At 61.2% G+C, this 81,963-nt stretch carries 65 protein-coding genes and 1 pseudogene; 28 read left to right on the forward strand and 38 right to left on the reverse strand.

What is annotated here, in order from left to right; translation table 11 throughout:
• The first annotated feature begins 272 nt into the window (after nt 1–272).
• The 5 genes from NKJ13_RS24805 (at nt 273) to NKJ13_RS24825 (ending at nt 6,032) form a co-directional block, all read left to right on the forward strand.
• Complete coding sequence (locus tag NKJ13_RS24805; protein WP_352737302.1) at nt 273–1,379, forward strand: ATP phosphoribosyltransferase regulatory subunit; 1,107 nt, start codon at nt 273–275, stop codon at nt 1,377–1,379.
• Nucleotides 1,376–2,077: an ATP phosphoribosyltransferase gene (gene hisG, locus NKJ13_RS24810; RefSeq protein WP_352778712.1), complete on the forward strand. Its 702-nt coding sequence runs from the start codon at nt 1,376–1,378 to the stop codon at nt 2,075–2,077. Before NKJ13_RS24805 ends, hisG begins: the two co-directional genes overlap by 4 nt.
• 398 nt (nt 2,078–2,475) lie before the next feature.
• The gene (locus tag NKJ13_RS24815; RefSeq protein ID WP_352737300.1) at nt 2,476–4,242 is read left to right on the forward strand and encodes an AMP-binding protein; all 1,767 of its coding nucleotides are present in this window, start codon (nt 2,476–2,478) and stop codon (nt 4,240–4,242) included.
• A 61-nt stretch (nt 4,243–4,303) separates the two neighbouring features.
• A complete protein-coding gene (locus NKJ13_RS24820) occupies nt 4,304–4,525 on the forward strand; it encodes a cysteine rich repeat-containing protein (RefSeq protein ID WP_352737299.1) in 222 nt (73 codons plus the stop codon).
• A 403-nt stretch (nt 4,526–4,928) separates the two neighbouring features.
• The gene (locus tag NKJ13_RS24825; protein WP_352737298.1) at nt 4,929–6,032 is read left to right on the forward strand and encodes a calcium:cation antiporter; all 1,104 of its coding nucleotides are present in this window, start codon (nt 4,929–4,931) and stop codon (nt 6,030–6,032) included.
• Between the two features lie 822 nt (nt 6,033–6,854).
• Here the strand turns inward: NKJ13_RS24825 and NKJ13_RS24835 are convergent.
• Nucleotides 6,855–8,102: a coiled-coil domain-containing protein gene (locus NKJ13_RS24835; protein ID WP_352737296.1), complete on the reverse strand. Its 1,248-nt coding sequence runs from the start codon at nt 8,100–8,102 to the stop codon at nt 6,855–6,857.
• A gap of 505 nt (nt 8,103–8,607) precedes the next feature.
• On the opposite strand from NKJ13_RS24835, the gene NKJ13_RS24840 reads away from it, so the two are divergent.
• Nucleotides 8,608–9,210 (forward strand): cupin domain-containing protein, encoded by a 603-nt coding sequence (locus tag NKJ13_RS24840; RefSeq protein ID WP_352688499.1) that lies wholly within the window; start codon nt 8,608–8,610, stop codon nt 9,208–9,210.
• A 66-nt stretch (nt 9,211–9,276) separates the two neighbouring features.
• Here the strand turns inward: NKJ13_RS24840 and NKJ13_RS24845 are convergent, their stop codons facing one another.
• The gene (locus NKJ13_RS24845) at nt 9,277–10,185 is read right to left on the reverse strand and encodes a hydrogen peroxide-inducible genes activator (RefSeq protein ID WP_352737295.1); all 909 of its coding nucleotides are present in this window, start codon (nt 10,183–10,185) and stop codon (nt 9,277–9,279) included.
• A 148-nt stretch (nt 10,186–10,333) separates the two neighbouring features.
• Here NKJ13_RS24845 and katG point away from each other — a divergent pair, with 148 nt between their 5' ends.
• On the forward strand, nt 10,334–12,532 hold the full coding sequence (gene katG / locus NKJ13_RS24850) for a catalase/peroxidase HPI (protein WP_352702036.1): 2,199 nt from the start codon (nt 10,334–10,336) through the stop codon (nt 12,530–12,532).
• 80 nt (nt 12,533–12,612) lie between these two features.
• Here the strand turns inward: katG and NKJ13_RS24855 are convergent, their stop codons facing one another.
• On the reverse strand, nt 12,613–13,290 hold the full coding sequence (locus NKJ13_RS24855) for an MIP/aquaporin family protein (protein ID WP_254819333.1): 678 nt from the start codon (nt 13,288–13,290) through the stop codon (nt 12,613–12,615).
• Nucleotides 13,291–13,634: 344 nt separating this feature from the next.
• On the opposite strand from NKJ13_RS24855, the gene NKJ13_RS24860 reads away from it, so the two are divergent.
• From NKJ13_RS24860 to NKJ13_RS24885, 6 genes are all read left to right on the forward strand, one after another.
• Complete coding sequence (locus NKJ13_RS24860; protein WP_352737294.1) at nt 13,635–14,924, forward strand: RsmB/NOP family class I SAM-dependent RNA methyltransferase; 1,290 nt, start codon at nt 13,635–13,637, stop codon at nt 14,922–14,924.
• A gap of 126 nt (nt 14,925–15,050) precedes the next feature.
• Nucleotides 15,051–15,509, forward strand: coding sequence for a PaaI family thioesterase (locus tag NKJ13_RS24865; protein WP_023677140.1), 459 nt, complete (start codon nt 15,051–15,053; stop codon nt 15,507–15,509).
• Nucleotides 15,510–15,536: 27 nt separating this feature from the next.
• Nucleotides 15,537–16,217 (forward strand): 5'-methylthioadenosine/S-adenosylhomocysteine nucleosidase, encoded by a 681-nt coding sequence (locus NKJ13_RS24870; protein ID WP_352737293.1) that lies wholly within the window; start codon nt 15,537–15,539, stop codon nt 16,215–16,217.
• A 55-nt stretch (nt 16,218–16,272) separates the two neighbouring features.
• Nucleotides 16,273–17,835 carry a glutamine-hydrolyzing GMP synthase gene (gene guaA, locus NKJ13_RS24875; protein WP_352737292.1) on the forward strand — a complete coding sequence of 521 codons (1,563 nt, stop codon included), beginning with the start codon at nt 16,273–16,275 and terminating at the stop codon, nt 17,833–17,835.
• A 333-nt stretch (nt 17,836–18,168) separates the two neighbouring features.
• Nucleotides 18,169–19,101 (forward strand): alpha/beta hydrolase, encoded by a 933-nt coding sequence (locus NKJ13_RS24880; RefSeq protein ID WP_352737291.1) that lies wholly within the window; start codon nt 18,169–18,171, stop codon nt 19,099–19,101.
• A gap of 19 nt (nt 19,102–19,120) precedes the next feature.
• Nucleotides 19,121–19,984, forward strand: coding sequence for a sigma-70 family RNA polymerase sigma factor (locus NKJ13_RS24885; protein WP_352737290.1), 864 nt, complete (start codon nt 19,121–19,123; stop codon nt 19,982–19,984).
• 220 nt (nt 19,985–20,204) lie between these two features.
• On the opposite strand, the pseudogene NKJ13_RS24890 reads toward NKJ13_RS24885, so the two are convergent.
• The 3 genes and pseudogenes from NKJ13_RS24890 to NKJ13_RS24900 all read right to left on the reverse strand — a co-directional run.
• Nucleotides 20,205–20,428: pseudogene (locus NKJ13_RS24890) on the reverse strand (hypothetical protein); the annotation flags it as partial.
• The gene (locus NKJ13_RS24895) at nt 20,427–21,074 is read right to left on the reverse strand and encodes a TetR/AcrR family transcriptional regulator (RefSeq protein ID WP_352737289.1); all 648 of its coding nucleotides are present in this window, start codon (nt 21,072–21,074) and stop codon (nt 20,427–20,429) included. The pseudogene NKJ13_RS24890 and the gene NKJ13_RS24895, both read right to left, overlap by 2 nt.
• 101 nt (nt 21,075–21,175) lie before the next feature.
• Nucleotides 21,176–21,364: a hypothetical protein gene (locus tag NKJ13_RS24900; protein ID WP_352688513.1), complete on the reverse strand. Its 189-nt coding sequence runs from the start codon at nt 21,362–21,364 to the stop codon at nt 21,176–21,178.
• Here NKJ13_RS24900 and NKJ13_RS24905 point away from each other — a divergent pair.
• Entirely contained in the window at nt 21,363–22,256 is an 894-nt protein-coding gene (locus NKJ13_RS24905; protein WP_352737288.1) for an NAD(P)/FAD-dependent oxidoreductase, read from the forward strand. The genes NKJ13_RS24900 and NKJ13_RS24905 overlap by 2 nt on opposite strands.
• 640 nt (nt 22,257–22,896) lie before the next feature.
• Here the strand turns inward: NKJ13_RS24905 and NKJ13_RS24910 are convergent.
• Complete coding sequence (locus tag NKJ13_RS24910; protein ID WP_352506870.1) at nt 22,897–23,868, reverse strand: LysR family transcriptional regulator; 972 nt, start codon at nt 23,866–23,868, stop codon at nt 22,897–22,899.
• A gap of 82 nt (nt 23,869–23,950) precedes the next feature.
• Here NKJ13_RS24910 and NKJ13_RS24915 point away from each other — a divergent pair, with 82 nt between their 5' ends.
• Both NKJ13_RS24915 and NKJ13_RS24920 read left to right on the forward strand, forming a co-directional pair.
• Nucleotides 23,951–24,331, forward strand: coding sequence for a hypothetical protein (locus tag NKJ13_RS24915; protein WP_352702016.1), 381 nt, complete (start codon nt 23,951–23,953; stop codon nt 24,329–24,331).
• Nucleotides 24,332–24,676: 345 nt separating this feature from the next.
• Nucleotides 24,677–25,273, forward strand: coding sequence for a DUF8737 domain-containing protein (locus NKJ13_RS24920; RefSeq protein ID WP_352506868.1), 597 nt, complete (start codon nt 24,677–24,679; stop codon nt 25,271–25,273).
• A gap of 437 nt (nt 25,274–25,710) precedes the next feature.
• Here the strand turns inward: NKJ13_RS24920 and NKJ13_RS24925 are convergent, their stop codons facing one another.
• Both NKJ13_RS24925 and NKJ13_RS24930 read right to left on the reverse strand, forming a co-directional pair.
• Complete coding sequence (locus tag NKJ13_RS24925; protein WP_352737287.1) at nt 25,711–26,190, reverse strand: SRPBCC domain-containing protein; 480 nt, start codon at nt 26,188–26,190, stop codon at nt 25,711–25,713.
• A gap of 16 nt (nt 26,191–26,206) precedes the next feature.
• Nucleotides 26,207–26,566 carry an ArsR/SmtB family transcription factor gene (locus NKJ13_RS24930; protein WP_352506866.1) on the reverse strand — a complete coding sequence of 120 codons (360 nt, stop codon included), beginning with the start codon at nt 26,564–26,566 and terminating at the stop codon, nt 26,207–26,209.
• 571 nt (nt 26,567–27,137) lie between these two features.
• Between NKJ13_RS24930 and NKJ13_RS24935 the strand changes: the two genes are divergently transcribed.
• A complete protein-coding gene (locus tag NKJ13_RS24935; RefSeq protein WP_352737286.1) occupies nt 27,138–28,349 on the forward strand; it encodes a carboxymuconolactone decarboxylase family protein in 1,212 nt (403 codons plus the stop codon).
• 196 nt (nt 28,350–28,545) lie between these two features.
• On the opposite strand, the gene NKJ13_RS24940 is transcribed toward NKJ13_RS24935, so the two are convergent.
• Nucleotides 28,546–29,142, reverse strand: coding sequence for an NADPH-dependent F420 reductase (locus NKJ13_RS24940; RefSeq protein ID WP_352645096.1), 597 nt, complete (start codon nt 29,140–29,142; stop codon nt 28,546–28,548).
• Nucleotides 29,143–29,203: 61 nt separating this feature from the next.
• Nucleotides 29,204–29,938, reverse strand: coding sequence for an SDR family NAD(P)-dependent oxidoreductase (locus tag NKJ13_RS24945; RefSeq protein WP_352473458.1), 735 nt, complete (start codon nt 29,936–29,938; stop codon nt 29,204–29,206).
• Between the two features lie 270 nt (nt 29,939–30,208).
• Here NKJ13_RS24945 and NKJ13_RS24950 point away from each other — a divergent pair, with 270 nt between their 5' ends.
• Nucleotides 30,209–31,105 (forward strand): LysR family transcriptional regulator, encoded by an 897-nt coding sequence (locus tag NKJ13_RS24950; protein WP_352737285.1) that lies wholly within the window; start codon nt 30,209–30,211, stop codon nt 31,103–31,105.
• A gap of 202 nt (nt 31,106–31,307) precedes the next feature.
• Here the strand turns inward: NKJ13_RS24950 and NKJ13_RS24955 are convergent, their stop codons facing one another.
• The 6 genes from NKJ13_RS24955 to NKJ13_RS24980 all read right to left on the reverse strand — a co-directional run bounded on the left by NKJ13_RS24955 (nt 31,308) and on the right by NKJ13_RS24980 (nt 39,111).
• Nucleotides 31,308–33,608 (reverse strand): mechanosensitive ion channel family protein, encoded by a 2,301-nt coding sequence (locus NKJ13_RS24955; RefSeq protein WP_352737284.1) that lies wholly within the window; start codon nt 33,606–33,608, stop codon nt 31,308–31,310.
• Nucleotides 33,609–33,970: 362 nt separating this feature from the next.
• A complete protein-coding gene (locus NKJ13_RS24960) occupies nt 33,971–35,041 on the reverse strand; it encodes an adenylate/guanylate cyclase domain-containing protein (RefSeq protein WP_352737283.1) in 1,071 nt (356 codons plus the stop codon).
• A gap of 3 nt (nt 35,042–35,044) precedes the next feature.
• Entirely contained in the window at nt 35,045–35,536 is a 492-nt protein-coding gene (locus NKJ13_RS24965; RefSeq protein WP_352737282.1) for a Rab family GTPase, read from the reverse strand.
• 15 nt (nt 35,537–35,551) lie between these two features.
• Nucleotides 35,552–38,122, reverse strand: coding sequence for an OmpA family protein (locus NKJ13_RS24970; RefSeq protein ID WP_352506857.1), 2,571 nt, complete (start codon nt 38,120–38,122; stop codon nt 35,552–35,554).
• Nucleotides 38,123–38,216: 94 nt separating this feature from the next.
• On the reverse strand, nt 38,217–38,882 hold the full coding sequence (locus tag NKJ13_RS24975; protein WP_352506856.1) for a DUF3450 domain-containing protein: 666 nt from the start codon (nt 38,880–38,882) through the stop codon (nt 38,217–38,219).
• 37 nt (nt 38,883–38,919) lie between these two features.
• Entirely contained in the window at nt 38,920–39,111 is a 192-nt protein-coding gene (locus tag NKJ13_RS24980) for a hypothetical protein (protein WP_352702003.1), read from the reverse strand.
• 334 nt (nt 39,112–39,445) lie between these two features.
• Here NKJ13_RS24980 and NKJ13_RS24985 point away from each other — a divergent pair, with 334 nt between their 5' ends.
• A complete protein-coding gene (locus NKJ13_RS24985) occupies nt 39,446–42,274 on the forward strand; it encodes a trifunctional glycosyltransferase/class I SAM-dependent methyltransferase/polysaccharide deacetylase (RefSeq protein WP_352778720.1) in 2,829 nt (942 codons plus the stop codon).
• A gap of 86 nt (nt 42,275–42,360) precedes the next feature.
• On the opposite strand, the gene NKJ13_RS24990 is transcribed toward NKJ13_RS24985, so the two are convergent.
• The 5 genes from NKJ13_RS24990 to NKJ13_RS25010 all read right to left on the reverse strand — a co-directional run bounded on the left by NKJ13_RS24990 (nt 42,361) and on the right by NKJ13_RS25010 (nt 49,502).
• Nucleotides 42,361–43,041 carry a redoxin domain-containing protein gene (locus tag NKJ13_RS24990; protein ID WP_254818884.1) on the reverse strand — a complete coding sequence of 227 codons (681 nt, stop codon included), beginning with the start codon at nt 43,039–43,041 and terminating at the stop codon, nt 42,361–42,363.
• A 19-nt stretch (nt 43,042–43,060) separates the two neighbouring features.
• Nucleotides 43,061–46,360, reverse strand: a complete 3,300-nt coding sequence (locus NKJ13_RS24995) for an ATP-binding protein (protein WP_352506853.1) — start codon at nt 46,358–46,360, stop codon at nt 43,061–43,063.
• A gap of 210 nt (nt 46,361–46,570) precedes the next feature.
• Nucleotides 46,571–47,956: a hypothetical protein gene (locus NKJ13_RS25000; protein ID WP_352506852.1), complete on the reverse strand. Its 1,386-nt coding sequence runs from the start codon at nt 47,954–47,956 to the stop codon at nt 46,571–46,573.
• Nucleotides 47,957–48,079: 123 nt separating this feature from the next.
• Nucleotides 48,080–48,604 (reverse strand): GNAT family N-acetyltransferase, encoded by a 525-nt coding sequence (locus NKJ13_RS25005; RefSeq protein WP_302895874.1) that lies wholly within the window; start codon nt 48,602–48,604, stop codon nt 48,080–48,082.
• A 73-nt stretch (nt 48,605–48,677) separates the two neighbouring features.
• Nucleotides 48,678–49,502, reverse strand: a complete 825-nt coding sequence (locus tag NKJ13_RS25010) for a hypothetical protein (protein ID WP_352506851.1) — start codon at nt 49,500–49,502, stop codon at nt 48,678–48,680.
• Nucleotides 49,503–49,700: 198 nt separating this feature from the next.
• Here NKJ13_RS25010 and NKJ13_RS25015 point away from each other — a divergent pair, with 198 nt between their 5' ends.
• Nucleotides 49,701–51,116, forward strand: a complete 1,416-nt coding sequence (locus NKJ13_RS25015; protein ID WP_352737279.1) for an adenylate/guanylate cyclase domain-containing protein — start codon at nt 49,701–49,703, stop codon at nt 51,114–51,116.
• 36 nt (nt 51,117–51,152) lie between these two features.
• Here NKJ13_RS25015 and NKJ13_RS25020 read toward each other — a convergent pair whose 3' ends face one another.
• From NKJ13_RS25020 to NKJ13_RS25055, 8 genes are all read right to left on the reverse strand, one after another.
• Nucleotides 51,153–51,632 (reverse strand): class I SAM-dependent methyltransferase, encoded by a 480-nt coding sequence (locus tag NKJ13_RS25020; RefSeq protein ID WP_352506849.1) that lies wholly within the window; start codon nt 51,630–51,632, stop codon nt 51,153–51,155.
• A gap of 208 nt (nt 51,633–51,840) precedes the next feature.
• A complete protein-coding gene (locus NKJ13_RS25025; RefSeq protein WP_254818876.1) occupies nt 51,841–53,022 on the reverse strand; it encodes an ABC transporter permease in 1,182 nt (393 codons plus the stop codon).
• Nucleotides 53,019–54,017 (reverse strand): ABC transporter permease, encoded by a 999-nt coding sequence (locus NKJ13_RS25030; protein ID WP_254818875.1) that lies wholly within the window; start codon nt 54,015–54,017, stop codon nt 53,019–53,021. The genes NKJ13_RS25025 and NKJ13_RS25030 overlap by 4 nt, the downstream gene beginning before the upstream one ends.
• A 2-nt stretch (nt 54,018–54,019) precedes the next feature.
• Nucleotides 54,020–55,918 carry an ABC transporter substrate-binding protein gene (locus NKJ13_RS25035; RefSeq protein WP_352506848.1) on the reverse strand — a complete coding sequence of 633 codons (1,899 nt, stop codon included), beginning with the start codon at nt 55,916–55,918 and terminating at the stop codon, nt 54,020–54,022.
• Nucleotides 55,915–57,810, reverse strand: coding sequence for an ABC transporter ATP-binding protein (locus NKJ13_RS25040; RefSeq protein ID WP_352475783.1), 1,896 nt, complete (start codon nt 57,808–57,810; stop codon nt 55,915–55,917). Before NKJ13_RS25040 ends, NKJ13_RS25035 begins: the two co-directional genes overlap by 4 nt.
• A gap of 150 nt (nt 57,811–57,960) precedes the next feature.
• Nucleotides 57,961–59,301 carry an adenylate/guanylate cyclase domain-containing protein gene (locus tag NKJ13_RS25045; RefSeq protein ID WP_352737278.1) on the reverse strand — a complete coding sequence of 447 codons (1,341 nt, stop codon included), beginning with the start codon at nt 59,299–59,301 and terminating at the stop codon, nt 57,961–57,963.
• Between the two features lie 51 nt (nt 59,302–59,352).
• Nucleotides 59,353–60,738 (reverse strand): nucleotide sugar dehydrogenase, encoded by a 1,386-nt coding sequence (locus NKJ13_RS25050; RefSeq protein WP_352778714.1) that lies wholly within the window; start codon nt 60,736–60,738, stop codon nt 59,353–59,355.
• A gap of 63 nt (nt 60,739–60,801) precedes the next feature.
• Nucleotides 60,802–61,980 carry a DUF3095 domain-containing protein gene (locus tag NKJ13_RS25055; protein WP_352778716.1) on the reverse strand — a complete coding sequence of 393 codons (1,179 nt, stop codon included), beginning with the start codon at nt 61,978–61,980 and terminating at the stop codon, nt 60,802–60,804.
• A 74-nt stretch (nt 61,981–62,054) separates the two neighbouring features.
• Between NKJ13_RS25055 and NKJ13_RS25060 the strand changes: the two genes are divergently transcribed.
• Together NKJ13_RS25060 and NKJ13_RS25065 are read left to right on the forward strand one after the other, a co-directional pair.
• A complete protein-coding gene (locus NKJ13_RS25060) occupies nt 62,055–63,143 on the forward strand; it encodes a glycosyltransferase family 4 protein (RefSeq protein ID WP_352506844.1) in 1,089 nt (362 codons plus the stop codon).
• Nucleotides 63,140–63,916 carry a polysaccharide deacetylase family protein gene (locus tag NKJ13_RS25065; protein ID WP_352688526.1) on the forward strand — a complete coding sequence of 259 codons (777 nt, stop codon included), beginning with the start codon at nt 63,140–63,142 and terminating at the stop codon, nt 63,914–63,916. Before NKJ13_RS25060 ends, NKJ13_RS25065 begins: the two co-directional genes overlap by 4 nt.
• 51 nt (nt 63,917–63,967) lie before the next feature.
• Here NKJ13_RS25065 and NKJ13_RS25070 read toward each other — a convergent pair whose 3' ends face one another.
• From NKJ13_RS25070 to NKJ13_RS25085, 4 genes are all read right to left on the reverse strand, one after another.
• The gene (locus NKJ13_RS25070) at nt 63,968–64,822 is read right to left on the reverse strand and encodes an MBL fold metallo-hydrolase (protein WP_352506842.1); all 855 of its coding nucleotides are present in this window, start codon (nt 64,820–64,822) and stop codon (nt 63,968–63,970) included.
• Between the two features lie 122 nt (nt 64,823–64,944).
• Nucleotides 64,945–65,394, reverse strand: coding sequence for a cyclic nucleotide-binding domain-containing protein (locus tag NKJ13_RS25075; RefSeq protein ID WP_023675957.1), 450 nt, complete (start codon nt 65,392–65,394; stop codon nt 64,945–64,947).
• A gap of 156 nt (nt 65,395–65,550) precedes the next feature.
• Nucleotides 65,551–68,265, reverse strand: a complete 2,715-nt coding sequence (locus NKJ13_RS25080) for an ABC transporter transmembrane domain-containing protein (RefSeq protein WP_352506841.1) — start codon at nt 68,263–68,265, stop codon at nt 65,551–65,553.
• A gap of 17 nt (nt 68,266–68,282) precedes the next feature.
• On the reverse strand, nt 68,283–68,648 hold the full coding sequence (locus NKJ13_RS25085) for a hypothetical protein (RefSeq protein ID WP_352778717.1): 366 nt from the start codon (nt 68,646–68,648) through the stop codon (nt 68,283–68,285).
• An 85-nt stretch (nt 68,649–68,733) separates the two neighbouring features.
• Here NKJ13_RS25085 and NKJ13_RS25090 point away from each other — a divergent pair, with 85 nt between their 5' ends.
• Nucleotides 68,734–69,402, forward strand: a complete 669-nt coding sequence (locus NKJ13_RS25090; protein WP_352506912.1) for a class I SAM-dependent methyltransferase — start codon at nt 68,734–68,736, stop codon at nt 69,400–69,402.
• A gap of 98 nt (nt 69,403–69,500) precedes the next feature.
• On the opposite strand, the gene NKJ13_RS25095 is transcribed toward NKJ13_RS25090, so the two are convergent.
• From NKJ13_RS25095 to NKJ13_RS25110, 4 genes are all read right to left on the reverse strand, one after another.
• On the reverse strand, nt 69,501–70,697 hold the full coding sequence (locus NKJ13_RS25095) for a glycosyltransferase family protein (protein ID WP_352506839.1): 1,197 nt from the start codon (nt 70,695–70,697) through the stop codon (nt 69,501–69,503).
• Entirely contained in the window at nt 70,694–71,938 is a 1,245-nt protein-coding gene (locus NKJ13_RS25100) for a glycosyltransferase (RefSeq protein ID WP_352506838.1), read from the reverse strand. The genes NKJ13_RS25095 and NKJ13_RS25100 overlap by 4 nt, the downstream gene beginning before the upstream one ends.
• A gap of 1 nt (nt 71,939) precedes the next feature.
• Nucleotides 71,940–73,154: a glycosyltransferase family protein gene (locus tag NKJ13_RS25105; protein ID WP_352475773.1), complete on the reverse strand. Its 1,215-nt coding sequence runs from the start codon at nt 73,152–73,154 to the stop codon at nt 71,940–71,942.
• A 1,137-nt stretch (nt 73,155–74,291) separates the two neighbouring features.
• On the reverse strand, nt 74,292–76,352 hold the full coding sequence (locus NKJ13_RS25110) for a N,N-dimethylformamidase beta subunit family domain-containing protein (RefSeq protein WP_352506837.1): 2,061 nt from the start codon (nt 76,350–76,352) through the stop codon (nt 74,292–74,294).
• Between the two features lie 198 nt (nt 76,353–76,550).
• On the opposite strand from NKJ13_RS25110, the gene NKJ13_RS25115 reads away from it, so the two are divergent.
• From NKJ13_RS25115 to NKJ13_RS25135, 5 genes are all read left to right on the forward strand, one after another.
• Nucleotides 76,551–77,324, forward strand: a complete 774-nt coding sequence (locus tag NKJ13_RS25115) for an SDR family NAD(P)-dependent oxidoreductase (protein ID WP_352737277.1) — start codon at nt 76,551–76,553, stop codon at nt 77,322–77,324.
• Between the two features lie 79 nt (nt 77,325–77,403).
• Nucleotides 77,404–78,726 carry a histidinol dehydrogenase gene (gene hisD, locus NKJ13_RS25120; RefSeq protein WP_352737276.1) on the forward strand — a complete coding sequence of 441 codons (1,323 nt, stop codon included), beginning with the start codon at nt 77,404–77,406 and terminating at the stop codon, nt 78,724–78,726.
• 15 nt (nt 78,727–78,741) lie between these two features.
• Nucleotides 78,742–79,764, forward strand: coding sequence for a zinc-dependent alcohol dehydrogenase (locus NKJ13_RS25125; protein WP_352737309.1), 1,023 nt, complete (start codon nt 78,742–78,744; stop codon nt 79,762–79,764).
• A gap of 30 nt (nt 79,765–79,794) precedes the next feature.
• Nucleotides 79,795–80,526, forward strand: a complete 732-nt coding sequence (hutC, locus tag NKJ13_RS25130) for a histidine utilization transcriptional repressor HutC (RefSeq protein ID WP_352737275.1) — start codon at nt 79,795–79,797, stop codon at nt 80,524–80,526.
• Between the two features lie 224 nt (nt 80,527–80,750).
• Nucleotides 80,751–81,752, forward strand: coding sequence for an ABC transporter substrate-binding protein (locus NKJ13_RS25135; protein WP_502899799.1), 1,002 nt, complete (start codon nt 80,751–80,753; stop codon nt 81,750–81,752).
• The last annotated feature ends 211 nt before the right edge of the window (nt 81,753–81,963 follow it).

An 81,963-nucleotide genomic window follows, 5' to 3' on the forward strand; every position in this document is an offset into this window, starting at 1 on the left:
CCGCACAAACTCCAGCTTCTGTTTCATCGCGCTCGTGTCCTCGAATGGCATCCCGAACCCCCCAGCGCAAAGCGCGCCAAACTGTTCGCGATGTCCTCGCACACCTGTTCGCGATGTCCCCGGTCCAAACAGGGGGGAGATTGGATGTCGCGCCTGCTTTCGCCAATCTCCGGCGTTGGAGAAAAGGTGCCGGGGCCCAAGCTGCCGATCTCCCCCCTTGCGGGGGAGATGTCCGGCAGGACAGAGGGGGGTGCCTCGCGCCCAACCGATCAATGACCTCCCGCCCCGCCATCGCGGCGCTCTTCGCCGCGCGCAACACCCATGCGGTCGAAGTCGCCGTGCTGCAGCCGGCCGACCCGTTCCTCGACATGGCCGGCGAGGATTTGCGCCGCCGCATCTTTCTCACCGAAAGCGAGACCGGGCAGACGCTTTGTCTGCGGCCGGAATTCACGATTCCGGTCTGCCTCGACCACATTGCCAGCCAAGCCGGCACGCCGCGCCGCTATTCCTATCTCGGCGAGGTGTTTCGCCAGCGCCGCGAGGGCGGCAACGAATTCTTCCAGGCCGGTATCGAGGACCTCGGCGACCGCGACACGGCCGCCGCCGACGCCCGCTCGCTGGCCGATGCGCATGCGCTGCTCTCGTTGGTGCTGCCCGGCCGCGAGCTGGTGGTCACGCTCGGCGACCAGACCATTTTCGAGGCGGTGCTGGCAGCACTCGGCCTGCCGCGCGGCTGGCGCATGCGGCTGGCGCGCGCCTTCGGCTCGGCGGCGATGCTGGAGGCAGCCCTTGCCGACCTCGCCAATCCGCCGCGCAACAGCCAGCTCGCCGGCGCGGTCGCCGCCCTTGTCCTTGATGGCGATCTGGACGCTCTTTCGGCGCATATCGCCGGCGGCATGGAAGAGGCCGGCCTGTCGGCAACGGCCGGGCGTTCGCCCTCCGAAATCGCGCGGCGCCTGGTCGAGAAGGCCGAATTGCGCAGCGTGCGGCTGTCGAACGAGGCATTTGCGGCGCTGAAGGGGTTTCTGGCGATCGACGTGCCGCTCGACAGCGCCGCCGGGGCGCTCGAAAGCTTTGCCGCCGATGCCGGCCTTTCGCTGGGCGCCGCGCTGGACAATTTTGCCGCCCGCGCGGCGGCCATCGAAAGCCTCGGCCTGCCGATGTCTGAAATCCGCTACGACGCTGCCTTCGGCCGCCCGCTCGATTACTACACCGGCCTGGTCTTCGAGATCGCGGCGCAGGATGGCGACCGGCCGCTCGCCGGCGGTGGCCGCTACGACCGGCTGCTGACGCTGCTCGGCGCAAAAACGCCGATCCCCGGCGTCGGTTTTTCCGTCTGGCTCGACCGCATCGAGGCGCTGCGGGAGAAGGCGCCATGATCACGCTGGCGCTGCCGTCGAAGGGCCGGCTCAAGGAGCAGGCGCTGGAGGTGCTGGCCAAGGCCGGGCTTGCCGTCAGCCTGCCCGGCGACGAGCGCAAATACCGCGCCCGTATCGATGGCATGGACGGCGTCGAAATAGCGTTCCTGTCCGCCTCAGAGATATCAAGCGAAATCGGCCAGGGCTCGGTCGATCTCGGCATCACCGGCGAGGATCTGCTGCGCGAAAACCTTGCCGATTGCGAGGCGCGCGCCGAAATCATCGCCCGCCTCGGTTTCGGCAATGCCGATGTCGTCGTCGCCGTGCCCGACATCTGGCTCGATGTCGACACGATGGCCGATCTCGACGACGTCGCCGCCGACTTCCGCCAGCGCCATGGCCGGCGGCTCAGGATCGCCACCAAATACTGGCGCCTGACCCAGCAGTTCTTTTCGCAAAAGCACGGCATCCAGGTCTATCGCATCGTCGAAAGCCTGGGCGCCACCGAAGGCGCGCCGGCGGCCGGATTGGCCGATATCGTCGTCGACATCACCACGTCAGGCTCGACACTGCGCGCCAACCATCTCAAAGTGCTGGCCGATGGCGTGATCCTGCGCTCGCAGGCCTGTCTCGTGGCGTCGAGGAAGATGCGCGCCGCGGCCGACGAGGCAACTTTGCGGGATATTGCAGCCAGGATGGCGTCGGTGGACGCAGGCTGACGCCGCCGATCTCCCCCCTTGAGGGGGAGATGTCGCCGAAGGCGACAGAGGGGGTCGGTACGTCTTGACGCGACTCTCCTGACCGACAGAACAGGCTGGAGCTCCACGCGTGGCGACCCCCTCTCGCCTGCCGGCCATTTCCCCCTCGAGGGGGGAGATAAGCAGCTACGCCGACCCGAAGCAATTTCCTGACATACAGCAATTTTGTTCTTGCTTTGTGCCGGCAGCTATGCTATTAATCTCGCTATGGTGCCAATTGGCCCAGAAGACCCGCCCGCCGAGGCGGGTTTTTTGTTTTTGGCCCTGACAGGCGAGTTCCAGCGCAAGCCCCACCATCGACGGGATTTCCACCATCCCGCCGGGCTGATAGGCTCGGTTGGTCTGCGGAGGACACGGCGATGCCGATCAATCTCGACGAGTTGAAGAATGCCACCAGCCTGCGCGGCAAGCGCGATGGCGGCTCGTTCATTGCGCCGGTCGACGGCACGGCGCATGTCTCGGGCGAGCGCAGCGTGCCGCTGCTCAACCTGACGATCCCGGCGCTGTTTGCCGATACGGTCAGCAAATACGGCACGCTCGATGCCGCCGTCTTCGTCGAGCAGGACAAGCGCTTTACCTGGGAGGAACTCTCGGAGACCGTCGATGCGCTGGCCGCCGGCTTCCTGGCGCTCGGCCTCGAGAAAGGCGATCGCGTCGGCATCTGGTCGCCGAACCGCTGGGAATGGCTGGTGACGCAATTCGCCACCGCCCGCATCGGCCTGATCCTGGTCAACATCAACCCGGCCTACCGGCTGGTCGAACTGGAATATGCCTTGAACAAGGTCGCTTGCCGAGCGCTCGTCACCGCCGCCAAGTTCAAGAGTTCCGACTATCTCGGCATGATCGAAACGCTGGCGCCGGAGATCGCCAAGGCCATCCCCGGCAAGCTCGACGCCAGCAAGCTGCCGGCGTTGAAAATCGTCATCCGCATGGACGAGGAGAGTTCGCCGGGCATGTTCAATTTCGCCGATGTGCTGGCGATGGCCGGGCGCGACGAGCATGACCGGCTCGACCGCATTTCCGACGGGCTGAAACCGGACGACGCCATCAATATCCAGTTCACCTCAGGCACGACCGGCGCGCCGAAGGGCGCGACGCTGACCCACAACAACATCGTCAACAACGGCAATTTCGTCACCGCGGCGATCCGGCTTACCGTCGACGACCTGCTGTGCATCCCGGTGCCGCTCTACCACTGCTTCGGCATGTCGATGGGCACGATGGGCTGCGTCACCAAGGGCGCGACCATGGTTTTCCCGAGCGAGGGGTTCGATGCCGGCGCCACGCTGAAGGCGGTGGCAACGGAACGCTGCACCGCGCTTTACGGCGTGCCGACCATGTTCGTCGGCCTGCTCGACCATCCGGATTTCGCTTCCTTCGATCTCACCAGCCTGCGCACCGGCATCATGGCCGGCTCGCCATGCCCGATCGAGGTGATGAAGAAGGTGGTGTCGCTGATGCACATGGCCGAGGTGACCATTGCCTACGGCATGACCGAGACCAGCCCGGTGTCCTTTCAGAGCAGCGTCGACGACCCCCTGGAAAAGCGCGTCTCGACCGTCGGCCGCGTCCATCCGCATGTCGAGGTCAAGGCGATAGACGCCGAAGGCGCCACCGTCGCGGTCGGCGCGCCGGGCGAGCTCTGCACGCGCGGCTATTCGGTGATGAAGGGCTATTGGGACGACGAGGCAAAGACCCGCGAGGCCATCGACGCAGAGGGCTGGATGCACACCGGCGACCTCGCCACCATCGACGCAGACGGCTATTGCAACATCGTCGGCCGGGTCAAGGACATGGTCATCCGCGGCGGCGAGAACGTCTATCCGCGCGAGGTCGAGGAATTCCTCTATCGCCACCCCAAGATCAAGGAGGTGCAGGTGTTCGGCATTCCCGACCCGAAATACGGCGAGGAGCTATGCGCCTGGATCGTGCTGAAGCCCGGCCAGATCACCACGGAGCAGGACATCAAGGCGTTCTGCGCCGGCCAGATCGCCCATTTCAAGATCCCGCGCTATATCCGCTTCCGCACCGAATTGCCTATGACGGTGACCGGCAAGCCGCAGAAATTCCTGATGCGCCAGGCGATGATCGATGAACTGGGATTGGTGACGCAGAAGACGGCTTGAGAAGGCTTGCGTCTACGCGTGACGGAGGCGTTGTTTGGGCAACGTATTGAGGGGGTGTTCCATGCGGATTGGGTTAGGCGTGCTTTTCCTGGCAACGCAGCTGGCAGCGACCGCGGCGCTGGCGCAGACGGCGGCCGAGCGTGAGGCCTGCCAGGCAGATTACCAAAAGTTGTGCAAGGGCCTGCTGCCGGGCGGTGGCCGCGTCGTCAAATGCCTGGCCGGTCACATGAGCGAGCTGACGCCCGAATGCAGGAAGGTCGTCAAGGCCAACACGCCCGGCTAGCGCGCGAGCTTCCCTGCGGGTGACATGATGTTTCGGACCAGGGGACAGGCGAGGTGTGCGGGGGCACGAGGATTCTTGCGAAGAGGACCCCCACCCCTGACCCTCCCCACAAGGGGGAGGGGGACTTTCGGTGGCGCCGACCTTTGCAAATTGCCTGCGTTTCGTTGCCAAAAGGAAAGCAAGGGCGCGCGGCAGCGTTCCCTCCCCCTTGTGGGGAGGGTTAGGGTGGGGGTCCATTTTCGCAAGACTCAAATGCGATTGCCCTTCCCCTTGAAGGGGTGGGGTACGCTGCGATGGGGCTCGTCATGACCTGTCATATGCGATTCCTCTGGATGGTCGCGGTGCGCAACAGTGGTTGCAAATCGCCCTTCCACGGGATTCGCGGGAAGGCAAAACGGTGACAATGAGTGGTTTCGCAAGATCGGCGGTTTCCTACGGCATGCCGTTGGCCGCGCTGGCGATGGCTGTCGCGGTCAGGGCCAGCGGCGTGTCGGTGGACGAAGGGTCGCTGGGCACCAGGATATTTATCGGCGCGCTGTCGAGCGCGATCATGTTCATCACCATTTTCGTGGTGCTCGACCACGCCGAGGCGGTGGCCCGGCGGGTAGGCGAGCCGTACGGCACGTTGGTGCTGACCATCGCCGTGACGGCAATCGAAGTGTCGATCATCGTTTCCATCATGCTGCACGGCGCGAACAACCCGACGCTTGCACGCGAATCCGTGTTCTCGACGGTGATGATCACCTCCACCGGTGTTGTCGGCATGTGCCTGACGTTTGGCGGCTGGCGCCATCGCAAGCAGGCAATCGTGCGCCAAGGCACCAGCGCCTATCTGGCGGTTCTGGTCGCGCTGAGCGTCATGACGCTCATTCTGCCGACCTACACGCGAACCACCGATCCCGGCACGTTCTCGGCGGCTCAGCTTGGCTTCGTCAGCGTGTTGTCAGTGCTGCTGTATGCCGGTTTTCTGTTCGCGCAGACTGTCCGCCACCGCGACGATTTCATCGACGCACAAGCACACGGCGCCACAGTGCGAACCGACGCCCACGAAAGCCTCGCCGCCGGCGCTATTCTCCTGCTGATCGGGCTGATCGGCATTGTCATGCTGGCCGAGCAAGTCGCCGCAAGCGTCGAAGATGCGCTCATTGCCTATGAGGTGCCGCAGGCCGACGCCATTGTCGGCGCGATGATCGCCGGGCTGGTGTTGATGCCGGAGGCGATTTCGGCGGTCCGTGCCGCACTCAACAACGAGCTGCAGCGCGGCCTGAACGTCGCCATGGGTTCGGCCTGCGCGACGATCGGCCTGACAATACCGGGCATAGCCGCCGCCAGCCTGCTCACCGGAAGAGGGCTGACCCTGGGTCTGCCACCGACCGACGTGGTGCTTTTGGTCCTGGCGCTTTTCATCTGCAATGTAAGCTTTAGCACGGAGAGAACGACGTTCCTGACCGGGTTGGTGCATCTGGTGGTGTTTTGCACGTATGTGTTTTTGATATTTGTGCCGTGAGGGGGTGGGGGGCGCAGATGGACTAGAACGCCGCCTTGTAGATGGCGAAGCGGATCGTGCCGCTGTCGGCGCTGTCAATCAAGCTTGGTGCTATATTATTGCAGTGACCCTGCCCGACGCATCGAGGCGACAACTGACTTGCGCCTGCCGGACTTCGATGCCGCCTTCTCTTGCGTAGTCTATTCGCACCTCGATCGGCGCCGTGATTGCACCCCGACGCTGACGCAAGGCGCCTGCGCTTGCCGCGTGGACACGGACGGCGCCCAGCGGCGTTGCAGCGGCCATGATCGCCGCGCGGCAGGCTCGCACGACCGCAACAGGCGTACCGGGTTTCGCTGTCAGTGGCCCCAGAGATCCAAACGGATACCCCTTGGTGAAGTCACCCTCACCGGCTTTGGAAGGCCTGAGGACGGGTGGCAGCACGATGAATTGCCTGGCGGTCTTGGCAGAGGCAGGGGCCGTCGCTGCAGTCGAACTGTCGGGTGCGGTAGCCGCCTCGTTTTCGGCGGACGGATCGTCGCCCACACTGGCACTTGTGCTTGTGTCACCAACGTTGCCGCTGGCACCAACGCCTGCGTCGACTGACCCGTCATCTGCACCGACCGAAGCTCCAACATTTGCTCCGCCTACGCCGTCGACGCTCGTGCCCGCCCCGACAGATACGCCTTGCGAACCGGCGCTCACTCCAGCACCGACTCCGACACCGCCGGCGCTACCGCCCACGCCTCCTTCAAGTGCCGAGGCAGGCCCAATTGTAGTCCCGATCACCAACGCAGCTGCGACATACTTGTTCATAGTCGTCTCCCCTGCGGCTTTCGCTCACTAGTCTTCACTCGCGCGGCTCGAGCTTTTTGATGGCCGTGTTGGAAGCAATGCTGCGGGAAGAGGTATGGTTGCCAGCAGAGCAGTTTGCGGCGACTTTTGGACCTTCACTCTCTGTTTTTCCGGCAAGCCCGGTTTACGGGCTGGTTTGGCGCCCGAACGCGATAACCTACTTGCAAGTGCACTCGCGGGGGTACGTGTTTTCGGCGCGCGCTCCACAGCCGCAGTCCGACGCTTACCCTTGACAGTATCAATTGCCTCACGCGCCGCACTGAGGCTGCGGGCTAGGCCGATAGCCCTTTCACGCTCTTGGTCGAGCGCCGCACTCAATGCTACCGAATTCTGCTTTAAAGCATCGCGTTCCTGGCGAACAATATCGAGGTCACGTACAGCTGAATCTGCTCGTTCGCGTCCCAATTCAAGCGTTTCTCGAACCTGCTTTAGAGCGGCCTCGGCCACCTGTCGGTCCCTTATGGCGTTGGCCTGCTCGACGGCTGCCAGATTTGCGCCTGTCTTCAGAGCATCGATAGTTTGGCGAGCCGTGGCAAGTTCTTGTTCCAAGAGCTCAACCTTGTGCCGCTCGTCATCAAGCGCTCGCTTCGCAGCAAGCTGGGAGGCTTCCATAGAGGGGTGCGCGCCAAGCGCGGCGGCCTGCTCGCTGTTCCAGAGACTGGCTTCAGCTCTGTAGCTTTCGATAACGCGCTGCGCCGTCTCCAGATCGAGCGCGAGCGCTTCGTCTGTTCGCTGCTGCTCTTTTAGGGCTTGTGCTTGCTGAGCCACCGTGTCTGCCAGCACGTGTGCTTGGGCGCTTAGCTCACGTATGCTGCGCTGCATGACGTCTAGCTCCGCTCGTGCTGCGGCCAATTCGCGGCGTAAAGCCACTTCATGCTCGCCCAGGCGCGTTTGCGCACCCTCCTTGAGTGCCTGTGTTTCGCTGAGCACCAGCTCTCTAGATAGACAGGATCCGAGCGCGCTCGGTTGTGGCTTGCCCGGTTCTTTGTCGACCTTGGTATGTTCGGAAACCACGACCGACGAGCTGTCGTTAGCCATGGCAACCGCTGGCGCTTCGGGCGCCAACTGACCATTTGCCGGAGATGCCAACAGCAGAACGAGGCATAGCGGAATGAGGGACGGCACGCCGTTATACCCCCTGCCGCTTATCTGGTGAGGTAAAATCAATGGCCGTCGTTTAATAAAGGTGAAGTCACAGCGGAGACATTTTGACCTGGTAGTCTGCACATGATTCATCACTGAACCTCAACGATCGCAGCCCTCACCGCTATTGTATTCTCCACTTACTGCACGCCGCGGCGCCGTGGATGCCGCACCAAAAAGATCAATGCTAGTGAAGCACCCTCGGCAACGCCAAAGCGCGGATTCGCGCAAAGGCTGTTTCGTATTTCCTTAGTTGTCATCATTCGAACAAACGGAACTTTCGGCTTTCGGGATGACCATCTTCTCTCCCCAACGGCTGTGATGCGGCGCAAAGCAGCCATTCAGGCTGCGAAGGTCGACCTCGGGTCACACCAGACTTTCCATTTTCACGGTACGGCGCATCTCCCCCTCCAATGCCGCCGCCTCCGACCGACGAATATTTGTTGCCAGTTTCACACCTCGTCGTGCTGGATCTTGTCGCGACGCCAAGCACCGTCCATGACTGCCGCACCGTTCGCAGATCTCTGCCGCCAGCGGAACCGACCGCCATCCAACCGGTTAATCGGTATGAAGCTTCCACCAACCCCAAGGGCGCACCATGAGCATTCTGCAAACCACGAAGAAAGCCGTCGAGCAGGTCACTGGTATCGCCAGACCGGACAGGCGAGAGGTTGCCGACCTCCTGAGGCCGCGCAAACCAAACGCGTTTCGGTTCAGCGATGATGGCCTGGTGCCCAACCATCCGTTCTGGCCGCTTGTCGTCTATCGCGGCGCTGTGAAGCTGCCCGAAGACTTCGATCCGGCGGCCGTCATGGAGGCGCTTTTCGAAGCAAATGGCTGGGGCGATAGCTGGCGCAACGGCATCTACGGTTACGTCCACTACCATTCGCGCATCCACGAGGTGCTGGGCGTTGCGCGCGGCACGGCCAAGGTCCGCTTTGGCGGCAGCAAGGGACGAACGCTGTCGCTGAAGGCCGGCGACGTCGCGGTGCTTCCGGCCGGCACCGGGCACCAGCGTCTTTCCGCATCCGACGATTTTCTGGTCGTCGGCGCCTATCCTCCATCCGGCACCTATGACCTGTGTACGACCGCTGCCGATCATGACAGGGCGGTCGTCACGATCCCCAGGGTCGGCCGGCCGCGCAAGGACCCTGTCTACGGAAGCAAAGGCCCGTTGCTCGCAGCCTGGGAAAAAGGTTGAAGTCGTCCCTTTCGAAGGGGGCCTGCGGGTCCGCTTCGGGGCTAACCGGACCCAACATGCGCCGCTCTACGCCGCCAGCACCGCCGCATCCAGCCCGCGGATGATCTTGGCCAGTTCGACGCATTCGTCGTGGCGCACCTTGTTGCGCCGCCAAGCGAGGCAGATCGTGCGCTGCGGCATCGGCTCCTGGAAAGGCACGATCTTCAGGTCGGGGATAGTGCTGGCCGGCCCTGCCGCCATTTCCGGGATGAGCGTGACGCCGAGCCCGTGCGCCACCATCTGCAAGAGCGTCGTCAGGCTGGTCGCGCCGTAGCTTGCCATCGCCACCGGCCGCACGCTGCCGCAGACGGCGAGCGCCTGTTCGCGCAGGCAATGGCCTTCCTCCAGCAGCATCAGCCTTTCCAGCGCGGGGCTTTCCGGCGGCACCGGCGGTGAGGCGAAGGCGGGGTCGCCGGCCGGCACGGCAAGGAAGAACCGGTCCGAGAAAAGTTCTTCGGTGACCAGGCCCGGGTAATCGAGGGGCAGTGCCGCGACGAAGGCGTCGAGCTTTCCCGAGTTGGTGTCGTCGACCAGCGACGCAGTCACCGCCTCGCGCAGTTCCAGCTGTAAGGCCGGGAAATGCCGTTTCAGCTCCGGCAGCACATGCGGCAGGAGATAGGGCGCCACCGTCGGGATGATGCCGAGCCGGAAGCGGCCTTCCAGCGCCGGGCGGCCGCGCCGGGCCGTCGCCTCGACGTCGCGGACGTCGGCAAGAATGCGCTCGATGCGCGGCAGCAAGCCCTGCGCCTCGTCGGTCATCCGCACCGCCTTGCCGCCGCGCTCGAACAGACGACAATTGAGCCGCAGCTCCATCTCGGCGATCTGCGAAGACAGCGCCGGCTGGCTGACGCCAGCGAGCTTGGCGGCGCGGCCGAAATGCAGCGTCTGCGCCAGCGCCTCGAAATAATGCATCTGCCGGACGGTCAAACCGATCATAAGAAAAACCTATCAGAATAAACAGCAAAGGCAATTTGTGTTTATCGGCCGGGCAGGCTAGTCTGGAACCATTCCAGGATGGCGCGGCTCGCTGGCCCTGCCCGGAAAATCAACAAAATCCCGGAAAATCAACAAATCGGAGGCAAAGATGGACGCGAAAACCGACGACAACAGCGCCGGCAAATGCCCGGTCCCACATGGATCGGCCAGGAGGAGCAACCGTGACTGGTGGCCAAACCAGCTCGACCTTGGCGTCCTCCACCAGCAGTCCAGCCTCTCGGATCCGATGGACGAGGACTTCGACTACGCCAAGGAATTCAAGAGCCTCGATCTCGATGCGGTGATCGGGGATCTGCACCAGGTGATGACCGATTCGCAGGATTGGTGGCCGGCCGATTTCGGCCATTACGGCCCGCTCTTCATCCGCATGGCCTGGCACAGCGCCGGCACCTATCGCATCGGCGACGGCCGTGGCGGCGCCGGCGCCGGTCAGCAGCGTTTCGCGCCGCTCAACAGCTGGCCGGACAACGCCAATCTCGACAAGGCGCGCCGGCTGCTGTGGCCGGTCAAGCAGAAATACGGCAGGAAGATCTCCTGGGCCGACCTGTTGATCCTCACCGGCAACGTCGCGCTGGAATCGATGGGCTTCAAGACCTTCGGCTTCGCCGGCGGCCGCGCCGACGTCTGGGAGCCCGAGCAGGACGTGGACTGGGGATCGGAAACCAAGTGGCTCGCCGACGAGCGCTATTCCGGCGACCGCGAACTTCACGGCCATCTCGGCGCCGTGCAGATGGGGCTGATCTACGTCAACCCGGAAGGGCCGAACGGCACGCCCGATCCATTGGCTGCGGCGCGCGACATCCGCGAAACCTTCGCTCGCATGGCCATGAACGATGAGGAAACCGTGGCGCTCATCGCCGGCGGTCACACCTTCGGCAAGACCCACGGCGCCGGTGATGCATCGCTGGTCGGCCCGGAGCCGGAAGGCGCCGGCATCGAGGCGCAGGGCCTCGGCTGGTCGAGCAAGCACGCCACCGGCATTGCCGGTGACGCCATCACCTCGGGCCTCGAGGTGACCTGGACCACGACGCCGACCAAATGGAGCAACAACTTCTTCGACAATCTGTTCAACTACGAATGGGAGCTGACCAAGAGCCCGGCCGGCGCCCATCAGTGGACGCCCAAGGGCGGCGCCGGTGCAGGCACCGTGCCGGACGCCCACGATCCGTCGAAGCGTCGCGCCCCGGCGATGCTGACCACCGACCTCGCTTTGCGCGTCGACCCGGCCTATGAGAAGATCTCGCGGCGCTTCCATCAGAATCCTGATCAGTTCGCCGATGCCTTCGCCCGTGCCTGGTTCAAGCTGACCCATCGCGACATGGGTCCGGCCGTCCGCTATCTCGGCCCGCTCGTGCCGAAGGAAGAGCTGATCTGGCAGGATCCGATACCGCCAGTCGACCACGAACTGGTCAGCGAGCAGGATATCGCCTCGCTGAAGGCGAAGATCCTGGCCTCCGGCGTGTCCGTCTCAGAACTGGTCTCGACCGCCTGGGCCTCGGCCTCGACTTTCCGCGGCTCCGACAAGCGTGGCGGCGCCAACGGCGCCCGCATCCGCTTGGCGCCGCAGAAGGATTGGGAGGTCAACCAGCCGGCGCAACTGGCCAAGGTGCTCGAAAAGCTCGAAGGCATCCAGAGCGAGTTCAACGCAGCGCAGTTCGGCGGCAAGAAGATCTCGCTTGCCGACCTTATCGTCCTCGGCGGCGTAGCGGCGATCGAGAAGGCGGCGAAAGACGGCGGCCATGACGTGGGGGTGCCGTTCACGCCAGGCCGCATGGACGCCTCGCAGGAACAGACGGATGTCCAGTCCTTCGCCGCGCTCGAGCCGAAAGTCGATGGCTTCCGCAATTATGTCAGGGGCAAGCCGCCGATGTCGGTCGAAGCGATGCTGGTCGATCGGGCGCAGCTGCTGACCTTGACGGCGCCGGAGATGACGGTGCTCGTTGGCGGGTTGCGGGTGCTCGGCGCCAACACCGGTCAGTCGAAGCACGGGGTGTTCACCGACAGGCCGGGCACGTTGACCAACGATTTCTTCGTCAACCTGCTCTCCATGAACACTGTCTGGGATCCGGCGGCCGGCTCCGATGAAGTCTATGAAGCGCGCGACCGCAAGACCGGGGCGGTCAAGTGGACCGGCACCCGCGCGGATCTGATCTTCGGCTCGCATGCGCAGCTGCGGGCGCTGGCCGAGGTCTACGGGTCGGCGGACGCCGGGCAGAAGTTCGTCAGGGATTTCGTCGCGGCGTGGACCAAGGTGATGAACGCCGACCGTTTTGACCTGGCGGCCTGATCCGGGCATACGAATTTCTCGACGCAACAAAAAAGGCGCGGGCCTCGACCCGCGCCTTTTTTCGTTGGGCTTCCGAAAAGTCAGTCCTTCTCGAAGATACCGGCCTTGGCAACCACGCCGGCAATGGCGCCGCCGATCAGCGGCGCGACGATGAACAGCCACAGCTGGCCGATCGCCGCAGTTCCCGAAAACAGCGCCGGTCCGATCGAACGGGCCGGGTTGAGCGATGTGCCGGTCACCGGGATGATGGCGAAGTGCAGGCCGGCCAGCGTCAGGCCGATTACGAGGCCGGCGAAGGCCGTGGTGTGCTTGGCGTTGGTGACGCCGAGGATCACCGTGACAAAGGTGAAGGTGCCGATCAGCTCCCACAGCAAGGCCGAGCTGACGCCCCATTTCGTCACATCCCAGCCATTGGCGCCGAAGCCGCCGGTGTGGCCGCCGACCTGTCCGGAGACGATGATCCACAGTGCCAGCGACGCGATGATGGCGCCGATGACCTGCGCGATCCAATAGGGAATGACATCCCTGGCCGGCATCCGCCCGGCGAGGAACACACCGAGCGTCACCGCCGGATTGAGGTGCGCGCCCGAAATCGGGCCGATCGCATAGGCCGCCGCGATCAGGCCGATGCCGAACGCCAGACCGATACCTTCCTGGCCAAGCGGCAGCGCGCCGCCGAAGCCGCCCGTCACCACCGAAGCCGTGCCGATGAACACCAATAGAAACGTGCCTAGAACTTCCGCCAGATAAGTCTTCATTGCCCTCTCCTCGTATCGACCCGCGGCTCCGCCTTTTCTGCGACGCGAATCACCGCGCAAAGAGTATTCGCAACCGGAAAACTTGGAAAGCAGAGCAGTTTCGCAAGCCGCTATGCTTGTGAGCGCCAGACATGCACATTAGAGACTTGTAATTTATTGATGAATTGTTTGGTTACGCATGCCGGCGCCCGCTTGGTGGCGGCGGCTCGCGATGCACCAACCCACACTCGTCACCCCTTGCATGGATTGTCTCGCCGTCGGGGAAACAGAACTGTTTCAATCAGGACACGAAAAGCTCTAAGAGCAGGGCCGGATTTTGTTTTGCTGAGTAATGGAAGACGACAATGAGACTGGGCGGGCGGCTGGCGGCAGCCATTGAAGTGCTTGACGACATTGGCCGGCGCCACCGGCCGGTGGCCGATGCGCTGAAGGACTGGGGCCTGTCGCACCGCTTCGCCGGTGGCGGCGACCGCGCCGCGATCGGCAACATCGTCTATGACGCGCTGCGCCGCAAGCGCTCGGCCGGCTGGCTGCTCGGCGAGGACACGCCGCGCGCCATCGGCTTCGGCGCGCTGCTGCTCGAATGGGGCCAGACGGCGCAGTCGCTGAACGAGGTGCTCGAGGGCGACAGGTTCGCGCCGCCGCTGCTTACCGCCGACGAACTGACAACGCTCGGCGGTCGCCGGCTCGCCGATGCGCCGCCGGCTGTCAGGGCAGACATCCCCGACTGGTGCATGCCGCTGTTCGAGCGCGCGTTCGGCATGGCCTGGGTGGAAGAGGGTGCCGCGCTGGCGACACGCCCGCCGCTCGACCTCAGGGTCAATACGCTCAAGGCCGATCGCGGCAAGGTGCTGGCCGAGTTGGCGGAGACCGGCGCCAAGCCTGCGCGGATCGCGCCGCACGGCATCCGCATCCCGCCGATCGAAGGCGACGGCAGGCATCCGAACGTGCAGGCCGAGCCGGCCTTCCAGAAAGGCTGGTTCGAGGTTCAGGACGAGGGTTCGCAGATTGCGGCCGAACTGGCCGGCGCCGAACCTGGAATGCAGGTGCTCGATTTTTGCGCCGGCGCCGGCGGCAAGACGCTGGCGCTCTCCGCGGCGATGGACAATCGCGGCCAAATCTTCGCCCACGACGCCGAGAAGGCCAGGCTGGCGCCGATCTTCGACCGCATCCGCCGCTCGGAAAACCGCAATGTGCAGATCGTCACCAGGCCGGCCGAACTCGCGCCGCTCGGCAGGCATATGGACATCGTCCTGATCGATGCGCCCTGCACCGGCAGCGGCACGTGGCGGCGCCGGCCGGATGCCAAATGGCGGCTGACACAGAGGCAGCTCGACGCGCGCAAGGGCGAGCAGGAGACGATACTCGATGCCGCCAGCGACTTCGTCAAACCCGGCGGCCTGCTGGTCTACATCACCTGTTCGGTGTTCGACGAGGAAAATGGCGACCAGGTTTCGGCGTTCCGGGACCGCCATCCCGGTTTTGTCCCTGTCGATCACCGCCAGCTTTGGGACAGCCGTTTTGCGGGCCGCGAAGCGGTCATGCGGATAGGCGCTGCGGGCGGCATTTCGCTGTCACCGTTGCTGAGCGGCACCGACGGTTTCTATTTCTGCGCGCTGCGCCGCGCCGGCTGAACCATTGCCATGGACACAGAGCCGGGGCCGAATGCTGCAGTGCAGCATTTGCGATTGCCTGTCGCCCACCCCTCTGCGATAAATGACTTTGCAATAAGATTTGCCGAGAAACGAAGGGCGACGGCCATGGCAGCAAAGATCGTTCCTGCTCCCGATTATGAGGACCGCGTCAGGACGTCCTTTGCGCGCCAGAATGCGATGATGACGATTGGCGCCGAGCTGACGCTGGTGACGCCCGGCATCATCGAGATCGAAATGCCCTATTCTGCGGCACTGACCCAGCAGCATGGCTTTCTCCATGCCGGCGTCATTTCGACGGCTCTCGACTCGGCCTGCGGCTATGCGGCATTCTCGCTGATGCCGGAAAATTCCGGTGTGCTGACCATCGAGTTCAAGGTCAATCTGCTGGCGCCGGGCCGGGGCGAGCGTTTCCTGTTCCGCGGCTCGGTGACCAAGCCCGGCCGCACCATCATCGTCGCCGACGGCCAGGCCTATGCGTTCGCCGTCGATGGCGAGGCCAAGCTGATTGCCACAATGACCGGAACGATGATGACAGTGCTCGGCCGCGACGGTATCGAAGGCTGAGGAACGGGCAGGGGAGGATCGACGATCATGGCCGGCAAGGCACCTGGTGAGCTCACCCCGATCTCCGGCAAGTCCGTTCTCTTCGTCATGGCAGCCGAAGCCGAATACGGTCCACACCTGCAGCGGCTGTTCACGCCCCTGATGACCGGCGTCGGACCGGTCGAGGCCGGCGTCGGACTCAGCGCCGAACTGTCCCGGCTGCATGCCGGGATGGCGCTGCCCGATCTCGTCGTGTCGCTCGGGTCGGCAGGCAGCCGGACGCTGGAGCAGACGGAAATCTACCAGGCCGTTTCAGTCGCCTACCGCGACATGGACGCCTCGCCCCTGGGGTTCGAGAAGGGCGCCACGCCGTTCCTCGACCTGCCTGTCAGCGTGCCGCTGCCGTTCAGAGTTCCTGGCATCGGGCAAGCGACGCTGTCGACCGGTGCGGCAATCGTCACCGGCGCCGCCTACGACGCGATCGCGGCCGACATGGTCGATATGGAGACCTTCGCCTGCCTGCGCGCCTGCCAGCTGTTCGACGTGCCGCTTATCGGCCTGCGCGGCATTTCCGACGGGGCAGCCGATCTGAGGCATGTCGGCGACTGGACCGAATATCTGCACATCATCGACGAGAAGCTGGCCGCGGCGGTTCAGCTGCTGGAACAGGCGATCGCCTCCGGGGCGATCGAGTTTGATCTGTCGCGTGAAGATGCGGAATCGGAATGAGAGAGAGGCCTCGCAACCCATTGCGCCGACTCGTTTCTTTCTCTAAACGCTCGCCATGAAAACAGCCAATCATCCCGACACCGTCCTGATTGTCGATTTCGGCAGCCAGTTTACCCAGCTGATCGCCCGCCGCATCCGCGAGGCCGGCGTCTTTTCCGAGATCGTGCCCTTCCAGTCGGCCGAGGCGGCGTTCAAGCGCATCAATCCGAGGGCGGTGATCCTGTCCGGCGGCCCGGCCTCGACCGCCGACATCGGCAGTCCGCGCGCGCCGCAGATCGTCTTCGACGCCGGCGTGCCGGTGCTCGGCATCTGCTATGGCCAGATGGCGATGTGCGTGCAGATGGGCGGCGTCGCCGAAAGCTCCGATCATCGCGAATTCGGCCGCGCCTTCGTCGAGATCGCCAAGGACAGCCCGTTGTTCGAGGGCCTGTGGGCGCCCGGCCAGCGCCACCAGGTGTGGATGAGCCATGGCGACCGCGTCATCTCCCTGCCCAAGGGGTTCGAGGTGCTCGGAAAATCGGAGGGCTCGCCCTTCGCCATCTTCGGCAATGTCGAGCGCAAGATGTACGGCCTCATGTTCCACCCCGAAGTGGTGCATACGCCGGACGGCGCCAGACTGCTCCAAAACTTCGTCCACAACATCGCCGGTATTGAGGGCGACTGGACGATGCGCGCTTACCGCGAGCACGCGGTCGAGACGATCCGCAAGCAGGTCGGCAAGGGCAAGGTGATCTGCGCGCTTTCAGGCGGCGTCGATTCCTCTGTCGCAGCACTCCTGATCCACGAGGCCGTCGGCGACCAGCTTACCTGCATCCTCGTCGACCACGGGCTGATGCGCAAGGACGAGGCATCAGGCGTGGTGGAGATGTTTCGCCAGCATTACAATCTGCCCCTCATCCTGGTCGACGCTGCGGACCGTTTCATCGGCGCGCTCGAGGGCGAGTCGGACCCCGAGAAGAAGCGCAAGACCATCGGGCGGTTGTTCATCGAGGTGTTCGAGGAGGAGGCCGAGAAGCTCGGCGGCGCCGATTTTCTGGCGCAAGGCACCCTCTATCCCGATGTCATCGAAAGCGTCTCTTTCAGCGGCGGCCCGTCGGTGACGATCAAGTCGCACCATAATGTCGGCGGCTTGCCCGAACGCATGAACATGCAGCTGATCGAGCCGCTGCGCGAATTGTTCAAGGACGAGGTGAGGGCGCTCGGCAAGGAGCTCGGCCTGCCCGACAGCTTCATCGGCCGGCATCCGTTCCCCGGTCCCGGTCTTGCCATCCGCTGCCCGGGCGGCATCACCCGCGAAAAGCTGGAGATCCTGCGCGAGGCCGACGCCATCTATCTCGACGAGATCCGCAAGGCCGGCCTCTACGACGCCATCTGGCAGGCTTTCGCCGTGCTGCTGCCGGTGCAGACCGTCGGCGTGATGGGCGACGGCCGCACCTACGAGTTCGTCTGCGCGCTGCGCGCCGTCACCTCGGTCGACGGCATGACAGCGGATTTCTACCACTACGACATGGCCTTCCTCGGTGCCGCCGCTACGCGCATCATCAACGAAGTGCGCGGCATCAACCGCGTCGCCTACGACGTAACGAGCAAGCCCCCAGGTACAATCGAGTGGGAGTGACGAGGAGTACTGCGGAGTAGAAGAGAATCGAGCAGCATGTTTAAAGCGATGTTGGCTCGGCGATAATAGTCAATAGTCCCAGCCCCCGGCCACCCGGCGACGGCATAGACGAAGCATCTGGCCGATCGGCGAATGTCTGGAACGAACGTCCCACAGAGAAGGGTGGAGCAGCCTAGCCTTGCTGGGTTTGACACCCGGGCTCCGCGGCAACTGCCACCGGCGAGGCGTTGCATCTGGGGGCCACGTATCCTTTCGCTGGGTACATCCGTCTTAGCTGTTCATGGGCACGGTCATCCTTGACATCGCCCTCCTGGACGAATTGGAGCGTGACAAATGAACAGCAAGCAGAGCCTAGCGAACAAGATACACTACGAAACGCTCGCGGAGGCTTTCCGCAGCGGTCGAGAATCGCCACAGGAAGCATCCGAGTGGTCCGTTTTGACGGCAGAACCGGGCGGCGTCGATTACGTCGAGACGAACGTCGGCGACAAGACCGCGCTGTGGGTTCAGCCAAAAACGGCAGCCAAAGACCGGGTGATGCTTTACCTGCACGGCGGTGGCTATGTCGGCGGATCGATCTGGACCCATCGCAAGATGGTCGGACACCTTGCTAAGGCGATCGGCTGTTACGCTCTGCTCGCTACGTACGACTACGTTTTCCAGAGCAAGTTTCCGCGCCAAATCGAGCAGGCCGTGACCGCGTTCGAATGGCTCGCCGAGCAGGGTGTCGCGCCGAAGCACACCATAGCTGCAGGCGATTCCGCTGGTGCTGGCCTGATCGTTGCGGCGACGATGAAACTCCGCGATGCGGGACGGCCGCTGCCGGCCGCGATCCTCAGCATCTCTGGCTGGTATGATCTGTCGGCGAGCGGGCACTCCTACGAAAGCAACCGCGAGAAGGACGCCTTCTTCCAGAAGGCGGTCGTGGATATGCTGGTATCGCAAGTCCTTGCAGGGACCGATCCCCGGCATCCACTCGCCAGCCCGATCTTTGCCGATCTGAAGGGCCTGCCGCCGATCTATCTGCAAGTGGGCGGAGACGAAACCCTGCTCGACGACAGCCGAGCGCTCGCCGACCGCGCGAAAGCCGCCGGCGTCGAGGTGCGCTTAGACGTATTTCCGGGGATGCTGCACTCGTTCCAGATGATGGCCGGCCGCGCTCCGGAAGCCGACGACGCGATCGCGCGGTTGGCTCAATGGGTTCGCCCCAAGCTTGGTCCGGCCGCAACCGCGGCAACACGCGCTGAAGGTCAGGAGGTCGCATGACTGGCAAATTGAAACCAAGATGTGGCAGCTGAAGGACATGCCCGAGCGACCGACCGGCCTGTTCGATGCGCGATATCGCGCCTTCCTCGAGACGGTGTCAGGCGTCCGCGCCCAACTGCATCGCTACTGCGCCCGCATGACGGCCTCACGCCTGGACGGTGAGGATCTCGTGCAGGAGACGCTGTTCGAGGCCTATACGAACATTGAGACCCTCGACGATGTCCGCCGGCTGAAGCCCTGGCTGTTTCGCATCGCTCACAATCGCTGCATCGACCTTCTGAGGCGACGCGATGTGCGCGAGCGCGCGGAGCACGCCTATTCGGACGACATCGGCGTTGTCTCTGCAGAGCCGGCAGCGACCGATGCACGCCGCGCCATCGAACGGCTGGTTGGCCACTTGCCGCCCAAGGAGCGCGCCTGCATCCTCCTGAAGGACGTGTTCGACTATTCGTTGGAAGAGACCGCAGAACTCGTGGACTCGACGGTTGGGGGCGTCAAATCCGCGCTCTCCCGCGGACGGGCGAAGCTCGCCGACTTGCCCCCTGAACCTGCCGGTGAACCGAACCGTCCGCTTGATCCCGACACCGCGGGGCTCTTGCAGCGCTATGTTGATCTCTTCAACCGCCATGACTGGGATGGCGTGCGGAGCCTCACCAGCGCCGATGCTCGGTTGCGGGTCGCCGACTGCTTCGACGGCCTGCTCAGAAGTTCTCCCTATTTCGTCGAATACGAGCGAAACCCAGAGACGTGGACCATGGAGTTGGGGGCGATCGACGGAGAGCCTGTCCTGATCGTGCTCTTCCAGCGAGGCGACCGGTGGCAGGTCGCGTGGCCGGTTCGTGTCCATGTCGCCGGTCGCGTCATCGATCGCATCGAAGATTAATACGCCTGTCCATGGATGTTGGAAAACGCCGCGGAATCCGACCTGAAACTCATGACTGGGCCAGCCATTTTGGGAAGAGCATAAGGCGACGATTTCTCACTTCTGGCCTGGCGGAGTTACGATGGTGCGTCCTCAACGAAAAATCGTGGCGTGCAGCTTTGGCTGCGGTACCGATCGGTGTTCCGGACCTGATCGCATATCGTCGGATGGCACCGTCGCATCACCTATCAAATGTTATCCCGACTGCTGCCGGATCTGCGATGGAGAGAAGCGTCGACCGCATCCAGGCGGGAGCTTGGACCGCGGTAGATGCGAGCGTCTTTTATCGTTGGGAGAAAGATGAGGTGCCGCGATCTGTGCAAGCTCGGCCGCGCGCGCCGGCCCAATATTACGAAGCGCCTGGACGACGGTCCCGGCCAAGCTGCCCGGAGCAATCAAATGCTTATCCGGCCGCGTGGTCGTTGCCACCGTGCGCGGCGATGAACATGGCGACGGCCGACCGGCAATAGGATTCGATTTCGTTGTCGTCCTCTGCTCTCGCCTGATCGAAGCGTGCGATAATCAGGAGATCGGATCCCTTGAAAAGCGCGGCAAACAAGCGGGCGGACCGGAGAGGATCGGGCACGTTCAGAACCGCCTTCGCGTGCAACTGACGCAACAGGGCCTCGATTTGGGCGATGACATAGGCGGGGCCGGCTTCGTAATGGAGCCTGCTTAACGACTTTTGATTCGTCTTGTCGGCCATGATCATGGCTTCGACATTGCGGACGTCCGAGCTCAACAGCGTGCGAAGCAGGGATAATCCCACCGCCATGAGCTGATCTTCTGCCGAACCGTCGAGACCTTCAATAAGAGCCTGTGGTGCAAACTGATGACAGTGGGCCGCGATGGCCGCGCTGAACAGCGCCTCCTTGTTCTCGAAGTGCCGATAGATGCTGAGCTTGGATATTTTCGCCCGCTGGGCGACCTTGTCCAATGTCGTCGCTTGAAAACCCAATTCCACAAAGAGTTCGCACGCGGCGTCGACTATCGTTTGGCCAAGCGCCTCGTTGGCGGGCCGGCCGCGCCGACCCTGGCTGTTTTCGGTCACGACAATTCCAGTACTTGACAGTATCCTAATTCTTGCATTACGATACCATGTAGTATCTGAAATGTGCAAGCCAATGGGTAGGTTTCAACCTGTCCTCCAAATCAAGTTTCCCTGGGCCGCCCGGCGATATCGAATGCGGCATTGTCCGGCCGGTCAACACAGTGATGGGCGACTTTCTCGTCGATGCCGAAGCCCTGCTCGCTGCCCGTCTCGAGCGCGTATCGCTGGACGATATTTTGCGCCAGGCCCAGCCCAACCCCCTCCATCCACAACACGGAGTTTATCACCATGGATGACGTCATCATCATCGGCGGCAGCTTTGCCGGTCTCGCCGCTGCGCTTCAGCTCGGCCGTGCCCGCCGCAAGGTCACCGTTCTCGATACCGGCCTGCCGCGCAATCGCTTCGCCGGCCACTCGCATGGCCTGCTCGGTCACGATCACAAGCCACCGCTGGACATCCTGGCCGAGGCGCGGCAGCAGCTGGCGCGTTATCCCACGATCAGACTGGTCAGTGCCCGGGCCGACAGCGTCTCCGGCGCCATCGACGATTTCTCCGTCCTCACTGGCGATGGCGAAAGCCTTGCGGCGCGCCGCCTGATCCTGAGCTATGGCGTCGCCGACCAGATGCCTGATGTTCGGGGCTTTGCCGAAGGCTGGGGCACGTCCATCGTGCCCTGTCCCTATTGCGACGGCTTTGAAGTCGCCGGCCAGCATTGGGGCCTTGTCTGGTCCGGCCCGCAGTCGCACAATCAGGTAAGGCTGTTCCACGATTGGACCGACAGGTTGACGCTCTTCGCCGATGGTCACGACATTCCACCCGATATCCGGGCCGATCTGGCGCGCCGCAACATACCTGTCGTCTATGGCCGGATCACCGAGATCGCCCATCACGGGGGCCATATTGCCACCGTCAATCTCGATACCGGCCGCAATGTCGCAGTCGACATCCTGTTCGCCCATCCGCGCAACAAGCCGTCTGCAAGCCTGCATGAATCACTGGGCCTCGCCACGGTCGATACGCCCCTCGGCATCGCCCTCAAGGTCGACGAGCGCCGCGAAACCAGCATGCCCGGCATCTACGCCGCCGGCGACCTCGCCAACCCCCTCATGGCCTCGGTCACCACGGCATCATCGCACGGCGCGATGGCGGGTATCTTCGCCCAGCAGTCGATGCTGGTTTGAGGGCACAGATACCCTTCTCCGGTTGCCGCGGGCCATCATATTATGAAGGTTGCGGGCCGGTGCCACGGAAACGCGGGGCCCATCTCCCCTGAGGGGCGTCTTTGGCCGGTCAGCCGTCTCGAAGGGGCAGTTGAGCAAAACGATTCCCAGGCTCAGGCCGGTCCGCAAACCGTCCCAAAAGACCCACAGGTTTTCCACAGGTTATTCAACCTCCCCCGGCCCCCTCCGGGAAGAAGTTCAGCAAGCGAGGGCGCGGCATTGAACCTTGAACCGTGCTGTCGCGCCCTCGGAGCGGGTGGGTCTTGAGGTGTCCAGTTTATGCTGCCGGGAGTGTCCAGTTTGCACTGCCAGCGGTATCCAGTTCACCTACAAAACGGAGAGGGGATGGCGCCTGGATGACGCTGCCGCGGCGGGTCGCGTTGTGGCGCGCTGTGCTATGAAAGTTAGTGACGGGTACTTTCTTCGTTCGCTGTGAAACCACCTGAGTTGCCCAAAGTGGGTCCGGAAAGGCGATCGACTTCGATAGATGCCGAAACCGCACAAAAAATTTTCGTGCTATTTTTCCCTCGGAAATCAAGACTGTAACGTTTTGACGGCCCATAGGTCGGCTTCTCAATTCTATTGGTCCGCGCTTCCCACGTCAGCGCACTTTCACGTCGCCTGTTCGCTTGTTATCGATGTGAACTGGATTTTTGTTGGCAGCGTCCGATCCGCTCTTTACGTGATCGATAAAGGCTCGCAGTTTCGGCATCATTTGATGGCGGCTGGGATAATAGAGAAACACGCCCGGCGCTATCGGCGCGAACCGCTCCAGAACGCGCACGAGTTTTCCGGCTTTCACTGGCCCAGCTGAGATCGGCGCAGGCACTTGCGCGAGCCCCATGCCCTCCACTGCCGCGCCAAGTACGGTGGGAAAGTCGTGGGCGACGAGCGGTCCCGAGATGAGCGCCTCGACCGGCTTGTTGCCGTTGACAAAGGACCAAGGCGCGATCGACCCGTTCGAGCGGCGCATGCGCAGGCAGGCATGCTCACGCAGATCTTCGATACGCTCCGGCCGCCCCTGCCGGCGTAGATACTCGGGGCTGCCCACGACGACGAGCGGAAACGGCGGCGTGAGCCGCACCGCGATCATGTCCGCTGCGATAAACTGACCGAGCCGGATGCCTGCGTCAAATCCTCCGGCCGCGATATCGACCAGTTCCTCACTCGCGGCGATCTCCACCTCGACCTCGGGATTGGCTTGGCAGAAGGATGCGATCAGTGGCTCCAGCAGGATCGGCACCACCGCGCGCGGTACCGAGAGACGCAATAGTCCAGCCGGCCGCTGCCCGAGGTCACGCGCGGCCTCGCTTGCGGCGACGAGCTCCTCGAAGGCGGGCTTTGCGCGCGACAAGAAACGTTCGCCGGCCTCGGTCAGACCGACGCTGCGTGTTGTGCGGATGAAGAGTGCTGCGCCGAGGCGCGCCTCGAGCGCGCGTACCGCCTGGCTGATCGCCGATGGAGTCACCCCGAGTTCCGCGGCTGCTCTGCGAAAGCTGCGGTGCTGAGCAACGCTCAGGAATGCCTCGACGCCGTCGAGCGCGCCTTGCCTCACTGTGAAGTTCTGCTTCATGGCCCATCAATATTATCGCGGATAGTCGCTTACCGGAAGCGATCCTAGATTTGATGGGCAAATCCTGAATGGAGATTTCCCGATGGCCGAGCCGTCACCCACCCAATCCCAGACCTCCACCGCAACGACCACTGGCGTGTTTGCACTGTTGACGGCAAAGCCCGGCGTGAAGCGCGAGCAGGTTATGGCCGCTATACCCGCTGAGATACGCGCGACGGTCCAACTCTATCTTGAAGGCAAAATCCGCGAATGGCACTCGCGGGAAGACGGCAGAGGCGCCGTCTTCCTTCTGAACGTCAAAGACGTGGCTGAGGCGAGTTCGATCATGGAGGCCCTGCCGCTCGCTCAAGAGAATCTGATGGATCACGAGTACATTCCCGTCGGTCCGCTGATGCCATTGCGCCTGCTATTGGGAGCCAGTCAGCCAAGCAATAACTCGGCAGACCGTGAACCCAGCGTTTAGTGCATGAATCTCGGCGCTGGGGCGAAGTCTCATGGAAGGCCAGCTCGGCATTCTGACTCCGGTGTTCGAGGCCGCGTCAATCAACATCTGATTTGAGAAAGCATATGGAAGGACCGCTGATGCCCGTCGCCGCTGTTCCCGCTGGTATCGTGTTCCGAATGTGCTGAACAGCGCAGGCGCCGGCGCTTATCCCGATGTGCTGACCCCGGCTTCATGGTGCCATGCTCGATCCTGCTGCACACGCTGTCACTGCGCCAGTTAATCCGGCGCAGCCGGGCGGAAACGGCGCGGTATTCTGATAGCGGTGCTTGAGGCCGCATGAATCAAGTCGCGATAGGAGATTTCATGTCACCGGCAACGATCTTCGACATTCAACTTGTTCTGGGCTACGTGCCGTGGCTCATCTGCTTCGGTGTGTATTTCTGGCCCAGGCTCAAGTCGATGGACCGCGTTGAGGCGCAGCGCGCCATCGCGATCCTGCACGCTTTCCGCTTTTTTGGGCTGGTCTTTATCCTTCCGGGCGTTGTCGGCCCCGATCTGCCCGCTGGCTTTGCAGAGTTCGCCGCATATGGCGACTTCGCAACAGGACTGCTGGCCATCCTGGCGCTTCTCACGATCAGGGCGCGCTTCTTCTTCTGGCCACTCGTGCTTGCTTACAACATTGTGGGGATAGTCGATCTCTTCGTCGATTATTATCACGGCACCGTGTTCAATCTTGCGGCGCTTTCGGGACAGTTGGCCGCCACTTATGTAATCCCGATTGTCTATGTGCCCTTGCTCATGATCACACACTTCGCCGCGCTCTATCTGCTGGTGCGTCCGCAGTCCAATCCGGCTCGGGCCCACGGCAGCGATTCGGCCGTTGTTGACGGTATTCCGGCAGCTGAGCAAACGATGCTTCGCCAAGGCGCAATTCGAAATTCGATCGATCGATGCCGGTAGTCTCTGAAACCGAGCAAGTTTCGACTTGGCGAATTTTCCCTTTATATTCAAGATCGAAAATGTCTGACGAAGGGGACGAATGCATCGAATTTTTCGCCGCCTGCGCGATGCCAGCTTTGCAATCAGCATGGCGGTCAGGCTTCTGGCGCTACCACCGTTCCGACTGTGCGGCCGAACTATCCTCGACGAGGACATTTGATTGCGGCCCACCGCGCACGTCGGCCTCAGAATGCGTTTCCGAATGCGGTAGTGCTCCAGCGTAGAATGGCGCGCAAAAAGGTGGTTGAGGCGGACGCGCACGACGAGACACCTCGGTTGGTCGTATTGTCAATGAGGTTGATGATGGTCTCGTAGGTCCGCAGAGGGCGGCGACGACCTCGTCGGGGTTCTCTTCCGCGTAGTGAAGAGCCAAGCGGCCGACCGCGAGATCGACGACTTCATGACCGTCCCACGCGCGCGCCCAGGGTGATAAGAAGCTCGTCCAGTTGCTCGAACGTCTCGACCATTGCATCCGCCGCCCCGGTGCCGGCAGCGTCGAGAACTTCCTTCGAGGGATAGAGCTCGTGCAGGACCAGCAGCGTCTTGCCACCTTTTTCCTCGAAGGTCACCGTGGTCACGGGCCCACCCTCACCATCTTCCTCATTGGTCCAGACGAGGCGCGAGTGCGCTGTCACTTCGAGGTACGTGCCGAAGAACACCATAGCATCGGGTTCGAACTCGAGACGGTACTTGCCCCCGACACGAACATCCATTTCGCAGGAACGCAGGAGCATGCCCATCGACTTCGGCACCCACCACTGCTTGAACAGCTCGGGCTTGGTCCACGCCTCGAACACGATGCGCGCCGAGGCGTCAAAGGTACGCGTAACGACTAGCTCACGCTCGGACTTCCGTTCCACCGTCGTGCGGTTCTTCATGGGGGTAGGCTCACTCTCACTTCCTGCGTCCATCGACCTTCTCCTTCTGTTTCAGTTCCTCGATAACCTTATCCAGCTCGTCGAAGCGTGCGTCCCAGAGCTGGTTGTACCTCTCGATCCATGCCGCCTCTTCCTCTAGTCGGCGCAGGCCGAGCTTGCAGGTCCGCACGCGTCCGACCTTCTCCGTGGTGACGAGCCCCGCCTGCTCCAAGACGCCGACATGCTTTTTCATGCCCGTGAGGGTCATGTGGAACTTCTCGGCAAGGTCCGTGATCGAAGCGTCTGCACGTCCGAGCTGCTCCAGAACGCCGCGTCGGGTGGCGTCCGAGAGCGCGGCGAACGAGGCATCGAAGCGGGTCCGAGCATACTGAACCATGTGGTTCAGTATGTAACACATGGATTAGCGGCATTCAAGGGGAGACCGAGCGCGCGCTGCGTTGGTTCTCCATTGAGTGTAGAAAAAATTGCGCCGTTAGATCAATGCGTTGCCATATTCAAGAACAATCGAGTGGGAGTGAGGGGCGTGCTGTGGAGTAAAGTAGGATAGGATATCGCGCTGTAGGCGATACCAGCACAGCAAAAGTAGCCGATAGTTCTCAATTCGCGATGACTGGGATCAGCCGGCATTAGCGTCGGCTCCGATGATACAAACCCTCGACTGCAGAGGTCACGTTCCGAGGGTTTGTATCAAATCCGGCTGTGCCTGGTGTGGGGCGGTCGCGACCAGCATTCCTTGTCGAGCGCCTTCGACTATGGCTAGTTCCGCGATGCCTTCTTTGGTTTCGCGGCCAAGTCCGGGACGCTTCGTGAAAGAGATCGCCGATGTCGTGTCGCCCTAACGCAGCAATAACCGAGCACAACGCACCCGCCGCCGGCCAGAGTTTTTTGGAGCTGCCCTTGTCGCCGTGGGCGGGACTCTCGCCACGATCAATCAGAAGGCATATGCAATGACAACAACATCTCAAGATAGTCGTTATTCGCGCGGTCTTGAAATCTTACGGCAGATTGGCGGAGAGAATTTCGACGCGCCGATTAATAGTCTTGCCGAGACATCCGTCGACCTTTCTCGTTTCACCGTAGAATACCCATACGGAGACATTCTATCGCGGCCAGGTCTCGACCTCCCATTGCGTCAGCTGTGCACTATTTCAATGCTGCTTGCCGACGGAAGCGCCCAGCCGCAGTTGAAGTTTCATATGGCGGGCTTTCTCAACGCCGGCGGCGAGCCAAAGGCGCTCATCGAACTCATGTTTATATCTGTAGCGCTCCTCGGCTTCCCGCCAACGGTAAATGCGATCGGCCTTATTCGTGCGGTGTTCGCTGAGCGCAAGCTCGCTTTTGAACCCATCGAGCCCTCCGCAGGCGATGGATCGACACGCCGACAGGCCGGGTTGGAGGCGCTCGACCGGCTCTCTGGAGGCGATGTGCAGGCATATTTCGATGGCTTTGCTGCCGGTTCGCCTGACCTCGCGCAACTCTCCATCGAGTTCGCCTTTGGTGAAATGCTGGCGCGCGACGGCCTCGAACAAAAAGCCAAACTGTTAACAATCATCTCGATGCTTGCTGCCAGCGGCAATCGTGCGGCGACGCTCCGTCTTCATCTCGCCGGCGCGCTTGCCCATGGCGTGACGCGAGAGGAAATCATCGAGGTGCTGATCCAGCTCAGCGTCTATCGGGGTTTTCCGGCAGCGCTCAACGCGTTCGCCGTCGCCAAGGATATGTTCGCTGCCGGGTCGCCAACGATTGCGGCAAACGTCCCCCCACCCGCCGTGGTCGCGAGCCGCGCAGACCGGTTGGAACGCGGGCGTGCTACGCTTGCACAAACGTCCGGTTCATCGGGCGATGCCGTGGTCCGCAGTTTCGATGATGTCGCACCTGATCTCGGTCGAATGATCGTCGAGCATTCTTATGGTGAGGTGTTTTCGCGGAGCGGAATCGACATGAAGTCTCGGGAACTCAGCGCCTGCGCTGCTCTGGCAGCCGTTGGTTCTGCCACGACAGAGATTCCGCTTCGCGTGCACATCAACGCCGCGTTGAACGTTGGCGCGACGCGGGAAGAAATCCTGGAAACGCTCGTAAACCTCACTCCTTACAGCGGCTATCCCGCGACACAGCAGGCGGTTCGTATCGCAGCCGAGGAATTCTCTAAGCGCGGTTAGTCCCAAAAGGGCAGATCACCTCAGGGGCTTTCAAAACGGCTGACGACGGCCGATAACGGCGGGGCGGACGTAGGAGAGGCCGTCGCGAAACGGTCTCTCTCGCCCATGCGCTTTACTGCTGACGGTCTTTTATCAGGCGCTATGCCGAATGTGCGTGTGCCTGCGAAGCGGAAAATCGACCAATTGATGTCGATAGTCACTCCTTCTTGAACAAATCCTGGAAGATAAGCTGGCCCCAAGTACGGCCGCGTGCGTGCACCAGCGCGCCACCCTCGTTGAGCTTTCCCAGCTTGACGGGTGCGAACCCGAGTTGTTTGGCCAAGGCCGCCACGGGAGCGGTCGCGTCCTCGTCGTCGCTCGACAGAAAGACGACCCGGTGGCCGCCCTCGACGATCGGATCGGCAGCCAGGGTGGCCGCAATCAGGTGATTGAACCCTTTCACGAACTTGGCGCCGGTGAACGCCTTCGCGACGAAAGCGGAGGACGGGAGACCGTCCAGCTCTTCAGGGACCGGAAAGAGGTTCATCGCGTCGATGACCGTCTTGCCTTCCCAGCTCGGCAGGGCTTTCGCAACCTCGCGGTGCTCCCCGAACGGGACCGCCAGGATGATCGTGTCGGCCTCGAGTGCATCCCGCAGCGACTTGGTGACGATCGTGGGTCCAATCGCCCGAGCCTGCGGCGCCAACGCCTCGGGCGGACGGCGGCTCGCGACGGTCACGTCGATGTTTTTACGGGCAAAGGCGTGGGCGAGGGCCTGGCCTATCTTACCGAATCCTACAATTGCGTAGCTCATAATCTTCTCCGATTTGTGTTGGTATTGATTCCCCGGCCTTCAACGGCGCTGGGTTAGCGCGTCAGAGTTGCGCAAGACCGCCGTCAACGGCGACCTCGCTGGCAGTCATGAAGCTGCTGTCCGACGACGCGAGAAAGGCCGCCGCCGCCCCGATCTCCGCCGGATCGGCCATGCGCTGGAGCGGAGTCATCGAGGCGAAGACCTTCTGGCCCTCCTCGCCCAGCGCTTCCTTCGCTAGCTCGGTCGCAGTGGCCCCGGGCGACAGCACGTTTACCCGGATGCCGGTGCCCTTTAGGTCCTCCGCCCAGGTCCGCGCGAGGTTGCGCACTGCCGCCTTGCTCGCGCTGTAGGCGCTCATCCCCGGGGCGCCAGTGGTGCCAGCGCTCGATCCGGTCAGGATTATCGAACCGCCCTCGCTCATCAGCGGCAGCGCCTTCTGGATCGTGAAGATCGTACCCTTCACATTGGTGTCGAAGGTTTCGTCAATGTGCTCGGCGGTGATCTCGCCGAGCCGAAGCTGGCTTCCCGCCCCGGCATTGGCAAAGACGATGTCGAGGGTTCCACGCTCGGCCTTCACCGCAGCGTAAAGTCGGTCGAGGTCGGTCAGATCGGAGACCGAGCCCTTCACCGCGCGGGCATTGGGCCCGAGGTCGGCCACAGCGGCGTCGAGCGCTTCCTGCCGGCGGCCGAAGATGAAAACGAAGGCGCCCTCCTCGATGAAGCGCTTTGCTGCGGCGCGGCCGATGCCGGTAGCGCCGCCGGTGATGACTGCAACCTTCCCTTCAAGCTTTCCCATGACTTATCCTTCCAGGCCTTCGCCTTTGGTTGTGCCGGGACACCCCCGAGAACCTCGAAATAGGTCCGCCGGCATCAGGTGTTGAGTGCGGAAGCGCGCACATCGGTGGTGCAAAATCGATCCGGCGGGACGCCAGCCGCGACGATCGATGTCCGCCGTTCGGAATTGGGCCGCGCTCGTCGACATAAGCTATGATTGACCGCCCGTACTGCTGTTCGATGTGTTAGATACGGGCTTTGGAAGGCGCACCGTGCGGTGCCGGATTGCACCATGATCGACTGGGATGACGTTCGCTATTTTCTTGCCGTCGCGCGCGGAGGCTCGGTGCGGGCCGCCGCCGAGCGCGTCGGGGTGAATCACTCGACCGTGCTGCGGCGCATCGCCCAGCTCGAGGAACGCCTCGGGGCGCACATGTTCGAAAAGCTGCCTTCGGGCTACCGCCTGACGGCTGCGGGCGAGGAGGTCCTCGACCTCGCGAACCAGATGGAAGCGTCGTCGCACCAGCTGGAGACGCGCGTCTTCGGGCGCGACCAGAGCGTGCGCGGGCTTCTGCGGGTGACGCTGGCACCGCCCCTCGCGACACACCTGCTCATGCCGGATTTCGCCGATTTCGCGCGTCTGCATCCGGACATCGAGATGGAAATCTTGTCGTCCGGCGAGCTGGCAAATCTGACCAACCGGGAGGCCGACGTCGCGATCCGCGTCGTCTACGACCGCAAAACCCTGCCGCTCAATCTTCACGGCCTGAAGGGACCGGAGCTGTTCGGCGGCGTCTACATGTCTCGCGATCGACTAGCCGCGTGGCGTGCGGGCGCGCCTGATCCCATCCGGTGGATCGTCATAAGCATTCATGGCATCCCGGATTGGGCCAGCGAGGGTGAGGTTCGTACCACGGGGGTTCCGTTCAGGACCACGGACGGCGAGGCGCAGATCGTTGCAGTACGGCAAGGGCTCGGGATGACGACACTGCCGTGCTTCGTCGGAGATGCCGACCCCCTACTGGTGAGGGTGCCGGGCACCGACCTGCACATGTACGGAACGCTCTGGCTTCTCACACAGGGGGAGACACGCAAGACGAAGCGAGTGCGGCTCTTCACCGAGTTCGTATCCCGCACGCTCGCCGCGTACGCGCCGCTTCTCGCGGGACGGTCCTTATCGCGTGACTGACGCGCGGCAGGTAGCCGATGGCGCTGTCTCGAGCGTACCGCTGTATCAACTTACGCAGCCCGATGTAAATCTCGGGACGGACTCTGGTTGTAGACTGCCTCGTGACCGTCTTTTTCGTCTTAACGGTTGAAGATAGAAGAGTATCCCTGCCACGGGCGATGCGCGGAAAGCGACGCTGTGACCGGCAGGTGTCACAGCTTTCCTACTCCGGTGTGCTGGCTTTTTTTCTGCGCCGAATAGTGTGCGACTGCGCAACGGCCATTTTCAACTCGGGTGTGATCTCCAACGGCGCATTCTCTGCCCCATGTGGGTTCTGTAGCCCCTGGACCTGGACGGTCGGAAATGGGAGTTCGATGCCCTGCTCCTTGAAGACCTGGCGGAGGCGTACATAGAACTTGCGTTTCATACCGAACGCGCCTCCCGGTCTGGTTGTGGCCTTGACCCTCAACACGATGCCGTATTCGCCGAACTCCTGTACGCCCTGCATCTTGATCGGGTCGAGCACCCAGTGTTTGAACTCTGGATCTTCCGCCAGTTCGAGGCCGATCCGCTTGATCAGCTTGCGAGCGAAGTCGATATCGGTGTCATAACCAACGGTGATGTTGAATTTGTCGATAACCCAGTCACGGCTCTGGTTTTGGACTGCCCCGAGTTCACCGAAAGGTATCGTGAACAGCGGACCACGATGGTGACGCAGCTTCACCGAGCGCAGCGAGAAGCTTTCCACAGTACCCTTGTAATTGCCCGATGAAATGTATTCGCCAACACGAAACGCATCATCGAGCAGAAAAAACACACCTGAAATGACGTCCTTGACGATGGTTTGTGCGCCAAAGCCCACGGCGACGCCGACGACGCCGGCGCCGGCGATCAATGGGCCGATCTGGATACCCAGCGAGGCGAGCATCATAAGCACCGCCATCACGATGATCGACGCGAGCAGAATGTTCTGGAGGATCGGCAAGAGCGTGTGCAGCCGCGCCTGTTGCGGATCGAGGACCGGAACGTCCTCGTCGCTGATCACAGGGTGCGGTGTTTCGATGCCCAGCTTTCGTTCAATCAAAGCTTTGATGATCGACCAGCCGAAGTCGGCGGCGAGGGCAATCACCACGACATTGATCAAGCCGCGCAATATGAACGTCGTCGTCGTATCGCTGTCCCGCATGGATTGCATGTCCAGACCCCAGACACGTGCGAGAAGGTAAGCCGCCGCCAGGATGAAAATCATTCGGATTCCGCGATCGATGACAGCGATCGTCACCGCCGGGATCGTGGGCCGGCCGACATCTTCCGAACCTGGCCGAAGAACGAAATTAACCCCGCGCTGCGTCACCACGATTGCCAAAGGCAGGAAGAACGCGGCGAAGGTGAACCAGAAGTATGTATAAAGGCCGGCGATACGCTGCAGGAACAGGACGACGAAATAAGCAGTCAATAGCCATGTCGCTTCCGTGTGACCGATGTGGCGCGCACCGTCTCGCTGCGTTCTTGGCCGACGCCAAATGGCAAGCAGCAGGAGCAACAGCAGCACGAAATCGGCGCCCAGTGACAGGACCATCATTCCGTCCTGATCGATGCCGAGACCTGGCAAGAGGATAAACGCGGCGCCGAAGAAGGCGAAGACGCCGACGATCCGGGGTAGCCAAAAGGACCAATGGTCAGCCGCTTCGTTGGTGATCGGCAAAGCACGAACCTCGACGGCGTTCTCGACGTTCATGAAGGAAGGGACGAGCATGGCCATCACGTACATGCGCACACCCCATGTAACGACTGCCGCCATCAGAAATGTCAGTACAATCTCGCGGATAAGCATCGGCCAGTCGAACAACATGAATGCGCCGGCGCTGCCCAGTGCGAAAGAGACTATCAGCATGCTGGAATAAAGCAGGCGGCCACCAATCTTCTTGGCTCGCCCAACGGGCGTATCCTTGGGTTGCGCGATAATCCAGAGACGAAATGGGCGGGTGAGCTTGTACGTTGCCCAAGTGAGCGCCAGGCCGGCAGCGATGAACATTGCAATCAGCACAAATACGCCGGCAGGCCCCTTGCTGGACATATCCTCCATTGTCTCTGCCCGAACGCGCGCGAACTGGCTTGGCAGCAAGGGCAAAGTTCGCACGATTCGTTCGATATGATGCCTGATCCCATCGAGCGTCGAGGATGCCATCGTATTCATCGGGCCTGGTGCGGCCACGGCGCCGGACGATGCGTCGGTCGGCGAAGCCCCTGGCTCGGCAGGCGCTCCCGTTGACCCGGCGTCCTGATTTCGCTGTTCGGCCACCCAGGCCTTCACTGACGGATCGTCGAGAAGCTCGAACAGCTGTTTGACCCTTTCAGGCGGGACCGTCGCCGGCGCCTGCGCCTGTGCCTGACCAGCCAACAAAAGGGCGATCCCAAAGACGAGCGGCCTGGCAATCAAGGCAAACATCGCGGTCAGGTCTCCGAGACGCCGTGCCGGGCGCGCCAGATTCCTGGCCCCCAATCGTCGAGTGATGCGTGGCATCGTGCTGTAACCTTCCGGTCAAATCGGCAAGCAACGACATCTATGTCCGTTGTTGCCTTACCTTGAAGAAACCGATGTTGCGGTGCAAGACGTCATCGTTCCGAGCCGGACCTTGCGCCGGGTACTTGGCGGTGTTTATTTAGCCGCGGGGGCAGGGCATTCCGACCTCGGCCCAGGTCTCCGGCCGTTCTATAAACTGGGCATCGACGTTAAACCTCAGGAACTGATTTCCTGAACTGACTAGGACAGACCTTTGGCGGTCGCTCGGTGGTCAACTGCTTCGCGCACCGCTGCGGACATTGGAAACCATGATGTTGCTTGAGATGCAATGCGCTTCCGGGTCGGCGCTGCCATGCGGCAAATCAGGCCGGGAGCCGCCACATTCGCACACGACCTGTACCACGCAATTCCGTTTCCTCGAGTGGGTCGCAAGCAAAATTTGGTCCAAGCAGTTGATGAGTTGCATCCGAAATGCGGATTTCATCGGGCTCCGCGGACGTTTGGATACGTGCGGCGAGATTAACGGTGTCGCCCCATAGGTCATAGGCAAACCGCCTTTTGCCTATGACGCCCGCCACGATTGGTCCTGAGTGAATTCCAATTCTGAGTCTTATCGGTTCTCCTGCGAAGCGTTCGCGCTTGACCTCGTTGCGCAGTTCAAGTGCATAGTGCGCAAGGGCTTCCGCATGATCGGATCGCGCGGCGGGCAGGCCAGCGACCACCATTACACAATCGCCGATTGTCTTGATCTTTTCGCAGCCGTATTGCTCCGAGAGCAGATCCGCCGCCTTGAAGAAGTAATTTAAGATAGCGAGCGTCGTTACGGCTCCGACGCTCCGCGCTCTTTCCGTAAAACCGACGATGTCGGCAAAAAGCACACTCACGTCAGCATGGTTGTCTGCAATTTGTTCGTCCGCTTTTAAGCGCTCCGCGATCGACGCCGGAAGAATGTTGAGGAGTAGGGCTTCGGCGCGTTGGTATTCACGCGACAATCCCTCTTGGCTCGCCCTCAACGCCTCGTTCATCGATTGTAATTTCTCGTTGAGTTGACGCTCCCTCTCTTGCAGAAGCGTCATTTCATAAGCCTTCTGTTGAAGCCGCTGCCTATTGTCGCGTTCGGCAGCGGCGTCAAGAAAGAGCAGCCACACGCAGGCATTGTCAGCAAAAAGATGGAGGTCCGCGACACGCCCGCCGGGCAGTTCGACCATGTCCATATCAAATGGAAGCTCCGGGCAGGGCAACAAACCTTCCATGAATTCAAGCTGCTCGGCAACGAGCTTACCTATGCGAACTGACGAGAGTCCGTAATGTTTAACGTTACCGCCCTTCGCAGCTACGCAAAGCTGGGCGTCGATTTTTAGATATGCGACCGAGCGCTCGTTGTAGAAGAAATCGTAAATCCAGCTTCTAACTTCTCTTGGCAAGACATGCATGGTTTATTTGCTGACCATCGAAGCAAGTTGACGAAACGCATCATCAACATGTTCACCCGAAAGCGCACTTGTTAGATAGATTTGCCATCCAAGTTGCCTCAGTTCGTCAATTTCACGATCCGATATTGCCCACCGGTCGGCCAGATCTGATTTATTGAACAGCAATACAAACGGCATAGCGCCGAATTCAGCCTCGGCCCGTTCGCGCAATGTGAGCGCCACGGCAAGAGTAGCCGCGCGTGTTCCATCGACGACAAGCACGAGCCCACTCGCACCTCGCACATAGCTGACGCGGAATGAGCCGATATCGTCTTCGCCGGCCAAGTCCCACAAAATCAGATCCACGGTTTTGTCCGGGAATGCGACACTCTTCTTGTCGATTTTCACTCCCACCGTGGTCAAGTAGGTTTCTGAAAAGATGCTTTGCACAAACCTGCGAACCAGACTCGTCTTTCCGACAGCGAACCCGCCCAACATGCAGATCTTCTTTTGCAATATCCTGGGCTCCGCCTAGTGGAAGTTTACCGTAACCGAAACTCTGCGGTTCGCGGAGCTCCCGGTTCGGCTATTTTCAGTCTCCGCTGGCTCAAAGGTGCCCGCGCCGCGAACCAAGAGCAATTCCGGATCGACGCCGCGTTTCTTGAGAAGCGCACGAACTGTTTCCGCGCGCGCCGCGCTGATCGACAACTTGGCCGTTTCACGGCCCGTCTCGTCCGAATGGCCGGTCAACATGAATTGTGCTGTTACCCCTGCCTTGCGGGCGTCCGTGGCCAATTCCTTCAACTGACTCGCCAATTTGTCGAGAACCGGCAGTTGCTCTGGTCCCGGTACAGCCTTGCCAGAATCGAAGAAAATGCTGACCGTTTGAATAGCCTCCCTCAAATGAGTCAGTTCCGGAGGGGTCAACTCACGCAGCTCGGAGAGTTCTAGAGAGAGTCCGTCCGCGGACAGCTGTTGGGCGGCGACCCGCGCCCGATCTATCCAGGCGGCAGGAGCCTCACCCTGGGCAACGATGCGATCCTTGATGATCGAAAGCCGTACTGAATCCGGCGGAGTCAGCGACGCCATCAGCCGCTTCACCACGAACTTCGGATGAAGGCTTTGATAGAATTGCCATTGCGAATGAACGCGGGCAGGATCGACCCCTGTTCCGGACAGCAGAACCTGCGGGTCGGCGGCCTGCGGGTCTCTCAGGCCGGAAATATAGAAATGTCCGCCCCTCGCCGTTTGCTGGGCGACGATGATTCCCGCTTGGGCCTCCAGTCGTGACACATAGGCCTGCCAGTGCTCCGCCGCGCGTGCTTCGGGGCTCACATCACGAACTTTGGAGATGTCGAATTCCGGTCCGCCTGCCGAAAGCTGTCGGGCCGCTGCGCGCGCCCGATCTATCCAGGTGTCGGGAGCCTCACCCTCGGCAACGATGCGATCCTCGACGATCGAAAGCCGAACCGATTTCGGCGGGTTAAGCGACGCTGTCAGCCGCTTCAGCACGAACTCCGGCTCAAGGCTCTGATAGAATTGCCACTGCGAATGAACGCGGGCGGGATCGACCTGCGTACCGGCCAACAGCGACTGCGGGTCGGCGGCAAGAGGGTCTCTCAGGCCGGCAATATAGAATTGGCCATCGCGCACCTTTTGTTCGGCAACGATAATACCCGGCTGGGCCTCCAGTCGCGACACATAAGTCTGCCAGCGCTCCGCCGCGCGTGCTTCGGGGCTCACATCACGAACCCTGGAGATATCGAATTCCGGTCCACCTGCCGAAAGTTGCTGGGCTGCTGCGCGCGCCCGATCTATCCAGGTGTCGGGAGCCTCCCCCTCGGCAACGATGCGATCATTGACGATCGAAAGTCGTACTGAATCCGGCGGAACCAGCGACGCCGTCAGCCGCTTCAACACGAACTCCGGCTCAAGACTCTGATAGAATTGCCAGTGTGAATGAACGCGGGCGGGATCGACCTGCGTTCCGGCCAACAGCGACTGCGGGTCGGCGGCAAGAGGGTCTCTCAGGCCGGTAATATAGAATTGGCCATCGCGCACCTTTTGGTCGGCAACGATGATGCCCGGCTGGATCCCCAGTCGCGACACATACGCCTGCCAGCGCTGCCCGGATTGCCAGGAAAGAAAGAACCAACCGCCTGCGGGAATCAAAACCAGCAGGACTGCAGCCAGGACCAGCCACGGAAATCCCTGGTTTGATTCCTCCTGCTTCAGATCAACGCAGGTCTGCAACTGCGTCTCGACGCCAGCCAACTGCGAACTGTCGCCGTCAAACTGCTCCAGGGCCTGTGAGCATTCATCATGGATGCGAAGCAATACATCGCGAATTATTTCATGTAATTCCTCCGGCGGATTTCCCCGGATCACCGCAACCAAGGTCGCAAACGGCCCAACTTCCGACCAGAGACGAAGCTCCCCGAAACGGATAGTGTCCAGGCCACTCTGTTCTTTCTCGTTAAATGAGTCTTTTACAAAATCCTGAATTGCACTAAGCATCGAGGAAATCAGTTGAGGATCTTCGCTGGTTGCGTTTTCGGCAGTTACATGCTTGATCAAAAGCCCGGAATTGCGGTGAATGAGAAAGACATGTTCTACACGATAGACAAGAGAATGCCTAAGAACAACTTCTGAGAAGCTTGCCCCCGTTCTCCAAGCTTCAAATCTCCACTTGAGCCCATGCCAAGTAAATATGTGTCTTAAGGTTTCATTCAGCGACTGAAAGGTTTGGTCGATCTTTTCGCCGATCGACTTGCGAATAGCCGGCAGAAACACCGGGTATAATATATCCGTCAGCGTGCGCGGGCTTTTCTGGATGGACCGTTGCACAGCCCTCTCGACAACTGGCGCAAGGGCCTCGCCGAGTTGCGCATGAGACGCGCGTGCGGCTGCACCGGGGAGGACGCCCCCCACTGCCGCCGCAAGCTGCTCAGGTTCGTCGAGCAGGTGGGTAACTCGTGAAAGCTCCGAAATTTCGCGGCCGACCAGCAACTGGCGAAGCGTTTCCATGCGAGGATCGGCGGTTGGGATTCCGTCGAGACGCGCACGATAGTCCGGATCAACGTTCCGGGCAATTTCGATCAAAAGGCGAGCCAGAGCCTCGCGATCAATCTCTGTATCGTTCGAAGCCGCTCTTTTAGGGAGGCTGATTGGGTCGACAGTCGACGTCAAGTTCCCATCAACTCACTTTCCAGGTACGCTCCGAGTTGTTCTTGCTGCCGACGGGATCCTGATTTAGACATTTTGCAACCTCGACAAACAGGCCAGCCAAAAGATTTCGGTCAGTCTTGACATTGCCAAGATCGGAAAACATTTTCTCCATCAGCATCTGAATGCTTTCATTCTTTTGCTTGATTTCCTCACGCAGCAAATGATCGTTTCGATTTATCCGGTCCGCAACTTCCCGCTCAAGCTCGCTCAACTGATCCGACAACGCGCGCACCTGCTTTTCGAGCGCCTGATTTTGCTCGCGAAGATTCCGATCAATCTCCTTATCGGCGTCGGCTCGCGCGTCTTTTTCGTTCCGCAATTGCGCCGCAAGCGAGTCGACCTGCTTCTTTGCATTTGACTCGTACATTTCAAGATTGCGCTTGGCCTCGGATTCGACATCCTTGAAGCGCTGCAAGACCCGTTCTTCAAGCTTGGAAAAGCGGCGGTCATAGTCCTGCATCTGGTTGCCGAACAGCAGATCACGTATCTTGTCGACACCTACAGCGTCGCCGGGAGGCCCGCTCTCGCGAGCCTGGCCCGCCATGAAGTTCAGCCCGCTTCCGTCTGCATTACTTGTCAGATTTGCGTCCGCTTTATTTGCCGAAGAAGCGGTACTCGAAGATTCCTTGGCCATCCCATGCCCCTTCTTTTGACATTGCCACAGCGCTAATTTAGAAACTGATAAACATGTCAGCAAAATAGCCGACCCGCAAGCCGGAATTTTCTCGGCTCAAGTCGGTTCGTGCGTCCCCATTCGGATAGATTTCGACATGCGGCTCGATCCGGATCAGCTTGCGCTCGTGTCTTCGCCCGCGATCATCTTTTTGCAGATGAAATGCGAGAGCGGAGATGCCCTGGCGCATCGACCTCAGCTCCAAGCCGTCGGGCATGCACGCTTGCTATTCAGCCTGTCTTCAAGTCTTTTGCCTGTCTCTAATTCGCCCCGATCTTGACAGGGCAGTGCTGCCATCCGATGCCGTCATCCGGTTTTGACATTCGCCGACTCTTGCCGAAGAAAACGAAAGCTCGATGATCCAGGACAATGCTACCGCAAGGCGGTATGGTACCGATTTTCAATGCCGAGCAAACCGTCGGCGCAACGCTCGCCGGCAGGCCAAGAAAGATCAACGCATCTTGTTCTGCCTTCGGACCGGGCGCGGGTAAGACGGCGTGGCGCATGATCCCTTGGTTTCAATCGTGGTTCCTGCGCACAACGCGGAGGTAACGCTCGCGCGCGCACTCGATTGCCTTCTCGATCAGGAAATAGTGGATTGGGAGGCGATCATCGTCGACGACGCCTCCATGGACCGCACCCCCTCGATCATCGCCGGTTATGTAGAGCACGATGCCCGATTCCGGACGTTGAGGTCTTGCGCGTATAGCGCCGCCGGCGCGCGCAATAGCGGGATTTCGACAGCGCGCGGCCGCTGGCTCATGTTTCTGGATGCCGACGATTGGGTGGATGCCAGCTTCCTCGCCAAAATGCTGGCGGCACTGAAATCCGTTCCCGATGCAGTGGCCGCCTATTGCGGTTCCCGGCGCGTGATGCCCGATGGCGAACTCACCGCGTTGAGCATCGCAACGGAGGTTGCGATCCAGCCCTTCGAGACATTCGCCCGCAGGTGTGCCATCGCCATTCACGCGCTGCTGGTCGACCGCGAGACAATTGTCGAGTTGGGCGGTTTCGATGTGTCGCTGCGCACCTGCGAGGACTGGGACCTGTGGCAGCGCCTCGCACGTCTGGGCAAAAATTGGGTGATGGTCGATGAGCCGCTCGCTTTCTATCGGACCAGCCCCAACGCGCTCAGCCGCAATTCGACGCAGATGCTGGCAGATGCTGAAATCGTGATCGCCCGCGGCTTTTCCGCCGATCCCAGGGTCAAACACCCGGCGTCGGCTCACGCCAATGGAGCGATCGAGGCGAACGGCGGTACCGCCTCCGAGGCACTCGCGTGGTTCGCGTTGTGGAACGCCGCGTCGGATTGCGGCAGCGGCTCGCGCTCGATCAACCCGCGGTCCCTGCGCGCCCTCCCGCCAGGACGCAAATGGGCGCGAGAGATCGCCAAGGTGATCTTCGATGGCCTAGCGGTCGGAAGCCTGTCGGTGCCAGCGCAATTGGCTGCCAGGTGGGACAGGTTCGGCGGCTCCCTCACCGAGTTGATCATCGAACTCGGCAAGGTCTGGAACAATCCCGACGCGGCTCGCCGCGTCCAGTATCATCTTGAGCAAATGCTGCTCGACGTCGACGATCTCGCCGCGCCGCGCAGGCTGGCGCGGACACTTGGAATTCGTGTCGACGCGCGAAATCCGACCTCGATCGAAATGCCGGAAGGAATCGATCAAATCTATGCCTATCTGATGATGGATGGCCAGATCGAGGCTGTCGTGCAATTCGGCGTACTTGGGACAGTGACAAGGGATTATTGGATCGAATTGATCCTGAATGTCGTGCCCCCTGAGCGGCTTGAGGGCCGGTCCGATCCGGACAGTCACTTCGGCAAACTCGCCCAATTGGCCGAGGAAGCGCGGGAGCTGGTTCGGTCGAGCGCCGAACCTGCGGAGCCTCCCCCGGCGCTGCGCCGCGCACGGGCCAGGCACGACAAGGATCGCACGTCGTTCTGGAATGGCTATTTCGCGACCGAGGATCCCTGGAATTACGGTTCGTCCTATGAGCAGGAGAAATATGAGCGGCAGCTCGAAATTCTGCCTGCCGGTCCCATTGGACGGGCGCTTGAGCTGGCCTGTGCGGAAGGCCACTTCACGCGGCAACTGGCGCCGCGCGTGAGCCATTTGACCGCAACTGACATCTCCGCCATAGCCATCGAGCGGGCGCGCGCGCGATGCGGCGATCAGCCGAATGTTGAGTTCGGCGTACTGGATTTCATGGCCGATACGCTGCCGGGTGAGATGGATCTGATCTTCTGTTCGGAAGTGCTCTATTACCTGGATGATCTCGCCGAGTTGCAACGCTTCGCCAAGAAAGTCGTTGAGGCATTGGCGCCTGGCGGCAGCTTCATCAGCGCACACGCATTCGTGCTACGTGACAATCCTGAGAGGACGGGCTTCGACTGGAACACATTCGGTGCACAAGCGATCTCGGAGACGCTGGCAGGGACCGAAGGTCTTGTCCTCGAGCAATCGATCCAGACCGAGCTCTATCGCATAGACCGCTTCCGCCGCCTGTCACCAGGCGACGTGGCGACGGAACCAGTCATTGATCATGTGCCAATCCGCGCGCGCATCGATATGGGGGTCGCGCGAAAGATCGTCTGGGGCGGGGCGCGGGCCTTGCGCCGCGACGTCGCACGTAGCGAGCGGCGGCAGCGTATCCCTGTCCTCATGTATCACAGCGTCTCCGATGAAGGTCCGGCCGCGCTCGCCCGTTTTCGGCTCACGCCCGCCGCATTCGCCAGCCAAATGACATGGCTGCGCGCCAATGGCTTTCACGCGATTAGCTCCGAGAAGCTGGAATGGTTCATCGCCAACCGTCAGCCTTTCGTTGGCCGCCCGGTGCTCATCACCTTCGATGACGGCTTCCAGAACTTTGCCGACCATGCCTGGCCGATCCTGCGCGCGAACGACCTCACCGCGGAAGTGTTCCTGGTGACGGACTTGGTGGGTGAAAGTGCACAGTGGGACGCCTACAGCGGCCCGCCGACGCAGCTTATGGACGCCGGGACGGTGCGACGCCTCGCCGGCGAAGGCGCCTTCTTCGGAAGCCATCTGGCGACGCATCGCGCGATCGATGGTCTGTCGAGCTCTGACTTGGCCGCCGAGCTTCTGCGCTCTCGTATGTTCATCGAACGGTGGACCGGTCGGCCAACCGCGGCGTTCGCGGCACCCTTCTCAGTCACCGACCGACGGCTTGGCAGGCTGGCCAAGGAGTGCGGCTATCGAATCGGCTTCGGCGGCAGACACGGGCCGGCGGACCTCGATTGCGATCCCATCGACCTTCCGCGCATCGAGATTCGTGGGGATCGTTCGCTCGATGACTTTGTTGCGGTTGTCGAGGCCGTGCTCGCATGAACCGTGAACTTGTCAGTGTCTAGATTTGTAACAAGTTGGTTCCGCGTTTTGTTCAGCGTCCCGCTCCGCTTACCTCGTTCGCAAGTCTATTGGGCGACTTGGGACACGGCTGACATCAGCTCCTGCGGGCTTGGCGCCCCAAACATGTATCGCCCGCCCTCTGGAACCTCCGTGAAGCTCCAGCGGACGATCCCTTGCCGGTCCAGCAGGAACTGACCGATCAATTGTCCGTGTCCCGTTGCTATCATCTGCTCGTCGGCTTCGGTCAGTTCGTAATGGTCCTTCTTGTTGAGGATTTCGCTGGCCTCAAGAGGATCCATAGGACCGGGCAACTCGCCTGGTATGTCGACCCGCATATCCTTTGCCGCTGCCATCGAGACCTTGTACGGCCAGTTCGTCTCGTTTTGGGTGAATTCGAGATTGGGCAGTCCAAAAGCACGATGTGAAGCGCGTTCAGGGTCGGAGGCCGCAAGCAGATTCGGCATCGGATGGTAGCGGAAATAGAGACGCGCCCGTTCGATCGGCGTGTTGACCACCGTCAGGCTCTCCACGCCCTTTTCGCGCAGCTCCGGATCAAGCCGCGCCTGGGCGGCGATATGGCGCCGGCAAAACGCACAATGCAGACCTCGAAACAGGCCGACCAGCACCGGTTTTTGTCCGCGAAAGTCGTCAAGCGCGATCTTGCCTTCCTGGGTAATGGCGTCGAGTACCACGTTCGGCGCACGGTCGCCCGGTTGAAGCGGCACCAAGTCACTACGCGCGGACATTTCCAACCTCCAACCCCGGCTAGTCGAGAAAAGGCAGCACCACGAGCGCTTCCGGGTCGAGCCCGTGCTGGGCGCAAATACCCTGCGCCAGGGAAAAGTAGCGTTCGGCCTCGGCCAGGTTGTCGAGGTCGAGATTAAGCGTTGCAAGACCATCATAGCACGGAAACAGCAGTTGGGGTTCGCCCGTTTCGCGGGCTACGTCCAGTGCTTCGTGGAACAAACCAACGGCCAGGTCCGGACGGCCGTTGCACTGGTGGATCTGCCCAAGCACGATCAACGGCACCGGCAGGTGCTCGCGCTGGTCGAGCGCCCTGTCGATCTCGATGGCCTTCTCGGCAGCAGGTATGCCCTCCGTTGGACAGCGATCCGTGAAAGTACAACAAGCGACCGCCAGATTGGCGAGGAGGCGCGCCTGGAAACCCAAATCACCAATACGGCGCGCCACTTCAAGACCGCGCCGACAGACCTCCATCGCCTGTGCCGGATCGATGGTCGTGTATAGCACGCCGAGATTGGTGTAGCCGCGGCAGGCCGCGCCCAGCAGACCGGCGGCTTCGGCCAATTCAATGCTACGCTCAACCTGACGCACGGCCTCACGGTTTCGCCCGAGGCGAGCCAGCGCGACAGCCTTGGTATTGAGTGCCTCGGCGGTCACAAGAGTGGCATCACACCCAACCTCGGAGACATGCTCCGTTGTCAGATTGCGTACGCAATCCAGCGCCGCGTCTGCCCATTTTGCCGCGAGAGCGTGATCTCCGCTACGGAACGCCTGTCGGCCACGTTCTTGCCACAGATGCGCCTGCTCGATCGGGGCATCCGCCCCATCGAGGAGCGCTGCCGCCTCAGCATAGCAGGGTTCTGCCTTGTCCCGCTTGCCGACGTCCCAGAGCAGCCGACCGATCTTACGCAAAACTCGCGCCGAGGCGACGTGATTGGCCGCTTCGCGATATGCCTGCAACACGGTCTCGTAGTGGTGGTGCGCGATCTCGCGGCGGCCTGCCGGGCCGCTCAAATCGGCAATGCGCTCTGCAATTGCCAGTTTGAGCGGTGTTTGCCCGATCGCGTCCAATGCTGTCAGTGCTCGCTCGTAGAAACGAAGGGCGTCGTCGTTGGCGTATATCATGCGAGCGCGATCGCCTGCCGCCCGCAGGTAATGCGCGCCCTTCTCCCGCTCGGCGCTCTGTGCGAAATGATGACCGAGCACGGTCAAATCCTCGAGCCGTTCCGGCTGGTCGCCGCACAGTTGCTCCAAGGCAGCACCGACCCGCCCGTGGATGTCGGTCCGGCGTTGCAGGAGCAGATTCTGGTAGATCACGTCCTGCAGCAATGTTTGCGTAAAGCGGTAGCTTTGCGACAAGACCGAGCCTGATCCGGCAACTTCCTCGATGATTTCCGCATCGCAAAGCAGTTCGCAGCCGGCTTCAAGCCGGCCGGGGTCGGCCGTCACGGATTTCAGAAGTGTGGCATCGAAACGCGGGCCAATTACCGCGGCCTCCTGAGCCAACCGGCGCACCTCTGGGGGCAGCCGGTCGACGCGGGCAAGCAACATCGCCTGGATAGTGGCGGGGATGCCGGTTGCGACTTCGCCGGCCACAGTCCGCCATCGCTGGCCCTCTCGCATCAGTACACCGCGATCGATAAGGCCGCGAACAATCTCCTCTACAAAAAGGGGGTTGCCGCCCGCGCGCTCGAGGATCTGATCGAGAAGCCCTCCTGCGGAGTTTACCCAGCTCTCGCCGAAAAGCGCCGCGAGCAGCCTGCGTCCGTCATCACCATTGAGCGGCGGAAGCCTGAGCGCTGTGTGACTGACCCGACTTGAGTCGAGCTGGTCGTTGTCCGGCGCCGGACGATGCGTGACCAGCAACATCAACCGCGTGCGTTCTAACCTGTCCATCACGAAACGTAGTGCCTCGAGCGACACGGCGTCGGCCCAGTGCAGGTCTTCGACGACGATCAACAGCGGCGACAACGCAAGCCGCCGTTCGATGATTGTGCGGACTGCGTAGAGAATTTGCCGCCGCAACTGCTCAGGCTCGACATGCTGCAAGGTGGCATCGGGGTCGCCAAGGCCGAGCACATGATAGAGCAAAGGCATCAGCCGCTTCGCCTCCTCGCCCTGCAGGCCGAGATCGGCAAGCAAGCCTGCGAGCTTCCCCCGCATTTCGTCCCCATTGTCGTTTTGCATCATCCCGGCAGCGCTGCGCACCACGGCGCCCAAGGCGCCAAAAGATTGTTCGCCCAGCGGTGAGCACGTGGCCTGCCGCACGACGACGTTGCGAAAACGCTCCTCGTCGCCGACGCGGGCGACGAACTCCTTCACCAGCCGCGATTTCCCGATGCCGGCTTCTCCGACGAGGCGGACAAGTTGGGCCGAGCCGCCGCACGCCTGGTCAAGGCTCGCCATCATTCTATTGAGCTCCGCACCACGACCTATTAGTGGCGCACTGAGGCCGAGCGCCTCGAGCCCGCGCGCTGGGCGCGGCACCGCTAGCGGTGCGTCCAGTCGATGGACGAGCACGCTGCCAGCCTTGCCGCGAAACACGACATCACCCAGTGACTCGTAAGAGAAGGCATGCCGGGTCAGCCTGTGAGTGAGCTCGCCTACCAGCACCTCACCCGGTGCGGCCAGCGATTGCAGGCGTTGCGCCGTATTCACTGTGTCGCCGGTCACCGAATAGGATCTGGCGGTGCCGATGCCCAATCCGCCAGTAACGACCGGACCAGTGTTTATGCCGATGTGGAGTAACAGAGGCGAGCCGGAGTGGGGGGTGCTTTCGCCGAGCCGCGCCGTCCGGGCGATCATGTCGAGAGCGGCGCGAAGCGCACGTTCCGGATCGTCCTCATGCGCGACCGGCGCACCGAACAAAGCGAGCAGTGCATCGCCGATGAATTTGTCGACGAAACCACCAAAGTTTCGCACGGCCGCCGTCAATTCCTTGAACAGTTTATTCTGCAGCGCTTGCATGACCTCGGGGTCGAGCTGCTCGCTGAGTGTCGTGAAGCCGCAAAGGTCGGCGAACAGGACCGTTACCGTCCGGCGATCGGCGTCGGAGACGGGATGCAGCCCTTCTTCGCTTTCGATGTTCGGAAGCAGCGACGGAGTTCGAGAAGGCGGCACAATGGTCCGGCTTGGTGCCGGAGCAGGCCGTTCGACGGCTTTTGCGGGCGCACCGACGCTTGCCCCACATTTCGGACAGAACTCGAAATCAGGTGCGCAGGCGTAGCCGCAACTGGCGCATGGCACGGGCTGGCGCCTGCCACACCTCGGACAGAAGGCGTAACCGCCCTCAATCTCGAAACCGCAGCCCGAGCAGTCCATCGAACAAGACCTCACTAGTGGCCGTGACGGCGTGATCTCGCCCGCACTGCACGGCCAGGCTATTCACAAGGATGCACCGATAGCCGTCGACGAGCAAGCGGCAGCGCAAATGGGCATCGAGCCATCCGTGTGGGTCCGGTGGCAGAGCGCTACGCATGACCTCTTGATGCAACGGCTGGCTCGCTGTCAGCTTGCGGTTGTGACTTAGGCTCAGGTCGGCTTGATCTCTGCCTGGCCGATCTTGCGCCATCTGGCGTTTTCGCGAACCAGTTTTAGGTCGTCGGTCGTCTCGGCAAATGTCCGCAATCGGTATTGCCGGAGCAGGTCCGGGAAGAGCGCTCCTTCCGGCAGGCCGGCAAGCTGCTCGCGGACTGAGATCTTTTCATCGATGACCCGCATGCCCCAGGCATTTTCCCGAACCTGCAGCTCCGCAGCCAGATCGCGCTCTTCCGGCGCGTTTTCGTCTAGCGCGGCCAGAAGGATCGAGTGGAAAAGCGCTACATAGCCAATCTGTCTCAGGCCCCCCACGACCCGCGCGCGCGGCAATATGGCAAGGACGAGGAACGTCAGGAACAAGTTCGGCAGCAGCACGCCGTCCAGCAGCGCCTGCCTGAGATACGGCCGCTCGAACGGGATGGAAAGACCTTGCGGCCTGTCGGGCTCGATCAGGTGCCCGTTCTCGAGAACGAGTTTGCGCACGCGCTCCTCGCGAATGCCCCAGAAATAGTCCGTGGCATTGGGCAGGAATCTGCCAAATGGGCTCGATGCGGCCTCTTGCCAGGCACGTTCGAGACGCTGGCGTCTTGCGGGTTCAATGAGCAGTCTGGAAAGAAGGCCGCCGTCATATTCCAGATGCCGCGCCATGGCAGCCGCGGCGGCCCGATCATCGATGAAAACCGGCAGGGCCATGCCGGCACGATCCCAATTGGCGACCAGATCGTGGTTCAGGGCAGTCAGCGCATCGGCGGCGGTTTCAAACACCTTGTCCTGGCTGGCAAGCAGTGTGCCCAGCCAGCGGCTGGCATCCGTTTCATCGCCCACCGCTTCGAGCGCGCGCTTGTTGAGGGAGACGGGACCGGCCACGCAGGCGCTTTTGCGGCACAGTTTGTGGCGCCCCATGCCGAACAGGTTGACCTTGTCGTCGCCGACATCGAGCCATCCCGGCCCCTCCCGGCCAACTGTCTCCATGGTCATCGTCGTTCCCATGAAGCCGACGAAGGCCGACAGCCCGTTTTCGACCGCGCCGAGCCAGGCAAGCAGGAGGGCATCGAAGGTGATCCGGTCCATCAGAAGCAGGCAGTGCAGGCCGGACTGAATCACCGGTCTGTGCTCGAACTCGTCGAGGGCTTTGCCGATCTCCTCAGGCCGCATGATCCTATCGAGGCGCTGATGCAGGACTTCGCGCAGGATCGAGCGGGCAGCGATCGCCGGGCCCGATGCAGGCCTTGCCACCGGCCGCCACAGATGGCGGGCGTAATCGGAAACCGGTGCATTCCAGTTCTGCTCGATGTCGCGCACGACCTCCGGGCAGAGCAGCGACAGCACAGCCAGAATTTCCAGCGGAGGGGTAGGGGTTGGATCAAAGACGGCGGTCATTGGTCCCGTCTAGCCGCTTGCGGTGTAAACGCCAAGCGAGACCAGACTTGCTGGATGCAGCCCTGTTCGCTGACTCGGCACAAATTGTCAGATTGGCTAAACAGCCAAGGCAAACAGCGGATCTTAGAACCGCAGCCGGGCCATGCTCAGGAGGTCGTGGTACTGCCCGTCGGTAAAGCCGGCCTTCACATGCCGGCCTTCGATCTCAAAGCCGTGGCTCTTGTAGAGACGGAGGGCCGGTTCGTTGTCGGCATAGACGGTCAATTCGACTCGCTTCAGGGCGCGCCAGTTGTCGGCCACGTCAAGCAGCGCGCCAAGTATGGCAGAGCCGATACCTTTGCCAACAAAGGCATCGTCAAGGCCGATATTGATCTCGCCGATGTGCGAACGGCGCGGTGAACCCTGCACGACCAGGCTGCCATGGCCGACGACCTTGCCGTCCAGCTCGGCAACGATCCAGGTGGTTTCCGGGCCGGACTTGGCGATGCGCCGCGCCACCTGCTCCACCATCTCGAAAGGCATCCTGAGCGTGCCCTGGCGGAAGCCCGGCATGTTGAAAATAGCGCAAAGCGCCTCCGCATCGCTTGGCCGGACGGACCGGAGCAGCGGCTGGCTTTTCTCGGAGGGTGGCGACGTCGTGCTGGTCATGGCGTTCCCGGCGAAGGCAATCGGACCGGTACGATGCACCGGACGCCACCTGAAAATCCAGCCGTCTCTCAACCTATGATGCCGATTGCGAGCTGAAATACCGGGAGGCGGCGTAGAGTTTGAAGACGCCGCTGATGCCGATCCAGCCGAAAAGCGTGAGCCAGCACAATGTCCCGATCGCCGTCCAGTCGATCCGGTGCACCGCAGCGTCGGTGATGACGACGCCGAGGATGGCAAGCAGGCCAACCAGAAACTGTGCCAACCCGAGCACCAGCAGTTCCTCGCGCGGCGCGCTTCTCCAGACGAGATATATACCGCCCGCACCGGCGAGGAAGATTGCGCTGTAGACCTGAGCGTGGAAGGCATCGATCGGCCATGGCCAGATGCCACTGAATGTCAGGGGAAACAGCAACAGGCCGACGCCATAGAGCCCAAGGATCGCGGATTCCACCGGCATGTAGCCGCGCCATGCGGGATTTAAGGTCACGCCTTTCGCAGAAGGACGGGCTCTGGCCCGCCACAGGAACAGCCCGGATACCGCGACCGAAGCAAGATAGACCAAAAACCACAGCCAGGGCGCTTTGCGCTCGAAGTTGAAATAGCCGAGATTGATGAACGAAGCCACCGACACGATGAAGGTGAAGATGAAGGCCATGACGAGCACGAGCCTGCCGGGCGACCAGCGATTCCAGACCAGCAGCGCCGCCATCACGACCATTTCGGCGGTGTAGAAGCCGCCGAGAAAGCGCGCATTGAACGGCGTGACGGCCCAAGGCCAGCCCGGTTTGACCAGAACAGGCACGAAAAACAGGCCGGCGCCTACGATCAGGACGATGATGACGACCGCAGAGAAAAGGCGCAGGGTCGCGGGAAATGGCGGATTGTCGGATGTCGGCATGGGAGAAAATCCCAAAGATGAAGGCTCCATGGACCCTCATAATGCTGCTTGCGGCCGGTTAAAATCGGCCTAAGTGAACGGTCACCAGGCTTATCCATTCGAATGGCCGCACGGTTCGTTTCGAAGTAAGATGGAGCATTCGGACCAAAGACCGGTCCGGTCAAAACGCCACGGGGTGCATTTTCCGGAGCCTGCACGATGAACGAAGCTCAGGATCTGTTCTCACTTCTGCGACAATCGGCCGATGTCGATCCACAGCCGATCGACGCGATCAAGCGAACCATCGCGGAGGGCGAGGACCGCGAACTTTGCCGCATCAATGCGCCAGCCTTCGCCAGCAAGCATGGCCTCGACGAGGAGCGCGCAATAGGCGCCTTTCTCCATGCCGCGCGGGTGGGCATCTTCGACATTTCCTGGAATGTTCTGTGCCCCGGCTGTGGCGGCGTGCTCGACACCAACGCCACGCTGAAAACCCTGCAAAAGGACGAATACACCTGCGCGCTGTGCTCCGAGGGCTATTCACCGACCCTCGACGAGATGGTCGAGGTGACATTCACCGTCAGTCCCCGCGTGCGCAGGATTGCCGCCCACAATCCACACGAACTGCCGGTGGCGGAATATTTCCGCCAGATCTACTGGGCGTCCGGCGTCGATCTGCCGGAAGAGCATTTCGCGGAAAAGATGGAAGCGTTCTCGCTGGAGGATATCGAGCTTGCGCCCGGTGAAAAGGCGGTTCTGCCCATACAGCTTCCGTCCGAATTCATCATCGTCTTCGAGCCGGTCACCCACTCGGCGCAGTTCATCGACGGGAAGGGCGAACCAACAAAGGAGCGCCGAAGCCTCTCTTTGGCCTTCGACCGCGACCATGTTCAGAACCAGACGCTGGAGATGCAACCCGGCCCGTTGCGCATTTCGCTGGAAAACCGGACCGACACCCGCGTGCTGCCGACGGTCTTCATCGCCGGCCAGGCATTGCATGATTTCCTGGGAAAACGCCGGCCCTTCCTGACCGCCAAGCGCCTGCTCACCAACCAGACGTTCCGCGATCTCTATCGCACGGATACACTCGACATCAACCAGCGCCTGAAGATCACCAGCCTGACGTTCCTGTTCACCGACCTGCGCGGATCGACCGAGCTTTACGAGCGGGTGGGCGACCTTTCAGCCTTCGATCTCGTGCGCGAGCATTTCCAGGTTCTGCACGAGATCGTCACGGCGGAGGCAGGCGCGGTGGTGAAGACGATCGGTGATGCGGTGATGGCGACCTTCGCGACGCCCGATCGTGCGATTGCTGCAGCCCTCAGGATGCGCGATGCCATGCGTACGCTCAACGACAAGAGCGGGCGCGAGGATCTGCTGCTCAAGATCGGAGTCCATGCCGGCCCTTGCATCGCCGTGTCTATGAATGAGCGACAGGACTATTTCGGCCAGACGGTCAACATTGCTTCGCGGGTCCAGAACCTTGCCAACGCACAGGCGATCTTCGCCACTCGATCGGTGGTCGACGACAATCTCACCGCCGATCTCTTACACAGGAACGCGCTGACGCCCGTGCCCCACGAGGTCTCGCTGCGCGGCATTGACCGGGAGATAGCAGTATACACGATCCCCTGAAGGCTTGGCCCTGAAGATTTGGCTCGTCCCGGCCCCTCACACTCGCCTACAGATAAAATAACGATCGGCGGGAACCGAAGGTGGCGGCGGGAGGCGTTGCAACTGCGGGTGATCGAGCGGCGTGCCGCTGACCGCGATGCCGCCGACGCGAAGTAGGCGCGCGGTCAGATCGGGAAGCCAGGTAGAGATCACTGCATCGCGATCTTCATAGCCGGTGCCGATGTCGGCATGAACAAGGGCGGCGTCGATGCCAATGAACCTGCTCGCCGTCTCGCGTATTTCGCCGAGCACGAGGTTTTCAGCTTCGGGAATTGAGCTGGCGTGTGCGGCAAGTGCGCGGTCGAACGCTATGATCCGGCGTCCGGGCAGGCGCTCGCGCAGATGGTGGAACGTCCGGCCATTACCGAGGCCGAGCTCGAGCACGGGGCCCTCTATCTTCGCCACCTCGGCGCAGACATGATCGAGTATGTCGCGCTGTGCGGTCATCCTCCGGATGAAACTGTCGAGGCGACTCATGCGCGATTGTATCTCCTGAACAAGTCCACGAAATCAACTGCCCCCGACCAGAGCGTTTCGCGGCTGAAACCAGAGGCGACGTGTTAAACCCCGATCGAGTCTTGCCGCGTGTAGAGGCGAACGATGAACACTGCAACAAGCGAACAGGCTGCCGACAAGGATCATACCGGGTGGAGTCGGCGGCGCGGCGCGCGGCGGAATAGCGATGTCACTTGTAGGGGTCCGCGGCGTCCCGCAACCCGTCGCCGAGGAAGTTGAACGCCAAGATGACGAGAACGACGGGGAGCATCGGCAAAAGCAGCCATGGATAGAACGCGATCACGCTGACGCTGCGCGCCTCGGTGAGCAGGATGCCCCAGCTGGTTATCGGCGCCCTCAGGCCGAGCCCGAGGAAGCTCAGCGCCGTCTCGCCCAGGATCATGCCGGGTATGGAGATCGTTGCCGTCGCGATCAGATGCGACATAAACCCGGGAATGAGGTGTCGGCGGATAATGCGGCTGCTTCTGGCGCCCATCAATTGCGCGGCCAGAACGTAATCCTCCTCGCGCAAGGCTAGAAGCTTCGAACGCACGGCCCGCGCCAGTCCGGTCCAGTCGAGCAGCCCGAGGATGACGGTGATGCCGAAATAGATCAGGATCGGACTCCAGGTTATCGGCATGATCGCCGCCAGAGCCAGCCATAGCGGAATACTGGGGATCGATTGCAGAACTTCGATTATCCGTTGAACGATCAGATCGAAGATACCGCCGTGATAGCCGGCCAGTCCGCCGATGACAATGCCGAGCAGGAAGCTGAAACTGATGCCGACGAGGCCTATTGTCAGTGAAATGCGTGCGCCATAGATGATGCGCGAGAGCACATCGCGCCCCAGCCTGTCAGTGCCGGCCAGAAAGAGCTGGCCGTTTTCGGCGGGGCAGACAAAATGCCTGTCACCTTCGATCAGGCCCCAGAACCGGTACTTGTCGCCCTTGCAGAAGAAACGGATCCGCTGAACATCATCCTGTTGCTCGATGTAGTTTCGCTTGAGCGTGTCCATATCCAGCGTCATCTGGCGGCCATAGACGAACGGCCCGACGAACTGGCCGTTGTGGAACAGGTGCACCCGCTGCGGCGGCGAATAGATGTAGTCCATGTTGCGCGTGTGCAGATCGTAGGGCGCCAGGAACTCGCAGATCAGTATCCCGAAATAAAGCGTTGCCAGGAATATGCCGGATACAAGGGCAAGCCGGTGCCGGCGGAATTTCCACCACATCAGCCGCAGCTGCGACGCCTGAAAGACCTTCTCCTGCTCCGGCGTCATCGCCTCGACCGACTGCAGGTCAAAGGGCTCGATGGAAACGTAGTGTTGCAGTGGGGCACCCGGAGCGGGCAGCGGCGATTGCGTGTTCATTTGGTGCTGCCGCCTTGCAAACGAATTCGCGGATCAAGTAGCGCCAGCGCTAGGTCGGAAATCAGGACGCCGATGACCGTCAGGAAGGCGAGGAACATCAGGAACGACCCTGCGAGATACATGTCCTGGCTTTGCAGCGCCTTGATCAGCATCGGCCCGGTCGTTTCCAAAGACAGCACGATCGCCGTGATTTCGGCACCGGAGATGATGGCCGGCAGGATAGAGCCGATATCCGAAATGAAGAAATTGAGCGCCATGCGCAGCGGATATTTGACCAGCGCCCTGAAGGGATGAAGGCCTTTGGCGCGCGCGGTCACGACATATTGCTTATGCAATTCATCGAGCAGATTGGCGCGCAGCCGCCGGATCATGCTTGCCGTGCCCCCGGTGCCGATGATCAAGACCGGAATCCAGAGATGGGCGAGGATCGACTTCGCCTTGGCCCAGCTCATCGGCTCGCCGAGATATTGCTGGTCCATGAGATGGCCGATGGACGTGCCGAACCAGATGTTGGCGAAATACATCAGGATCAGCGCCAGCATGAAGTTCGGAATCGCAAGGCCGAGAAGGCCGAAGAAAGTCAGGCCGTAGTCGCCCCAGCTGTATTGATGCGTGGCGGAGTACATGCCGATCGGAAAGGCAATGAGCCAGGTGAAGATGATCGTGACGAAGGAAACCAGCACCGTCAGCCACATTCGGTCCCCCACGACGTCGCGAACCGGCAGCTCATATTCGAAGGAATAGCCGAAATCGCCGTGCAGCATCCCGCCGACCCAGTAGAAGTAGCGAATGACCGGTGGCTTATCGAAACCATATTCCTTGCGCATCATCTCGATGCGATCGGAATCCACCGCTTCGCCCTGAGCCCGAAGCTCGGCAACATAGCTGTCGAAATAGTCGCCTGGGGGAAGTTCGATGATCGTGAACACCAGTGCCGATATGACCAGCAGCGTTGGAACCATCACGGCGATGCGCCAGACCAAATATCGAAGCACGCTCAGGACTCTCCAAGCCAGAATGTATCCGGCATATAGACACCGAAATAGGCGGTCGGGTCGTAGCCGTAAAGCGCCTTGTCGGGCAGATTGCGCAGCCGCGAGGATGCCAGAACCGGCTGATGCGTTCCGTTCACCGTGCCGATCGAAAACACCTGATCGGTATAGATCGACAGCATTGAATTCCAGATCTCGGCGCGCTCCGTGGCTTCAGTCGATGCGTTCCAGCGCTTGAGTAAATCCATCAACTCGACCACGGGCGGAAGATCGGGCGCTTCGCCGACCTTGCCACGGGACAAGTAGTGAGCACCCCAGAGCGGCCATTGCAGCTGGTCGTCGACGGTGGGGGCCAGTTGGTAGGGGTTCATGTCGGCGGTCGGCACGCCATTGTCGATGCCCGACCACATCGACATCATGATCTGGCCACCAAGCGCGCGGCTGCGGAAGATGTCGCGCTGCGAAGTCCGGATGAACAGAGCGATGCCGATCTTGCGCCAGTGATCAGTGATGAGCTCGAGCGCGTCGGTTTCCAGCGTGCTTTCGCCGGCAGTTTCCACTACGAGCTGCGCCGGGCGTCCGTCGGGAAGTATCCGCAGGCCGTCATCGTCACGCGCCTGAAGCCCGACCTCGTCGAGCAGGGCATTAGCCTGGTCGGGATCATGGGCGACCCAGGCTTTCGCGAATTCCGGCCGGTAGAGCGGGCTCTCCGGCAGGACCGTATCGGCACTTTCCTGCGCCAATCCGTAGAACACGGCCAAATTGATCTCGCGCCTGTCCACAGCGAGCGAAAGTGCGCGGCGCACGCGCACGTCACGAAAAAGGCCGCGCCACACCTGGTCGGCACAATTCAGATTGGGCAGCAGCGCCAGCCGCGAACCTTGTGTGCGTTTCCAGAGATGCATCTTCACTGGGTAGCGCTTCTCCGCATCCTTCAGGAAGGCGTAATCGGTGAAGTCAATTCCCATGCCTTGCAGGTCGCTCTCGCCCGCACCGGTCTTGGCGGAAATGATCGCCGACGAGCTGACGTTCATGACTATCCGGTCGACATAGGGCAGTTGCCGGCCATTCTCGTCTATTCGATGAAAGAACGGGTTCCGCTCGAAGACGAACTGCTCAGCCGGCGGCTTGGTCCGGTTCTGCCAGGGATCGAGCGTCGGCAGTTCCGGGTTCTCCGGGCGATATTGCCGCGACATGCGGATATGCAAGAGCGTCCATTTCTTGGCCCGGTTCTCCTTCATTAGGCCGGCGAGCCGGAATGGATCCTGGTATTTCTTGTGGAACTGCTTGAGATAGGCGGCCGGCAGAACAAGCGATAGGGGCGAAGCAGCGGCGAGCTTGGGCAGGAAGTCGGGATTGGGCGCATCCCAACTGTAGCGGACCGTCAACGGATCGACGATCTCGAAGCGTGGCGGCTTGCCATCCGCCAGCAGGGCCGGGGCGAGCCCGCCTTGCGAAAGCTCATCGTTCAGCCAGACATCTTCCCAGCAATAGCGAAAATCCTCCGACGTCAGCAGGCTACCGTCAGACCATTTATGTCCTTCTCGTATCTTGAAAGTGAAGACACGATCATCCGCTACATCGAAACTTTCGAGAATGTCGGCTTGCAGGTTAAGCTTTTCGTCATAGCCGACCAGGCGAGCATACCCGTAGATCGTCATCATCCGGATATCTTTCTGGCTGCCGATGATCGTGCGCAGCGTGCCGCCATATTGGCCGGGCTGCCGGCCCATCGCAGCGAGATTCAACGCGCGCGGACGCTTGGGCAGGCGTTCGGCCAGGGCCGGCAGCGCCCTGGCCTTCATCTGCGGCTGAAGAAATTCCGGCTCCAGGTCGCCGGCGCGCAACGTGCCCGGCAGAAATGCCGAAGCCATGAGTCCAAGGACGGTGCGCCGGCTGATCAATGGCGTAGCTCGCTGACATCGGCCGAACGTCGCGCCAGCACGAGGTGGCCGCCGCCAAGGTCGAGCGGCGACAGCATGTCCTCGTCGCCCTCGTCACGGAATTGCGGTCCCCATGCGCTGGTGTCGGAAGCGCCGCTGAGCTTCAGAGTCTTGAAATCCATCGGCCTGTCGAGATCGGGGAAAGGGACTGCGGCGACCAGTGAGCGCGTGTAGGGGTGGACCGGTTTCCTAAGCAGAATTTCGCGCGGCGCTAGCTCGACGATACGCCCGCCGCACATCACCGCGATGCGGTCGGCCATGTAGTCCACCACCGCCAGGTTGTGGGATATGAACAGGTAGGTCAGGCCCAGTTCCTTCTGCAGGTCCTTCAGAAGATTCAGGATCTGCGCCTGGACAGAGACATCGAGTGCCGAAACTGGCTCGTCGCAGATCAGGAGTTCAGGCCCCAGTGCCAACGCGCGCGCGATGCCGATACGCTGACGCTGTCCGCCGGAGAAACTGTGCGGATAACGCTTTATGAAACGCGGGTCGAGTCCGATTGCCTGCATCAGGTTCTTGACCGTGGCGAGTCGGGACGCGGCATTGCCACGTTGATGGATTTCCAGCGGCTCGCTCAAAATGTTCTCCACCGTCATGCGAGGTGAAAGCGACGAAACCGGATCCTGGAAGACCATCTGGATTTTCGCGCGCAGCATGCGCAGAGCGTCTCCCTCGGCTTTCAAGACGTCGATCGGACCATCGCGGCCGTTGAAGATCACAGAGCCGCCGCTAGGGGTGACAGCCCGCATGAGGACCTTGCTGACGGTGGTTTTGCCGGAGCCGCTTTCGCCGACAAGACCCAGGCACTCGCCCCGCCTGATATCAAAGCTCACGCCGTCCACGGCGCGAACAGAGGTTTGATGACCTCCGCCGAACCATCCGGACTTGCGGATCGTGAAGGTCTTTGTCATATCCCTGACCGACAGCAGGAGGTCGTCCGGCCCCTTCGATGCTGGCGCCGTCTGCTTGCCGAGCAGGTTCCCGACATTCACCGGCACCTCGCGGAGCGCTTTTAGCCTTTCGCCGGGCTTCAGGTCGAAATGCGGAACGGCTGCCATCAGGCCCTTCAGGTAAGGGTGGCCCGGCCGGCGGAATATCGCCTCCACAGGTCCCGCTTCCATGATCTCGCCATGGTACATGACCACCACCTCGTCGGCGACATTGGCGACTACGCCAAGGTCGTGCGTGATCAGCAGCATCGCCATGTTCAGCTTCGTCTGAAGCTCGCGCAGCAATTGCAGGATTTGCGCCTGGATGGTGACGTCCAACGCCGTTGTCGGCTCGTCGGCGATCAACAGGGCGGGCCGGCAGATAAGCGCCATGGCGATCATGGCGCGTTGACGCAATCCTCCCGAAAGTTCAAAGGGATACATGTCATAGGCGCGCTTGGGGTTGGGAAAGCCGACAAGTCCGAGCATTTCCTCGGTCCGCGCCTTGCGCTCCACCCGAGCCGTGGGCGTATGAATCTGCAGGGATTCGCTGACCTGATTGCCGATCGTATGCAGCGGCGACAGTGATGTCATCGGCTCCTGAAATATTTTGCCGATGCGGCTGCCTCTCAACGCCCGGATTTCGGGTCCGTCACGCGGCATCTGCAGGATATCCTGCGTCGTGCCGGGCTTTTCAGGATCGGAAAACAGGATACGGCCGCGAACATGGGCTGTGTTCGGCAAAATGCCCATCACTGCCTGGCTGAGAACCGATTTTCCGGAACCGGACTCGCCCACAAGCGCGGTAACCTTGCCGGGCAAGACGCGAAGATTCGCACGCCTGACGGCATGCAACGGTCCCCCTATAATGGCAAAAGAGATGCCAACATCCTCGATCCGCAGCAGATCAACGCCCAAATTCATTCTCACACCAGCCCCCACTCTGGCCGCTCCAGAAGGCGAGACTAGCGCATTGCCAGCCTAGAGCAACTTGGATTCGAACAGTCGCAAGTTCCCTGCCGGAACCGGCGATCGGACTGCATACCAAAACGCGTTCGGATCGGATCGTGGCGGTTACTGGAGCTTCCTCGGGTCGCCCGCGGACGGCCGCGCGGCATTGCGATGAAGCAGCATGACCTGCTCGGCGTCCGATATTCGGTCGTAAATCGGCTCCAGCGCACCGTCTTCGTCGAGCGAGAGAGCACCCGACAAATCGGGTGAAAGCACCGTTAGCTTCTGCCTGATGCCCGCCAGTTCCTCCATGCCGAGCGCCAGCCAGTTGTTGGCGCCGCAATAGCTGGCGAAGTCTTTGCTGGCGAGAACGCTGTGCGGATATTTCTTGGTTAGGGTCTGGAGGCGCTGGACCTCGTTTACAGCCGAGCCGAAGACGGAGAATGTGAGCCGGTCGGTAAGCCCGACATTGCCGAACATCACATTGCCGACATGCAGGCCGATACCATAGTTTATGTCGCTCAATCCCTGCTGCTTTCTGCGCAGATTGAGATCCATCATGCGCGCGGTGGCCTTGTGCGCTGCTGCAAGAGCGGCCTGGCAGGCGATCTCGGACTGTGAACGGTGCCTTGCGCAAGGGTAAACGGCAATGAAGCCATCCCCTATGAAACTCATGATCTGCCCGCCCTTGCGATTGAAAGGCGCAGCAGCGGCGTCGAAAAACTGGTTCAGCGTATCGATATAGACTTCGCGGCCGGAGGTTTCGGCAAGTCTTGACGACCCGCGCATGTCGCCCATGACCAGTGCCGCCCGGATTGTATCACCCTCGCCGCGCTTGATCTGACCGTCGAGCACGCGCCTGCCGGCGTCGCCGCCGAGATAAGTGGTCATCATGTTGTCGGCAAGCTTGGTGAGCACGGCCATCTTGGTTGCGATAGCGAGATGGTTCTGGATGCGCAGCAGCGCCGCAATCATGCTGTCGCTGAAGCCTGCGGCACTGTCGGTGGACCAAGACCCGATCATGCCCTGACTGGTGTTGCCGCTGAAGGGATGGACGAAAGCCATGTAATCGGTGACGCCCATCAGCTTGAGGTCATCGAAAACAGGAAATTCCGACGGCACCGACGAGTCGAGCCGGCGCCGCAGATGGTCGAGCTTGTGGCTAAGCAGATGGTAGTATGGGCTGGTCAGGAATCTGTCGGAATGAACGCCGTTCTCCTTGCGGAAGCCTTCCACTTCCAGGCCCTGGCCGCGGAGCCAGGTGAAGCCGAGCGCGTCATAAAGCGGATGAAGCATCGAAAAGCTCAAATGCACCCGCTTCAGCGGCAGGCCGGCAGCAGCCAGCCGTTCACAAAAGCCCCTTACCAATGTTTCCAGATCGTCGCCCGCCAACGCCGATTGCGTCAGCCAATCGGCAACCTTATCCATGAGAATGGCAGAAATTTCTGCTTGCGCTGTGCTCATGCTATCTCGAAATCTCCTTGATCCGCCACAAATTCGCCGGCTCGGACGCCGTCAGGCCTTCACCACCGTCTCTCGGGCTAGCCCGAGGCGGCCAAAAATATTGCGTGTGTCGACGATCAGTAGAGCGTGATCCGCGATCGCCTGATAGTCGATCGCGTCGTGGTCGGTTGCAACGACGACAGCGTCGAAATCCTTCAGGGCCACCTCGGTCAATTCGACCGAGCGACGCCCCTTGATCGCCATATGCTCCCGTGTGGTCGGGATTTCGGTAACATGCGGATCGTGGAATTCCGCCTTGCCGCCCCATTCCTCGATGAGTTCAATGAGCCGCAATGAGGGGCTTTCGCGGATGTCGGGCACATTCTTCTTATAGGCGAGCCCGATGATGAGAATGCGCGAGCGGCTGAGCGCCTTGCCGCAGCGCCGGTCCAGCGCCTTCGCCAGTTCATCGACCACATGACGCGGCATGGCCGTGTTGATCTCTGCCGCCAGCTCGATGAAGCGGGTCGGCAGTTCGTATTCGCGCGCCTTCCACGTCAGGTAGAAAGGATCGATCGGAACGCAGTGCCCGCCAAGTCCAGGGCCAGGATAGAAAGGCATATAGCCGAACGGCTTGGTCTTTGCCGCCTCGATCACCTCCCAGATGTCGATTCCCATCGCACCGAGCACGACCTTCAACTCGTTGACGAGGGCTATGTTGACCGAGCGGAAGATGTTTTCCGTCAGCTTGACCGCCTCGGCGGTTGCCGTGGTGGAAACCGGAACGACGGTCTTGACCACGCCATGGTAGAAAGCCTGCACGAGCATCGCCGCTTCAGTGCCGTCACCTGCCACGACCTTGGGGATCGTCGCGACTTCAAAGCTGCGGTTGCCGGGATCCTCGCGTTCGGGCGAGAAGCCGAGGAAGAAATCTATCCTCGACCGCAAGCCGGTTTTTTCCAGGATGGGCTTGATCACGTCGTCGGTGGTGCCGGGATAGGTGGTCGATTCCAGCACGATCAGCTGGCCGAGACGCAGATGCTTCGCGATGGTGCCTGCCGTGTTCCTGACAAAGGAGAGATCCGGCTCGCGGTGTTTCGTCAGTGGTGTCGGAACGCAGATGATGATGACATCGCAGACGGCCAGTTCGGCAAAATCCGCAGTGGCGCGGAACCGTCCGCTCGCCACCTGGCCGGCAAGGGCTGGCGACGTCACCGCCTCGATGTAGGATTGGCCGTTGTTCAGGCTCTCGACCTTTTGGGGTTCGATGTCGAAGCCGGAAACCGGGAAGCCGGCGCGTGCGATCGCAACCGCCAGCGGCAGCCCCACATAGCCCAGTCCGATCACGCCGACTTGCGCGGCACGCGTCGAAATCCGGTTCAGAAGACGGTCATATGTCGATCGTGAGGCGTCCAAAAATGTGCTTCCCGTCAATTCGGACAGGCCGTCCGCTTCCATGGTGAGGCTCACCGCTCCCAAGAGCCCCGAGGCATATTGCGGAAAATCGATGTCCGCAAGCCGTCAGACCGGCACCTTCGCCTTAAGGCTTTCGGCAGCCATCGCATAGCCGCCGGCGGCGCCATCGATGAAATGAACGTGATCGCGCTGCAGCGGCGATGCGACGAGGCATGTCATCAAGGCCGATTTCTGGCGGTGCAGGCCATAGTTGCAGATGCCCGCCTCTTCCGCCTGTTTCAGCCGGTTCTCGATCCGTTGCAATACATCCGCGTCAACGTCGATGGTCATCTTCAAGCCATCGTCGAACTTCCGGAAATCCGAATTGCTGGCCACTTCGCGTTTGTAGATCTTCGGATCGAATCTGCCGATCGTCCAGCCATATCTATCCGTAACAGCCGTAAGCGTCATCAGGAACACTATCCACAGCTTCGACAGCCACCGCCGTCCTGCCGGCGCCATGGCCCGCGCCTCGATATCGAGGCCGGCGGGCAGCAAACTGTAGTCCGGCCCGTTCACTGGCACCGGGTGGCCATCGCGTTCCTGCCTGCCGGCTAGGGCGATAATGTCGGAAACCAGAAACTGAAAACCGCGCAAGTCGCGCGACGCCCCCGGTATGGCTATGATCGAGACAATTTCGCCATGCCGGGCTTCGATTGGGTTCCAGCGGCAGGAGAGGCCGGTCAGATCCGGCCGCGCGCCGGCCGGCGCAGGATCGATGCGGTAGCGCCCCGCTTTCATCTCGGCTTCCGCCCAACTGCCGCCACCTCCGGCGAACATGGCATAGAAGACTGCATCGGAGGCCTGGAACCTCGCCACGCGAACGTCGAGGCCTTGCGCTCTTATATCCTTTATCGGCACGATTGCGGCACGCAAGGTCAGATCCAGTTCGGCCGCCACCCATCTCTGGACAGCCGCCAGCGCGTTGCGGGTGATCTCCAGCGCCGAGCCGGGAAACGCCACGAGCGCGCCGTCGCCGCCGAAGACAAAGGGAAGATCTTGCCTACCCAGCGCATTGAGCAGCGCCGAAATGACGCTGGCACCGGCCATATTGACGGTTTTATAGCGCCCCGCCTCGATCGCCTTGGTAGAGCCGACGATATCTGCGGTGGCCAGCGCCCAGCCATCGGGGAGAGGCCGATAGTTATCGATATCGGCAACGCTTTCGAACCTGGCGAAGACCGGTAGGGAAGCGACAAACGGGTCGGACGCGGCAGCTGTTTCCATGAGCATCAGATAGCACATTCCAGTGCTTGAGGGTGAAGTCGATCATGCTTCGAAATTGACTTGCGCAGGCTTTCCGATGATAGGGTCCGGCGATGCGAATTGCCTTCTACGCGCCGCTGAAGTCGCCCAATCATCCCGTTGCCTCAGGCGACCGTCAGATGGCACGGATGCTGGTCAAGGCGCTGGAGCATGGAGGGCACAGCGTCGAACTGGCATCTGAATTGCGCTTCTATCTACGCGAACCGGATTCGAAAAGTTTCGATGCGCTCAAGGTCGAGGCCCGGGAGGAAGCCGCGCGGCTGGCAGGGCTTTGGGATCGTGACGGCAAGCCCGATCTGTGGTTCACCTATCATCCCTATTACAAGGCGCCCGACCTGATCGGGCCCGAACTGGCGTTGGCCTTTGGTGTTCCCTATGTGACAGCGGAAGCCTCCTATTCGAGGCGGCGCAACACCGGTTTGTGGGCCGATACGCAAGCGTTGGTGGCGCGAGCCGTCGAACAGGCGGCGCTGAACATCTGCTTCACGCAAAGGGATCTTCAGGGACTGGCAGATGCGATACCCGACGCCGCTTTCGGCATGCTTTCGCCCTTCATCGACACATCGCTATTCCGGGAAACACCGGCACGGGGTTGTCCGACGCGCCTCGTTACCGTCGCCATGATGCGCCCGGGCGACAAAGTCGAAAGCTATCGCATGCTGGCGCAGGCGCTCGGTTCGATCGGTCATCTGACCTGGACCATGTCGATCGTCGGGGACGGACCTGCCCGCGAGGAGATCAAAGCGCAATTCGCCGGCTTGCCCGCCGAGCGTATCGAATGGCTTGGCGCGCTTGAGCCAGCCGCCGTGCCGGATGTCCTCTACAGTGGGGGAATTTACGTCTGGCCGGGTTTCGGCGAGGCCTATGGCGTTGCCTATCTTGAAGCACAGGCCGCCGGCCTTCCGGTTGTGGCTCAGGATGTCGCCGGCGTGCCGGAGGTCGTGCGGGATGGCCAGGCCGGGTTTCTCACCCCGCCGGACGATGTGGCGGCGTTCGCTTCTGCCATTGAAAGGCTTCTGACCCGTAACGACGAAAGATCCATCATGGCCGCAGAAGCCAGACGTTTCATCCTCGAAGAACGTTGTCTCGGTGCTGCGGCGGCGCGTCTGGCCGAACTTCTTGCGAAGATCCCGGTCTCATGACATCCGATCAAATCTGGCAACCCTTGGTGGAGGAGCTGGCGAACTGGCAACGGGCGGACCGTAAGGCAGAGTTCTGGCTGCGCGACGATGACGGCGTTGATCCGACGCCTGCGCTTGATCGGTTGCTCGACCTCACTGGTGAATTCGCGGTTCCGGTGACTCTGGCCGTCATTCCCGCCCTGACTGACGAGAAGCTTGTCGTTCGGCTTGACGAGGCGCCGCATGCCACGGTCGCCATCCATGGCTGGGCGCACCGAAATCATGCTCCGGAGGGCCAGAAGAAGCAGGAGCTCGGCGCGCATCGGCCACGCGAGGCGGTGCTCGATGATCTGGCCCGCGGGCTGTCGCACATAACCGGCCTGCACGGCGCACGTGCCGTTCCGATGCTGGTGCCACCCTGGAACAGGATCGACGCCGGCTTGGTATCCGACCTTGGATCGATAGGATTTTCGGCATTGTCGGTCTATGGGCCGCCAAGACCGGCTTCACTTGCGGTCATCAACAGCAATGTCGACATCATGGATTGGCATGGCACGCGCGGCTGCCGCGATCATGGCCTGTTGGTTCAAGCCATCATCGCGCAGTTGCAGCATGCATTCGATGGAGGCGAACCGGCCGGCCTGCTCACCCACCATCTCGTGCATGATGAATCGGCCTGGCTCTTCCTCGAACGGCTGTTCACAGTCACCGCACAGACTGAAGCCTGCGTATGGCTTCCGATCAGGACATTGATCGGGCGCAGCGCCGGTAAAGCAATTCCAGGAAAAGTGTGAATGGTTTTCCGTCCGGAATTGCGTCAAAACAAAGAGATAGAGGAAAACAGCTCAGCGCTTTTTGCGCAATGAGACTGGAAATTTGAGCGTCTGGCCATCCCGCGCGGCAAAAGCGCCGGTAAACCTGTCTTTGGCCAGTTTCTCGATCTCGTCCAGTTCCTCGTCGGTCCGTGTCGGATCGTGGTGAAACAGGGCAAGCCTGCGCGCACCGGCCGCCTCACAGAGCTTGACACCCTCTTGCCATGTCGAGTGCCCGTAACCGCGGCGGCGTTCCATTTCCTCCTCGGTGTAGGTGCAATCGTAAATGACGAGGTCGGCATCTTCGATCAGGCCGAGCACCGCCTGATCGAGTTTGTCCGGCTCGTGCTCAGTGTCTGTGATCATCGCCACGACGCGGCCGCCCCATTCGACCCGGTAGCCTATGCAGCCGCCCGGATGGATAAGACTGCCGGTTCGGACCACCACCCCTTCGCGCGGGCGAAGCACGTCTCCGGATACGAAATCGCGATAGTCGAGGCTTGCCTTGCAGGCTTCCAGTTTCACCGGAAACCACGGCGGCTGCATGAACTCATCGACCATCTGCCGGGTCGTCATGTGTCCTGCAAGATGCCCGGACCAAAGCGTAACCTTGGCGCCCCGATCATAGATCGGCGCAAAAGACGGCAACCCGATGATGTGATCGTAATGGCAATGGGTGAAAAGCAGGTCGAAATCGGTCACGCCCAACGCCTGAAGTGCCGCGCCGGCAGGCCGTAGGCCAGAGCCTGCGTCGAACAGAAGCGTATGCTTACCGCATCGCATTTCGACGCAGATTGAGTTGCCGCCATAGCGAGAGAATTCTGGCCCTGATACCGAAATGCTGCCGCGGACACCCCAAAACCTGACCAGGAAAACGTTGTCGTCCATGCTACCCCTTCGCCCATCATATCCAAACAACCGCTGCTAGGCGAGACAGGCTTTCTCCGGGTGATCTTCTCAGCGAGAGGACAGTGCCGTCACGACGGCGAGGATCGGGCGCACGTCCTTCGTTATTTGGCGCTTCGTGCGTCGATCAGATCCGCGGTCGTATGGCTTAGGCGATCGGCAAGAACCCGCAATATCTCGATGGTCATTTCCGGGAACTCCCTCATAAGCCTCAGGAAATGATCCTTGCGGATTCTCAAGGCTTCCAGCGGACTTGCCGCTCTGACGGTGGCAGTGCGGGAGCTGTTGCACAATATGGCGATCTCGCCAACGATCGAATTTGGCTCCAGTTCGGCAACTTTTATCGGTCCGCTATCGGAATCGACAAGAATATCCGCCCTGCCTGAAAGGATGACATAGGCGGCGTCTCCCTCGTCGCCCTGCCTGAAAAGGATCTGGCCGGCGCTGTAGCTCACACGATCGGATGTGAACGCAAGCAGCTTGAGCTTTGTCGGCTCGATGGCAGAGAACAAGGGAACGCGTTGCAGCATTCCAACTTCATCCTTGAGCAGCATTGTCGCAAACCTTCCAAAATTCGCGTTTGCCAGACTAGAGCAAGGGACGCCAAGATGGAATCAATTCTCTTTCCGAGATGGCGAGGCAAACCACGCGAAAGGTGGCGAGCCCGATGTCGTGCACCGGCAGAATGATCCATCTGAATGTCCGTTGCTCTATGACAACAGTTCCTTGAAGATACCGTTCCCCGCCAAGAGTGTCTCGTGTGTTCCGTCTTCCGCCAATTGACCCGAGTCGAAGACGACAACGCGATCGAACATCATCGCCATTGCCGGATTCGTCACGACCCACACAATTGCCGGCGAATGGCCGTCGCGCCTGGCTTCCTCGAGCACATTTCGCAGCACCTTATCCTGCATGCGCTGGTCGAGCGCCGACAGCGGCCGGTTGAGAATGAGAAAATCGGGACGCTTGAGCAAGGCCCGGGCAACATCGAGCTTCTGTCGCTGTCCACCGGTCAGCCGCCTCCCGCCGGAGCCGACGTTGAAGTCCAGGCCGACATCCAGAAGTTCGCCATAAAGCCCGAGTTCGTCAAGAATGTCATAGACGATGGAGCGTATGCGGTCGGGCGCGTCGGGATGATTGTTGCCCACACGCCCGAACAGGACATTATCCATGACCGTGGCCGCGGCAATGTATTTGGCAGGATCATACCGTTCGATCGCATTGTGCAACTCGGGCGGCAGGTCTTCATAGAACCGGTTGCGTGCAGCGACGATCTTGCTCATCAGCTCGTCGCTCAGCAGGCCGAAGCGGTGCCGGGGCTCGATGTAGGCAAAGCTCAAGGTGACGATCATGGCGCGATCGTTCTCCGAAACCGCCTCGTAGGGACGGTTCTTGAGCCGTTGCAGCAAGGTTTCGTAGGCGGGTATCTCCTCCGCGCTCATGAAGGCGAGCTGCTGGAAGAACTGGTGATCGGGCGGCAGGTCGGCAAACAACTCGATCGCCTGTTTGGCGATCTCCAAGCCCATTTCGTAGAGCGTGCGGTCGAGGCCGGCTTGCCTCAGCACGGAAGCAAAATAGGGATTGGCCGCCAGCGCCCTGTCGGCCAGTTCGGGACCGGCGGCAGCGCCGAAGAGCAGGTTTTGGCCGATCGTTGCTTCCTTGTTGTAGGCGCCCGGTTCGAAAGGAACCACCAGTCCGCTCAGCCCCTCTTGTTCCAGCCGGGTCCGCAGCGCCGCACGCAGTTCGACGATCCGCCTGGCAAGCTCCGTGTGACGCGTGAGGTCAGCTGAAGAGCGCAATCCGAGATCCAGAATGTCACGCGACAGAACAACCGCGTCGAGCACCCGGCGCACGGCTTCAAAGAGGTCGTGCGGGCCGGTAGCGCCAGCGGAAGCATAGTTGATCCAGTCGCCGTGGATATCAAGATCCGGATTGCCCGACCGGCGCGCCTCGTGAATGTTCCAGCGGTGCTGATCTGCCGCAGCACCGTCATAAGGCACCGATGTCAGCGGCGCATGCTTCAACCCGTAGAGCAGGTTGTCGCGGAGGCTTGCCTGGAACAGGAAAACATCCGACGAGGCATACGATATGCGCCGGCCGGTTACTGCTTCGGGGAGTTCAAGCAGGTCGTCGGTGCCCGAAGCGACCTTTCCGCTGTCTGGCCAGATCAGCCGCGCGAAGGCTTCTGCAAGCGCCTCCGCTCCACCTGTTGCGGTACTGACCAGTGCCACCGTCTCACCCGGCTTGACCTGGAGGGAGATACGGTTGAGGAGCATCGCACCGCCATCGTCTGCTATGGACAGATTGATCGCCGACAGCGGTTTGGTCATTGGATCGGGATCGTCGATCGTCAATGCCATGATTTTCGGCGCGATGAGACCTTCGACGGTGAACTGTTCAACGACCTGTTGATATTTGACCTGGACATCCTGCCGATCCTGATCCCAGTCGATCAGTTCCTTCATCGGTCCGGGCAGGTCCTTGTAGGCGCCGATCACGGCCACGAGCTGGCCGACGTCCAGCCGCCCCTGGAGGACCAGATACCCGCCGATCATGTAGAACAGAAAGGGCGTGAGCTGCGCGAGAAAATTGTTGAGGAACTTTACCATGAATTTCCATTGGTAAAGATCGAAGCGGATCTTGAAGATGAGCCCGAGCCGGGCAGCTATGTCGGCGCGCTCGTAGTTTGATGTATCGTGGACGTGAACCGCGCCGATGCCGTCGACGATTTCGCCAACCCGGCCCGAAAGCGCGCGCGCCGTCAACTGCCGTTGGCGCCCGAGCACGATCAGCCGCCGCCGCATTCGCGGGATGAGCACGATCTGGATCGCCACGATCACGACCGCTATCATTCCGAGCCAGACGTTCTGGATCATGATGAACAGCATGGCCGTCAGCGCTTGGCCGCCGAGCAGTACCGGCTGCAGGAAGGCGTCGCCGATGAAGCCGCCCAGCGGCTCCACCTCGTCCTTCACCATGGTCGCCACTTCGGCGGACTTCACCCGCTTGAAGTAAACCGGCGGAAACCGCAGCACGCGGTCGACCAGATCGAAGCGGATACGCCGCAGCATGCGTTCGCCGAGGCGGCCCTTGTAGGTGTTGATGTAGAATTTGAACAGGCCGTTGATGACGACTAGCAAGAGGAACACAAGGCTCAGGGCAAACAGGGTCTCCTCGCGGTCGAGCTGAAAACCGGAGAAGAACTGGACCTCTCCAATGAACGGCAGGTTATAGTGTAGCCTCATGAATGGCTGGGTCGCGCCCGGTTGCTCGAAGCCGCGACCTTGGATCGGTCCGTTGACGATCAGCTTCGGCAGGTCGAAGGACATGAAATACGGGATCATCGAAAGCACGACGATCATCAATATCCAGAGCTGCTGCTTCTTGGTGTGCGTCCAGATATAGCGGGCTAGGCTGGCTTCCATATGCGACTGTGGACCCTTCAGTTGGAAGCATGCAGGATGTAAAAGCACCTGCTGGCGAATGGCGTATCGGCAATTTCTTCATCGCCAGCGACAAGCTCGAAGCTGCCGTGCACGGACATTGCCCCGCGCTCAACTATGCAAGGAACCTGCGAGGCGGCGCGATCCAGTTCCGGCGCATGGTCGATGGCAACGACATGGGCATTGTCGATCGGCGAAGAAAGCAGCTGGCCAAACGATCCGCGGCTTTCGTAGGGCTTTGGCGAACAGCTGAGCAGCACGAGGCCGCAGCTGCGCGGCTGGTGCTGGCGGATGGACGCCGATGATCCGGACAGATGCAATAGGCTCTCTCCGGCACCGGGCAATAGCCAAGCGGCTTGCAGCATGATCACGTCCGCGGAATCAAACAGTCTTGCGGGAGGCAAGATTGCGTTGTGTCGCCCAGAATCCCAACATACAAGACGAATTATGATGGATGTCACGCAACCACGCAATGCCATGGACTGGCACGAGCAAGCCTTGGACCTCACACGGGGAATTGCTGCTTATGTCAACTGCCCTCTCGTGGCAGGGCTGGCGCGCGTCGTCGCCAAGCATCCGAAGGCCGATATTGCCAACGCCTTCAACCACAAGCAGGTCGCCTGCAAGATGTGGGCGCTCGACAGGCTGTTCGAAAGCGGCGGCGGCCGCTTCGGGCGCATATGGGTTCTGGGTGGATGGTACGGCGTATTGCCGGCAATGCTTTTCAACGATGCCCGCTTCGACATCGCGGCGATCGATAGCATCGACATCGATCCTGAAGTCGCGCCGGTCGCCCGGACCCTCAACCGGGAAGCCGGCGACCGGTTCCGGGCGCTGACGGCAGATATGTACGCACTCGACTATGCGGCCGGGCGGCCCGACCTGATGGTCAATACGAGCTGCGAACACATAGCCGATCTGCGCGCCTGGCTTGCTCTGCTTCCGCCGGGCACGAATGTACTGCTGCAATCGAACGATTATTTCAGCGAGCCGACGCACATCAACTGCGTGGCTTCGCTTGCAGCCTTCGAGGAGATGGCGGCGCTACGGGAGGTGCGGTTCTCCGGCGAACTGCCGACAAAAAATTATACGCGCTTCATGCTGATTGGAACTGTTTAATGCATTTCGCCCAAAAGTGCGTAGCGGTTTTGGGACAACGATACGCATAAAAACAGGACTTGAAGCGCGTCGCACGAATCTCACGGACGCTACGCGCGTTAGGATCTATCGTCTGTTTGATCATGAACTTTTCCGAAACCGGGCCCCACATTTAGGGACCATGTTCGATACCGCTCGCGCAGGATTTGCGCCGAGCGACGCGCGCCTTCCAGATCGAGACGATGCGCGGATGGCGTCCGTCCCACAAGCGCCTGTTCGATAGCTTGCGCCAAACCTTCAGGCGTCAGGTCCTTTTCCGTCAGCACCGTTGCAAGACCGAGTTCTTCGAGCATCAGGGCGCGAACCGTCTGTTCGGTTTCCCCGCCGGCTGCAAATGGGACGAGCAGGGAGCGACAACCCGCGCGCAGTACATCGCAGACCGTGTTGTAACCCGCCTGCGAGACTGACAGGCGGGCGCCGGTCAGCAGGCTGGCGAAATCCTCGCGGAACCGGAAGATGGACAGGCCCGGCGTGGCATCGCGTGCGATTGCGTCAAACTCGTCTTTCGGCAGGTTCGGGCCGGTGATCAAACACCATTTCCAAGCGTTGTTGGCATTCCGCGCCGCTGCGATGGTGGAGCTGACAAGGCTCTTTCCGGCAGCCCCGCCGCCAACCGACACCAGAACGTCGAAGCGCTCGGAGGCTGCGGGCGATGGCGGCGCGGCAACGAGCCCTGTGTAGGTGACCTCGGCCCTGATCGCCCCAGCCAATGGAAATGTCTTGTCGATGGTTGCGAAAGCCGGATCGCCGTGGACCATAACAAGGTCGAAATGCCTGTTGATGAGATCGACCGTTTCCTCGTTTCGGCCCGGCTTGACGCGCTCCTGGAGGATATCGCGGACGGACGTCACCAGCGGCGGTCTGGGCGACGTCGCGTCTATGACCTCGATCAGCGGCAAGAGTTCGAAACGCATCTGCCGGCGTCCAAATGGAAACGCCTCGACAATGACGATATCAGGCCTGCAATCCCGGAATGCCTGCAGCAGCATCTCTGAACGCCATTTCTTGAAATCATCGTCGATCGGGTTGCCTTGCAGGTCGACAAGTCCCGAAAATCCTTCATCACCGGAGGTGACAGGTGGCAGGGTTACAGATTTTACCCCCAGTCCTGGAAACCCGGCGATCGGCGCTCCACCGGTCACGACGGTTACGTCAAACCCGTCATCGACCAGAGCCGCCGCAATGCGGCTGGCGCGCGCGAGATGGCCGATGCCGAGCAGGTGCTGGACATAGAAGAAAGCGCGCAGCCGCTTCATTCGGCGGCCCGCCACTCCCGCTCGAACAGTTCCTTGAGCTGTCCAATGCTTGCCATATGATCGAAATTGCCGCGCACGCGCCGCTCTGCGGCGTCGCCGAGGCGGACGCGCAGCACGGGATCGCGGATCAGGCGCTCCAGCGCCTGTGCCAGGGCAATCGGGTTTTCCGTCGGAACCAGCAAGCCGGTTTCATCCGGCGATAAAAGCTCCGGCACGCCGGAAGTATCGGTCGACACGCAGGCAAGGCGCTGGCTAGCCGCCTCCACCAGAACATTCGGCAGACCGTCGCGGTCGCCATTTGCGGTGATCCTGCAGGCCAGGGCGAAGATGTCGGCACGGCGGTAGTGCTCAAGCACCTCCTCCTGCGCAAGCGCGCCTTTCCAAGAGACGCGACCATCCACGCCGAGCTTTTGCGCCAGCGCCTTGAACCGTTCCAGTTCTTCGCCGCCGCCGATATGCTCGAAACGCCACGCCAAATCGCCGGGCAACAGGGCAAGGGCCTCCAGCAACGTGTCGTAACCTTTCTTTTCAACGGCGCGCCCGACACTCAGAACGACAACCGGTTCGTCCGGCGCCGAGCCGTCATGCTGCTTTCGCGCCTCGCCGAAACTGCCGAAGCGATCAAGGTCGAGCCCATGATAGCTCAGATGCACAGACGAGTTGCCGTTAGCGAGTTTTTTCAGACGGTCGAAGCCGGTTTTCGTGCAAGTGACCGTCCAGCGCGCCGAGGAAAGCTTGCCGGCCAGATCCCAGTCCGCCGAAGTCCAGATGTCCTTGGCATGGGCCGAGCAGGTCCAGGGCAGGCCACGAAGCTGGCTGGCATAGCGCGTCACCGATGCAGGCGTGTGCGCGAAATGGGCATGCAGCCAGCCCGCGTTTTCCGGCCATTCGGCCGCCAGCACGAGCGCTTGCCCGAAGCGGCGCGCGCGATTGCGCGTAAAGTCGCGGGGCATATCGGCAGCCAGCGATCCGAGCGCGCGCCAGAAGCCCGGACGCAGCAGATAGGCAAACAGCGAGCGAAGCACGCGCAGCGGCTCTTCATGCAGATATTCCGGCAGATAATGGACGGGCGCTTTGATCTCGTCATGCACGGGGTGGCGTTTTTCGTCGGTCGGCCGCCTGAGCGCGACAAGTATCAGGTCGAACCCCGCACGCTCAAGACCGAGCAATTCCTGCGCGATGAAGGTTTCGGACAGCCGCGGATAACCCTTCAGAACCACGACGATCTTGCGATGTTGCAACTCAGGTCATTCCTTCAATGACTGAAAGGTGATGGCCGGCCCGCCGGTCGAGCAGTTCCGCGACGATTTCGGAAATATGAGGCAGCCCTTCCAGCGTCAGATGCGGATTGCTCTGCGATGGGCGGGGCCGGTCCGGCAGCACCTTCAGTGCATCGGCAAACCGCCGGGAATCCTCGGCTTCTTCCGGCAAAAACATCTCGATGAGGCCGAGTTCGGCCGCGCGCCGTGCGCGGATCAGTTGTTCCTTGCGGGGCTCGACGCGCGGCACGATCAGCGCCGGCTTGTCGAAAGACAGTATCTCGCAATAGGTGTTGTAGCCGCCCATCGCCACTACCGCCTTGGCGCCGGCAATCAGGTCTTCCATGCGGTTGTCGAACTCGATGATCCTGATATAGGGGATCTTGGACCCCTTCTTGAGCAGCTTGTTGCGCTTGCGCGCCGGCATGTAAGGCCCAAGCACGATCAGGGCCCTATGCTGCAATTGCGGATCCTGCTGATAGGCATCGATGACGTCGTGAATCAGATCGGCGCCGTCACCGCCGCCACCGGTGGTAACGAGGATATAGTCGCCCTCGGGCCGATGGCCGGGCAACTCGTTCCGCTGCAGGCTCCGTTGCAGGAAACCGACGAACCTCATCTTTGCCCTGACAGCCGGCGGCACATCCAAGCCGGTCAACGGATCGTAGAAATCCGGCGGGCCATAGGCCCAGACCTTGTCGTAGAACAGGCCTATCTTGCGCATCACGTCCCGGCGTGCCCACTCTGCTTCGAGCAGATGCGGCGCATCCATCACCTCGCGCAGGCCAAGCACCAGCGTGGTGCCCCGCGTCTTGAGGTAGGACAGCGTGTCCTCAATCTCACCGCGCAGGCCGAGCGGTTCCTTGTCGACGATGAAGATATCCGGCCGGAAGGTCTCGGCCGTGTGGCGGATGATCGACTGGCGCATCCTTAGCGTCTCATGCAGATCGATGTCCTTTTCCAGCGAGGTGTATTCGCCGTTGCGCAGCTTGATGACGCTGGGGATCTTCACGAAGTCGACACGGGCACGGTAGTCGAAGGCGCCAGCGATAGTCGCACCCGAAATGATAAGCACCTGAAGTCCGCGGAAATCCTCGACCAGCGAATGCGCGATAGTTCGGCAGCGCTGCAAGTGGCCGAGCCCGAACGTGTCGTGGCTGTACATGAGAATTCGAGCGTTTTCTGCGTGCTGGGTCATTGTTGAACGTCTCTTAGAATTCTCGCTTTGAGGACCGTGAGCGACCCGCCGGCTTCGAAACCATCCTGGTTTTGAAACATGAGGCCGCGATTTTGAATTTGCATTACTTCTGTGGAATGCCTGTCAGATAGGGCTTTCTGATTGCCTGAGTCCGAAACTGGATGGAGGGGCGAATATCGCCTCGGCGGGAGCGGGCCGAGACTCCCCGTTGTTGTTTTGGGATGAATCGAAGGGGAAAGCGGTGTCCAAAAGATCGGCAGAAGTCATCCCTCTTGATTCCAAAGCTGCGGTCTCTCCGAACTCGACGGTTTCGGAGCGGTGAAAGCGAATTCCGCGATCCTGCCCATATAGTCAATTGCTTGATCGGTATACGAAAGGACAGGGTCGCCGGGCGTCGCACGGCACATGTTGTTGCAGAACTCGTTTCGCGCGCCATCGCTCTCGGTCTTGGGAGACCAAAGGTGCTGCCCGTCAATCTCTTGACGGGCGGTCTGATTATGATTCACCGACCAGAACTGAGCCATCTATCGCCCAAGCTAGCCTGAATTTCGCCAGGAATCGAGTGGATGCCAGCGCTCACAACACACCGCCCGCAGCGGGTGTGTGCAGCACCGGTTGCTTGTCGATCGCTATGGCCTCTGGCTAATGCCTTAGCTGGGGCGGTGACGGTACTTTTTGAGACGACCTGAGCGGGCCATCGAACGTCGCGAGGTGCAAAAACCGCTCGATTGGTCCCGACAGTTGGCGAAACCTCAAAATATTTTTGCGACGACTTTAACCTTTAGAATCAAGAGCGTAATTTTTTGACGGCGTTGAAGTCGCCGCGATCGGGGAAAAAATGCGGCATTTCTCTCCTCCCAGTCCGCCCATTGCTGCAAGCCGACGGCATCAATCGCGTCCTGCTCGGCTTAGGCAGGCTGCGAAAGCGAGCGAGGTCTTCGGGCTCCATGGTGTAGACGGCAAGAAAGCGGGGTATGCGGCGGTTTTTCCTTCGTGCTGTCAGAAGCATGCTGGCTGCTTAGACTCTTGGAGGGCCCAAGTCACTGCGCAGTACCACTCTCTAAATGCCCGCCCGCTATCGGGGACGCCGCGCTCCTCAAGGTCCCGCAGTCCGCTGGTCAGTACCTTCGCCGAAGGTTATTGATTTTCTCGGCCGGGTTCTCCTTTCGTGGTGCCGAGGCGGTTAAGCAGATTGAGCGTGATCCTGCCGACATCGTTCATGGCGCCTGCGGCTGGCAGCGCGCCGCACCAGGCAACCGAGCTTGCCGAAAAGATCAAGCCGCCTGCTGCGAGCTTTCGCAGGGTCATTTCGGCGCAGCGGCGGGCGATGCGTTGCGTATCGCCGCCCTCATACCAGCGCGTCGGATCCTGGAAGAAGCTGTCCGGAAATCCCGTCGCCCGCGCGATCACGACGGTGTCAGCGGAAGTGCCGAGGGCTGGATCTGTCGCATCCACTTCGTAGCCCGCGGCACCACCCAGCACGATGCCGTCCGTGCCGAAGGTCGCATTTTCAACGCCTTCGAACAGCCATGCGAATCCTGCTTCACGGCTTTCCTCAGTGCGCGTGAAGGGGCGCGCGCCTTCGAATCCCATCAGTGAGATCGCGCCACCGATCAGCGAGAATTCGCCTCGGCCGCGCGAGCGGAGATAGCCGCCTGGTTCGTTGGTGATCGACAGCGCCTGTTCGGCGACCGGGCCCTCCCAGGTGCGGCCTGCCTCCAGCGGCGAGCGCCGCAGCTCCATCAGGTCGTCCTTGAAAGCCACAGTGGCAGCGAAGCCGTTTCCGCCGAGATAGGCGATGCTGCCGCCTTCGGCCACAAACTGCCGCAGCGCCTGCTCCATCTCGATCGACATATATTCGGGGTGACTGCCGGTGACGACGGCTTGATGTCGACGCAGACCGTCTATGCCGCATTCGTGCAAGTCGTGATCGGTCAGGACGTCAAACATGATTCCATTTCCGTGGCAGAATCGGAGGAAGTGCAGATCGACCGGCAAATTGTGTGGGCAGCCGCAGAGCGGATAGTCGTAATCGTCCCTGAGCGTCACTTTCGGCTTTTTGTAGGAACAGATGGAAACACCGCTAAGGTCGGAATGGTAGTCGTAAAGAGATTTCAGATTGTTGGCGATCGCGAAGCGATGTCCCCGGTCGTCGCCTTTCCATTCATAAAGATGATCCGGGAGATATTCGTCGGCATAAGCGAGATAGGTGGCCGTCGGCACGAGATACAACAGCGGCGACGAGACCTGTGACGAGGTGACGAAGAACACCACGCGTTCGTCGCCACCCTCCCATTCGACCTGGAACGCGTAGACGCCTGGGTGTGCGTTTTCAGGGATCGTCACGCGGTGTGATGCCGGCCACTCAAGCGGGCCGATGTCGTCGTCGTGGCAATGGATAGCGTCGTAGTGCGACGGCACCAAGCGAGGCTCGAAGCTCGATCCGTCCCAGCGTGCCGAAGTCACGCAGAAGGCTGGCTGATTGATCACATCTAGGAGCAGCGGATCTGCTCCGCCCGACGACAGGATCGGTTGCGTTGGTAACAGCGTCGGGAAATCCCAGGCAACAGTCCCCTGTGGGGTGTCGAGCCGGATCGCAGCAAATTTCGCGTTGAGGGTAGGTTCGTGGTTGGTGGCACTTGCGCCGAAATGGATGCCGTGCCCTTGGAGGTTCCACGCCGGGCTGCCAAAACCTTCACGGAGTTCGTAAGGCGCGAGAAGATCATGGGATTTGATGCGCAGACGCGATTGTTCCTGCCGCAGATCCAACTCGACAGTGAGCCACACACCGGTTGGCGCCTTCTTCTCGACAAGGGTTTCGTCACCGATTTCCACGACTAATGCGCCGTCGCGGAGGCGCAGCCCGACGGCGCCTGCCTCCAGGATCGTGCGCGCACCTTCGTTGCGCGTGAGGAACAGCTCAAAACGTATACCGTGGAGGGCTTGTACTTTGGCCAGTTCGCCGGGCCGCACGAACAGGAACGACCCCTGGTCGAAATGCCGACGCCGTGCTTCACCTATTGTTTCGATGGCCCAGGTGAGAAATTCCGGAGCCGGCTTGTCGAGCCGGCAAATTCGTGTGGCCTTTATCGGCCGATCGCATGACAGGCTGAGCTTGATCCGCTGGCCTGCTTTGGCACTCCAGGGGGTGGTATAGCCAACCACGCTCATCGCGTCGTGGTCTACTGCGCGCTTCATATATCCCTCCCGATGAACTCCAGATGGGCTGGGGCGAACCGCGTAGACCGGTCCGATGTCGGCCAATGCGCTGCCGCTCTGACAAGCAGAGTTTCGCATGGCGCACTACAGCCATGATGTACATGCTTGTATAGATAAGCTGCATTCGGATAGTCTCGACGTGATCGGTCCAAGCGCGACATTACCAAGGAGGATGACATGCGCAACGCATCTCTCTTCGATCTGTCAGGCAGGAAGGCGCTTGTAACCGGCGCAAGCCGTGGCATCGGGCGCAGCATCGCCGAGGCGCTCAGCGCGGCCGGCGCCGACGTCGCCGTCACGGCGCGCAGCGTGACCTCGCTCGAGAAGACGATGGCCGCTATCCGCACCGCCGGCGGGGTCGCGCACGCCGTCGCCCTGGACGTCACTGACGTCGACCGGTGCCGGGCGGCGACAGCCGAGGCCGGCAGCCTGCTCGGAGGTCTCGATATTCTCGTCAACAATGCAGGTACGGAAGAGGTCCGGCCTTCACTCGATGTCGACGAGGCCTTGTGGGACAGGATTGTCGATACGAATCTCAAAGGCGCCTTCTTCTGCGCCCAGGCCGCTGCGCGGCAGATGAGAGACGCCGGACGGCCCGGCGTCATTATCAATCTCTGTTCGTTAACTTCCGAGGTTGGGGTTCCCACGGCGGTGCCGTACGGCTCGTCGAAATCAGGCCTCCTCGGCATGACGCGGGCGCTTGCGGCGGAGTGGGCCGATCTTGGGATCCGGGTCAACGCCATTGCGCCTGGCTATTTCAGGACAGCGATGACAGACGTGTTCTACAGCAACCAGGCATGGCAGCAATCGATGCTCGCCAAGATTCCGCAGCGCCGTTTTGGTGATCTCCCGGACCTGCACGGAATCGCGGTGTTCCTCGCTTCGGATGCGGCAGCCTACATAACCGGCCAGTCCATTCCCGTGGATGGAGGCTTTCTCGCATCGATTTGAAGGCTTCAGGGGCTGGAGATGTGTCCCAGAAGTGATCGACAAGCGCTAACCGTAATTGCGTCCTAGAAAAGGAGCCGCCATGTCTGACGTCAGCTTCCACCGCCTGTCATCCCTCAGTGTCGATCAGCGGTCCAGTTTACTGAAACGCGCAGAAGGAGATCTGTCTTCCTTCATCGAAAAGGTCCGTCCAATCATCAAGGCCGTCAAGGATGAAGGTGACACGGCCTTGCTCCGGTTTGCGCGCGAACTCGACAAAGCCGATGTTGCCGACGGTGGGCTGAAAGTTTCGGAAGCGGAGTTCGACGCGGCATTCGACAAGGTCGACAAGGATGTCGTGGAGAGTATCCGGTTCGGCATTGAGAACATAAGGCATTTCCACGAGGAGCAGCGCCCGGAAACGATGTGGCTCAAGGAAGTTCGGCCGGGCGCCTATGCGGGTGACCGATACACACCGATTGCTTCCGTTGCGCTTTATGTTCCGCGCGGCAAAGGCGCCTTCCCCTCGGTGACGATGATGACCTCGGTTCCGGCGGTGATTGCCGGGGTTCCCCAGATCGCGATCGTGACGCCTGCGACTTCGGATGGTTCCGTCGACGCCGCGACGCTGGTTGCTGCCCGCATTGCCGGCGTGGAGACCGTGTACAAGTGCGGCGGCGCCCATGCGGTCGCCGCCGTCGCCTATGGAACCGAGACCGTGAAGCCTGCCGTGAAGATCGTCGGGCCGGGGAGCCCGTGGGTGGTGGCGGCAAAGAGCGTGTTGTCCCCGATCATCAACACAGGCCTGCCTGCCGGCCCGTCCGAAGCGATCATCTTTGCCGATGACAGCGTCGACGGCGGCCTGGCCGCTCTTGACCTGTTGATAGAGGCCGAGCACGGCCCGGATTCGTCGGCCTATCTGGTGACGCATAGCCGCAAGGTCGCCGAAGCCGCGTTGATTGCGATACCGGAACACTGGTCCCGAATGAGCGAACAGCGTGTGGAGTTCTCGCGCGCGGTGCTGACTGGAAAGCGCGGCGGCATCGTGCTGACCGAGTCGCTGGAGGACAGCTACCGTTTCATCAACGATTATGTCCCGGAGCACCTCGAGATTCTGTCAACGGAGCCATTTGCGCACCTTGGACGTATCACAGAAGCCGCCGAGATCCTCATGGGACCGCACACGCCGGTGACCCTCGCTAACTTCGTCCTGGGACCCAATGCGGTGCTGCCGACCAGCCGGTGGGCGCGAACCTTTGGACCGCTTTCGGTGACGGATTTCGTCAAGAGATCGTCGGTCGGCTATGTGACCTCGGCGGCCTATCCGGAACTCGCGTTGCATGCCCGCAGGCTCGCCCGCTACGAAGGGTTCAGCTCGCATGAGAACGCGGTTTCGGAGATCCGCGATCGCTATCTCGCCGGCTGAGCGGAAACGATGACGATGAGGGCGGCGCGACTCCATGGACCCGGCGACCTGCGCGTCGAGGATATCGCCGCGCCAGCCGCTCCCGAGCCAGGCTGGGTGAAGCTGAGGGTCGATGCCGCAGGCGTTTGCGGTTCCGATCTTCACAACTTTCGCACGGGCCAATGGATAAGCCGGGCGCCCTCGACGGCTGGCCATGAGCTGACAGGCACGGTGATCGCTATCGGCGAGGGCGTGGACATCGTCGCTGTTGGCGACCGCGTGGTCGCCGATTCCCGTTTCTGGTGTGGAGAATGCGCGCAATGCCATGCAGGCAGGCGGCACCTTTGCACGTCGCTGGGCTTTGTCGGCGAGATATGCGACGGCGGATTTGCCGAACAGGCGGTCCTGCCCGCACGCCTGCTGCACGTCGTCGATGCCGCGCTTGACGAACGGGTCGCTGCGATGGCCGAGCCGCTGGCTGTAGCGTTGCACGCAGTGCGGCGTCTGCCGAAAACGGCCGGCTCCGTTCTTGTGGTCGGCTGCGGGACTATTGGCGGGCTTGCCGCACTGCTGCTTTCCCGGACATTCGCAGGTACCGTGCTCGTCGCCGATCGCAACCCTGGCCGATGCGCCCGGGTGGCGCGGGTGACCGGCGCCAGCATCGTCGACTTGAACCGGGACGCCATTGCCGCCGCCACCGCGGATGCCCCCCTGCTTGCTGCCGTCGAAGCGACCGGCAGCATCGCAGCACTCAGCCAGTTGCTCGGCGTTCTCGATGCCGGTGGCACCGTTGCGATGGTCGGCATATTCCATGGGCGCCTCGACATCGATCCCAACATCCTGGTTGAACGCGAAATCGCATTGCTGGGATGCCACGCCTTTGCCGATGAGCTTCCCGACGCCATTCGGATGCTCGGCGAATTGACCGAGCCCATGGTCGAACTGATCGACCGCGAGATCGGCCTGGATGATGTTCCCGCAGCCTATGAGCGGCTGTTGGCGGGGCAGGGCGATGGTTTGAAAACAATCATCCGGATGCGGTCTTCCGGGCGCGTGTGATTTCCGAACGTTGCCGGAAAGGATTTTGAAATGATCACTTTGCCCGATACCGCCAGCCCTCTTTACGAGAAGGTCAAGGACTACATCCTGACGAACATCGGAATGGGCCAATGGAGCAAGGACCGGAAGCTGCCGTCCGAAAATGAATTCGTGGCGACACTCGGCGTGTCCCGGATGACGGTTCATCGTGCCTTGCGGGAGTTGACCTCTGCGGGTTTTCTGATCCGGCTCCAGGGCGTCGGCACATTCATCGCGCCACCTCGACCACAATCAGCACTGATCGAGATCAACAACATCGCGGCGGAAATTGTCGCGCGGGGAAACAGGCATCGCTCCGAGGTTATCGTGCTCGAAAAGATCACGCCGACAAAGGAGCTCGCGCTTTCCTTCGAGTTCGCAAAACGCGCGCCGGTCTATCATTCCATCGTCGTCAACTTCGAGAACGACCTGCCTGTGCAACTGGAAGAGCGTTTCGTGAACCCGGGCCTGATACCCGACTATGACAAGCAGGACTTTTCCAAGACAGCAACCTACGACTACCTCATGCAGAAAACCCCGGTGACGGAGGTCGAGCACATCATCTCGGCGACCCCTGCCGATGCCGAGACGGCGCGGCATCTGGGCATCGATGTCGGCAGCTGCTGCCTGTTTCTGCATCGCCGGACATGGACGGGCGCCATCGTTGCCACGATCAGCAAGCTGACTTACGTTGGCAGCCGCTACTCGCTTGGCAGCCGGTATTCTCCGTCTAAAAAAATTTGATCGCAGTGAAGCGAATCAGACTCGGAAGGAGGGGTCTAACTTGTATATGCATGTATGTATTTAGCCTTGACATCCGCTATTGCTAACGTTGAAGTGTCGTCGCACTTTCGTTGAACGGGCAGCTAAGATGCCGAGGCACGGTGCCGCAAGAGCAGACGCCGGCATTCTCACCAGGCCGGAGTTTGGTTCAAAAAAGCGGCGTGATCATCAAGGGGAACAAGATGATGCGTAATCTAGCAGGACAATTTCGGGCGCTCGTTATGGCTGCTGCTGTCGGGTTTGCCCCGGCGGCCTACGCGGCCGACACGACAATTCCGGCGACGCCTGAGGCAGGAACGTTCAAGATCGGCATCGAGCCATGGCTGGGCTACGGCCAGTGGCACGTCGCCGAGGCCAAGGGCCTGTTCAAGGCAAGCGGGCTGTCCGACGTGCAGATCGTGAACTTCGCGGAGGACAAGGATATCAACGCCGCCCTGGCGAGCGGCCAGCTCGATGCCGCCAACATCGCGACGCACACGGCTATGGGAATGGTTGCGGCCGGCCTGCCGGTGAAGATCGTGCTTCTGCTCGACGTCAGCATGACGGCAGACGCCATGATCGCCGGCAAGGACATCGCCACCGTCGCCGACCTCAAGGGCAAACAGGTTGCTTTTGAGGAAGGCACGACGAGCGACATCCTGCTCAAATACGCGCTCGCCAAGAACGGCATGTCCATCGCCGATGTCCAGCCCGTTCCAATGCCGGCTGCGGATGCCGGCAGCGCCTTGATCGCCGGCCAGGTTCCAGTCGCAGTCACCTATGAGCCTTATCTCACCGCGGCAAGAGCGCAGAACAAGGACCTCAAGCTGCTCTTCACCGCGGGCGAAGATCCCGGCCTGATCAGTGACGTATTCGTGGTGCGCGATGAGGTGATCAAGTCGCGTCCCGGCCAGGTGCTTGCCATGATCAAGACCTGGGATGCGGCCCTGAAGGCCTACAACGACGACACGCCCGACGGCCGGGCGATCATCTCCAAGGCGGTCGGGTCGAGCGTCGAAGACCTCAACACCGCCTTTGATGGCGTGCGTTACTATACTCTCGCCGAAAACAAGGATGCCCTGACCGGGGAATTCTCCACCAAGACATTTGCGGATGTAGAGGCGGCCGCCAAGAACGCCGGGCTGCTGCAGGCGGACGTGACGCCGGAACAGATGATCGACCCGTCATTCGTCAAGGCCGCGAAATGACGAGGGCCGGCTCGCGGTGGTGACGCAAATGTCCGAGCAGCGTGCGACCAAGCCAAGCCCGTCTCACGCAGCGCCGGGGCCGGTGATCAAACAGCCGATGCGCCGTGGCCCCGCCACCCGGGTAGGGGCGCCCCACGCACCCCCACCCGTGCGGGTTTTATCACTTGGCGTGTTTTTAGGGCGACGCCACGCCCGGGGGGGGGGCACCGGG

Origin of the sequence: Mesorhizobium sp. M0174, from assembly GCF_040322275.1 — a bacterium.
In the GTDB taxonomy this organism is placed as follows: Bacteria; Pseudomonadota; Alphaproteobacteria; order Rhizobiales; family Rhizobiaceae; genus Mesorhizobium.

What these genes read in the sequence shown, in the direction of transcription:
- NKJ13_RS24880 (WP_352737291.1), top strand. Translation starts at nt 18,169, where the DNA reads ATGAACAGCAAGCAGAGCCTAGCGAACAAGATACACTACGAAACGCTC.
- NKJ13_RS24865 (WP_023677140.1), top strand. Translation starts at nt 15,051, where the DNA reads ATGGCAGCAAAGATCGTTCCTGCTCCCGATTATGAGGACCGCGTCAGG.
- NKJ13_RS24980 (WP_352702003.1), bottom strand. Translation starts at nt 39,111, where the DNA reads ATGCGCCAGGGCATCTCCGCTCTCGCATTTCATCTGCAAAAAGATGAT.
- NKJ13_RS24860 (WP_352737294.1), top strand. Translation starts at nt 13,635, where the DNA reads ATGAGACTGGGCGGGCGGCTGGCGGCAGCCATTGAAGTGCTTGACGAC.
- NKJ13_RS24905 (WP_352737288.1), top strand. Translation starts at nt 21,363, where the DNA reads ATGGATGACGTCATCATCATCGGCGGCAGCTTTGCCGGTCTCGCCGCT.
- NKJ13_RS24920 (WP_352506868.1), top strand. Translation starts at nt 24,677, where the DNA reads ATGTCACCGGCAACGATCTTCGACATTCAACTTGTTCTGGGCTACGTG.
- NKJ13_RS24935 (WP_352737286.1), top strand. Translation starts at nt 27,138, where the DNA reads ATGACAACAACATCTCAAGATAGTCGTTATTCGCGCGGTCTTGAAATC.
- NKJ13_RS25060 (WP_352506844.1), top strand. Translation starts at nt 62,055, where the DNA reads ATGCGAATTGCCTTCTACGCGCCGCTGAAGTCGCCCAATCATCCCGTT.
- NKJ13_RS24955 (WP_352737284.1), bottom strand. Translation starts at nt 33,608, where the DNA reads ATGCCACGCATCACTCGACGATTGGGGGCCAGGAATCTGGCGCGCCCG.
- NKJ13_RS25135 (WP_502899799.1), top strand. Translation starts at nt 80,751, where the DNA reads ATGCGTAATCTAGCAGGACAATTTCGGGCGCTCGTTATGGCTGCTGCT.
- NKJ13_RS24945 (WP_352473458.1), bottom strand. Translation starts at nt 29,938, where the DNA reads ATGGGAAAGCTTGAAGGGAAGGTTGCAGTCATCACCGGCGGCGCTACC.
- hutC (WP_352737275.1), top strand. Translation starts at nt 79,795, where the DNA reads ATGATCACTTTGCCCGATACCGCCAGCCCTCTTTACGAGAAGGTCAAG.
- katG (WP_352702036.1), top strand. Translation starts at nt 10,334, where the DNA reads ATGGACGCGAAAACCGACGACAACAGCGCCGGCAAATGCCCGGTCCCA.
- NKJ13_RS24995 (WP_352506853.1), bottom strand. Translation starts at nt 46,360, where the DNA reads ATGGACTGCTCGGGCTGCGGTTTCGAGATTGAGGGCGGTTACGCCTTC.
- NKJ13_RS25000 (WP_352506852.1), bottom strand. Translation starts at nt 47,956, where the DNA reads ATGACCGCCGTCTTTGATCCAACCCCTACCCCTCCGCTGGAAATTCTG.
- NKJ13_RS25110 (WP_352506837.1), bottom strand. Translation starts at nt 76,352, where the DNA reads ATGAAGCGCGCAGTAGACCACGACGCGATGAGCGTGGTTGGCTATACC.
- NKJ13_RS24960 (WP_352737283.1), bottom strand. Translation starts at nt 35,041, where the DNA reads ATGCATGTCTTGCCAAGAGAAGTTAGAAGCTGGATTTACGATTTCTTC.
- NKJ13_RS24885 (WP_352737290.1), top strand. Translation starts at nt 19,121, where the DNA reads ATGTGGCAGCTGAAGGACATGCCCGAGCGACCGACCGGCCTGTTCGAT.
- NKJ13_RS25015 (WP_352737279.1), top strand. Translation starts at nt 49,701, where the DNA reads ATGAACGAAGCTCAGGATCTGTTCTCACTTCTGCGACAATCGGCCGAT.
- NKJ13_RS24870 (WP_352737293.1), top strand. Translation starts at nt 15,537, where the DNA reads ATGGCCGGCAAGGCACCTGGTGAGCTCACCCCGATCTCCGGCAAGTCC.
- NKJ13_RS24930 (WP_352506866.1), bottom strand. Translation starts at nt 26,566, where the DNA reads ATGGTTCAGTATGCTCGGACCCGCTTCGATGCCTCGTTCGCCGCGCTC.
- hisG (WP_352778712.1), top strand. Translation starts at nt 1,376, where the DNA reads ATGATCACGCTGGCGCTGCCGTCGAAGGGCCGGCTCAAGGAGCAGGCG.
- NKJ13_RS24855 (WP_254819333.1), bottom strand. Translation starts at nt 13,290, where the DNA reads ATGAAGACTTATCTGGCGGAAGTTCTAGGCACGTTTCTATTGGTGTTC.
- NKJ13_RS24820 (WP_352737299.1), top strand. Translation starts at nt 4,304, where the DNA reads ATGCGGATTGGGTTAGGCGTGCTTTTCCTGGCAACGCAGCTGGCAGCG.
- NKJ13_RS24835 (WP_352737296.1), bottom strand. Translation starts at nt 8,102, where the DNA reads ATGAATCATGTGCAGACTACCAGGTCAAAATGTCTCCGCTGTGACTTC.
- NKJ13_RS25020 (WP_352506849.1), bottom strand. Translation starts at nt 51,632, where the DNA reads ATGAGTCGCCTCGACAGTTTCATCCGGAGGATGACCGCACAGCGCGAC.
- NKJ13_RS25085 (WP_352778717.1), bottom strand. Translation starts at nt 68,648, where the DNA reads ATGCTGCAAGCCGCTTGGCTATTGCCCGGTGCCGGAGAGAGCCTATTG.
- hisD (WP_352737276.1), top strand. Translation starts at nt 77,404, where the DNA reads ATGTCTGACGTCAGCTTCCACCGCCTGTCATCCCTCAGTGTCGATCAG.
- NKJ13_RS24845 (WP_352737295.1), bottom strand. Translation starts at nt 10,185, where the DNA reads ATGATCGGTTTGACCGTCCGGCAGATGCATTATTTCGAGGCGCTGGCG.
- NKJ13_RS25095 (WP_352506839.1), bottom strand. Translation starts at nt 70,697, where the DNA reads ATGAAGCGGCTGCGCGCTTTCTTCTATGTCCAGCACCTGCTCGGCATC.
- NKJ13_RS25070 (WP_352506842.1), bottom strand. Translation starts at nt 64,822, where the DNA reads ATGGACGACAACGTTTTCCTGGTCAGGTTTTGGGGTGTCCGCGGCAGC.
- NKJ13_RS24975 (WP_352506856.1), bottom strand. Translation starts at nt 38,882, where the DNA reads ATGGCCAAGGAATCTTCGAGTACCGCTTCTTCGGCAAATAAAGCGGAC.
- guaA (WP_352737292.1), top strand. Translation starts at nt 16,273, where the DNA reads ATGAAAACAGCCAATCATCCCGACACCGTCCTGATTGTCGATTTCGGC.
- NKJ13_RS24900 (WP_352688513.1), bottom strand. Translation starts at nt 21,364, where the DNA reads ATGGTGATAAACTCCGTGTTGTGGATGGAGGGGGTTGGGCTGGGCCTG.
- NKJ13_RS25075 (WP_023675957.1), bottom strand. Translation starts at nt 65,394, where the DNA reads ATGCTGCTCAAGGATGAAGTTGGAATGCTGCAACGCGTTCCCTTGTTC.
- NKJ13_RS24910 (WP_352506870.1), bottom strand. Translation starts at nt 23,868, where the DNA reads ATGAAGCAGAACTTCACAGTGAGGCAAGGCGCGCTCGACGGCGTCGAG.
- NKJ13_RS24925 (WP_352737287.1), bottom strand. Translation starts at nt 26,190, where the DNA reads ATGAAGAACCGCACGACGGTGGAACGGAAGTCCGAGCGTGAGCTAGTC.
- NKJ13_RS24825 (WP_352737298.1), top strand. Translation starts at nt 4,929, where the DNA reads ATGAGTGGTTTCGCAAGATCGGCGGTTTCCTACGGCATGCCGTTGGCC.
- NKJ13_RS24915 (WP_352702016.1), top strand. Translation starts at nt 23,951, where the DNA reads ATGGCCGAGCCGTCACCCACCCAATCCCAGACCTCCACCGCAACGACC.
- NKJ13_RS24940 (WP_352645096.1), bottom strand. Translation starts at nt 29,142, where the DNA reads ATGAGCTACGCAATTGTAGGATTCGGTAAGATAGGCCAGGCCCTCGCC.
- NKJ13_RS24840 (WP_352688499.1), top strand. Translation starts at nt 8,608, where the DNA reads ATGAGCATTCTGCAAACCACGAAGAAAGCCGTCGAGCAGGTCACTGGT.
- NKJ13_RS25090 (WP_352506912.1), top strand. Translation starts at nt 68,734, where the DNA reads ATGGATGTCACGCAACCACGCAATGCCATGGACTGGCACGAGCAAGCC.
- NKJ13_RS25125 (WP_352737309.1), top strand. Translation starts at nt 78,742, where the DNA reads ATGAGGGCGGCGCGACTCCATGGACCCGGCGACCTGCGCGTCGAGGAT.
- NKJ13_RS24950 (WP_352737285.1), top strand. Translation starts at nt 30,209, where the DNA reads ATGATCGACTGGGATGACGTTCGCTATTTTCTTGCCGTCGCGCGCGGA.
- NKJ13_RS25040 (WP_352475783.1), bottom strand. Translation starts at nt 57,810, where the DNA reads ATGAATTTGGGCGTTGATCTGCTGCGGATCGAGGATGTTGGCATCTCT.
- NKJ13_RS24805 (WP_352737302.1), top strand. Translation starts at nt 273, where the DNA reads ATGACCTCCCGCCCCGCCATCGCGGCGCTCTTCGCCGCGCGCAACACC.
- NKJ13_RS25065 (WP_352688526.1), top strand. Translation starts at nt 63,140, where the DNA reads ATGACATCCGATCAAATCTGGCAACCCTTGGTGGAGGAGCTGGCGAAC.
- NKJ13_RS25025 (WP_254818876.1), bottom strand. Translation starts at nt 53,022, where the DNA reads ATGAACACGCAATCGCCGCTGCCCGCTCCGGGTGCCCCACTGCAACAC.
- NKJ13_RS25105 (WP_352475773.1), bottom strand. Translation starts at nt 73,154, where the DNA reads ATGACCCAGCACGCAGAAAACGCTCGAATTCTCATGTACAGCCACGAC.
- NKJ13_RS25055 (WP_352778716.1), bottom strand. Translation starts at nt 61,980, where the DNA reads ATGTGCTATCTGATGCTCATGGAAACAGCTGCCGCGTCCGACCCGTTT.
- NKJ13_RS25115 (WP_352737277.1), top strand. Translation starts at nt 76,551, where the DNA reads ATGCGCAACGCATCTCTCTTCGATCTGTCAGGCAGGAAGGCGCTTGTA.
- NKJ13_RS25050 (WP_352778714.1), bottom strand. Translation starts at nt 60,738, where the DNA reads ATGGAAGCGGACGGCCTGTCCGAATTGACGGGAAGCACATTTTTGGAC.
- NKJ13_RS25045 (WP_352737278.1), bottom strand. Translation starts at nt 59,301, where the DNA reads ATGAGCACAGCGCAAGCAGAAATTTCTGCCATTCTCATGGATAAGGTT.
- NKJ13_RS25010 (WP_352506851.1), bottom strand. Translation starts at nt 49,502, where the DNA reads ATGCCGACATCCGACAATCCGCCATTTCCCGCGACCCTGCGCCTTTTC.
- NKJ13_RS25080 (WP_352506841.1), bottom strand. Translation starts at nt 68,265, where the DNA reads ATGGAAGCCAGCCTAGCCCGCTATATCTGGACGCACACCAAGAAGCAG.
- NKJ13_RS24815 (WP_352737300.1), top strand. Translation starts at nt 2,476, where the DNA reads ATGCCGATCAATCTCGACGAGTTGAAGAATGCCACCAGCCTGCGCGGC.
- NKJ13_RS25005 (WP_302895874.1), bottom strand. Translation starts at nt 48,604, where the DNA reads ATGACCAGCACGACGTCGCCACCCTCCGAGAAAAGCCAGCCGCTGCTC.
- NKJ13_RS24990 (WP_254818884.1), bottom strand. Translation starts at nt 43,041, where the DNA reads ATGTCCGCGCGTAGTGACTTGGTGCCGCTTCAACCGGGCGACCGTGCG.